General features: G+C 60.7%; 109 protein-coding genes, 1 tRNA gene and 1 pseudogene (1 of these 111 cut by a window edge). 49 read left to right on the forward strand and 62 right to left on the reverse strand.

The genetic code is table 11. From position 1 onward, the window contains the following. Positions 1–111 precede the first annotated feature (111 nt). Positions 112–1,893: a DNA primase family protein gene (locus FGW20_RS07025; RefSeq protein WP_301677379.1), complete on the reverse strand. Its 1,782-nt coding sequence runs from the start codon at positions 1,891–1,893 to the stop codon at positions 112–114. Positions 1,894–3,449: 1,556 nt separating this feature from the next. Next, positions 3,450–4,676, reverse strand: a complete 1,227-nt coding sequence (locus FGW20_RS07030; RefSeq protein ID WP_301677380.1) for a tyrosine-type recombinase/integrase — start codon at positions 4,674–4,676, stop codon at positions 3,450–3,452. A gap of 126 nt (positions 4,677–4,802) precedes the next feature. Here FGW20_RS07030 and FGW20_RS07035 point away from each other — a divergent pair, with 126 nt between their 5' ends. Both FGW20_RS07035 and FGW20_RS07040 read left to right on the forward strand, forming a co-directional pair. Then, entirely contained in the window at positions 4,803–5,387 is a 585-nt protein-coding gene (locus FGW20_RS07035) for a radical SAM protein (RefSeq protein WP_301677381.1), read from the forward strand. 14 nt (positions 5,388–5,401) lie between these two features. Next, positions 5,402–6,175, forward strand: a complete 774-nt coding sequence (locus tag FGW20_RS07040; RefSeq protein WP_301677382.1) for a PP2C family protein-serine/threonine phosphatase — start codon at positions 5,402–5,404, stop codon at positions 6,173–6,175. 81 nt (positions 6,176–6,256) lie between these two features. On the opposite strand, the gene FGW20_RS07045 is transcribed toward FGW20_RS07040, so the two are convergent. From FGW20_RS07045 to thiC, 8 genes are all read right to left on the reverse strand, one after another. Continuing rightward, entirely contained in the window at positions 6,257–6,598 is a 342-nt protein-coding gene (locus FGW20_RS07045) for a helix-turn-helix transcriptional regulator (protein ID WP_301677383.1), read from the reverse strand. Positions 6,599–6,603: 5 nt separating this feature from the next. Then, on the reverse strand, positions 6,604–6,840 hold the full coding sequence (locus FGW20_RS07050; RefSeq protein ID WP_301677384.1) for an LSM domain-containing protein: 237 nt from the start codon (positions 6,838–6,840) through the stop codon (positions 6,604–6,606). A 218-nt stretch (positions 6,841–7,058) separates the two neighbouring features. After that, positions 7,059–8,156 (reverse strand): fructose-1,6-bisphosphate aldolase/phosphatase, encoded by a 1,098-nt coding sequence (fbp, locus tag FGW20_RS07055; RefSeq protein ID WP_301677385.1) that lies wholly within the window; start codon positions 8,154–8,156, stop codon positions 7,059–7,061. Positions 8,157–8,606: 450 nt separating this feature from the next. Next, on the reverse strand, positions 8,607–9,059 hold the full coding sequence (locus FGW20_RS07060) for an Hsp20/alpha crystallin family protein (protein ID WP_301677386.1): 453 nt from the start codon (positions 9,057–9,059) through the stop codon (positions 8,607–8,609). An 82-nt stretch (positions 9,060–9,141) separates the two neighbouring features. After that, positions 9,142–11,568 (reverse strand): CDC48 family AAA ATPase, encoded by a 2,427-nt coding sequence (locus tag FGW20_RS07065; RefSeq protein ID WP_301677387.1) that lies wholly within the window; start codon positions 11,566–11,568, stop codon positions 9,142–9,144. Between the two features lie 64 nt (positions 11,569–11,632). Beyond that, positions 11,633–12,208, reverse strand: coding sequence for a 5-formyltetrahydrofolate cyclo-ligase (locus tag FGW20_RS07070; protein ID WP_301677388.1), 576 nt, complete (start codon positions 12,206–12,208; stop codon positions 11,633–11,635). Between the two features lie 59 nt (positions 12,209–12,267). Then, positions 12,268–12,684 (reverse strand): carboxymuconolactone decarboxylase family protein, encoded by a 417-nt coding sequence (locus FGW20_RS07075; protein ID WP_301677389.1) that lies wholly within the window; start codon positions 12,682–12,684, stop codon positions 12,268–12,270. A gap of 577 nt (positions 12,685–13,261) precedes the next feature. Continuing rightward, a complete protein-coding gene (gene thiC / locus FGW20_RS07080) occupies positions 13,262–14,536 on the reverse strand; it encodes a phosphomethylpyrimidine synthase ThiC (RefSeq protein ID WP_301677390.1) in 1,275 nt (424 codons plus the stop codon). Positions 14,537–14,711: 175 nt separating this feature from the next. Between thiC and FGW20_RS07085 the strand changes: the two genes are divergently transcribed. The 10 genes from FGW20_RS07085 (at position 14,712) to FGW20_RS07130 (ending at position 23,748) form a co-directional block, all read left to right on the forward strand. Next, positions 14,712–15,410, forward strand: a complete 699-nt coding sequence (locus tag FGW20_RS07085) for an anaerobic ribonucleoside-triphosphate reductase activating protein (protein WP_301677391.1) — start codon at positions 14,712–14,714, stop codon at positions 15,408–15,410. Positions 15,411–15,559: 149 nt separating this feature from the next. Beyond that, complete coding sequence (locus tag FGW20_RS07090; RefSeq protein WP_301677392.1) at positions 15,560–16,111, forward strand: dephospho-CoA kinase; 552 nt, start codon at positions 15,560–15,562, stop codon at positions 16,109–16,111. After that, on the forward strand, positions 16,108–16,881 hold the full coding sequence (locus tag FGW20_RS07095; protein ID WP_301677393.1) for a sugar phosphate isomerase/epimerase family protein: 774 nt from the start codon (positions 16,108–16,110) through the stop codon (positions 16,879–16,881). The genes FGW20_RS07090 and FGW20_RS07095 overlap by 4 nt, the downstream gene beginning before the upstream one ends. After that, a complete protein-coding gene (locus FGW20_RS07100; RefSeq protein ID WP_301677394.1) occupies positions 16,869–17,822 on the forward strand; it encodes a ribonuclease Z in 954 nt (317 codons plus the stop codon). Before FGW20_RS07095 ends, FGW20_RS07100 begins: the two co-directional genes overlap by 13 nt. A 21-nt stretch (positions 17,823–17,843) precedes the next feature. Continuing rightward, on the forward strand, positions 17,844–19,040 hold the full coding sequence (locus FGW20_RS07105) for a magnesium transporter (RefSeq protein ID WP_301677395.1): 1,197 nt from the start codon (positions 17,844–17,846) through the stop codon (positions 19,038–19,040). Between the two features lie 31 nt (positions 19,041–19,071). Next, positions 19,072–20,274, forward strand: a complete 1,203-nt coding sequence (locus FGW20_RS07110; RefSeq protein ID WP_301677396.1) for a potassium channel family protein — start codon at positions 19,072–19,074, stop codon at positions 20,272–20,274. 14 nt (positions 20,275–20,288) lie between these two features. Further along, on the forward strand, positions 20,289–22,124 hold the full coding sequence (locus FGW20_RS07115; protein WP_301677397.1) for a DHH family phosphoesterase: 1,836 nt from the start codon (positions 20,289–20,291) through the stop codon (positions 22,122–22,124). Positions 22,125–22,388: 264 nt separating this feature from the next. Beyond that, a complete protein-coding gene (locus tag FGW20_RS07120) occupies positions 22,389–23,009 on the forward strand; it encodes a hypothetical protein (RefSeq protein WP_301677398.1) in 621 nt (206 codons plus the stop codon). Positions 23,010–23,281: 272 nt separating this feature from the next. Beyond that, positions 23,282–23,533 carry a DUF7123 family protein gene (locus FGW20_RS07125; RefSeq protein WP_301677399.1) on the forward strand — a complete coding sequence of 84 codons (252 nt, stop codon included), beginning with the start codon at positions 23,282–23,284 and terminating at the stop codon, positions 23,531–23,533. Positions 23,534–23,562: 29 nt separating this feature from the next. Further along, a complete protein-coding gene (locus FGW20_RS07130) occupies positions 23,563–23,748 on the forward strand; it encodes a hypothetical protein (protein ID WP_209727331.1) in 186 nt (61 codons plus the stop codon). A 43-nt stretch (positions 23,749–23,791) separates the two neighbouring features. Here FGW20_RS07130 and FGW20_RS07135 read toward each other — a convergent pair whose 3' ends face one another. Then, positions 23,792–24,391: a hypothetical protein gene (locus FGW20_RS07135; protein WP_301677400.1), complete on the reverse strand. Its 600-nt coding sequence runs from the start codon at positions 24,389–24,391 to the stop codon at positions 23,792–23,794. A 212-nt stretch (positions 24,392–24,603) separates the two neighbouring features. Between FGW20_RS07135 and FGW20_RS07140 the strand changes: the two genes are divergently transcribed. After that, on the forward strand, positions 24,604–24,834 hold the full coding sequence (locus FGW20_RS07140) for a hypothetical protein (protein ID WP_301677401.1): 231 nt from the start codon (positions 24,604–24,606) through the stop codon (positions 24,832–24,834). Between the two features lie 21 nt (positions 24,835–24,855). Here FGW20_RS07140 and FGW20_RS07145 read toward each other — a convergent pair whose 3' ends face one another. The 5 genes from FGW20_RS07145 to FGW20_RS07165 form a co-directional block, all read right to left on the reverse strand. After that, a complete protein-coding gene (locus FGW20_RS07145) occupies positions 24,856–25,650 on the reverse strand; it encodes a CheR family methyltransferase (protein ID WP_301677402.1) in 795 nt (264 codons plus the stop codon). Between the two features lie 28 nt (positions 25,651–25,678). Next, positions 25,679–26,149, reverse strand: a complete 471-nt coding sequence (locus tag FGW20_RS07150) for a chemotaxis protein CheW (protein ID WP_301677403.1) — start codon at positions 26,147–26,149, stop codon at positions 25,679–25,681. 12 nt (positions 26,150–26,161) lie between these two features. Further along, the gene (locus tag FGW20_RS07155; protein WP_301677404.1) at positions 26,162–28,291 is read right to left on the reverse strand and encodes a methyl-accepting chemotaxis protein; all 2,130 of its coding nucleotides are present in this window, start codon (positions 28,289–28,291) and stop codon (positions 26,162–26,164) included. 3 nt (positions 28,292–28,294) lie between these two features. Continuing rightward, positions 28,295–29,170, reverse strand: coding sequence for a ParA family protein (locus FGW20_RS07160; protein ID WP_301677405.1), 876 nt, complete (start codon positions 29,168–29,170; stop codon positions 28,295–28,297). A 192-nt stretch (positions 29,171–29,362) separates the two neighbouring features. Further along, positions 29,363–30,067, reverse strand: coding sequence for a M48 family metalloprotease (locus FGW20_RS07165; RefSeq protein WP_301677406.1), 705 nt, complete (start codon positions 30,065–30,067; stop codon positions 29,363–29,365). Between the two features lie 405 nt (positions 30,068–30,472). Here FGW20_RS07165 and FGW20_RS07170 point away from each other — a divergent pair, with 405 nt between their 5' ends. Together FGW20_RS07170 and ade are read left to right on the forward strand one after the other, a co-directional pair. Next, a complete protein-coding gene (locus FGW20_RS07170; RefSeq protein ID WP_301677407.1) occupies positions 30,473–30,832 on the forward strand; it encodes a hypothetical protein in 360 nt (119 codons plus the stop codon). Continuing rightward, positions 30,829–32,487 carry an adenine deaminase gene (ade, locus tag FGW20_RS07175; protein ID WP_301677492.1) on the forward strand — a complete coding sequence of 553 codons (1,659 nt, stop codon included), beginning with the start codon at positions 30,829–30,831 and terminating at the stop codon, positions 32,485–32,487. Before FGW20_RS07170 ends, ade begins: the two co-directional genes overlap by 4 nt. Before the next feature lie 32 nt (positions 32,488–32,519). Here the strand turns inward: ade and FGW20_RS07180 are convergent, their stop codons facing one another. The 3 genes from FGW20_RS07180 to FGW20_RS07190 form a co-directional block, all read right to left on the reverse strand. Further along, complete coding sequence (locus tag FGW20_RS07180) at positions 32,520–33,593, reverse strand: TerC family protein (protein ID WP_301677408.1); 1,074 nt, start codon at positions 33,591–33,593, stop codon at positions 32,520–32,522. 254 nt (positions 33,594–33,847) lie between these two features. Further along, the gene (locus FGW20_RS07185) at positions 33,848–34,597 is read right to left on the reverse strand and encodes a heparan-alpha-glucosaminide N-acetyltransferase (RefSeq protein ID WP_301677409.1); all 750 of its coding nucleotides are present in this window, start codon (positions 34,595–34,597) and stop codon (positions 33,848–33,850) included. Positions 34,598–34,607: 10 nt separating this feature from the next. Then, a complete protein-coding gene (locus FGW20_RS07190; protein WP_301677410.1) occupies positions 34,608–34,766 on the reverse strand; it encodes a hypothetical protein in 159 nt (52 codons plus the stop codon). Between the two features lie 132 nt (positions 34,767–34,898). Between FGW20_RS07190 and FGW20_RS07195 the strand changes: the two genes are divergently transcribed. Beyond that, complete coding sequence (locus FGW20_RS07195; protein ID WP_301677411.1) at positions 34,899–35,756, forward strand: methanogenesis marker 8 protein; 858 nt, start codon at positions 34,899–34,901, stop codon at positions 35,754–35,756. Here FGW20_RS07195 and FGW20_RS07200 read toward each other — a convergent pair whose 3' ends face one another. Genes FGW20_RS07200 through FGW20_RS07210 form a run of 3 tightly spaced genes read right to left on the reverse strand, consistent with a single transcriptional unit; the run spans position 35,757 to position 37,947 of the window. Then, positions 35,757–36,452 (reverse strand): HAD family hydrolase, encoded by a 696-nt coding sequence (locus FGW20_RS07200; protein ID WP_301677412.1) that lies wholly within the window; start codon positions 36,450–36,452, stop codon positions 35,757–35,759. Further along, positions 36,416–37,423 carry a PIN domain-containing protein gene (locus FGW20_RS07205; protein ID WP_301677413.1) on the reverse strand — a complete coding sequence of 336 codons (1,008 nt, stop codon included), beginning with the start codon at positions 37,421–37,423 and terminating at the stop codon, positions 36,416–36,418. The genes FGW20_RS07200 and FGW20_RS07205 overlap by 37 nt, the downstream gene beginning before the upstream one ends. After that, entirely contained in the window at positions 37,420–37,947 is a 528-nt protein-coding gene (locus FGW20_RS07210; protein WP_301677414.1) for a hypothetical protein, read from the reverse strand. The genes FGW20_RS07205 and FGW20_RS07210 overlap by 4 nt, the downstream gene beginning before the upstream one ends. 293 nt (positions 37,948–38,240) lie before the next feature. Between FGW20_RS07210 and FGW20_RS07215 the strand changes: the two genes are divergently transcribed. Together FGW20_RS07215 and FGW20_RS07220 are read left to right on the forward strand one after the other, a co-directional pair. Then, positions 38,241–38,846, forward strand: a complete 606-nt coding sequence (locus tag FGW20_RS07215; RefSeq protein WP_301677415.1) for a helix-turn-helix domain-containing protein — start codon at positions 38,241–38,243, stop codon at positions 38,844–38,846. A 630-nt stretch (positions 38,847–39,476) separates the two neighbouring features. Next, the gene (locus tag FGW20_RS07220; RefSeq protein ID WP_301677416.1) at positions 39,477–43,352 is read left to right on the forward strand and encodes a HEAT repeat domain-containing protein; all 3,876 of its coding nucleotides are present in this window, start codon (positions 39,477–39,479) and stop codon (positions 43,350–43,352) included. A 206-nt stretch (positions 43,353–43,558) separates the two neighbouring features. Here FGW20_RS07220 and FGW20_RS07225 read toward each other — a convergent pair whose 3' ends face one another. Further along, positions 43,559–44,089: a YkgJ family cysteine cluster protein gene (locus FGW20_RS07225; protein ID WP_301677417.1), complete on the reverse strand. Its 531-nt coding sequence runs from the start codon at positions 44,087–44,089 to the stop codon at positions 43,559–43,561. A 283-nt stretch (positions 44,090–44,372) separates the two neighbouring features. Then, positions 44,373–44,457 (reverse strand) — tRNA-Leu (locus FGW20_RS07230). A gap of 180 nt (positions 44,458–44,637) precedes the next feature. Here FGW20_RS07230 and trpY point away from each other — a divergent pair. Then, positions 44,638–45,141 carry a TrpY family transcription regulator gene (trpY, locus tag FGW20_RS07235; RefSeq protein ID WP_301677418.1) on the forward strand — a complete coding sequence of 168 codons (504 nt, stop codon included), beginning with the start codon at positions 44,638–44,640 and terminating at the stop codon, positions 45,139–45,141. On the opposite strand, the gene FGW20_RS07240 is transcribed toward trpY, so the two are convergent. From FGW20_RS07240 to FGW20_RS07260, 5 genes are all read right to left on the reverse strand, one after another. Then, complete coding sequence (locus tag FGW20_RS07240) at positions 45,134–45,619, reverse strand: HDIG domain-containing metalloprotein (RefSeq protein ID WP_301677419.1); 486 nt, start codon at positions 45,617–45,619, stop codon at positions 45,134–45,136. The genes trpY and FGW20_RS07240 overlap by 8 nt on opposite strands. After that, a complete protein-coding gene (locus FGW20_RS07245) occupies positions 45,612–46,133 on the reverse strand; it encodes a transcription factor (protein ID WP_301677420.1) in 522 nt (173 codons plus the stop codon). Before FGW20_RS07245 ends, FGW20_RS07240 begins: the two co-directional genes overlap by 8 nt. Before the next feature lie 114 nt (positions 46,134–46,247). Beyond that, on the reverse strand, positions 46,248–47,324 hold the full coding sequence (locus tag FGW20_RS07250) for an ATP-grasp domain-containing protein (protein WP_301677421.1): 1,077 nt from the start codon (positions 47,322–47,324) through the stop codon (positions 46,248–46,250). Beyond that, positions 47,321–47,845, reverse strand: coding sequence for a tRNA (cytidine(56)-2'-O)-methyltransferase (locus FGW20_RS07255; protein ID WP_301677422.1), 525 nt, complete (start codon positions 47,843–47,845; stop codon positions 47,321–47,323). Before FGW20_RS07255 ends, FGW20_RS07250 begins: the two co-directional genes overlap by 4 nt. Positions 47,846–47,850: 5 nt before the next feature. Further along, positions 47,851–48,132: a MarR family transcriptional regulator gene (locus FGW20_RS07260; RefSeq protein ID WP_301677423.1), complete on the reverse strand. Its 282-nt coding sequence runs from the start codon at positions 48,130–48,132 to the stop codon at positions 47,851–47,853. Between the two features lie 124 nt (positions 48,133–48,256). Between FGW20_RS07260 and FGW20_RS07265 the strand changes: the two genes are divergently transcribed. Continuing rightward, entirely contained in the window at positions 48,257–48,649 is a 393-nt protein-coding gene (locus FGW20_RS07265) for a hypothetical protein (protein ID WP_301677424.1), read from the forward strand. A 413-nt stretch (positions 48,650–49,062) separates the two neighbouring features. Here FGW20_RS07265 and FGW20_RS07270 read toward each other — a convergent pair whose 3' ends face one another. The 4 genes from FGW20_RS07270 to FGW20_RS07285 form a co-directional block, all read right to left on the reverse strand. After that, positions 49,063–49,794 carry a UPF0280 family protein gene (locus FGW20_RS07270; RefSeq protein WP_367617929.1) on the reverse strand — a complete coding sequence of 244 codons (732 nt, stop codon included), beginning with the start codon at positions 49,792–49,794 and terminating at the stop codon, positions 49,063–49,065. Next, entirely contained in the window at positions 49,791–50,189 is a 399-nt protein-coding gene (locus FGW20_RS07275) for a 4Fe-4S binding protein (protein WP_301677425.1), read from the reverse strand. Before FGW20_RS07275 ends, FGW20_RS07270 begins: the two co-directional genes overlap by 4 nt. Further along, positions 50,186–51,694: a homocysteine biosynthesis protein gene (locus FGW20_RS07280; RefSeq protein WP_301677426.1), complete on the reverse strand. Its 1,509-nt coding sequence runs from the start codon at positions 51,692–51,694 to the stop codon at positions 50,186–50,188. The genes FGW20_RS07275 and FGW20_RS07280 overlap by 4 nt, the downstream gene beginning before the upstream one ends. A gap of 168 nt (positions 51,695–51,862) precedes the next feature. Continuing rightward, complete coding sequence (locus FGW20_RS07285; RefSeq protein WP_301677427.1) at positions 51,863–53,161, reverse strand: PEGA domain-containing protein; 1,299 nt, start codon at positions 53,159–53,161, stop codon at positions 51,863–51,865. A 233-nt stretch (positions 53,162–53,394) separates the two neighbouring features. Between FGW20_RS07285 and FGW20_RS07290 the strand changes: the two genes are divergently transcribed. From FGW20_RS07290 to FGW20_RS07310, 5 genes are all read left to right on the forward strand, one after another. Next, on the forward strand, positions 53,395–54,105 hold the full coding sequence (locus FGW20_RS07290; RefSeq protein WP_301677428.1) for a Nif3-like dinuclear metal center hexameric protein: 711 nt from the start codon (positions 53,395–53,397) through the stop codon (positions 54,103–54,105). Next, positions 54,102–54,419 carry an SWIM zinc finger family protein gene (locus FGW20_RS07295; RefSeq protein ID WP_301677429.1) on the forward strand — a complete coding sequence of 106 codons (318 nt, stop codon included), beginning with the start codon at positions 54,102–54,104 and terminating at the stop codon, positions 54,417–54,419. Before FGW20_RS07290 ends, FGW20_RS07295 begins: the two co-directional genes overlap by 4 nt. Before the next feature lie 61 nt (positions 54,420–54,480). Continuing rightward, a complete protein-coding gene (gene alaS / locus FGW20_RS07300; RefSeq protein ID WP_301677430.1) occupies positions 54,481–57,228 on the forward strand; it encodes an alanine--tRNA ligase in 2,748 nt (915 codons plus the stop codon). After that, complete coding sequence (locus tag FGW20_RS07305; RefSeq protein WP_301677431.1) at positions 57,218–57,865, forward strand: ArsR/SmtB family transcription factor; 648 nt, start codon at positions 57,218–57,220, stop codon at positions 57,863–57,865. The genes alaS and FGW20_RS07305 overlap by 11 nt, the downstream gene beginning before the upstream one ends. A gap of 551 nt (positions 57,866–58,416) precedes the next feature. Beyond that, a complete protein-coding gene (locus tag FGW20_RS07310) occupies positions 58,417–59,016 on the forward strand; it encodes a DUF2179 domain-containing protein (protein WP_301677432.1) in 600 nt (199 codons plus the stop codon). Here the strand turns inward: FGW20_RS07310 and FGW20_RS07315 are convergent. After that, positions 58,997–60,151, reverse strand: coding sequence for a PQQ-dependent sugar dehydrogenase (locus tag FGW20_RS07315; RefSeq protein ID WP_301677433.1), 1,155 nt, complete (start codon positions 60,149–60,151; stop codon positions 58,997–58,999). The genes FGW20_RS07310 and FGW20_RS07315 overlap by 20 nt on opposite strands. An 82-nt stretch (positions 60,152–60,233) precedes the next feature. Next, positions 60,234–60,548: a DUF3784 domain-containing protein gene (locus FGW20_RS07320; RefSeq protein WP_301677434.1), complete on the reverse strand. Its 315-nt coding sequence runs from the start codon at positions 60,546–60,548 to the stop codon at positions 60,234–60,236. 244 nt (positions 60,549–60,792) lie between these two features. Between FGW20_RS07320 and FGW20_RS07325 the strand changes: the two genes are divergently transcribed. Then, entirely contained in the window at positions 60,793–61,110 is a 318-nt protein-coding gene (locus FGW20_RS07325) for a putative quinol monooxygenase (RefSeq protein ID WP_301677435.1), read from the forward strand. An 87-nt stretch (positions 61,111–61,197) separates the two neighbouring features. Here FGW20_RS07325 and FGW20_RS07330 read toward each other — a convergent pair whose 3' ends face one another. Continuing rightward, the gene (locus FGW20_RS07330) at positions 61,198–62,613 is read right to left on the reverse strand and encodes a hypothetical protein (RefSeq protein ID WP_301677436.1); all 1,416 of its coding nucleotides are present in this window, start codon (positions 62,611–62,613) and stop codon (positions 61,198–61,200) included. A gap of 378 nt (positions 62,614–62,991) precedes the next feature. Here FGW20_RS07330 and FGW20_RS07335 point away from each other — a divergent pair, with 378 nt between their 5' ends. Beyond that, positions 62,992–64,065 (forward strand): NAD(P)-dependent alcohol dehydrogenase, encoded by a 1,074-nt coding sequence (locus FGW20_RS07335; RefSeq protein ID WP_301677437.1) that lies wholly within the window; start codon positions 62,992–62,994, stop codon positions 64,063–64,065. A gap of 147 nt (positions 64,066–64,212) precedes the next feature. Here FGW20_RS07335 and FGW20_RS07340 read toward each other — a convergent pair whose 3' ends face one another. Continuing rightward, the gene (locus tag FGW20_RS07340; RefSeq protein WP_301677438.1) at positions 64,213–64,929 is read right to left on the reverse strand and encodes a metallophosphoesterase; all 717 of its coding nucleotides are present in this window, start codon (positions 64,927–64,929) and stop codon (positions 64,213–64,215) included. Next, positions 64,926–67,544, reverse strand: a complete 2,619-nt coding sequence (locus tag FGW20_RS07345) for an ATP-dependent helicase (protein WP_301677439.1) — start codon at positions 67,542–67,544, stop codon at positions 64,926–64,928. Before FGW20_RS07345 ends, FGW20_RS07340 begins: the two co-directional genes overlap by 4 nt. Before the next feature lie 541 nt (positions 67,545–68,085). On the opposite strand from FGW20_RS07345, the gene hxlB reads away from it, so the two are divergent. The 4 genes from hxlB (at position 68,086) to FGW20_RS07365 (ending at position 71,838) form a co-directional block, all read left to right on the forward strand. Then, positions 68,086–68,685: a 6-phospho-3-hexuloisomerase gene (gene hxlB / locus FGW20_RS07350; RefSeq protein ID WP_301677440.1), complete on the forward strand. Its 600-nt coding sequence runs from the start codon at positions 68,086–68,088 to the stop codon at positions 68,683–68,685. Between the two features lie 5 nt (positions 68,686–68,690). Next, positions 68,691–69,797: a pyridoxal phosphate-dependent aminotransferase gene (locus tag FGW20_RS07355; RefSeq protein WP_301677441.1), complete on the forward strand. Its 1,107-nt coding sequence runs from the start codon at positions 68,691–68,693 to the stop codon at positions 69,795–69,797. Between the two features lie 7 nt (positions 69,798–69,804). Further along, positions 69,805–70,842 carry a M42 family metallopeptidase gene (locus FGW20_RS07360; RefSeq protein WP_301677442.1) on the forward strand — a complete coding sequence of 346 codons (1,038 nt, stop codon included), beginning with the start codon at positions 69,805–69,807 and terminating at the stop codon, positions 70,840–70,842. Between the two features lie 447 nt (positions 70,843–71,289). Continuing rightward, on the forward strand, positions 71,290–71,838 hold the full coding sequence (locus FGW20_RS07365) for a DUF421 domain-containing protein (RefSeq protein WP_301677443.1): 549 nt from the start codon (positions 71,290–71,292) through the stop codon (positions 71,836–71,838). Positions 71,839–72,088: 250 nt separating this feature from the next. On the opposite strand, the gene FGW20_RS07370 is transcribed toward FGW20_RS07365, so the two are convergent. Then, complete coding sequence (locus tag FGW20_RS07370) at positions 72,089–72,316, reverse strand: ferredoxin (RefSeq protein WP_301677444.1); 228 nt, start codon at positions 72,314–72,316, stop codon at positions 72,089–72,091. Positions 72,317–72,443: 127 nt separating this feature from the next. Between FGW20_RS07370 and FGW20_RS07375 the strand changes: the two genes are divergently transcribed. After that, positions 72,444–72,773 (forward strand): DMT family transporter, encoded by a 330-nt coding sequence (locus FGW20_RS07375; RefSeq protein ID WP_301677445.1) that lies wholly within the window; start codon positions 72,444–72,446, stop codon positions 72,771–72,773. A gap of 23 nt (positions 72,774–72,796) precedes the next feature. On the opposite strand, the gene FGW20_RS07380 is transcribed toward FGW20_RS07375, so the two are convergent. The 4 genes and pseudogenes from FGW20_RS07380 to FGW20_RS07395 form a co-directional block, all read right to left on the reverse strand. Beyond that, positions 72,797–73,393, reverse strand: a complete 597-nt coding sequence (locus FGW20_RS07380; protein ID WP_301677446.1) for an HD domain-containing protein — start codon at positions 73,391–73,393, stop codon at positions 72,797–72,799. A gap of 187 nt (positions 73,394–73,580) precedes the next feature. Then, positions 73,581–74,672 (reverse strand): annotated as a pseudogene (locus FGW20_RS07385) (RNA-guided endonuclease InsQ/TnpB family protein). A 213-nt stretch (positions 74,673–74,885) separates the two neighbouring features. Next, positions 74,886–75,998, reverse strand: a complete 1,113-nt coding sequence (locus FGW20_RS07390; RefSeq protein ID WP_301677447.1) for a Fic family protein — start codon at positions 75,996–75,998, stop codon at positions 74,886–74,888. A 681-nt stretch (positions 75,999–76,679) separates the two neighbouring features. Next, on the reverse strand, positions 76,680–77,369 hold the full coding sequence (locus FGW20_RS07395; protein ID WP_301677448.1) for a class I SAM-dependent methyltransferase: 690 nt from the start codon (positions 77,367–77,369) through the stop codon (positions 76,680–76,682). A gap of 138 nt (positions 77,370–77,507) precedes the next feature. Here FGW20_RS07395 and FGW20_RS07400 point away from each other — a divergent pair, with 138 nt between their 5' ends. The 5 genes from FGW20_RS07400 to tsaA all read left to right on the forward strand — a co-directional run bounded on the left by FGW20_RS07400 (position 77,508) and on the right by tsaA (position 81,086). After that, positions 77,508–77,951, forward strand: coding sequence for a formylmethanofuran dehydrogenase subunit E family protein (locus FGW20_RS07400; protein ID WP_301677449.1), 444 nt, complete (start codon positions 77,508–77,510; stop codon positions 77,949–77,951). A 6-nt stretch (positions 77,952–77,957) separates the two neighbouring features. Continuing rightward, positions 77,958–78,707, forward strand: coding sequence for a metal ABC transporter ATP-binding protein (locus FGW20_RS07405; protein ID WP_301677450.1), 750 nt, complete (start codon positions 77,958–77,960; stop codon positions 78,705–78,707). Next, positions 78,700–79,530 carry a metal ABC transporter permease gene (locus FGW20_RS07410; RefSeq protein ID WP_301677451.1) on the forward strand — a complete coding sequence of 277 codons (831 nt, stop codon included), beginning with the start codon at positions 78,700–78,702 and terminating at the stop codon, positions 79,528–79,530. The genes FGW20_RS07405 and FGW20_RS07410 overlap by 8 nt, the downstream gene beginning before the upstream one ends. Positions 79,531–79,555: 25 nt before the next feature. Beyond that, on the forward strand, positions 79,556–80,539 hold the full coding sequence (locus tag FGW20_RS07415) for a metal ABC transporter substrate-binding protein (protein ID WP_301677452.1): 984 nt from the start codon (positions 79,556–79,558) through the stop codon (positions 80,537–80,539). Positions 80,540–80,681: 142 nt separating this feature from the next. Beyond that, a complete protein-coding gene (gene tsaA / locus FGW20_RS07420) occupies positions 80,682–81,086 on the forward strand; it encodes a tRNA (N6-threonylcarbamoyladenosine(37)-N6)-methyltransferase TrmO (protein WP_301677453.1) in 405 nt (134 codons plus the stop codon). A gap of 102 nt (positions 81,087–81,188) precedes the next feature. Here the strand turns inward: tsaA and FGW20_RS07425 are convergent, their stop codons facing one another. The 9 genes from FGW20_RS07425 to FGW20_RS07465 all read right to left on the reverse strand — a co-directional run bounded on the left by FGW20_RS07425 (position 81,189) and on the right by FGW20_RS07465 (position 90,213). Beyond that, positions 81,189–83,114 carry a heavy metal translocating P-type ATPase gene (locus tag FGW20_RS07425; protein ID WP_301677454.1) on the reverse strand — a complete coding sequence of 642 codons (1,926 nt, stop codon included), beginning with the start codon at positions 83,112–83,114 and terminating at the stop codon, positions 81,189–81,191. Positions 83,115–83,638: 524 nt separating this feature from the next. After that, positions 83,639–84,484 carry a class I SAM-dependent methyltransferase gene (locus tag FGW20_RS07430; protein WP_301677455.1) on the reverse strand — a complete coding sequence of 282 codons (846 nt, stop codon included), beginning with the start codon at positions 84,482–84,484 and terminating at the stop codon, positions 83,639–83,641. 73 nt (positions 84,485–84,557) lie between these two features. Then, positions 84,558–85,139, reverse strand: a complete 582-nt coding sequence (locus FGW20_RS07435; protein WP_301677456.1) for a flavin reductase family protein — start codon at positions 85,137–85,139, stop codon at positions 84,558–84,560. A 47-nt stretch (positions 85,140–85,186) separates the two neighbouring features. Then, positions 85,187–85,945, reverse strand: a complete 759-nt coding sequence (locus FGW20_RS07440; RefSeq protein WP_301677457.1) for an ATP-binding protein — start codon at positions 85,943–85,945, stop codon at positions 85,187–85,189. A 16-nt stretch (positions 85,946–85,961) separates the two neighbouring features. Continuing rightward, positions 85,962–86,159, reverse strand: coding sequence for a hypothetical protein (locus tag FGW20_RS07445; protein WP_301677458.1), 198 nt, complete (start codon positions 86,157–86,159; stop codon positions 85,962–85,964). Position 86,160: 1 nt separating this feature from the next. Continuing rightward, complete coding sequence (locus FGW20_RS07450; protein WP_301677459.1) at positions 86,161–87,414, reverse strand: ABC transporter substrate-binding protein; 1,254 nt, start codon at positions 87,412–87,414, stop codon at positions 86,161–86,163. Further along, positions 87,405–88,250 carry a class I SAM-dependent methyltransferase gene (locus tag FGW20_RS07455; protein WP_301677460.1) on the reverse strand — a complete coding sequence of 282 codons (846 nt, stop codon included), beginning with the start codon at positions 88,248–88,250 and terminating at the stop codon, positions 87,405–87,407. The genes FGW20_RS07450 and FGW20_RS07455 overlap by 10 nt, the downstream gene beginning before the upstream one ends. A gap of 26 nt (positions 88,251–88,276) precedes the next feature. Next, positions 88,277–89,128, reverse strand: a complete 852-nt coding sequence (locus FGW20_RS07460; RefSeq protein WP_301677461.1) for an ABC transporter ATP-binding protein — start codon at positions 89,126–89,128, stop codon at positions 88,277–88,279. Between the two features lie 5 nt (positions 89,129–89,133). Beyond that, entirely contained in the window at positions 89,134–90,213 is a 1,080-nt protein-coding gene (locus FGW20_RS07465; RefSeq protein WP_301677462.1) for a FecCD family ABC transporter permease, read from the reverse strand. Positions 90,214–90,362: 149 nt separating this feature from the next. On the opposite strand from FGW20_RS07465, the gene FGW20_RS07470 reads away from it, so the two are divergent. Continuing rightward, complete coding sequence (locus FGW20_RS07470; RefSeq protein ID WP_301677463.1) at positions 90,363–91,592, forward strand: ABC transporter substrate-binding protein; 1,230 nt, start codon at positions 90,363–90,365, stop codon at positions 91,590–91,592. Between the two features lie 225 nt (positions 91,593–91,817). Next, complete coding sequence (locus FGW20_RS07475) at positions 91,818–92,774, forward strand: nucleoside recognition protein (RefSeq protein WP_301677464.1); 957 nt, start codon at positions 91,818–91,820, stop codon at positions 92,772–92,774. Positions 92,775–92,783: 9 nt separating this feature from the next. Here the strand turns inward: FGW20_RS07475 and FGW20_RS07480 are convergent, their stop codons facing one another. Further along, complete coding sequence (locus FGW20_RS07480; RefSeq protein ID WP_301677465.1) at positions 92,784–93,206, reverse strand: hypothetical protein; 423 nt, start codon at positions 93,204–93,206, stop codon at positions 92,784–92,786. Positions 93,207–93,212: 6 nt separating this feature from the next. Then, the gene (locus tag FGW20_RS07485) at positions 93,213–94,184 is read right to left on the reverse strand and encodes an ADP-ribosylglycohydrolase family protein (protein ID WP_301677466.1); all 972 of its coding nucleotides are present in this window, start codon (positions 94,182–94,184) and stop codon (positions 93,213–93,215) included. 109 nt (positions 94,185–94,293) lie between these two features. On the opposite strand from FGW20_RS07485, the gene FGW20_RS07490 reads away from it, so the two are divergent. Together FGW20_RS07490 and FGW20_RS07495 are read left to right on the forward strand one after the other, a co-directional pair. Next, positions 94,294–97,446 carry a PD-(D/E)XK nuclease family protein gene (locus FGW20_RS07490; protein ID WP_301677467.1) on the forward strand — a complete coding sequence of 1,051 codons (3,153 nt, stop codon included), beginning with the start codon at positions 94,294–94,296 and terminating at the stop codon, positions 97,444–97,446. Then, positions 97,433–100,663 carry a UvrD-helicase domain-containing protein gene (locus FGW20_RS07495; RefSeq protein WP_301677468.1) on the forward strand — a complete coding sequence of 1,077 codons (3,231 nt, stop codon included), beginning with the start codon at positions 97,433–97,435 and terminating at the stop codon, positions 100,661–100,663. Before FGW20_RS07490 ends, FGW20_RS07495 begins: the two co-directional genes overlap by 14 nt. Positions 100,664–100,977: 314 nt before the next feature. Here the strand turns inward: FGW20_RS07495 and FGW20_RS07500 are convergent, their stop codons facing one another. Together FGW20_RS07500 and FGW20_RS07505 are read right to left on the reverse strand one after the other, a co-directional pair. Next, positions 100,978–101,175: a hypothetical protein gene (locus FGW20_RS07500; RefSeq protein WP_301677469.1), complete on the reverse strand. Its 198-nt coding sequence runs from the start codon at positions 101,173–101,175 to the stop codon at positions 100,978–100,980. A 28-nt stretch (positions 101,176–101,203) separates the two neighbouring features. Beyond that, positions 101,204–101,860 carry a hypothetical protein gene (locus FGW20_RS07505; protein WP_301677470.1) on the reverse strand — a complete coding sequence of 219 codons (657 nt, stop codon included), beginning with the start codon at positions 101,858–101,860 and terminating at the stop codon, positions 101,204–101,206. Between the two features lie 142 nt (positions 101,861–102,002). Here FGW20_RS07505 and FGW20_RS07510 point away from each other — a divergent pair, with 142 nt between their 5' ends. The 5 genes from FGW20_RS07510 to FGW20_RS07530 all read left to right on the forward strand — a co-directional run bounded on the left by FGW20_RS07510 (position 102,003) and on the right by FGW20_RS07530 (position 105,629). Then, the gene (locus tag FGW20_RS07510) at positions 102,003–102,458 is read left to right on the forward strand and encodes a universal stress protein (RefSeq protein ID WP_301677471.1); all 456 of its coding nucleotides are present in this window, start codon (positions 102,003–102,005) and stop codon (positions 102,456–102,458) included. 284 nt (positions 102,459–102,742) lie between these two features. After that, positions 102,743–104,113: an ATP-binding protein gene (locus FGW20_RS07515; protein ID WP_301677472.1), complete on the forward strand. Its 1,371-nt coding sequence runs from the start codon at positions 102,743–102,745 to the stop codon at positions 104,111–104,113. 279 nt (positions 104,114–104,392) lie between these two features. Further along, positions 104,393–104,596, forward strand: a complete 204-nt coding sequence (locus FGW20_RS07520; RefSeq protein WP_048113481.1) for a hypothetical protein — start codon at positions 104,393–104,395, stop codon at positions 104,594–104,596. Between the two features lie 207 nt (positions 104,597–104,803). Further along, positions 104,804–105,022: a hypothetical protein gene (locus FGW20_RS07525; protein ID WP_301677473.1), complete on the forward strand. Its 219-nt coding sequence runs from the start codon at positions 104,804–104,806 to the stop codon at positions 105,020–105,022. A 160-nt stretch (positions 105,023–105,182) separates the two neighbouring features. Next, entirely contained in the window at positions 105,183–105,629 is a 447-nt protein-coding gene (locus FGW20_RS07530) for an Hsp20/alpha crystallin family protein (RefSeq protein ID WP_301677474.1), read from the forward strand. 236 nt (positions 105,630–105,865) lie between these two features. Here the strand turns inward: FGW20_RS07530 and FGW20_RS07535 are convergent, their stop codons facing one another. Then, positions 105,866–106,009: a type II toxin-antitoxin system HicB family antitoxin gene (locus FGW20_RS07535; protein WP_367617928.1), complete on the reverse strand. Its 144-nt coding sequence runs from the start codon at positions 106,007–106,009 to the stop codon at positions 105,866–105,868. A gap of 76 nt (positions 106,010–106,085) precedes the next feature. Then, entirely contained in the window at positions 106,086–106,322 is a 237-nt protein-coding gene (locus FGW20_RS07540; RefSeq protein WP_301677475.1) for a type II toxin-antitoxin system HicA family toxin, read from the reverse strand. 419 nt (positions 106,323–106,741) lie between these two features. On the opposite strand from FGW20_RS07540, the gene FGW20_RS07545 reads away from it, so the two are divergent. Together FGW20_RS07545 and FGW20_RS07550 are read left to right on the forward strand one after the other, a co-directional pair. Beyond that, positions 106,742–107,407, forward strand: coding sequence for a ComF family protein (locus FGW20_RS07545; protein WP_048113504.1), 666 nt, complete (start codon positions 106,742–106,744; stop codon positions 107,405–107,407). Further along, complete coding sequence (locus tag FGW20_RS07550) at positions 107,400–108,344, forward strand: DNA-processing protein DprA (protein WP_011844329.1); 945 nt, start codon at positions 107,400–107,402, stop codon at positions 108,342–108,344. Before FGW20_RS07545 ends, FGW20_RS07550 begins: the two co-directional genes overlap by 8 nt. 25 nt (positions 108,345–108,369) lie before the next feature. On the opposite strand, the gene FGW20_RS07555 is transcribed toward FGW20_RS07550, so the two are convergent. Then, positions 108,370–108,678 carry an HIT family protein gene (locus tag FGW20_RS07555; protein ID WP_301677476.1) on the reverse strand — a complete coding sequence of 103 codons (309 nt, stop codon included), beginning with the start codon at positions 108,676–108,678 and terminating at the stop codon, positions 108,370–108,372. Between the two features lie 792 nt (positions 108,679–109,470). On the opposite strand from FGW20_RS07555, the gene FGW20_RS07560 reads away from it, so the two are divergent. Beyond that, positions 109,471–110,139: an ATP-binding protein gene (locus FGW20_RS07560; RefSeq protein ID WP_301677477.1), complete on the forward strand. Its 669-nt coding sequence runs from the start codon at positions 109,471–109,473 to the stop codon at positions 110,137–110,139. 365 nt (positions 110,140–110,504) lie between these two features. On the opposite strand, the gene FGW20_RS07565 is transcribed toward FGW20_RS07560, so the two are convergent. The 3 genes from FGW20_RS07565 to FGW20_RS07575 form a co-directional block, all read right to left on the reverse strand. Beyond that, positions 110,505–110,882, reverse strand: a complete 378-nt coding sequence (locus FGW20_RS07565) for an HIT family protein (RefSeq protein ID WP_301677478.1) — start codon at positions 110,880–110,882, stop codon at positions 110,505–110,507. After that, positions 110,870–112,021 (reverse strand): DUF8808 domain-containing protein, encoded by a 1,152-nt coding sequence (locus tag FGW20_RS07570; RefSeq protein WP_301677479.1) that lies wholly within the window; start codon positions 112,019–112,021, stop codon positions 110,870–110,872. Before FGW20_RS07570 ends, FGW20_RS07565 begins: the two co-directional genes overlap by 13 nt. A gap of 164 nt (positions 112,022–112,185) precedes the next feature. Next, a protein-coding gene (locus tag FGW20_RS07575; protein ID WP_301677480.1) for a hypothetical protein crosses the window boundary here: on the reverse strand, positions 112,186–113,347 show its 3' portion. 929 nt of this gene lie beyond the right edge of the window; 1,162 of the gene's 2,091 nt are visible here — the last part of the coding sequence; its start codon lies beyond the right edge, outside the window; its stop codon occupies positions 112,186–112,188.

The following is a 113,347-nucleotide window of genomic DNA, read 5'->3' on the forward strand; positions in this document are numbered from 1 at the left end:
CGACCGATGTGCGGCTTTGTTGGGGGGAGGTATTTCTGAACAATCTCCCAGAGATCATCGTCAATTTCCCGGAATGCCATGATCCCCAGTTTTATCCGAGGGGACTTATAATTATAGGATCACCTCAAACCCGAATTTATATAGGGATTCGGCAAACTTGGTATCCCTCGCTGCAACCTTCCCGTTATCGCTGCACCATCGGACGTATGCGTTATACAGGTCTTCCTTCCTGTACCTCTCGTCCATATCCCGGACCATGTTTGATTGAACAAACTTGTAGATAGGATCGGACTCGAAGAGCCAGAGGTCTTGAATCTGGATCCCGGTGCTCGTGCTTAAGAGCTGGTTGCTTCCCGCTCGAATCACGATCATTCTCTTGATCACATCGTTCAAGAGCCCGGATAGGTTCTCCTCTGTTAGCACCTTCCCGATAAAGGACGGGTCGCGGGGAAACTGGTTTGGAAAGATAACATACTCCCACCGGCTGAAGAACGCTTCATCGTCTTTCTCCTGGTCCGGTATGGCTGGGGGTTTGTTGCAGGTGTATACCTGGGTCGCATAGACCGGGATATTATATCCTTCCTTCCCCTTCCTCTCTACCCATATTTTTGTTCCTCCGGTCGTCGTCTTGAACGTCTCCAGGTTACTCAATTTGACGCTCTTTAAATCATCGTAGACATTCAACAACGCGCCTTCAAACTGTGCGAGGGCAAAACGGTTTGTTGCCATTGCATGAAGAGAGATCCGGGAAATAAATTCCTCCCCGAAGAACGCATTTAACAATTCTATGGCGTATGTAGTCTTTCCTGAATCGGCCTGACCTTTTAAAAGATAGGCTTTCTTGTAGGTCACTTTATTTTGGGCCTGTAATAGCGCCTGTGCCATAACCTGATACAAGAGCTCTATCTTCGGTTCATAGTCTCCCGGGTTCGTCTCCCCTTCCGGGACAATCCATGATTTAAATACCTCATAGATAGCGGAGCCGGATGCTTCGGGGTCAAACGTCACCGGGAGTTTATAGGTAAACCTGTACTTCGGGCTGTGGGGGAGGAGCGTGTACGTTCTGGCTGCATAGTCAATCTGAACCACTCCGTTCATGACCGGGATAGCATCGGGGTACTGATTGAAGGGATAATCCTTGTAATCTGTGATGAGGTAGTGCGTAACTTCACGTATGGCTGTGCTGATATTCCCTTCATACTCAACTACCCGGGCGATCCTCTTGATCTCCTCCTCGATCACGTTGCGGTTGGAAGTGAAGATCCCATCCTCGTAGACTCGTATATCGTCTTTAAAAGTGACAATATCGTAAATCTCTTTGATGTGGTCAGCGATAGTTATGTAGTTCAATTTAAACCCGTCGCGCGTCGGGATAGTATACTCATTCTTGTATCTCTTCTGGATTTGCTGCCCCTGCTCCTGGAGTACTGCGCGGTGAAGTTTATCCGATGCTGCGATCTCCCGTATCCATTCTTTAAGATCCTCCTCCTGCATCTGATCGTAGTTTTTCGGGGGCCGGATGTCGTACCGCCTCTCGAGGTGCGTCAGAGCTTCCGACACTTTGACCGTTCCCATTTGGTTGATCTCGTCGTCAGTATAGTAGCTCCATGCGGGATCGGGGCTGCGCTCTTCTTCTGTGTCCTCACCGTGAGGTACGAAGGTGATACTCTCGAACCCGGGCGCGGCTGAGGTCTGACCGTTGCCGCTCTCCTGGGTGGCTGAGTTATAACAGTCTGGACATAACCATTCTGCTTGCATCGTCTCGGGGTCGAATGTGGTTCGATAGTTCGCCGGCCTGCCACATATCCGGCATGGGTGCCGGGCGGACGGGGTAGGAAGATCCTTCTTGTAGTCGTCGGGGTTGATCTCTTCCAGCGATCCGCTCTCGATCATACGATCACCCACCTGGAGAACCGCCAGTACAGTTCAACTCCTCGGGCTAATTCCGGGCTGTTATGGGGGGCCGCACCGACGATCTCAACGAGGAACATCCTGATAAGAGTTATGCGCCGGTGCAAGTCTCGCAGGCTAAGCGGTCCCCGCTCGCATTTCTGCATATGGCGTTCACACAGGGAGATCATAGCGCGGATCTCGTCGAGGCTCGGCGTCCGGTAGCATGACTCACCGGACATGCTCTACCTCCCGGCACCTGCAGTCTTTCCAAGTGTGATGTAGTTCGCACCGTCCGGGAACGTAACGGGTGGGGCAACCGAAGCAAGGGTTTACCTTAGAAGGGTATTTATAGGGGGGGCGCGATAGTTGCTTTTGCATTACGCATCCCTCAGTATGAGTAGTGTGAGAGCGCCGCCGGGTTGGTGGAGGCGGTAAGTTCTGGTCGGTTTCGGTCGATGCCTGGTGTAACCAGGCATCTTACCATGTCTGAAAGGACATGGCCCAATTGAAGCTATTAGGCGGGAGATACTACAGTCTATCAACTGTCTTACCATGTCTGAAAGGACATGGCCCAATTGAAGCACTCTCGTCATTTGAGCACCTCGGGGGGGGTGCTCCCTTCTTCCTCTTCGTCTCTGACGATTATGACTAATCCTTTACGTACACCAACATCCGCGATGGCTTGATGAAAGCAATCCATCGCTTTGTATTCCGAATGAGTCAGTACTAAAAGTTCTGAACCGCTCATTCTGATACCTCCGCGCTCTTTGGTCCCGGGTAGAGGAGGTAAAAACGATTTAGTACTTTCTTGGGCGCTAGATACCCGTTGCCGGACAATCGACGAACGCGGTTCCTGATGGTGTTTTCAGGCGTCGCCGGATCGGCCTTGTCCATCACATCCCGGATTCCCACGCCAGGTTGCTTAATAACGGTTCTGACGATCAGAGTATCGAGATCGTCTAAAGATATGTTTTTGCGTCGCATTTCTTCACCCGTTCTGTTTTAGAAGAGCTGAAACGGGGGCAAGACGGGCAACGTATCGAGGTTGGCAAAGTCTTTTATACCTTGCTTCCTCAGTCTTTTTTGTCGGAATTTTCCGACGGGTTTTAATTTTCGTTGCCGGTCACCCGGTTGGGACGTTGCGCCAACAACGTCCCTCAACTCTCTAAGTAAAAGTAGAAATAACTACTATATATTCCCTCTGCTCACCCGATGCTCTCAAAAAGGGCTCGGAGAGATTAGAACTACCTGTTTCCGAAATGAAAGGATTTTAGAGGATTTCTTAAAACAAGTCTAATTTAGTGTATTATTTCTCTCAAAATAGACGGATTATAATACTATATCTACCACTTTTGGCGCAAATAGGTAAAATTTTGCCAAGACACTCAACAACCTCACTTGTTTAAAGTGAAGTGATATCTAGTGCTATCTAGTGTATTCTTTTGTGTTCTTTTGTTGTCTTGTGTATTTAATTGGAAAGTGTTATAAAAATATAAACACGCAAAAATAGGTTATTTTGCCGCGCGTCGCTCGGAAAAAAGGTTTTTGTAATTTACTCACCTGTTAATCAACCTACCTTGTTTCCTCGCTCGTGCATCCTTAAGAGCCTCTAACATTTCTTCATCGGTGTACTCACCGAACAAAAGTTCCAACTTTGACGTTTTACTATCGAACGCCGTTCGGGCCTCTTCGGTTAACGGTGCAGCGCACCGATTACAATACGTTGCATCGGGCTTGTTCACTAGATAGCACCTCGGGCATTGCCGGGGCTCCATCGGATCGGGGGCTGCGTTCTTATCCGCGAGCCCGTACATTTCATGCACCTGCCGATCTATGTCCTGGTTGGAAAGGTGCTGATACCGGCCTAGCATCGAGGTGCCGACATTGCCCCATATCATCAGCTTGATCACGCTCTCACTGAGTCCTTCGGCTGATAGGTGCGTCACCCTGGCATGTCGGAGATCATGAAGGGTGATCTTCTTCTCGATCCCGCTCCGTTCAAGTATCCGGTTGAACTGGTGCCGGTATACGCCATACCGTATTGATTTGAGTTGTTCGGTCACAAAGACCGGGGCATCGTCGGGTACTGGCTGGACCGGGTAGTTGCTCAACCACTCCGCGACATAGGGCCGGCACCACACACACCGGATATAGCGCCTCTTCTCTTGCTTGGCACCCTTCCGGGTCGTGATGGCAATCCCGGTTTCCTCGAGGGTAAGATCCTTCCACCGAAGATCGCACACTTCGCTTATCCGGCCTCCTGATTCATAGGTGAGGGCGATAAGCGCGCGGTCCCGGGGGTTCCGGCAGGCTCGGATCAGTCTGATAACTTCCTCTTTCGTGAGGATGTCGCTCGGGGATAGATCGATCTCGTATCGGTTCTCAATGCGGATCTTCTTTAGCTGGGCCTCGGTGATCTCGGTGTATCCGTACTCCATCAAGAACCGCACAAACTTTTTCAGCACCCTAAGACTCTCCTGTACGGTGCTCTGTGCGTAATGTCCGGTTCTGAGGGCTCCTACACCCTGCATCAGCTGGGGATACGTTATCCCGGGATACGGGGGTATGTACCGTCTCATGCTCACTAGCTTAGAGGTGAGCGCGCGGATCCTCGCCGGTGAGAGTCCTTCACCCTGGGCGGTCCCGATAAACTCACGGATAACCCGGGCGTCCTCGGGGGTTATCCTGCCGTCCTCGGTCGCTTTAGAAATGGAGTTCTCGTTAAACTCCGGGCGGTATTCGTTGAATGGCCGAACATCAACTTCCCTGGTGCTCCCTTCCATGAATCAGTATAGGGGGCGCGCGTATATAGAACTTCGTATACATCATCGTGAAAGTTTTGCCAGAACTACGAAATCAGCCAGTGCGGGGCCGGCTACGCGGTCTCGTGCGATGACCTTGCCGGGATCATGCTCCGCCTGCAGGAACGCGGGTGCCACAACGTCAACTTCGTCTCCCCCTCGCACGTCGTCCCCCAGATCCTCCGTGCAGTCACCCTCGCCGTCCCCCGGGGTCTCAATATCCCGCTGGTCTACAACAGCGGCGGTTACGACTCCGTGGAGACCCTGCGGCTGCTCGACGGCGTCATTGACATCTACATGCCGGACGCGAAGTACGGGCGGGACGACGTGGCGCTGGAACTCTCCCACGCCCCCGGCTACACCGGCTGCATGCAGGCCGCATTAAAGGAGATGCACCGGCAGGTCGGTGACCTCGAGGTCAGGGACGGCATTGCGGTGCGGGGCATGATCATCAGGCACCTGGTGCTCCCGGGGAACCTTGCAAACAGTGAGATGGTGATGAAGTTCATCGCAGAGGAGCTATCGCGCGACTCCTACGTGAACGTCATGGCCCAGTACCACCCGGCCTGGAGGGCGTCCGAAGGTGGGAGGAGCCCGGTGTTTGCGGCGTTGCAGCGCCCGATAACGGCACGGGAGTACCGTTACGCCGTCAGCTGCGCAAAAGAAAACGGCCTCACCCGGGGGTTCCCGTGAGAGGTGAATGAGAGATGCTGCCACCAAAAGACTATCCGCTCGAACAGAGAGATGACTCTGGAGTGCAGGTGAGAAGAGAGGCACGGCTCCGGTACGCGGCCCTGACCGATACCGGGAAGCGTGAGCAGAACGAGGACGCGTACTTCGCCGGCCGAATGGATGGGCATCACCTCTTCGCCGTCGCGGACGGTCTCGGGGGGCATGCCTGCGGCGAGGTTGCGAGCAGGATGGCGATCGAGATCCTCGCGGAGGCTGCAGACGAGGAACTCCCGGAGAGCGAACCCGGCGAACTGCTTGGGCGCGCGTTCAAGCGCATCAACACCGCTATTTTTACGTATAATCGGGATAATGGCCTGAACGCGGGGACAACGCTCTCTGCCGCCATTGTCGCAGAGTCTGGCCGGTGCTGGATCGGCACGGTGGGCGACAGCAGGACGCATATCGTCACGCCGACCTCCATCTGGCATACGCGCGACCAGACCTACGTCCAGGGCCTGGTTGAATCGGGAGCCATATCCCCGGCGGAGGCGATGGTCCACCCGCGAAAGAACGTCCTGACCCAGGCGCTCGGTCTCTCGGCCCGGGTGCAAGTCGACCTCGACGTCGTGGAACTCGCCTGCGGGGTTCTCCTGATCAGCTCGGACGGACTGCACGATTACGTCCCGGAGAGCGTCATCCGGGAGATCGTGCTTGGAAACGAGCCCGACATGGCATGCCGGAGACTGATCGATGCCGCCAGTGACGCGGCAAGCACCGACAACACCACGGTGATCGTCGCCAGAGCATGACGGTGTGGGTTTACCGCTGAGAGCGGTGGTAAAGTCTCGTGCAGCGACGGCTCGTTAGAACCGGGTAAAAAAATAGATGCTTTACTCCTGATACTCTTCAAGAGCAAGCTGATACATCCAGTCGAGAAGGAGTGCGCACTCTTCCGGGGTGCACTCCTGATCGCAGCCGATGCACGGGAGAACCTCTCCGCCTGCAAGGATGATGCAGGGGTCGATGGCGCGCTTCTTCGCGCGCAACAGGTAGGTCTTGATGCCGTCGCTGCGAAACTCGATGCGTTCGATCAGCCCGGCATCGAGCAGCCGCTTCACGATCCGCGAGCACTTCCTGCTGTCGATATTGAGATGCTTCCAGAGTTCGCTCTGGAGAACTCCCTGGCGATGGGACTGGATAACCTTGAGTGCTTCTTCCTCCTGGTCGGACATGGCTATCAGAGCAGGGGCGCAATGGTCAGGATATTGTTGCCGCGGATGACGACGGTCCCGAGGGTGCGGCCCCGCTGTTCCCCGGTAAACTCGGTGGTCTCGTCCATATGCAGGTTCAGGTGTTCATCCACTGCCACGAGCCGTCCCTGGAGTTTCCTGCTGTCATCCTTGATTTCGACGGTGATTTTTGAGTCTACGAGCGAAAAAACCTTCTTCACAGGGAGTACGATACCGTTAACCATCTGTTCTTATATGGTTATGTTCATGCATTAAGTTTTTCCTATAACCGACCACCGACCGCCTTCGGCGGTCGGTGGGAGGTGCGGCACTGTTAGGTGCCGCTGCCGGCTAGCGTCCGCCTTCGGCGGTCGGTGGGAGGTGCGGCACTGTTAGGTGCCGCTGCCGACTGGTAAATGCTGCGAAGTTTCCGGGCACCGGCGTTCCGGCAATAAAAAAAGGGTTACTCGGGAAGGTCTTCCCAGCGATCCTTGAACTGCTTCTCGACGCCCGGGAGGGTGGTGTACTCCATCTCCTCGAGCGAGAGGCGGTGCGGCTCAAACGGTCCGTGGGCCCGGAGCACGCTGGAGAGCTCGCAGCACTGGTCGCGGACGCGGTTGAACGCCGGGTCGTCGAACATGTCGGCAGGCCCGATCAGCTTCCCGTTGCAGACCTGGAACCCGAGACAGATGACCCGGGGTGGTCCGTCGAACTGGGTGCAGTTTGCGTCGCAGACGCCGACAGGCATGAACGGCCCGTGGTGCGAGCCGCGCATCCAGCCGGCCACGAGGATGGGCGTCCTGAAGGGGTCGATGACCTCGCCCACCGCCGGGAATCCGCTCTGCGCCCGGACGACCATGACCGGGTCGTCTTTGCCGACGTACCGGCCGGCCATCAGGTTCAGCCGCTGGGTGCTGGTGGACGCCCCTATCAGGCCGTCCCTCTTCCAGACGTACTTGATCACGTAGCGGCTCGGCGCTCCGATATAGGCAAGAAGGCTGTAGGACTCTTCGGGTGTGTTGAAGAGGATCTTGCGCTTCTTTATGACGTCGTGGACCTCAAAGGTGAATCCCTCGTGCAGCGACGGGTCGATGACGAGGCCGGACGTGCTGAAGGGGTCGGCGAAGATCTTGTAGAGGAAGTAGTTCCACGCTCCGGGCTCGGTCTTGTCGGCCATGAAGATCAGGATCGGGTCGGAACCCCGCTCTTCGAACTCCATCTCGGCGACACCGGGTCCCATCCCCTTGACGTTGCCGCTGAACGCATCTCCGAGCAGGTCCTGCCCGGCGCCGTAGAGTTTCATCTCCTTGGCGAGTCCGGCGCACTCCATGAAGATATCCCACGCCAGCTTGTGGATCTCTTCATTGTCCTCCCCTTTGGTGTGCGTCATGATCAACTCGAGGTCGTCACCGCAGTGGGTGACGTACGAGTCGATGAGGATGCTGCCTTCTGCTTCCTTGAGTCTCCGGGCGGCCACCTCAAGGATCTTCGGGTGGGTTCGGGAGTGCCCCGGGAAACTGCCTATATCTGCTTTAATTACGGACACGGTGGTCTTAACCATATAATCACCACTACCTGGACGGGCGTAGCCCTTACGACTAGTAGATAGGTATTACTGTATATGTAGGTGTTGTTGCCTTGAAAAAAGGTTGGCTACGGCAATCTGTCTGCAGGTTCGTCCTTCCCGGCGATCCTTCGCGGCGGATGCGTCTGACGGGGGCGCCGGTGCAATTATGCTGCTGTTTACTTATTGTGCCTTTTTTAGCGATTTTTTCCGTAATGGTGGCCTTTTTGAGGCCGTTATTCCGGGAAACTGATCCTGGCGGCCCCGGTGGGGCTCGCGCGTTCTCTCAGGGAGGTATTGCCGGGATGACGCCGTAAGATGCGGCCGGGCGAGAGGAATGCGGCACCTGGAGACTGATCTACCGGCTCCTTCACGTGCGGATGCCGCTCTCGGCGAAAAAATATTGCGGCGCTGCCAGGATGCCGGGCCGGCAGGCAGCTTGATGTCTCAGTCGATCCTGATCGACTTGCCCCGGGAAAATTTGACTTCCAGGACACCGTGCTTGCATCTCGACTGCATGGAGTCGGCGTCCACGCCCGGCACCTCCACCGAGGTCAGCTGGTTGCCGCCGGCAATGATCGTCAGCGTCCCGTTGATGAGTGACAGGTGAATATTCTCCTTCTCGACACCCGGGAGATCGATTGCCACCGTCACGTCGTCATCGGTCGTGTACATCTCTGCAATCGGTTCGATGGTCCCCTCGGAAGAGGGTTCTTCTGGCTCTGCTACGGGGGCCGCTTCCGTTGCCGGGATCTCTGGCTTTCCGGCCTCATGAAGGACGATCTTGAATCCGTAGGCAAACGGCTTGTTCTGATCTCCTTGCTCTTTGAGCCCCTGCTCCATGAGGCGTTTCATCAATTCGTTGAGTTGCTCGAAGATGTCTGGTGGACTGTCACTCATGTGCATCACGTTGTTCCTATCCCTGTTGGTGGGGGCCGGATGCCCCCCAAGGGAGCGCCTCACGGGCAGGGGGGCGCTCCCGTCAGAACGCCGTACCCATCTGGGGCAGCGGGCGTTCCATTTTGGCCTTCAACTCCTTTGTGAGACGCTTGATCTCGCCGAAGTCTTTCTTTCTCCGGTAGACCGCATCTTTGAGGGCCTGCGTGAGATCTTTGACTTCCTGGTCGACCTTCCCGGTCTCCCGCATCCCGGCACGGTTGATCGTCGAGACGGCGTCTTCGAGTGCCGACCGCTGCTCCTGGTTGTAGAGTATCTGCCAGGAATGGCGTTCGTTCTCCTCCAGCCGGTCGATACCGAGCGTGCCTCTCACGCGGGTGAGGGCATCCTCGAAGTGGTTCTTCGTGATCCTCACGTTGCCGATTGCCTGGCGCCGTTCTTCCTCGGTCTTCCCTCCCATTGCGGCGATGAACTCGCGCATGGCGGAAGTTTTTGCCTCGCGGACCAGCGCTTCGATGTCGGCACCGACGTAACCCTCGGTCCTGTCGACCAGTTCCTCGATGTCCACGTCGTTTGCAAGGATCTCCCTGTTCTTCAGGTACACTTCGAAGATCTTCTTCCTGCCTTCCCGGTCGGGCGGCGGAACGTAGATGATCCGGTCCAATCTGCCGGGGCGAAGCAGCGCTTCGTCCAACATGTCCGGGCGGTTGGTAGCGCCGAGAACCACGACATTGTTGAGCTCTTCGAGGCCGTCGAGCTCTGTCAGGATCTGGCTTACCACACTTTCAGTTACGTGCGATGATCCTATATAAGATCCACGTTTGGGCATAAGCGCATCAATCTCGTCGAAAAAGATAATCGACGGTGCTGCTTGCCTTGCTTTCCTGAATACCTGCCGAACTCCGCGTTCCGATTCTCCGACCCATTTCGAGAGGAGTTCCGGGCCTTTTACTGAGATGAAATTGCTTTCGCTCTCGTTTGCGACCGCCTTTGCAAGGAGGGTCTTGCCCGTTCCGGGGGGGCCGAATAGCAGGATGCCGCGGGGGGGTTCGGTGTCGAGCGACGCGAATATCTCCGGATATTTGAGCGGCCACTCAACGGCTTCCGCAAGCTCTCCCTTTACGTCTTCGAGCCCGCCGACGTCCTCCCAGTTGACATCCGGTATCTCTACGAGCACCTCCCGCATCGCGCTCGGCTCGACGTGCTTGTGCGCTTCGATGAAGTCCTCGTTCGTGACGCGGAGCTGGTCGATGATCTCGGCGGGGATCTCCTCTTCGATCTTGATATGCGGTATGATCCCGCGCAGTGCGTGCATCGCCGCTTCTTTTGCGAGCAGTGCGATGTCGGCGCCGACGAAGCCGTGCGTGGAGCGGGCATACTCTTCAAGGTTCACGTCATCGGCAAGCGGCATGCCGCGCGTGTGGATCTGGAAGACCTGCTGCCGTCCCTTGGTGTCGGGGATGCCGATCTCAATCTCGCGGTCGAACCGGCCACCGCGCCGGAGGGCGGGGTCGATTATGTCCGGGAGATTTGTTGCGGCGATCACCACGACCTGGCCCCGGGTCTTCAACCCGTCCATCAGGGCGAGCAACTGGGCGACGATCCGGCGCTCGACCTCGCCCTTCACCTCTTCGCGCTTGGGTGCGATCGAGTCGATCTCGTCGATGAAGATGATCGAGGGTGCGTTCTCCTGCGCTTCCTCAAAGACCTCCCGCAGGCGTTCTTCGGACTCGCCGTAGTACTTGCTCATGATCTCGGGCCCCGAGAGCGTGATGAAGTGTGCGTCCACCTCGTTCGCTACCGCTTTTGCGATCAGGGTCTTCCCCGTTCCAGGCGGGCCGTAGAGCAGGACGCCTTTGGGGGGCTCGACACCCAGGCGTTCGAAGAGTTCGGGGTGCCGGAGCGGGAGCTCGATCATCTCCCGGACGAGCTGCAACTCGCGGTCGAGACCGCCGATGTCCTCGTAGTGAACGTCGGCCGCCGCCGTCTCCCGTCGCCCTTCCTTGGGCTCGTACGGGGTCTCCTTCAGCTCGATTTCGGTGCTGTCGGTGACGATGGCGATGCCTTTCGGCGCCACCCTGGCGATCGCGAACGTAAGCGGGTTACCGAGGATGTTGACCCTGATGAGTTGCCCCTCGGTGACGGGCCTGCCGCGAAGGATCCTTCCCAGGTACTGCTCACCGCCCACCAGGCGGATGGGCTGGGTCGGCTGGATGGTTACCTTCTTTGCGTAGCCTGCTTCGGTCTTCCTGATCCGGACGTTTTCGTCGATCCCCGACCCGACGTTGCTCCGGGTGTTGCCGTCGATGCGCAGGATCGCCTTGCCGGTGTCCTGAGGGAAACCGGGCCAGACGAGTGTCGCCGCCTTATGGCGTCCCTCGACCTCGATGACATCGCCGCTGACCATATCGAGCGCCTTCATGGTGTCGATGCTCAGTCTGGCAATTCCCCGGCCGGCATCTTCGTGAGCCGCCTCCTTGATGGTTACCTCAACGGATTCGGTATTGGCCATGTGAACAATCTCCTCCTGTAGGGTTTACCATAGGTAAGTGCTGTCCACTATTTATATTTTTTCCCTAAACCGCCCTCCCGTTCTGCCGGATGATCCCCTTTTCCGTAACGATGTAGTCCATCTTCACGTCGTTTTCATCGGCAGGAATGCAGTCCGCCTGCTGGCAGGAGAACGCGATGCCGATTTTTTTTGGGTGGGGATACTGGCAGAGGAAGCGGTCGTAGTATCCCGCGCCGTAGCCGAGCCGGTTCCCTTCGGCGTCGAAGGCGAGCATCGGTATGACGACGGCCTCGACGTCCTCGGGCTGTGCGGGAAGTTCGTGGCCGATCGGCTCGGGGACGCTAAACGTGCTCGGAATAAGGACCGAAGGGTCGGGGAGGTAGGAGAGGCGGAGGCTACAGGTCTCTCGTTCGATGATGGGCACGACGACCCGCACGCCCCGGCGGTTCAGGGTCGCGATCAGGCCTTTTGTCTCGGCCTCCAGGGGTTTCGAGACGTAGACCATGACGGTCTCAAATCCGTCGAGGAGGTCGAGAAGCCGCTGCTCGATGCCTGCGCTGTATGCGGCGATCTCCTCCGGAGAGAGGAGCGCCCGGGCCTCCTTTGCCCGCAGGCGAAGGGCTGCCTTTGTCTGGCTCATTGCATGAGAGTTTGGCTCAATCAGACCATAAAGGATGCATGCCAAAAAGGCAGGGGGGCCTACTTATCCGCGTCCTGCCCTTCGCCGCAGACCTCCCGGTACCGGCGGAGGGAGGAGGCAAGGACTTTGGTCTTCCCGATCATCGCGGCGATCTGGAGGACGTCGAGGATCTCGTCGCGGGACGCGCCTTCCTTCAGCGCGGCTTTCATGTGGACCTTCAGGCAGTCGTCTGCCCCGGCCCCGGCTGCCGCTGCCATGGTGACCAGCTCCGCAGTCTTTGCATCGAGGGATTTGGGGCGGGAGAACCGGTAATCGGCGAGGGTGGAGAGCGCGAAGGTGTCGGGCCGGTTCCGGAGGATGGAGAAGATGAACGGCATGACGCCGAGCATCTCCCCTATGTCTGCCATGATGTCATCGCCGAGGTCGTCTGCGTGGGCAAGAAAGTCGTCTATGAGTTTTTCGTTCTCGAGTTTCATTGAGGTATCCTCGTATGGAGATGTGGGTGAGACGGGAGGATAATGGTGCGGTTTTTGGTTCGGGCGGGGGTGGTGGGAGCAGGAGAGAGGGGTGCGGAATTTCATCTGGAAGATTGTCTCGAACCTGATGGCTGCTTAGACGCTTATCCCTCCAGCAGTTATAGAGCCCGGTCCACGGATTTCGTGGGGATATCGCCACGGGGGGAGGGGTTTCAGGGGAGGGGGTCTCCCCCTCCCCCGTCTCCACGAAATGGATGTTATGCCTGTAACCCCCACTCGAAGACCTTCGGTCTTCTCAAGCTCCGGACGTCCCGTCCGTCGCACCCCGCCCGGCCTCCGGCCTCCTCACTCGCACCTTCGCACCTGCGGTGCTCAAACTCCGTTCCTGATGGAACATCGTTCTTCGGTGCTCATGCTCCGGCCCTAGAGCCCGTCGCACCCCGCCCCAGGGGGCGGGGGCAGTCATGGCGATACTCCCACGGTCCACTGTACCGAGCTGCTGGAAACGAACAGCCCTCGCTCTTCAGTGGAATACAAATAAAATAGATGGGAGCGCCCCTCTGCTCTCCAACCCCACTCAGAAGTTAAAGTGCCGCCCGACGATCTTCAGCGCACAGTAGTCACCGCACATCGTGCAGGCGTCGGCGTCGGCCGGCATCCGCTCGTCCCGGATCTTCCGGGCGCGCTCGGGGTTCATCGCGACCGCAAACTGCCGATCCCAGTCGAGGTCGCGTCGGGCGTGGCCCATCTCGAGGTCGTCGTCGCGCTTCCTGAGTTTGATCATATCCCCGACGTGGGCGGCGATCCTCGAACTCATGACGCCCTCGTAGACCTCCTCGGGGGTGGGGAGCGCCAGGTGCTCGGCCGGCGTCACGTAGCAGATGAAGTCCGCGCCGTATGAGGAGGAGAGCGCGGCCCCGATGGCGGCCACCCGGTCGTCGTAGCCGGGCGCGATGTCGGTGACGAGCGGTCCGAGCATGTAGAACGGTCTCCGGTTGGTGACGCGCTTCTGCAGGACGACGTTCGTCTCGATCTCGTCGACCGGGATATGCCCCGGCCCCTCGATGATCGTCTGTACGCCTTCCGCATGTGCCTTGTCGGCAAGCTCCGCGTTGATGAGCAGTTCCTGGACCTGGGCGCGGTCGGTCGCGTCGTGAACCGCTCCCGCCCGCATCCCGTTGCCGAACGAGAGGGTGACCTCGTGCTCCTTGAGTATCTCAAGGAGGTAGTCGAACTCAGAATAGAGCGGGTTCTCCTTTTCGTTATGGAGCATCCACGCGGTCATGAAGGCACCGCCCCGGGAGACGAGGCCGCCGTGCCGCCCCTGGTTCTTCAGGCGCTTCATCGTCTCGTAGTTGATCCCGGTGTGGATTGCCATGAAATTGGTGCCGATCTTCGCCTGCTCAGCCGTGATCCGGAAGAGGTCGTCCTCTTCCATGTTGACGACCGCCCCGTGCTTCCGGGCGGCTTCGATGAACGCCTGGTAGAGCGGCACCGACCCGACCGAGAGGGTGGTCGCCTCGACCACCCGGCGCCGGATCTCTAAAAAGTCGCCGCCGGTGGAGAGTTCCATCAGCGTATCGGCACCGGCGAGCTCGCCCTGCCGGGCCTTCTCGACCTCCATATCAATATCGACGATGTCTGAAGACGTTCCGATGCTTGCGTTGACTTTTGTACGAAGCCCTTCGCCGATACCGCAGATCTTCACTTTCCGGTAGGGGGAGACCGGAATGACGATGTGACCCTCGGCCACGCCGCGCCGGACGAAATCTTCGGTAACTCCCTCCGCTGCTGCGACGATCCGCATCTCTTCAGTGATGACGCCGTTTCGGGCGTCTTCTATGAGACCCATGGCCCTATATTTACAGAAAAGAGTTGATAAAGGCTTGTTTTTAGGATCGGGGCTAAATTGGGCTTGTTCTCTCGACAAGTAAACTTGACTTTACCTTATTCAGATCTTGTTTCATAGCCGGAAAGCCAAGGCTTACAAGAGATTGAGGAGCATCTCTTTACCGCCTGGTGATCATTTGTACGTCAATTTCGGAGGTTTTGTCCCGCTCAGTACCGTCGACTGGCGGGGACGAGCTGCCTGCACGGTCTTTCTCCGGGGATGCCCCGCGCGCTGCTTCTACTGTCACAACATCGCTATCCAGGACGGCGAGGATCTGCGCGACGCAGACGAGATCCTCGCGATGATCCGGGAGTCCCGCACGGTTGCGGGCGCTGTGGTTTTCTCCGGCGGAGAGCCGACCCTGCAGGGCCCGGCACTCGTCCACCTCGCCGCCGCCGCCCGAAAAATGGGGTTCTCTGTGGGCCTGCACACGAACGGCATCTTTCCCCGGGTGATCGAGAACCTCCTTGACGGGGGCCTCGTCGACATGATCTCGCTCGATATCAAGACGACGTGGGAGCGTTACGACGAACTCCTGGAACTCACCGCCGCCGATGCGGTGAAGCAGTCGCTCGCCGCCTGCAAGCGGGCGAAGGCCGACGGGAGCCTTGAGACCGGCCTGGCCGTGGTCACCCTCTTTCGGGGCCGTGAGGGAGACCTTTTGTCCATCGCGGAAGATACCCGCGGACTCGACCTCGTGCTCCAGCAGGGGGTGGCCCCGGGCTTCGTACCCCTGACCCGGGAGGAACTCGAGGCGGCAGCGGCGCCGCTCGGCCGCAGGGTTCATATACGGACCCGGGAAGGCGGCGAGGCCGTCTACGACCCCGATCCCTGACACCTTTCGGTGGCGTTAAGCATAATATCGACGGGAACGCACATTTATGAATACATTTGCGGCGGCCGCCGCAACCTGCATCGCCGGGACCCTGCAGCCGGTCTCTAGTCGGCACGGCCCGCTGTTCTGGAAGATATAGGAGGAACCGGATGAAGGTCATTGGAATCGTTGGTATGCCGGCAAGCGGGAAGGGAGAGGCGTCAAGGATTGCCCGGGATCTCGGGATCCCGGTCGTGGTCATGGGAGATGCCATACGGGAACGGGTGAAGGAAGCCGGGCTTCCCCCGACCGACGCGAACTTTGGCGCAATCGCCGGGAAGTTGCGCGTAGACCTCGGCATGGACGCCATCGCCCGGATCACCATCCCGAGGATCGAGGCGACGGGCGCCCCGGTGGTGCTCGTGGACGGCATCCGGGGTGACTACGAGGTGACAGTGTTCAAAAAACACTTCGCCGACTTCACGCTCGTCGGGATCGATTCGTCGTTTGCGACGCGCTACCAGCGGCTCGCGAGCCGGGGACGATCCGACGACTCCCTCACCCCCGAAGAACTGCGGATCCGCGACAGACGGGAACTCGGGTGGGGGCTCGGGCGCGCCCTGGAACAGGCGGACTGCCGGGTCACGAATGAAGCATCGCTTGAAGAGTTCGCCGCAGAGATCCGCGCCCTGCTCTGCCGGCTGGGAGGTATAGAAGAATGAGTCTTGTCCCGTATTTTTCAGCCTCGTCGAAGATCTGGGAGTCACGTGACTGGGTCTACGGGCTCGAAGAGATCGGGTATACCGGATGGGAGATCGTCGCCGACGGGAAGTATCGCCTGGACAACCCCGAGAACTTCGCTGCTGTCCGGGAGAACCTCGAGAGCACCGGCCTTCTCGCGACCGTGCACGCGCCATACAGCGACTTAAACCTCGCATCGTTGAACTACCCGATCTGGCGCGAGTCAATCCGCCAGACCTGCTGCTGCATCCAGCACGCGGCCGAACTGACCGACCGGGTGACCGTTCACCCGGGTTTCGTCTCTCCGATAGGCAAGCTCGTCCCCGAGAAGGTCTGGGAGATGCAGAAGACCGCGCTCGTCGAGATCGGGAAGTGCGCGGAAGACCACGGCGTCCTCGCGTGCGTCGAGAACATGATCAGCATCAAGGACTTCCTCTGCCGCTACCCCGAGGAGATCCTTGGCCTCACCGAAGGAATCGCAGGGATCGGGATCACGCTGGATGTCGGGCACGCCAACACCAACAACCTTGTAGACGCATTCCTTACACACGTCCGGGAGGTCGATCACCTGCACATCCACGACAACCACGGACAGTCGGACGAGCACCTTGCGCTCGGCGACGGCACCATCGCCTGGGAGAAGGTCGGGCGGGTCATCGCTCGCGACTACTCCGGCCCGGTCGTCATTGAAGGTCGGAACCTTGAAGAGGCAAAGCGGAGCCTCGCCGCATTCAGGAAGTGGTTCGTATAGCCGGCGAGACACTCCACGTTCACTTTCTCGGGACAGCAGGGGCGCTCCCCTCCCCGCAGAGGAACCCCTCCTGCGTCCTGGTTCGGCGGGGCTCCGATACCCTGCTCTTCGACTGCGGGGAGGGCGCCCAGCAGCAGATGATGCGCGCCCGAACCGGGTTTACCGTGAACGCCGTCTTCATCACCCACTGGCACGCCGATCACTTCCTCGGTGTCTTCGGGCTCGTCGAGACGCTCGCGTTCATGGGGCGCACCGATCCGCTCCCGATCTACGGCCCACCCTGGGTCGGCGAGTTCGTCGATCTCGTGCAGAGGATCAGCCGCCACACCAGGGGTTTCTCCGTCACCGCCCACGTCCTCGAGCACGGTTCGGTCGTGCCCTTCAACGGCTACACCGTCCGGGCGTTTACGACGCTCCACGGCATCCCCGGGCTCGGCTACGTGCTGGAGGAGGACGAGCGGCCGGGCAGGTTCAACCGCGAGCGGGCGATCGAACTCGGCGTCCCGCCGGGCCCGCTCTTCGGGCGGCTGCAGCGCGGGGAGGAGGTCCGCGTCGTCCGCGACGGCGTCGAGACCGCGGTCCGTCCCGCCGACGTGATGGGAGAGCCGCGCCCGGGCCGGAAGATCGTCTATACCGGCGACACCCGCCCGCTCCAGGACCAGCCCGGCATCGCGGCGCTGATCCGGGGTGCAGATCTTCTGATCCACGACGCCACCTTCGACGACCTAGAAACCGATCGCGCCCGCGACGTCCTCCACTCGACCGCAGGAGAGGCGGGTGAGGCCGCAACGGAACTTGGCGCCCGTATGCTTGCCCTGATGCACATAAGTTCCCGCTATGCAAGCACAGCAAACCATATACACGATGCAAAGCGACAGTATGAGGGAGACGTGATTTTGCCGGCCGATCTGGCCGTGCTGGAGATCCCGTACAGGAGTTGATCGAGATGGACGGTGATTGTGATGGAACAGGGCATATTCAGCCGGAGCCGCCTGATACTTACCGGTCTCGGCGCCCTGCTCGCCAGTGCCGTCATCTCGAGCATTGCAGGGATCTATCTCGGTTCCGTACGTGAAGTCCTCGCGCTGATACCTGGTCTGATGGTGCTCCTGCCATCGATCATTCATATCCGGGGGAGCATAGCCGGCGTCTTTGCCTGCCGCCTCTCTTCGGCGATGCACCTCGGGGAGTTCTCCATCGACTTCGAGGAAGGCAGCGTTCTCGGCGACAACATCCGCGCATCGTTCGTGATAACCATTCTTATCGCGCTCGTCATCGGTATCTTCTCCTACGCGGCGAGCCGCATCTTCGACACTCCCGTAGTCGGCGTCACCGACCTCGTGCTGATCTCGGTCGTCACCGGCATCGTCGCGGGAGCCGTGGTGACAGGGATCACCCTGCTCATCGCCCTTGCAAGCTACCGCTACGGTCTCGACCTCGACATGATCGGCGCACCGACCGTCACCACCTCCGGAGACATCATTACACTTCCCATCCTCGTGCTCTCGGCGACCTTCGTCATGCTCCTCTCTCCTGCGATGCGCATGGTTCTCGGGAGCATCGTCGTCGCCGTCACCGTCGCCGCTATCGTCTACACCCTGCACCGGCCGGAGGGGATCGGGCCGATCGTCTGGGAGAATCTCTTCCTGCTCATCCCGCTCAGCGTCCTCGGCACGCTGGCCGGCCTGACCTACTCTTTCAACCTCGACGCACTGGTAGCGATCGCAGTCTTCCTTATCCTGATACCGCCGTTCACGGGCTGCCTCGGGTCGATTGGAGGAATACTCGGGTCGCGCCTCTCGACAGGGATGCACACCGGCGAGCTCAACCCTTCGTTCCTCCCCGAGCGCGGCGTCGTGCATCATTTTATTATTTCCTATCTCTATACGTTGATACTGCTTCCACTGCTGGCGCTCATCGCGCATGGTGCGGCGGTACTCATGGGGTTGAACAGCCCCGGTCTCGGGATGCTGGTCATCATCAGCCTTGCGGCGGGTCTGGTCGTCATGACACTGGTGAACGGCGTGGCATATGTCACCGCGAGCCTTTCATTCCGGTACGGTCTCGATCCTGACAACTTCGGAATCCCTGTCATCACAAGCCTGATCGACCTGATCGGTGCAGCCGCGCTCGTGACGGCGATAGGCCTGCTGTTGTAGTGAAAGAATGGAGAACGACGGTTAACATACCATGATGGAACATGAATATCAGCCGATCAGCTTCAAAGATGTCCTCATAGAGATGAAGGACGTCTCCGAGCTGATGGTCGATCTTTCTTATTCAGCGATCCTCTTCGACAGCAAAGAGATTGCACTCGAAGTGATCAATCTCGAGGAGAGGATGAACAAACTGGTCTACCAGGCCCGGATTCAGAGCGTCCTCGGCGCGAGAAGGATCGAAGAGGCCGAGGCGATGAGCGGCATGCTCCAGGTGGCCGAGGCTGCGGAGAGGATCGCGAACTCGGCCTCGGATATCGCCAAACTCATCTTGAAAGATATCCGGTTCCCTGCAAAACTCAAGCGCGTCTTCCCGGAGGCTGAAGAGATCGTCACCCGGGTCATCGTCAGCCAGGGGAGCGAGCTTGCCGGCTGCACACTCGGCGACCTCAAGGTTCAGAGCACGACGGGCATGCAGGTGATCGCCATCCGGCGCGGAAAGGGCTGGATCTACGATCCCGACAGAAGCACCCGGGTGGAGAGCGATGATATCCTGATTGCGCGGGGACCGGAGGCCGGAGAGGATCTCCTCTCCGAGATGGCAGGGTCGGGGGAGCGCCGCAGGGTTGAGGTTTCGCCCGCGGCCGAGGTCGACGACCTCGATCGTGCGGTCCAGTTGATCATCGAGATGAAGAACCTCTCGGAGCTCTCGGTCGGGCTGGCGTACACCTCTCTCCTCTTCAACAACAAGGAGGTCGCACACGAGGTGGTCGCCCTCGACTCAACGCTCGACGATATGCGCTGCGACCTGGACCTCTGGATCCTTGAAGCGGCACGAAAGATCGAGGACGTACGCTACCTTCGCGGCCTGCTGTATATGTCTTCGTTCGCACAGGCGATCAGCGATTCGGCTCACTCGATCGTCGACGTCCTGCTACGCGACATCGAGATCCCGCCGATATTCAAGAAGATCGTCCGGGAGTCGGACGAGATCATCACGCGGATGACCGTGATGCCGTCGTCGCCGCTTGTAGGGAGAACGCTCAAGGAGATGTCGCTTGCGACGGTTACGGGTATGATCGTGCTCGCCATCAAGCACGGCGACCGATGGGTCTACCGCCCGGGAAAGAGCGTCAGGCTGGAGAGCGGGGATACCATCATAGCAAAGGGCAGACGGGATGGTGAATGCCGGCTCTACGAACTTGCCGGACACGCCGTCGAGGTGTCCGAAGAATAAATTGGAGAACTACTATGGGAGATACAGAAGATACAATTGTTTACCGCCTCAGTGCGAACTGCAGTCTCGACGAGGTGGAGGAAGGAAAAACGTACCTCGGGCGGGTGCAGGGATTTGCGCCGTTCGGCGTTTTTGTCCAGTTAAACGACCGGGTCAAAGGGCTTGTCCACAAGAGCAACGTGAAGGTGCAGCACTCCGAGCGCGACCCGATCATCGTTCACGTCCTCCAGATCCGGAGCAACGGGAACATCGATCTCGAGGAGGTCACGCCGACCGTCTACCAGACGGAGAACGTGACCAGGAAGACGACGACTGTGCTGATTGCCGACATCGGGAAGAAGATCGGCAGGACGGTGCTGATCGAGGGCGAGGTCGCCCAGATCAAGCAGACGTCGGGGCCGACGATCTTCACGGTCGTGGACGAATCAGGCACTGCGAACGCCGCAGCGTTCGTCGAGGCGGGCGTCCGCGCGTATCCCGAGGTGGAACTCGGAGATATCGTCGCCCTCACGGGCGAGGTGATGCAGCGCAACAACCAGCTCCAGATCGAGGCCTCGTCCATGACGGTCATGGAGCCGGAGGATGCGGCACGGGTCCGGGGGCGGATCGACACGGCGCTTGATGAGCGTGCGGAGCCGGTCGACCTCCCGTTCCTGGTGGAGAGCGAGGTTCTCGAGGCCCTCCGGCCGCAGATGCGGAAAGTGGCAAAGGAGATCCGCAAAGCCGTCCTGACCGCGCGGCCGATCATCCTCAGGCACCATGCGGATGCGGACGGCATATGCGCCGCCGTTGCCGTCGAGCAGGCGGTGACCGCGCTGATTCACGAGAGCGGCGGGGACTTCGACGCGGAGTACTTCCTCTTCAAGCGTTCACCGTCCAAGGCCCCGTTCTACGAGATCGAGGACATCACGCGGGATCTCGACTTCGCCCTCAAGGACAACGCCCGCTACGGGCAGAAGATGCCGATGATCCTCCTGATGGACAACGGATCGACCGAGGAGGATATGCCGTCGCTGAAGGTGACCCGGATCTTCGATCTCCCGGTGATGGTCGTCGATCACCACCACCCCGACGAGATCGTGGACGATTACCTGATCGGGCATGTCAACCCCTATCACGTGGGCGGCGATTACGGGATCACGGCCGGAATGCTCGGCACCGAGGTCGCCCGCATGGTCAACCCCTCGGTCGAGGATCGGATCCGGCACCTGCCTGCAATCGCGGGAATCGGCGACCGGAGTGAAGCGCCGGAGCGTGCCCGCTACCTTGCGATTGCCGCGCCCGAGTACTCGGAGGACGACTGCCGCGACATCGCGCTCGCACTCGACTACGAGCAGTTCTGGCTCCGGTTCAGCGACGGAAGAGAGATCGTCAAGGACATCCTGAACCTCTCCGGCGAGCCCGAACGCCATGAACGGTTCGTTCACCTGCTGGTCGAAGAGGCGAACCGGGCGATCGAGGAGCAGCTCGAGACCAATATGCCCCATGTCGAGAGCCGGATGCTCCCGAATGGTGCTCACCTCTTCATGCTCGACGTGGAACTCTTCGCTCACCGGTTCACGTTCCCGCCGCCGGGTAAGACCTCCGGGGAGGTGCACGACCGTCTGGTCCGGCAGCACCCGGGAGAACCGGTCGTCACGATCGGGTTCGGGCCGGACTTTGCCGTCCTGCGTTCCCGGGGCGTCATGATGAACATCCCGCAGATGGTGCGCGAACTGCATACCGAGATCGTCGGCGGCGGCGTGAACGGCGGTGGCCACCTCGTCGTCGGGAGCATCAAGTTCGTGGAAGGGATGCGCGACGTGGTCATCGACAGCCTGATCAAGAAGATTGGTGAAGCGCCAATCTGATTGCTACCTCTTTCCCGTGATATTGTGACCGGGCTTGCTGTCGGGGGCTTGTTCGATCTCTTCTGGAGCCCCGTCGGGGTCGCCCGCGTACAGGGCCTTCGGGCGCTGTTGCTGCACCGCCACTTCATGTTTTTCCAGGTTATCACCGTTATGGAGCGGCGCATACTATCGCTATGCTGTGGGGCGCACCGGGTTATTAATCGCCGATGCGATTTTGACGGTAACCGAAATATAAAAATAGGTCTATTCCCCACGGGGGTTCTCATGACCGGAAACCTATGGGTGTGGAGAGCACTCCTGGTCGTGCTGCTTGTGGCAGTGGCGGGTGTTGTGTTCCCCGCAGCGGCCCAGGACACGACACCCACGGAACCCCTGACCTGGACGCTCCCTCCGACACCCGGCGAGACCCCCGAGGAGACCCTGACGGAGGAGACCCCGGACGAGACTCCCGAAGAGACCCTTGACGACGAGGCTCCGGAAACAACTCTGGATGAGACTCCCGAAGAGACCCTTGACGACGAGACTCCGGAAACAACTCTGGATGAGACTCCCGAAGAGACTCTGGTTGGGGTGATGGAGAACGAGACCCCTGAAGAAACCCTGACCGGGGCGGTAGAGAACGAAACCGCCGAGGAAACCCTGGCTGAGACGAGCAAAAATACGACCAACGAGACCGCCCCTCCCGTCGTAGTCGAACCGGACGAGACGACGCCGGAGACGACGCCGGTGGATACCTCCACGGCTGAGTTGCCGACGTTCACGCCGATCCAGGCTGCACAGGTCAACGGGAGCACGACACAGGTTGCTCCCACCTCGCTCGCCGGCGCCATCCTGGCCGTGCTAGTCGCTGGGCTCGTTGTCGCGTTTGGGCGGAACCGGAGGTGACGGTGGTATGCCGGGTGCCCCCCGCACGGTGCCGTAAGAGACCCGGGGGCGGGGGCGTCGGAAGCGCCCCTCCCTTCCCCGGTATCCGCGCTCACGGAAATGGTGCTGCGTCATCGGGGTTGCACATGATGCTCCCTGCCCCACCGATCGGCACGACGATGTTCAATTATATACAATGATTTGTATATCCCTCGTGAGATTCTACGATCACAAATGGGCAGGTTTAAATATTGATCTGGACAAAGTGCACTTGCTTACGAGGGAATCAGTCGATGTCGACAAAAGACCGTATCAGAGAGAAATATAGCGATACCCAGCGGAAGATCCTGTATCACCTCAAGACCGGGATACGAGCTGGCAAATCTTACTTTAAATCCAAGTATATCGCAACCGATCTTGGCCTTTCCGCAAAAGAGGTCGGCATTAACCTTGCTATCCTCTCCGAGATCTGCGATGAGCTGGATATCAGGCGCTGGAGTTACTCAAACAGTACGACGTGGCGGGTCACCTCCCGTGCATCATAATTTTATCCTGGGACGCTCTATTTTACGGCATGAAGATCATTGAGTTTGAAGCACCCGTTGAGTTTGTGGCTAACATCAACGAACACAAAGACTGTCTCATGTCCCAGGACAAGAACCACGAAAACCCGGAGGTGCTCTGGTTCAACATTGATGTGCCCAAGGGGCACGGCGTGCGGGCCGGAGACCGGGTCAGGGTGACCGTCGAAAAGATCTGAAGGTTCCAAAGCCATAACCGCATCGCCGGGCATGCTCCCGGCTTCATCCGAGAGGAGTAGAGAAGTATTTGGGGGACGTCTCTAAAGTGATGCGGTACGAATCCACTTCATCAACACTGACGATGAGGTAAAAGTCCTTTCCTCCCCTCTCGACGTTTTTGATGATGCTGCCGGGGTAGTGCAGTTCGGCTCCCTCGATGATGGTTCCGCTATCGAGATCCACGAGTGCCATCCTGAAATGTGCCGCCTGGGGCCTTATCGTCGAGGTGACACTGCAGTTCAGTCTCCATACCGCATACGGCACCTGGAAGACCTCGGTAATGCCGCCTCGCCCCTCTTCGACGTAAGCGAACGGGATGACCTCCTGGGTGCCCTTCCACGGGGGATCGGAACCTCCGTAGAGCATGAGGTTGCCGGGGAGATGGCAGCAGGGGTAGTCCCAGACCGCGGTCGTGTAGGATAACCTGACGGGTTCGAGCGGCGCGGCCGGGGTCTGTTTGGGGGGAACGGTGACGAAAGGTGTCGGGGTAGGGGTCCTGGGAACCTCCGGCACCGTTTCCGCTACGGGCGGACGAAGCACCAGTGCTATCACGGAGACAACGATCAGGGCGGCAAGAATGCTGAGGACGTCGCCTTTATCCACAATTTTAAAAGGGTGTACAGGGTAAAAAGACCTTCGGGTTTGACTTTGTGTTCCCGCCCGCAGATAGTCGAAGATTGCGTTCGGGGTTCCTTAATAACTCTATTTCTTTGTGTTTCCCCGCTCGAATGAGATTCTAAAACGGAATCCTTAATATGAAGCCGTGACCACGGTCCTGTGAGAGCATGGATATCACTGAGGTGCGCACATGGGTGATGTTTTATCTGATCTCGTTCGTGGTGCTCCTTGTGGCGACCGTCATCACAACCCGGAACGACAGCCGGCTCTGGATCAGCCTCACGCTGATCATCATTGTTGTCGGCATAAACTTCTACATGCTCTTCTCCGAGTTGAAGCGCTACCAGGCCCGGAAGGCCTTCATACGCCGGATGTCGAAGTTCGACGACACCCGGGCGGACACGGACTCTTCCGGCCACCGCTGGTGACATTCAATCGGTACTGGCGCGCTACGTGGCCTTCCGCAGAATCTTCTGCGTGGCGTTGTACGGCGTAAAGAGATGCTCCACCTCTCTTGCCAGGTACTCGGTCTTGCCCATGACATAGTAGCCGTCGACGGCAAGTGCAGAGTAAAATAGGTGCGTGAGATCGTTCTTCTGCTTCTCGGTAAAGTAGATGGTGACGTTGCGGCAGGTGATGGCGTCGAGGTACCGGGCAACGGGAATGCCGGACATAAGGTCGTGCTGCCGGAACTTTACGAGTTCCTTGATATGGGGGCGGACCTCGAACGTGCCGTCGTCGTGGCTGATGAAATGCTTGCGAAGCCTCTTTTCGTCCATATTCTCGAGCGCTTTTCGATCGTAGATCCCGGCCATGGCTTTCTGTAGCACCACGGCGTCGATATCGGTCGCGTATACCGCTATGCTGACATCTTTATGGAGTACCATCAGTTCGCGTGCGATGATGGCAATCGAGTAGGGTTCTTCGCCCGTGGCGCAGCCGGCACACCAGATCCTGATCGATCTTTTGCGACGGGCGAGATCCGGCAGTATCTCACGCCGTATCACTTCGAAGACTTCCGGGTCCCGGAAAAATTTGGTGACGTTGATGGTGAGAGCTTTGCGGAGCAGGTCGAGTTCCTGTGGATTTCCGAGGAGATACTTATGATACGCCTCGAAATCTTCGGTGTTCGTCAGGCGCATCCGGGAGAGGATGCGACGTTTGATGTAGTCCTGCTTGTAGTTTGAGCACTTGATCCGGGCCAGTCTCTCGATGCTCTTCTGGAGCGATATGAATGCATCCATGAGGTAGTTTACTCTTGCTGGTGTTGGTTTACTGGGTGTTCTGATAATATCCGAGATCGCTGATTACTTTCTGGATGTCGAGCCAGATGATGAGGCTTTTTGTCTTCTCGTCCCCGATCTTGATGATCGCTTTGACGTAACCGCTGATGGATGATGTGATGTCGTCGCTGATGTGTTCGATCTGATCGTTATGAACTGAAATGACGCTGTGAACGTCATCGACGATAATCCCGACGTTCGACCCGCTTGCCACGTCCGGCATCAGCACGACGATCTTTCTGTTCTCGCCCTCCTCCGATGCAGGGAGACCGAGGAGGTCTCTGAGGTCGATGATGTTCGTGATCTCGCCCCGCAGGTTGATGACGCCTGCAAGGTATTCGGGAGCGCGGGGAAGAGGAGTGATCGGCATCATCTCCACGATCTCCCGTGCTATCTGGATATCCAGTGCATAGTGCTCCTCCCCGAGTTGGAACTCTACCACGTCTACGGATGCTGCCATCGTCTCCTCCCTTCAGTCGATCTTGAACTGCTGCATGACCGCCTGGAGCTGTTCGGCCATACCCGCCAGTTCGTGAGATGCGCTCCCGACCTCCTCGGTCGATGCGCTGACCTCTTCCGCGAGTGCCGCCATATCCTCGGTGCGGTCCAGGCTCTCCTTGGTCATGTGGGTGGACTCGTCCATCTTCTGCATGACGTTGTTGGTGGAGCCCGCCTGGTCCTCCGTGGCCTTCGTTATCTCGGTGATGCCGTGGGTGACCACCTCCACGCCCTTGACGATCCGGTTCAAGCCCACGATGACCTTGTTGACGCTCTCGATGCCCGCCTGGATCTCCTGGTGGGATGCCTGCATCGAGTCGGTGGTCTTCTCGGTGCTTGCCTGGATCGTCCGGATCAGGTCCTCGATGTCCTGGCTCGCCCGCTTGGACTCGCCGGCAAGGTTCCTGATCTCGCCGGCGACCACGGCGAACCCGCGACCGTGCTCCCCGGCACGGGCGGCCTCGATCGCGGCGTTCAGCGCCAGCAGGTTGGTCTGGTTCGCGATATCGGCGATCAGCTTGACGATGTTGTTGATCTCGCGCATCTGGTTGTTGAGCGTGCTGATCTCGTCGACGGTCTGTTTAGAGATATCCTCGACGACCTGCATCTTCTTCGCCGCGACTTCACCCAGTGTTGCCGCATCGTTCCCTTCCTGCGACGCCTTCGAGGCCTGCTCCATGACCTCCTGCGATGTGCTTGCGATCTCCTCGATGGATGCCGAGAGGTCGTTGACATCCGTCCCGATCTCCTCGATCTTCTCGAGCTGGCGCCGTGCGTCCTCGGATGACTGTTGCGTCGAGACGGCGACCTGCTCCGTGGCCCGGATGATCTCGTCGGTACTCTTGCTGACCTCCTTCGTCGTCATATCCACCTGGTGGGTCGCTTTCGCCACGTCCGCGAGGAGCGCACGGATGGCGGTCAGCGAGACGTTGTAGTCGCTCTTCACCTTCTGGAGCGGGTCACTGTCTTTTGCGTCAACGAACGCCGTCAGGTCGCCCTTCGCCATGGCGGCAAGTGCGGCTCCGAGTTCTTCGGCGCTCTCGGTGAGTCTCTCGCCTTCCTGTTTCGCGGTCTCCATCAGGTCCCGGATCTGCTCTTCCTCTTTCCGTTTTTCAGTGACGTCGTTATAGACGTTCAGGATCCCTGTCAACTCGTTCTTCTCGTTCAAGAGCGGGATTCCATGCTGTTCCAGGATGTAGGTGCCGGAGGGGAACTCGACCGTCACTTCGCCGGAAACCCGCATCTTCTCGGTGAGCACCTTCTTGATCCCGTCTCCTTTCTGGTTGTGAACCCTGAAGTCCCGCAGGGTCATTGTGGTGATACGCGACCTATCGATGCCGGTCAACGTGAGGTATGCCTCGTTGGCCGTGACGATCTTCATCTCGGTATCGACGACCAGCATGGGCATCGGGTTCTGCTGGATAATCGTATCGGACTGCCGTTGCAGTTCGGCGATATTCTCCATCTGGGTTCGGATCTCTTCCTCTCCCTCCCGCTGCCTGGTGAGATCGTTATAGACAATGAGGATGCTCTCGACTGCACCCTCATTGTCAAGCAGCGGGATGCCGTACTGTTCGAGGATATGGGTGCCCGAAGGCAGTTCGACGACGACCTCGGCATACACGCGCTTCTTCTCCTGGAGCACCTGTCTGAGGCCGGAACCCTTCTGCGACGTTATCTTGAAGTCTCTCAGGCTCCTGCCGAGCACCTGATCCATCGGGATCCCGCTCATCTCGGCGTAGGCGGTGTTTGCCATGGTTATCTTGAAGTCCGGCTTGACGACCAGCATGGGTATCGGGTTCTGCTGGATGATCGTGTCGGCTCCCTTCAGGAGCATTTTGGCTTCGTCCAACCGGTGCTTGAGGCGTTGCTTCTCTTCCTGCTTCTTCTCAAGCAGCGCATTGATGGAGACGGCCAGGGGCCGGAACCCCTCTGGAACCCCGGCAAGGTCGATCTTCGCGGAGTCGTCGCCGTCGATTCCTGCATGGAGTGCGGCCTCGATCGCCTCGGGCAGTACCATCGCCCCCTGCTCCTGTGCCTGTCCCGCCTTACCCGGCACAATCGGCCCGGTAAATAGTGCTTTTCTTCCAGGTTTATCGATCATCGATTACACATCCTGTTTCTCGTCTCGTTCCAGAAGGGCAGTTGCTATTGCCCGGTATGTTCTGCCGGCATCGCTCTCGGGTGCATAGTGGGAGATTGGAAGTCCTTGTTGCTGTGTTTCGTAGATTGCAGGGGAATATGGGACCGTGAACACCTGCTTGAACGCTTTTCTCACCTCGGACTCAAACGCCTTCAGCCGTTCTCTCTCCTTCTCCTCTTCTGCGGAGGAGACGGGTGAGAGGATCCGTTTCAGAAAGAGTGCAATGCCGCCCGTTCCGGCCGCCGGGTTGCCCGAACCCCTCCAGCGGGTCAGAATGGCGAAATCTGTGGCGACGTCCTCCCCGAGCATCTCCCTGATGTCGCCAAAGACTGTTGACAGGGCTTCCATGCCTTTCAGGGCGAAGGTGCCGGAATCAAGGGTGACGACGGTGTGATCCGCTGCGACGAGGCCGTTGATGACGAACTGGCCCATGCTCGGAGGCGTGTCGATCAGGATGAAGTCATAGGTGTCCCTCACCTGTGCGAGCGCACCCTTGAGCAGCCCTGCTCTGTCCTCGATACCGTAGAGATAGGGTTCAACCCCTACAAGGTCCAGAGTCGCCGGAGCGAGATCGATCCCTGAGGCCGTGGAGACGATCACATCGGTGATCCCGGCGTAGGGAAACCCTTCAAAGACGCTCATGAAGACGTCATACAGGCTCAGTTCAAGGGTTTCGGGGTCGACCCCGAGCCCCGTGGTGGCATTGGCCTGCGGGTCGCAGTCTACGATCAGAACGCTCTTTCCCTCTTTCTGGAGGTACCCAGCAACGTTGAGACATGATGTCGTCTTTCCTGTGCCACCTTTGTGGTGTGCGAACGCTATAACCGAGATATCCAGCACCCCTCAATACCTCTATTTGAAATAAGTATTATTAAACCTACTTTTATGCTGCTATATGTATTATGGTCGTCTGGCGGTTTTTCGAAATATTCTTTCGCCTTAGGACCGAAAGCGGAGATTTTGTTGCCAGAATCCTCTCGGGATCCCGGGGCCGGAGAAGAGAGCCGTATCGGTCGATCACTGCCGCGAGCTTCAGCGCATGACAGGATAGCCGGTTTCAGTGGAGGGGTTGCTGCCCGTGCGGCGTACAACGGGTTTTCTGTCACTGGAATCAATTGCAGCCCGGACTCTCTGCACACGCTCGGAGATCGACGGCCGGTAGTCGGGCTTGGAATGGAATATTCCGGGGATCACGCCTTTACGGTGGGGGAGCGACGCCCCTGCCAGCAGGGTGGAGAGGAGGTTCTGGAGGAGGGCTCCGGGATCCCGGACCCGGTAGCAGCACCTCATCGCATCGGCGGCGTACCGGTCGGCTATGAACTCCTCGTCACACATGCGGTGGTAGTACGTCCGGTAGGCGAAGAATGCGGTCAGGAGAAGGAGGGCGATGAAGACCGGCTTTGCAGCCGGAGACCCTCCCGCCTGCAGGGACGGGTGTCCGAGGAAGGCGAGGCAGAGGAGGATTGGGAGGGCCGGAAGGACTGAGAGAAAAGGTGAACCCTTCCTTACGTGTCCCTCTTCGTGGAGCAGCACGAACCGGAGCGTGTCGTCGCTTGCCCCCGAGAGGTTTCTCTCGTAGAATGAGTGCCGGTAGCGGATGCAGTTGAGCGCCGGGCATCCCCGCAGAGAGACGGTGAAAGGGCACCTTACCAGCCTCCTTCTGCGGTCAATCAACCCCTTCTCCTGAAGTTCCCAAAATATCCGGTACAGGCGGGAATTGCAGTCGGCGATACTCATTATAATCATATTATTATAATAATTGTATATTAAATGTTGCTCCAGGATGAATCGTCACACCATGGGTATTTCCCTGATTCTACCCGGAATAATCCCTTTACTACAGGTTTCTCCCGGTGACACACCGTCCGGTTCGGTGCGGCGCTCTCTCCCCGGTCACTGCCGAGAACCAACCCGAGCATGCGCCTGCACGCCCTCCATGAACCCGGGTGAACCCCGTATCGCGTCCTCCTGTAGCGGGCCTGAAATCCAAAACATCTGCAATCTCCGTTTTTTTCACAATATTTTAATAATAGCAGCCAGAATTCTGAATGAATAGATTGGAGGTGAATATGGAGAACTGGGGGGGGCCATACGGCCGTGCTTGCGCCGGCACGACGTGCGGATCCCCGGTTCTCCGAGCGAATGTCCAGAAACTATACAGTCCTTCTGATACTGGCCCTTGCCGCCCTCGCCGGGGCAGCCGGATGCCTCTCCACGTCGTTTGGGGAGGTGACCTACAGCGGCGACGCCCTGCAGATCCATGTGGAGAACGCCGGGGAACCCGTCGAGAACGCTGTGCTCCAGATCACGATCATGGAGGTGAGCGCGCTCGAGCAGCACGAGGCTTTCTCCGAAGCGCGGTATATTGACCTTGAACCAGGAGAGAACGATTACACGATCCAGGCAGACCTGCAGCCCGGCTCATACAAGGTATTTTTGACCGTGTTCGTCGGCAATGAACGGAGAGCATCCGTCATCCGCGACCTGGAGGTAACAGCCTGACCCCGGCCGGACTCGCGGCGGCGCGGGGACTCGAACCTGCGGACGCCGTCTTCTCTGGAGCGGAGGTCTTCAATCCGTTCGCGTGCTCCTGGGGGCGCACGGACTTCGCGGTGAAGGACGGCCGCGTCGTCGGGTTCGGGGATTACCGGGGGACGCGGGAGTACGACCTTTCCGGTACCTACGTGGTGCCCGGGCTGATCGACGCTCACGTCCACATCGAGAGTTCGCTCCTTGCGCCGGCGGAGTACGCCCGGCTCGTCCTCGCACACGGCACGACGACGGTGATCGCCGACCCCCACGAGATAGCAAATGTCTGCGGGGCGCCGGGGATCGACTACATGCTTGCTGAAGGAGCCCGGACGCCGCTCGATATCCTGGTCATGCTCCCCTCCTGTGTTCCGGCGACGCCTCTCGACGCGGGCGGCGCCGTGCTCACGGCCGCGGACCTCGCCCGGTTCCGGGGACGTGAGGGGGTCATCGGGCTCGCCGAGGTGATGAACGTCCCCGGCGTCCTCTTCGGCGACGAGGATCTCCGGGCGAAGCTGGATCTCTTCGAGGTCATCGACGGCCATGCGCCGTTCCTCTCGGGTAACGACCTGAACGCCTACATCTATGCGGGCGTACAGAGCGATCACGAGTGCACGGCGCTTTCTGAAGCGCGGGAGAAACTCCTCCGGGGCATGTACATCATGATCCGGGAGGGTTCGACGGAGCACAACCTCTGCGATCTCCTCCCGCTCGTCGACGCCTGCACGGCGCCGCGGTGCTGTTTTGCCACCGACGACCGGCACGCCGACATGCTCGCCGGGGAGGGGCATATCGATGACTGTATCAGGAAAGCTGTCGCAGGCGGCCTCGAGGTCGAGCAGGCGCTCCGTATGGCCACGCTCTCCGCCGCCGGAAGGTTTGGGCTCCACGACCGGGGTGCCCTTGCACCGGGAAGGCTTGCCGACTTCTGCGTCATCGACGATCCCGACCGCTTCCGCGCCCTCCGGACGTTCAAGCGCGGTGTCGAGGTCATTGACGCCGGCTACCGGCCCCCTGCCTGCCCTGCGTCTCCCATGCATGTCCGCGTGCCGGAGCCCGGCGATATCCGGATAACCGGACAGGGGGAGGCGCGGGTGATCGAGATCGTGCCCGGCCAGATCACGACCCGGGATATGCGCTACCCGGTCGACGCCGCCGGGATCCCCGACCTCGGCCGCGACATCCTCAAAGCGGTCGTCATCGATCGCTACCGGGCGACCGGATCCGGTGTCGGGCTCGTGCACGGCTTTCACCTGCAGGAAGGAGCGATTGCCGGGTCGGTCTCCCACGACTCCCACAACATCGTCGCGGTCGGGGCCGGCGATGCCGATATCGTCCGTGCCGTCGCCGAGGTGGTCCGGCTCGGCGGGGGGCTCGCGGTTGTCTCCGGAGACGATATAACCGCGCTCCCGCTCGAGTGCGCCGGGCTGATGTCGGCCCTTCCCTACGACGAGGTCGTGCGGCGGCTTGCGGCCCTCGAGGAGCATGCCCGGCGGCTCGGCGCGATCGCGAATCCCTTCATGTACCTCTCGTTCCTCGCGCTGACGGTCATCCCCGAGGTCCGGGTCACGGAGCGCGGGGTCTTCGACGTCGGGGCGTTTACGGACGTGCCGCTGTTTGAGGGGTAAGGGAGGGAAGTAGAGCATCTGGTGGTGCTCTTTTACCTGCCTCTCTTACCCTCCCCGGGATCCCGTCCAGAGCGTGCTGCCTCTGCCGCGGGGGGCTGAGCGTCGTCCGCATGGAGACTCGTCAGCGCGGGACAGGCCTCGGTCTGCGCTTCTACCACCGCTGGGCAGGTTCCTGTGCGCCAGTTCCTGATGGCGGAGGTGGCGATGGCCACCCCCAGGATCAAGATGATGACGGCCAGCGAGACCTCCACCGGGACGTGGTAGAGATCGGCGGCCAGCATCTTGATGCCGATAAAGCTGAGGATACCGGCCAGGCCGTACTTCAGGTAGCAGAAAGCGGCCATGAAGTGCGCCAGCGCAAAGTACATCGATCTCAGGCCGAGGATGGCAAACGCGTTGGAACTGAAGACGATGAACGAGTTGGTGGTGATACCGAGGATGGCGGGGATGGAATCCACCGCAAATACGATGTCGGTGGTCTCCACCACCAGCAGGGCCACGAGCATTGGGGTGGCCCAGATCACCATCCTGCCGGCCGCATCAGGCTTCCTGACGAAGAAACTGTCGCCTTCGTAGTCCCCGGTAACCGGCATGATCCTCCGGAATCCACGGACCAGAATGTTCTTGTCCGGTTCGACCGGTCTCTCTTCCTTTCCGGTCACCATCCTGATACCGGTGAAGATCAGGAAGGCGCCGAAGATATAGAGGACCCAGGAGAATGTCTCCACCAGCGCCACGCCTGCCATGATGAACGCCAGACGGAAGACCAGAGCCCCGATAATGCCGTAGAACAGCACCTTGTGCTGATCCTTTCGAGGTACACAGAATGCTGCGAAGACGATGACGAAGACGAAGAGGTTGTCGACGGAGAGCATCAGTTCCATGATGTAGCCGGTAGTGAACTCCAACCCGGACTGGGGCCCCATCCAGAGATATATCCCGATATTGAAGAGCACCGCGGCGGTGACGAAGACGGCGACCTGCAGGAGCGCCTCGCGCGGCTTTATGATATGCGCTCTGCGGTTGAAGACGCCGAGGTCGAGTGCCAGGAGCGCCACTATGCTGACGATGAATATAATCCACGCTGTCTCTGTTACTGCTGCCATAAGTTCACCCGGTTCAGGATCCCTCGTTCTGGATGTTCCTGGCTCACGTTACTCTGATCGGACCACATCCCGGCCTTTCGCTGGTCTGTCCACGCCCTGTCTTCCCAGATCATCGCCGCTCCAGCGATTAATTCCTTCTGTCGGCGGCCTGTTCCCCGTGTGGAGATAAGCGACTCTTCGAGGCATAAGGCTGCAAACATCGATATCCTCCGCGGGACGTTCTGCGGTGTGCTGAGGTGCCATCCATACGGCTCTCACCAAAACCCCGTCACCGCCCCCGGCGCCAGCACCGCGACCAGGAGCAGAATCACCGGCTGGTGCAGGAAGTAGATGAAGAGCGAGTGCCGGCCCAGGAACTCGAGCGGCCGGGCAAACGCCGGCTCCGCAACCGGGAGCAGGAATGCCCGTTTTCCGTCTGGGTAGAAGAGATGCCCGACTGCCATCCCGACCAGGACGAGGCCGAACCAGGGGAGGATCGGCACGTAATCGAGGCTCGCGAAGGATTCCGGCCGGATGCCGAGCCAGAGGAGCGGCCACGGGCCGGAGATGAGGCTTGCCGCGTAGCCCGCGATGAGGAAGGCGATGCTCGTGATGAGGAGTTTTTCCGTGTCGAACCGGGCGAAGAACGGCGCAAGCAGGATTGCGATCCCGATGAAGTGCAGGATGCCGAAGATGATGAAGACGTTCGGTAGAAAGAGCCAGGTGACGCCGGTGATAACGAGGCCGTAGCTGAATATCTTGAGGCCGCGCCGGACGTACTTGAGCGTGAGACCGCGCTTATCAAGCCTTTGTGCGGCCCGGGCGTAACTTATGGTGAAGGAGACCCCGACGAGGAAGATGAACGTCGATGCGGTCAGGTAGGCGAGCATCCGGAGGACCCCGCCGGAGACGTCGAGCGGCAGGACGCCGAAGAAGTCGAGGTCGAAGGCCGAGTGGAAGACGATCATCGTCACGACGGCGACGCCCCGGGCGAGGTCGATCTCCCAGTAGCGCTCCCCCGGCATGCTCCCACCGTTAAAAGAGCCTTCGCTGGACGGGAGCGCCGCAGGCAGGACAGGTCTTCGTATCGGAGATCTCCTTCTCCTGCTCCTCGGTGGGCTCGTTATAGAGCCGGGAGAAGCCGCACTGCCGGCTGCACTCGATCACGACGAACGGACTACAGATCCTGCCCATCTCCTCTCACCCCGCCTTGCTGCTGTAAGCGTATCATGGCTTGCCTACAATTTCATGGAACGTTATCTGATAAGGGTTTACCCGGGGTCGGGGGGAGGCACCATTATTCCTGTGTCTGGCCTACTCTCTTTCATGAGCGACCGTGACGAGCATATCGTAGAAGCCGCCGGCAGATGCCGGGTCGTGATCCGGAACGGCCGGGTGGTCGAGGTCGGGACGCCGCAGATAGAGGACTGTCCGCTGGCACGGCGGTTCGCCTCCCCGGTCGAGGAGATGACGCCGGAGGCGATCAGACGAAACATCGAGGGGCGCATCAGGTCGTTCGGGATGTGCACGCCGGAGCGCGAGGTCCTTGCCGGGCCGGACTTCGTCATCTTCGGAGCGTCGGAACTCCTGAGCAGCGCCGTTCGCCGGGGAGACCTCGACGCTGCGGTGATCGCCTCCGACGGGGCGGGGACGCTCGTTGCGACGAACCCCGCCCTCATCCAGGGGATCGGAGGCCGGATGTCGGGGCTTGTGAAAACGAGCCCGATCCCCGAGGTGATCGAGCGGATCGAAGAGAACGGGGGCGTCGTCCTCGATCCGGCAACCGCCGCGATCGACCAGGTCGCCGGCGTCGCCCTGGCGGCAGAACATGGCCATCGCCGGATAGCCGTGACCACCGCCGTTGCCGCCGAGGCGGCGGCCATCCGGGAGCGGTTCCCCGATGCTGTGATTGTCGCCGTCCACACGACCGGGATCTCGCGGGAGGACGCCGCCCTGATGACCCGCTCGACCGATCTCCTCACTGCCTGCGCCTCGCGGCACGTCCGGGAGGAGGCAGCAAAGAGCGCGCTCCTCCAGGCAGGGACGTCAATCCCGGTCTTTGCAATGACGAACGCAGGGAAAACAGTCATCCTCGGGAAAGTCGCGGAGACCGATCAGCAGGTCATCGTCCACGGCGCGCGTCTCCCGGTGCCGGGATCGCAATCACCCTCGCCGCTCCGCTGATCACCGGCCCGGTATGCCCACGTGGCCCGCGAGTTCGGCGAACTCGGCCAGGACGATATCGGCCTCTACATCCGCCCCGCTGCCTTCGCGCCAGTCGCCGTAGGCGGCGAATGCGGTCACCATCCCGAGATGCTTCCCCGGAGCGATGTCGCGAACCAGGCTGTCGCCCACCATCATCGCCCGTGCCGGAACCGCATCGAGCCGCCGGAGGGCGTAGAGGAGGGAGTCGGGCTCCGGTTTCCGCCTGCCCGAGACCTCTGGAGTCACCACGGTCTCGAAGTAATCGATGAGCCCGGTCTTCTCAAGGCGCCGGCGTGCCTGGGGCGATTCCGCGTCGGTCACGACCGCGAGAGAGATCCCGGTGTCCTGGAGGCGCCGGAGCGTCTCCTCGACGCCCGGGTACGCCTCGACCTGGCTGAGTTTCACGTCTTCGTAGGTGCCGCAGCAGACCTCGAACGTCCTCTCCTCATACACCCCGAGATCGCTCATGTAGTCACGTATATTCTCATGATCCTCGAACCCGTGAATCCCCCGGAGAAACTGCCTAAAGAGCGATTCCGGGTCGCCGGTTCCGAGGTAGTCGACGACGCACCGGCACGCCTCCCGCTTCGCTCCGACAAAGTCAAAGAGGGTGTTGTCCATGTCGCAGAGGACTGCCTCTACCGCGTTATGCCGAGTGCCGTAAGGTGTCTGCATATCTTGAGTTCCCTCATGAATGCACGGTGCGCCTCGTCGTCCCGGAAACGAACCTTCAGTTCTTCAAGATTGTTGCCCTTCCCGCCGTATTCCCCGAAGATCGTGGTGCCGTTGCAATCCACGAACCCGAAGACTGCGGCAAGGTTGAAGAGCAGCCGCCGGAACGACGACGCCGTGCAGGCTGTTGTCTCCAATCTATATGGGCGGTCGAAGTAGAAGTACTCGAGCCCCTCGGCCGTGCAGAGATCAGCCATATAGATGTCGGCGGTCAGGAGAACCGGGAGAGCGTATCGCTCATCCTCGAACTTCCGGAGCGCCCGGACGATGTTGTAGTCGTTCTCCTCGGAGAGGTGCGTGTGCTGGCCCGGCGCCGCGATCTCCGTCGCCCGGTCGCGGACGGTGCGGTACTCTTTCAGCGCGAGATACGCCGCTTTGCGTGACCGCTTCATCCGTTTGTTCTCGAGTTCCACGATGTATTCCCGGCAGTCGGGCGCCAGTGCCGTCATCTCCCCGATCGTCTTTGCCGGGTACTTGCGGTTGATGGCATACGCGATCTCGTCGCGGACGGTATCGACGATCAGGTACGAGGCGTGATCGACCTGTGGATTGTTCGTTGCAAACCCGTGATAGAAGAGGTTCGTATCCAGGCCGAAGAAGACGGCCTTCTTGAGCTGCCCATAGGATGCAAGCATCGACTCGAAGGCAGCCTGGTTCACGTAGCGGGTGACCCCGCTTGCAAACATGCACTCCTGGAGATCGTCATAAGATGGAAGTTCCGCGGAGAACGGCTCGTATTCGGTGACCCGGTCCTGGAAGGTCTCGCGGGACGCGGGCAGTTCGAGCGAAAACCCGGCACCTTCAGGACGTGCGACCAGGATATCGCCCTCGTAGAGCGGGTACCTGACGCGGATCTCGTCGAGGCTGTTGATGAGAACCTGCAGTTCGCCCTCCCTGATGACCGCATCGTTCATGAGCGTGCCCCCGCATCCTCCATGATGTCCCGGATCTGCTGGATCTGGTGCGGGATCATCATGTAGGGCTTTGCAACGTCGTCGGTGCTCTTCATGGCGAGATAATAAATGTGCCGGATATCGAGCCCCACGACCGAGACCGCTATGAGCGCCCCGGCGACCGTGACCTTCCTGCCTGAGGTGATGTCGATCGCCACGTCAAATCCTTGCCGGATGAGGTCTCCGGCAAGCGACCGGATCGTCTGCCCTGCCCCCACAAAGTCCGCTTCGGGCAGGATATCTGTTCCGATCGCGGGGCCGAACCCGTATCCCTCCGAGATGACTCCAATTGCTTCGGCCGCGATCGATGCGTCCTGCGCGTAGGGTTCTTCGGTGACGATAATGACCCGTTTGGGGCGCAGTCCTTTTTCACGCAGGACTGCGTGGTAAGCGTTGACGAGCGCCCATGTCGAGCGTCCGAGAAGTGCTATGTAGGCGTCGCCGGAAGCGGGTGTCACGGGGGCAATCACTGCCTCAAGACTCACCCTGATGCTATATAGGCTTTGTCGGAGAACCCTTCCCGTGGTTGAGGTTCGTGGTAACCATTCCGGGTTTTTTGATTCGTTATTTCTGGATTATTGGCTCTGTATCCTTTTCTCCTGGTGTCGCATGGCGGTTCTTGCCGAATCATGGCGGCATTTTACTCTCTGCGCCTCCTGAATAAGCCTTTAACGTGGAATAAATCGGAAAATACCGCGAAATATTTGGTAAATATTTTATGATCGATATCCCTATAGTGGTATAGTAGAGCGCGAAATTACCCCGGAGAGATATGACCATGGAGATACGAAGAATACGATTGCGAAAACCGGAAGATGTCTGGGGACTGGCCGACCCGGAGCAGCAGAGGAAGACACGCCAGGACGCCATTGATGACGGGGATCTGATCGAGATCACCCGGATGGGGAGGGATCTGGGCATCATGTATCCTCTTGCGGTCTCGGCACGGGTCGCGGAGAGCATGGTTCCGTTCCCGAACATCCCCCAGGAGACCGTTACGGAGAACCTCTGGGACACCCTTCATGCGTTCAGGGACAAAGCCTGCATGACGACCAAGGCGAAGTTCGAGTTCCAGGTCAGTCTCTACCAGAACGGCCTTGTTCCCACCCTGACGTTCAAGGCCGCGGTCTCCCCGGGGGACGACGGCGAACCGGTCATCACCATCATGCTGCCGGACGAGAACTGGGAGGCGATCGGGTACGACCAGCACCATAACGCAGGCGACGCGATGCTCACGGTCGACGACGTTGCCTCGACCCTGAACTTCACCCCTGGCCGGATCCAGGAGTTCATCCGCGAGGAGCGGATTCCGGCGGTCAAGTGCGGAGGCTCCTGGCGGGTCAAGCGCTCGGAGATCGACCGGATTATGAACGAAGGGTTCTGATCGGCTTTTTGCGGTTGCATTCAGGCGCCGATGGAGGCCGTTCGGCAGATGGGCCGCACATCTCCGGAGATCCCCATACCATAATAAGCGGTTGATGGGTCGCGTTGTTGCAACAATCAGGCTATGGATCCGGCGGGCTCACGATCCGCCACGGCACCACACCTATGGTCACTGGCGGGTACGCCGCATCAGTCTGACACAGGCGCGACCCGGAGACCTTGGGGGCCGGCAAAGTGACATTCGTTCGTGGAACAGCGGATTATTAAAACGCTTTTCTATCGGCAAGGAAAACAAACATATTTAGTTTTTAGACGTAGAGTTCTCATTATGTGCATCGAGGCCCGACGAGCTGTCCCGGACAACCAATCTGCCGATTCAGCAGCCGGAATCCACGATGTGGCGATGAAGCTGGCGGTACCTGCGAATGGGTGCGTCCCCTGGCCCGATGACGACCGTGCACCTTCTCCGATGTTATGCACCCTGGTCTGTGCAATCATCGGGACCGCGTGCCTTCTCCTTTCCCTGTCCAGTGCGGGGGCACCGGGTATACCGGTGGCTGAGTCCCTATGCCCCATCGTGGTTTTTCCGGGACTCTTTGGACCGAATGGGTTTTCGTTTATCCGGCGCTGGATGAAGAGGGGTACTGAAGAGAGCGATAGCGAGGGCGACCCCAAACCCCCGGCTACCGGTGCGCCCATCGAGGCACCCGCGAGCAGGCATGCCCAGGTCGACGATAGGACGAGCAGCCTCGAAAATATTGAGACCCGTTTCGATGCCCTCCAGCGGTTCGACGAACCTGTTTCATCGAATGGGGCGGCTACCGTCCCTCCCCCGGCGGAGCCTCCCGCGAACACTCCGGGAGATCTCATTTCCCCAGACGAAAACCCGCCCCTCCCTTCCGACGATCTGCCTGAGCCACACACAGATTTCTTCAGCGACGAGGAGATTATACAAATTTTCGAGTTCGATGACGCCTCCTCATCCGTGACCGCCGAACTCGATCTATTGGAGGACGAGACGACGGCCACAACCCCCGTAAGCGATGACCGGCCGATAGAGTCGCTCATCGAAGACCTCGGCAGTGACGACGCCGAGGTTCGCGGGCGTGCTGTCGTTACCATCGCAGAACGCGGGGCAGATGCCGTGGATCCCCTGGTTCTGGCCCTTGCTCTTGCGGACGACGGACGGCGATGGTGCATCGCCGAAGCCCTCGCCCTGATCGGCGAGGATTCAATCCCTGCGCTGATTGCTGCGCTCGGGGACGATACGGTGCAGATCGGGGCGGCAGCCACGCTCGTGCGCATCGGAAGTCCCGCCGTGCCGCCTCTCATCACAGCACTTGCCGGCGACGGCGGCGAGGTGCAGTTCGGTGCCCGCTACGCGCTTCGGGAGATCGGCGACGAGGCAATCCCCTCCCTTATCGAGGCCCTCGGTGCGCCCGAGCGGAGCATCCGAAGGTCGACGGCCTCCATCCTCCGGGAACTCGGGTGGAAGGCCTCCGACGACGCCGGTGCGATACGCTACCTCGTTGCCGATGAGGCGTGGCTCGATGTTGCGGATTATGGTGAAACCGCGGTCGAACCCCTCATCCGCATCCTGAAGTCCCTCGACAGGGAGGTGTGGTGGAACGCTGCCCGGACTCTTGGGGAGATCGGCGGAGCTGCGGTCGATCCCCTGGTCGAACTCCTGCATGAAGCGGGCGATGAGATCCGCCCGCTGGCGGCCATGGCGCTCACGGAGATCGGTTCTCCTGCGGTTGAGCCGCTCATCGAGCTGCTCTCCGTCCCCTCCCTCCGCAGCACGGCGGCGGCGGCTCTGGTGAAGATCGGCGCTCCGGCGACGGAGGCGTGCATCTGCGCCCTGGATTCCACGGACGGGGAGGCGCAGGAGACGCTTCGGAATGTTCTCGAGGCGCTCGGCGAGCCGGCGGTGCCGGCCCTGATCCAGTCGCTGACGTCCGGACAGTCCTGTATCCGGTCGCAGGTCGCCGAGATTCTTGGCAGGATGAACTGGGAACCCTGGAGCGACGCCGAACGGGCCTGGTACCTGATTGCCTGGGAGGAGTGGATGGAACTTGCCCTGATGGGCTCGCCGGCCATCGAACCGTTGATCCGAACGCTCAACGGCGATGACGACCGTGTACGTTGCGAGGCTGCGGCGACACTCGGCGAGATCGGCGATCCGGCGGCAGTAGGGTCGCTCGTGGATGCTCTCGCCGACGAGGCCGTCGCCCCGGTGGCGGCGGATGCGCTCGTTGCCATCGGGGAACCGGCCGTGGCCCCCGTCCTCGAGCTTCTTGAAGGTGGGGTCGGGGCCGCCCGGGAGAATGCCGTCGAGGTCCTGGGCCGACTCGGGACAGCCGAAGCGGTTCCGGCCATCGTCGCGCTCGTCAGGAACGGCGAAGCCCGTCTCCACCGGAAAGTCGTCGATGCCCTGATCGGGATCGGTGCGCCCGTGGTAGACGCCCTCATCCCCCTCCTCGCCGAGGAAGGCGACGGGCAGGCAGGAGCGGCGGCGGCGCTCACCGGGATCGGCGATCCGGCACTCGAACCGCTTGCCGGGGCACTCGGCAACGAGAACTCGTCGATCCGCATGGGAGCCGCAAGAGTCCTCGGGAATCTCGGGTGGGTTCCTGAACCCGGGACGGAGGAGGAGATCGTCCACCTGATCGCGCTACAGCGATGGCAGGAGGTCGTGGATATCGGTGACTCCGCCGTCGATCTCCTGGTGGCGCGGCTCGGCGACCTCGATGAGGCGGTGCAGGCGGGGGCAATGGAAGCGCTGGTCGCCCTCGGGGGCCCTGCGGTTCCACCCCTGATTCACCTGCTCGGCAGAACGGCACTCCACGATCCGGCGGAAGAGACGCTTGTTCGGATCGGAGAACCGGCGGTGGAGACCCTGATCCAGGCCCTTGACAGGCCCCCGCTCCGGAAGACCGTTGCCGGCGTGCTGGTCAGGATCGGGAGACCTGCAGCCGATGCGCTCGTCCCGGTTCTCGGGCACCCCGAGACCGGTCAGACCGCTGCCGGGATCCTCGAGGCGATGGGGGAGGAAGCCTTCGATGCCCTGATCGAGGCGCTCGGGAACGACGACGTCCTGATCCGGCAACGGGCGGGAGATGTTATCGCCGGTCTTGGGGAAGCGGCTGCGGCTCCGCTCATCAAGGCGCTGGGGCATCCTGACGATACCCTCAGGCTCGGGGCGATCGATGCCCTCACCCGTCTCGGAAGCCCGGTCGTCGATCTGCTTACGCAGGCGCTCAACGATGAATGCTACCTGGTGCGGCTGGGTGCGGCCGAGGTTCTCGGCAGGGCCGGATGGGAGCCGCAGACCGAAAGCGAGACCATCTGTTACCTGATCGCGAAGGAGCAGTGGGCTTCCGTCGCCGGGATTGGGCCTGGTGCGGTCGAGCCGCTGATCCAGACACTCAACGACCCCGACAGCGCCATCCAGATGGGTGCGGCACGCGCGCTCGGGATGATCGGGGCTCCTGCAGTCGCGAGACTGATCTACGAGCTCCGCACCGAACAGGACGGGGCGCAGAGAAAGGCGGTCGAGGCGCTCAAGATGATCAGCGAACCGGCAGTCATTCCGCTCATCGACGCTCTCCAGGACCGCGACTGGCAGATCCGCCTGGGTGCGGCACGGGCACTCGTCGGTATCGGAGACCCGGCTGTCGAACCGCTGGTCCGGGCTCTCCGCACCGCTCCGCCAGCAATCCGGATGGGGGCGGCCGCAGCGCTCGGCAAGATCGGGAGCCCGGCGGCCATCGAACCGCTGACCGATGCGCTCCTGCAGGACGACTGGCGCCTGGGACGCGTCGTGGTGCGGGCGCTTGGCATGATGGGCGAACCGGCGGTCAGGCCGCTCCTGCGCGTCCTCAGGGACGGGAACGGTGCGTCCCGGAAGGGTGCAGTGGCGGCGTTCGTGCTGATCGACGAGCCCGCGGCACGCCTGCTCCCCGGTGCACTCACCGATGAGCATTTCCGCGTCCGTGCCGGGGTCGCGGACGCTCTCGACCGTCTGGACTGGTCGCCCGCGACGGCGGAGGAGACGGTTGTCTACCTGATTGCGAAGGAACGATGGGGTGATCTCGCCCGGGCAGGAGCGACCGCGGTCGAACCGCTGGTGCGTGTGCTCGAAGACCGCGACGACAGTATCCGGCGGCGGGCGGCGAAGATCCTCGGAGAGATCGGCGACCCGCATGCGGTTCCGGGACTCATGAACCTCCTCCACGACGACTACTACAGCGTCCGGCGGGAGGCCGCGGCGGCAATCGTCGCCATAGGAGCCCCGGTGATGGAGCCGGTCGTATCCGCGCTCAGCGACCCGGATGGCGATGTCCGGAAACGTGCGGCGGACGTGCTCGCCGAGATCGGGGATGCACGGGCAATCGGGCCTCTCGAGGGCATCTTCGACGACGAGGACTGGTACGCCCGGAAGGCCGCCGAGAACGCGGTGGAGCGGATCCGGGCACGGGCAGGGGAAGAGGCGGGCGACGTGTAGGGTGGTCCTGACTCGTCTCCTATCTTTTCGATTTTTGCAGGTTCTCAGCAGGAATATATGGTCTTCTCCGACGGCTACTTGGTTCTCACTGCCCGCCTGGGGCGTTCGCGCAATCATGTTCGGCCGGCTCGACGATGAGATGGGAATGAGCGGATGATGGGTTCCCGTTCCGGGTGAAATTGGATAATGCCCTTCTTTATCGAAGTCTACCGGCGAACACGGTATCCGGCCGTCGTAAGACAACTGATGACGGCGTCGTCCCATTCGGTGCCGGAGAGCCCGTTCAATGTCGGTTGCACCCGTTCCCAGAGCCGGCGGAGTTCGTCGGTGTCCGGGAGGAACGTTGTTTGGTACATCACGCGTCCGGCCCTTCTGCCCTCCAGATCGAGGATGAGAAGACGCCAGCAGCAGTAATCGCGGCAGATTTCGGGGCGCGTGAGGTGGACGGTGCACCACGCCTTTTCCTTCTTTCCCTCAAATGCGACGTTCCCATGGAACGGAGCAGAAGAAACCCGGGAGGGTTCAAACCTCAGGAAGGGGCATGCGTCCGGCAGATCTTCGATGCTGCTCGCATCCTCGAAGAGAGCGATCTTGTCCGGGTCGACCCGCACCTCCTTCACGTCCCCGCTGTAGGCGTTGCGCACAACAAAGGTGTAGTTGCCGCGATCTTCGATGACCGTGTGGACGTTTCCCATGTTGCTGCAGCAGCTGCCGCACTGGCAGCACTTACATGCCATGGCGACTGTCTCCCCGGATTCCGGGCGATTGGTGTGCGAACATGCTCGTTATTCGATATTACGCATCGGGATGATGAAATACCTGCCGGAGAACTGTCCGGTCACGGGCAGGTCGCCCGGTTCGGGGCCACCGGCATACCGGCGCCAATCTGCTAGATTCCAGGCCCAAAGCGCGGTGTAAAATCCCGAGAGAAAACAAGCGTGAGTATGCAGGTTAGATGAGCCCGACGAAGATTAATTTCGGACTGAAATCGGAGCAAAACTGTATTTTGACAAAACCGAATGCGAGGGGTGAGATTCGAACTCACGAACTCCTACGAGACTAGGCCCTCAACCTAGCGCCTTTGACCTGGCTTGGCAACCCTCGCCCTGTTCTTCTCTATACAATGCGCTGCAACCTAAAATAGGTTGCTCTGCCGGAACCCGGGCTCCCGCGGGCGCGGGGCAGAGAGCCGTTCCCCGGGCGGATTCCTCTGGCTATACCTGTACTCCAGCGCGTCGGAACCGTCTTCGATGCGTATTTATGCGCCCGAATCCAACGATTCCGCATGTGGGCTGACATCTCACGGGAGTTTGCCGATTCGCCGTCCCAGGGCAGAATAGTCCGTTTTCTGCTGGAGAACGGGTTCGGCATCAATGAAGAGGGGCGTATCGTCTGCAACGACATTGAGATCCCCGCCACGCATATCGGCAGGGCGATCGAGACTGACCGGAGAGTCGTCGACGCCACCGCCCGCCGCATCCTCGAGAATCCCGAACTGCGTGAGATCTTCACCCGGATGCGGGCCGCGCCCGACCTGACCCGGGTCGCCGAGGCCCTTGGCCTCTCGGTCATCACGCTCTACCCCAAGGACGCGCAGCAAAAAGGGATCGTCGGCGCGGCGGTGGAAGTCCTCGTCGAGCACAACCTCTCCATCCGCCAGATCTTCGTCACCGATCCTTACCTCGCAGAGGAGCCGAAACTCGTGATGATCGTCGGCGAACCGCGGATCCCGGCGTCGGTCTACGAAAAGATGCGGGCGCTCCCGCAGGTAAAACGGCTGGTTATCTGAAGAGTTCCGCCTCGAGGGCGAGCCTGCAGATCCGCTCCCTCTGTCTTCGCGGGAGGGCTATCGCGTGCTGCAGCCGCTCTTCGAGCGCGATGACGCGGGTTCCCTTCACCAGGTTGTCCGCGTGAGCGACGATCTTCTCTTCAAGCGTGCAGGGCATGCAGTCGCGCGGGACAAGACCCAGCAGCGAACACTCGTCGGCTGTCAGCCCGGCCCCGATGTGTCGCTCGACGATGGCGGCGACCGCCTCGTCGAGACCGAACGACCGGCATATCTCGCCGCCCGCTTCGGCGTGGCAGAGGTCGTGCGTAACTCCCCGGCCGATATCGTGGAGGAGGGCGCCGGTCTCGACCAGGTCGCGATCGACCAGAGGGTCGGACGCATAGGCGAGCGCAAGGTCACGCACCGCCCGGCAGTGTGCGATGACCCCGTCGGAACACCCCGCCCGCCTGAGAAGACCGATGCAGTTCTCTTCACGCACTCCCGAGGCTCTCCTTGATCCTGTCGACTCTCTTCCTGAGAGCGGCGGCGAGGAGTTCGTTGTCGAAGTGTTCGAGCATCTCTTCGCAGTTCGGGCACTCAAAGTTCCAGTTCGCCGCGTCCGTGAAGGTGTAGATGACGCTGCAGTTCCTGCACATGTAAAAGTCGTTCTTCTCCTCGTAGGCGAGTCGGGTGTCGAGTTGTTCGAGCACGTCGCGGATCTGCTCCTCGAGGACGTCGTAGATACGGTCGACGCGGAGGTGCCAGAGGTAGGTAAGCCAGCCGGTCTCGGTGTTCTTCAACCGCCGGTACTCGGCGAGACGCCGCTCGTAGAGCGTATACAGGGTATGGCGAACGGTGTTGAGGTTGACCCCGGTTATTTCGGCAAGTTCCTCGTCACTGTGCTCTCCATCTTCGGGGAACCGCCTGAGAAGTTCGATTCCCTCCTCCCCAATCATGCGCAGGATATAGGCGTTGATTGCCGGATCATCCAATAGTTCAGTGACGGATACCATGCTCAAATCTCTCCCTTAACTGGATAAACGTATAAGAATATATATGCCGCATCGATGTCTACCATACTCTGCTCTTAACCTTTAATTGACTTTTCCCGTCCTGAGGGGGCGGGCTCATTGGCCGAGCAGCCTTCTGGCGGTCGCGGTGTTCCTCTCGAGGTCGGCATACGCCTCCCCTTCCGTCTCGCCGCAACCGTAGACACTCACGACAGCGTGCCCCTCCTCGAACTCGGTACCGGGCCAGGGGATGTCGGCGACACGGGGCGCAAAGTTCGCAAGATCGGTGTCAAGCCGCATATCCCGCTCGGCAAAGAGGATCCGCCGAACCGCGACCTGCCGGGGTGCGGGAACCGCTGTCGGAATCATCCCGCGGCAGGCGTTCATGTGCATGGCGAAGACGCTCTTCTGGATCGCCATCTCGACGGTATCGAGGGTGGCCTGGAACCGGGGATTGATCTCGATCGCCCAGGGTTTCTCCCCCGCAACAAAATCGATCCCGATCGAGCCCACGCACCCGCTTGCGGCGCAGATCCTCTCCGCCACCGCGATCATCTCCCCGGCAAGGGGATGGGAGAACGGGGTGAGCGACCCGGCAAACCCATGTGCGCTCTCCCCCTCGTCCCGGAGGATCTGCCGGTTGACCGCAATCGCCCGCGCACGCCGGCCGTCCGCAACGCAGGAGACGCTTGACGGGATGCCGTCGACGAGAGCCTGCGCGATGTAGGGGATCTCGGGCCAGGCCTCCTCCCACCGGCGGAGATCCTCCTCCGCTCTCACGACCGCGTTCCTCCATCCTCCTGCTCCCCGGCGCGGCTTGATCATCGCCGGGTAACAGTCGCCGCCGGCGAGCGACGGAACCGGCACCTCCAGTTCCTCGAAGAACTGCTGGATCTCCAGTTTGTCGAGGAACCGCTCCACCTTCGCGGGCGGCGTGCCGCAGAGCGGGATCGTCGTCCCGACGGCCTCGGCGCCCGAAGCGACGACCAGCGCGTCGACCGGATGGCGGGCGGCGAGTTCAGTGATCTTCTCCGGGAGTTCGTCGAGTTCGTCGAACGTGAGACAGTCCTCCGTGTACCAGCCGAGATCCTGGTCGCAGAAGTGGTCGACGGCGTAGACCGTGTAACCGGCCCGGCGGGCCGACTGCGCCACGTGCCGCGTGGCGAACCCCGCAACCAGAACCCGGCCCTTCACCACTCCACCGTCTTCTTTCCGATCTTCGTCGGTTCGATCCGGATCTTTGCGTCCGGGTACTCCCGGTTGAGCTCCTTCCCCTCGAAGAGGTGGTCGAGGAAGAGGGCAAGGCTCGATATCTCCGAGTGGGGCTGGGTCGTCACCGAGACGTTGTAGTCGGCGAGCCCGTAGATGTCGCCCGGCACCTTCTCCGCTCCCACCACGACGAGCACCCGCTCCTCTCCGCGGATCTCATCGATGACGTCGGTCATCCGGAGCCCGTACATCGTGAGGTGGGCGATCTTGCCGCCGGCGGCCTTCCAGTCCTGGATGCACCGCCGCCACTTCACGTCGTTCTCGATAAAGAAGTCTCCTCCCCACCGGTCTGCCACGTCCGTTATGCTCAGAGCGACACCGGGATCGTCTGCGGCGAGGTACATCCCCCGGGCACCGAGCGCCCGCGCTGCGAGTCCGACGTGTGTCGTCACCCGCTGGTCACGTTCGGGCCGGTGGCCTATCCGGAGCACGGCTACTTCTGGCATGCCGCTCATTCCTCTCTCCTCGTCGCCCGGATTACCCCGTTCTCGATGACGAACGGCAGATCATCTATCGTATGGCGGCACTGGCACTCGACCAGCGACTCCTGGATGGAGAGAAGGCGCACCCCCTCCTCCGTCTGTCTGATGAGAAGAGAGTGTTCGAGACGCTTGAGCGATGCCGTCACAGCACCGGGCTCGATTCCGGTAACTGCTACCAGGTCTTCGACCGTGATGCCGCCGGTTTTGGGAATCCGATGATATACGGCCCAGTCCAGATCTTCCTCACGCACACCTATTCTTTTTTCCGGGGAGACCGATATAGTTATTCATGCACCGTTCCGGCTCCGCCGGCCGTTATCGCCGCGGTTTTTTTTGCCGGTGCGGAAGATTGGAATGTACAGGTGGGAACCGGGTATGGTCGATTATGTGGAACTGGCGGAACTTGCCGACAGCCTCTTTGAGGCAAGCGACGACGATGACGAACTTCTCGCGAAGAGACTGGATACGCTCGACGATGAGACACGGGAGGTACTGCTCTCCTCTGATCTCCTCAACGCGTATCAGGTCTTTTACTACTTCTTCCGGGAGACGCCTGATGAACTGACGATGGAGCGGCTGCAGCTCCACGCCGCGTCGGACCTCGCACGGGGGCTCGTCATCGACGAGGTCGACCTCTACGAGGTGATCTTTTCGATGGAAGAAGGAGAGCCGATCGTCCTCCTCACCGACGGTGAGAGTACGCTCGCACGGTTCAGCGGTGCGGAAGCATACGCAAAGATTGCGCTTTACATGGAAGAGTGCCTCTGATGCGTCGAGCCGCCTTCGTTTGAGGGCATAGTCTCTTGCGAGGTTTGAGGGTCGTCAATAGCCCACATACTTCGCGGATCGCACCTTCGGTGCTCACGCTCACTGTGTTCGCGCCTCGAAGACTTTCAGTCTTCTCAAGCTCCCTTCGGTCGCACTCCGGAGCGTCGTTTTTCGCGTGAATTGACGGCATAGGGATGATGATGCGGTCTCACGCGAAGGCGCGAAGCCGCGAAGATTGTTGATTGTACCCCTACTTTCCCTTCGCGTTCTTCGCGTCTCGCACCTGGCGGTGCTCAAGCTCGTTACGCTCACACTTCGCGTGAATTGACGGTACATAGAGATGGATGCGGTCTCGCGCAAATTGAAGCCAGTAGCACTAGGCCGGCGATCGGTCAGAAACCCTGCGGGTTTCTTCAGCTCCTGCCATAATACTGCCAGTCGCTGCCGGCTGTGATCAGCCGCTCGTCCACCCTTGCTCGCACGATCGGCGGGAGTTCTCCCCAGCGGATCACCGCGTCGCCGATGACGACGAGGACACCCCGGATGCTCGTGCCGGAGAGGGCGTCGAGGACGGAGGTGTCGTCCGCCGCGATCCGGTTGCAGATCGCCGTCGCCCAGGCGTCCGCGGCGGCGACGTCGGGAGCGAAGACCGTCACGGCGTCTGCGGTGCCGAAGCTGATCGACGGGCCCACCGTCGCCGACGAGGTGCAGATGCCGAGGATCTCCTCACTAGGAGGGACCCGGAACGCAAATCGCCCGCTCAGCGGTGATGCGCCCGCATAGATGCCGATTGTCACCTCGCGGTCGTTCACGAGAGCGATATCCCCACCGTTGTCGACGAGGCCGAACACTGCCCCGGCTTCGATCATCGCCTCTACCCCTGCCCGGGCGATGGCGCCCGCCACCGCGGCCATCGGCCCGACTCCCGCCTCCGCGGCGGCCCGGGCCATGCTCGCCGGGACTTCTGTGGGATTCTGTGGGGTGTACGGTTCAAGCGTTGTTGAAAAATAGGGATCGCCGGCGTTCTGCCGCTCGACCTCATGCCGGGCGACCAGCATGCCGGATTTTGCCGCATTGACGTGCCGGGGATCGTCGGCGAGGATCGTCGCGATCGTCTGCCGGAATTCGAAATGCTCCCGGATCATCCCTGTTGCGAGAGGGCGCCGTGCGGGCATGCCTGGATGCACTTGCCGCAGAGGACGCAGCGTTCGGCGCTCACACAGAGCCGCCACTCCGCGTCGAAAGAGAAGACCTCCTGAGGGCAGACGCTGATGCACGCCCCGCAGTCGACGCACTCCTCCTCATCGCGGATGACGGCGTTCTCCATCGCGCGGACGGTGACCCCCATCTCCTCGAGGCACCGCCGGACCAGGTCGGCGTCCCTGTCCGGGACGTCGATCAGCACTTCGCCGGCCATCGAGTCGATGTTGGCCTTCTCGACGTTGATGAGGACGCCGGTCTCCTTCACCACCCGCGCGATCACCGGCTCTCTTCCTGGATCCGTCTTCCCTTTCCGGGAGAACGCCAGCCGAAGTTTCATCGCCGCCGCCTCCCGCCGAAGAGCTTCCCGAGATCGATCGCCGAGAGGATGCCGACCACCCGGTTCGCCGCATCCACCACAGGAAGGGCGCTGATGTTGTTCTGCTCCAGTTTCTGGGCTGCGACGTCCACCGGCTCGTCGGGCGTCGTCTTGATCACGTTCCGGGTCATGATGTCCTTCACCTGCCGCAACCGTCCGTCCGTCACCACGGCCTTTGAGACGTCGTAGGTGGTGATGATCCCGACCAGCGCGCCGTTTCTATCGAGGACCGGGAGATGGTTCATCTCGTCTTTAAGGAGCCGCTTTGCTGCAACCCGGACTTCTTCGTCCTCCGTGATGTTGATCACCTGTCGGTTCATGATATCGCGGACGCGGGGGGTGACGGCCGTCTCCCGCATCGCCCTCACACGTTTTGCCGGGTCGATCCGGCGGGTGGGGAGCGCAAGTTCCATCTTCCCCGCTTCGATCCAGCCTTTCAGTTCCTGCGCCACCGCCCGGGCCCGCCGGTAGCTGGAGAGCGACGACGTCCGGACGGTCTCACCGCCGATCTCGACCGATCCGCTCTTTAAGTCGGCGTAACTGACCTTCGCAAGCGACGGCCGGTCCCGCCGGGGCGTGCCGAAATCGATGATGTCGGTCAGGATGTCCTCGTCACGCACCGCGGTGCTCCGGACGATCCCGGTATCGAGCACCGGTATCGGGATGCCGACGCCGACGTACATCGTCACCCCGTAGCCGTTCATCACCGCGGCACGCAGGAACTCCTGGCGCATCTGTTTCATGTCCCCGGACACCATCAGGTTTCCGAATCCGCCGCCCGCCGAGTGCTGGGTCCCCTCGCCGACGATCATGCCCTCTCCCCCGGCAAGGAAGATCGGAACGCCGCTCCCGATGACCCGGAAGCCGGGATCGTTCGCGAGCGGTGAGAGGGTTCCTGCGCCGGAGTAGGAGACGTTGCCGCACCGCGGGAGGAGGGTTCCCATGTAGGTGTTGAGCGTCCGGTCGGCGGCGTTCGAGGCTGCGTTGTAGCACTGGAAGGCGTTTCTCGGGTTGACCATGACCGCCTGGTTCATGTCATCGAGCAGCAGTTCCGTCGTGATGCTCCGGCGCGGGTAGCAGTCGGTTCCGTGGGAGGTCGCCCGCAGTTCGACGGTGCCCCCTGCCACGAGTTCTTCGAGGACATGAGCGCCGCCGTAGAGATCATCTTTGGATTCTGCCTCCTGGGTTGCGCCAAGATAGGCGTCGACCGCCGCGATTCCTGCGTATGCTTCCACGTCGTTGAGCCAGACGCGCTCCATCCGGATGGGGGGGTCGGCGTGCCCGAAGTTAAAGAAGGCACCGGTAGAGCACATTGCCCCGAACGTCCCGGTCGTGACGACGTCGACCTCCGCCAGTGCCCCTTCCTCTCCCAACTCGTCGACGATGCCCGGCATCTCTTCGGCGGTAACGACTCGTGCACTACCGTCGCGTATCCGGGCATTGATGAGGTCGAGGGACTTTTCCATGAACGTATATTCATTTTGGAATATTTATAGGTGTTGATTATTACTTTAGGTAATATTGCGCGGGGCCATGCGGGCATCCCGGCAGGGTCTGTCCAGCAGTGGCTCCAGGAGATGTGTATAGAGTGCCGAATAGGTTTTGCGCCAAAAAAAGAGGTGGTTTTGATGCGCTCAGTCCCGCCTGCGTAGCGCGACGAAGAGTCCGAGGATGCCGAGCGCCCCTACCACGGCAAAGGGCGCCACGCCCGCGTGGGGAGGAGCCTCGGTCGGCACGGGCGAGAGCGAGGCCGAGGCCGAAGCGGTGCTTCCGGTACCGACCTGGACGCTGGTCGACCAGTCGCTGTAGCCTCCGAGCGCCACCCTGATCGCATGGGTGCCGGTGGCAATCCCGTCGACGGTCACCGGGGTGACACCCTTATAGGCGTTGTCGATGTAGACCTCGGCCCCCGATGGGGAGGAGGTGACTGAGATCGAGCCTGTCGAGGTCGACTGACCGGGCTGGAGCGTCGCGGTGACGTGGCTCGTGGTCGCTCCGCTGACGACGACTCCCGTCGTGTAGTCCTGGTAGCCGGAGAGAGCAACCCTCACGGTATGGGACCCGACCGGGACGTTCGAGATCGTGTACACGCCGGCCGAGGGGGTCTTGCCCTGGTACTTGTCGTCAAGGAAGACGTCCGCGCCTGCCGGGTAGGAGACCACGTCGATGGCGCCGGTGGTCTCGGAGGGGACGGACGTCAGGTAGGCGTTGACGTAACTGGTCACGCCGGGGCTCACGGTCACGGTCGACTTCCAGTCGTAGTAGCCGGAGAGATCGAGTTCTATGTTGTGCTTCTTTGCCGAGACACTCGTGAGCGTCAGGGGCGTCCGGCCCTTGTAGACACCGTCCATGTAGACGTATGCACTCGACGGGCTGGAGGTGACCTTGATAGAGCCGTACTGCTCGATCGGGGTCAGGGTGAACTGGATATTCGACTGCTGTCCCGCCCTGACCGTGACGGTGCTGCGGTCGGACAGGTAGCCCGACCGTTCGGCGTCAAGGGAGTAGGTGCCGGGAGAGAGGTTCTTGATCGTGAGCGGCGCCGTGCCACGGTAGTTCCCGTTCAGGTAGATGGCCGCACCGGAGGGGCTCGACGTGACGTGGATCGAACCGGCGGTCTCGACCGGCTGCAGCGTCGCGTAGACGTCTCTGGTCTCGCCGGCCGCGGGGCTTGAAGGCAGGCTGGCGGTATACGTGTGGTAACCGCTCTTCTCGACCCGGACGGTGCTGTAAGGCGTCCCGGTGGAGTAGACCGGGACGTCGAGCGTTCCTCCGTACGTGGTCCCCTGGTACTGGCCGTCAAAGTAGACGTCGGCACCGTCGATGTTGCAGTGGACGCGGTACCACGCCTCATCTCCTCCCAGTGCAGATACGGCGGTGATGCCGGCGCAGAGGACGAGGAGCGTCATTCCGATAATAAGAGGTTTCAGCATGTTCTGTCTCCGAAAGACAATGGTTGATTCTCGGTTTTTTTTGAGAATAACCTTTTCTATTTGATCTATTCCATGCCTACTGTTTTTATATTATTACGGCTGGTTTGCTCTCAAGATTTGAATGAAACTTGCCGGAAAATGAAAATTTATTCGATGGGAGGAGCCGGGCCGGGGGGTGCAGGGCGGCGCCCTCGTTCACACTTTTATCCCGTGAGAGCCATACGGGGTACTGTATGGATATCGAGAGGTTCATCGCCACATTGGAGCAGGTCGCTCCGCCCGAACTGGCCGAGGAGTATGATGCCGGGCGGATCGGACTCGTCGTCGAGGGGAAAGAAGAGATCGGGATGGTCTGCTGTGCGCTCGATGCCACGCAGAAGGTGGTGGATGCCGCTGTTCGTGCCGGCGCGGATATGCTGGTCGTCCACCATACACCCCTCTGGAGCCCGGTCACGGCGATTCGGGGGCCGACATCGCGTCTGCTCGGGACGCTCCTTGCCGCCGACATGAATCTCTACGTCATGCACACGAACTTCGACCATGCCGAGGGCGGCGTCAACGACGTCCTCGCGGCCCGGCTCGATCTCCTGCAGACGGAGCGGATGGCCGCCGGCCTCGTCGGCGACTGCTCCCTCGACGCGGAAGAGATCGCCCGCCGGCTCCCGGGTGGAGGGATCCGGGTCTACGGCGAGGTGGGAACAATCCGGCGTCTCGCGGTCGTGGGGGGGAGCGGGTTTGACCCCGATCTGATCCGGGAGGCCGCCGGTCTCGGGGCGGAAGCGTTCCTCTCGGCGGAACTCAAGCACAGCGTAGCCCGTGCATCGCCCATTCCCTGCCTTGAATCCACGCACTACGCGCTCGAAGCCCCGGCCATGGAGACTCTCGCATCACGCATGGGATGGCATTATATCCCTGATCCGCCACACGTAGTGGTAGTTCCATGAGGGGTATCTGGGGAAAGATCGAGCGCGACCGGGTGCTGACACCGGAGTTCCGCGCCTGTATCGAGCGCGTATACGGCGAAAGGGGGCGAAAAGCGCTCGAAGCCGTCGATGCCGGGCAGGTGAAGCGGTATCTCGACTTCTTCGTTGTGGTGGGCCGGAGCAACGAGTATATCGTCGAAGGGGATTTCTGCACCTGCAGCGATTTTCTCTTCCGGGGACGCGAATGCTGGCACATTCTTGCGGTGCGCATCGCCGAAAAGACAGAATTATATGAATCCTATGATCTCTGGTATCAAGATACTTGGAAAACTTAAACAATCTGCACAAACAACTATATCGGTCACAATCATATCAACTTATGCTGCGTGATTTTCAATGCTCGAGGAAGAATATACGCTCGATTATTTCAGGTCTGAGGGGTTCGAGCGGAAGGTCTGCAAGAGCTGCGGCGCAGCCTTCTGGACCCGGGACCCTGAACAGGAGTTCTGCGGCGACGCCCCGTGCGTGACGTATAACTTCATCGGCAACCCGGTTTTCAAACCCCATAGCGTCAGTGAGATGCGGGAAGCGTTCCTCTCGTTCTTCGAGCGGCACGGTCATACACGCCTCGAACGATATCCCGTAGCCGCCCGATGGAGGGATGATATCTATCTCACCATCGCGTCCATCGCCGACTTCCAGCCGTTTGTCACGAGCGGGGTCGTTCCCCCGCCGGCAAACCCACTGACGATCTCCCAGCCTTGTATCCGCTTAAACGATCTCGACTCGGTTGGGAGATCCGGGCGTCACCTGACGCTCTTTGAGATGATGGCGCACCACGCCTTCAACACCCCCGAGGACCAGATCTACTGGAAGGACGAGACGGTCGCCCTCTGCGACGAGTTCATCAAATCCATCGGGGGCGACCCCGCCCGGGTCAGTTACAAGGAGCATCCCTGGTACGGCGGCGGGAACGCCGGAGCGTCCGTCGAGGTGCTCATCGGCGGCCTTGAGGTTGCGACGCTGGTCTTCATGAATCTTGGGCGGCAGAAGACCGATCAGCCGCCTGTCGACGTCAACGGGGTGCCTTACTACCCAATGCGGCTGAACATCGTGGATACCGGCTACGGCCTTGAGCGGTTCGTCTGGGCCTCGAAGGGTTCGCCGACGATCTACGACGCGGTCTTCCCGGAGATGGTGAGCCGCCTGATGCATTCGGCCTCCCTCGAAAACCTCCTTGACAACCCCGAGTTCACGAAGATCATGGGGCTCAGCGCCCGGTTCGCCGGCGTGATGGACATCTCGGGGACGAACCTCTACAACCTCCGAAGGAAGGTCGCCGAGGCGATCGATGTACCCGTCGAACGGCTGGAGCGGATTGTCGTGCCGATCGAGAAGGTCTACTCGATCGCCGACCACACCCGCTGCCTCGCTTACATGCTCGGGGATTGCATCGTCCCCTCGAACGTCCGCGAGGGCTATCTCGCACGGCTCGTGCTTCGCCGGACACTCCGGATGATGAACGACCTCTCGATGGACGAGGATCTCACCGACCTGATCGAGGCGCAGATGCAGATCGTGGGGGCCGAGAACTTCGAGCAGGACGCCGACGCGGTCCGGGAGATCGTGGAGAACGAGGAGGCGCGGTATGCAACCACCCTCGAGCGCGGAACCAGGATCGTCCAGAAGGTCGCCCGGAATTACAGGGCGAAGAGTTCCCGGGTTCCCCTCGAGGAGGTCATCACCCTCTACGACTCGCATGGCATCCCGCCTGAGGTGGTGAAGGACGTCGCCGCCGCCGAGGGTGCCGTCGTGGATATCCCTGACAACTTCTACTCGCTGATCGCCGAGACGCACTCAGAGGCGCAGAAGGAGGCGAAGGAGGAAGACCCACTCGACGCCTACCGCGAGCGTGCAGCCTCCCTCCCCCCGACGAAGAAGCTCTACTACGAACTCCCAAACGAGATCGAGTTCGAGGCGATGGTGCTGGACTACTTCGACGGGATGGCGGTGCTGGACCAGACGCTCTTCTACCCGGAGGGCGGCGGCCAGCCGTCCGATACCGGCACCCTGGTGACGTCCGAGAGCATGGTGCGGGTGGAGGACGTCGTGAAACTCGGCGAGGTGATCCTTCACCGGGTCACAGGCGGTTCCTTGAAGCGCGGTGACCGGGTGAAGGGCATGGTGGACGAAGAACGCCGGTGGTCGCTGATGCGCCACCACACGGCGACCCATGTCCTCCTCCACGCCGCAAAGGAGGTGCTCGGCGTCCACGTGCACCAGGCGGGCGCGCAGAAAGGGAGCGAGGCGTCCCGCCTGGACATCCGGCACTACAAGCACATCACGCCCGACGAACTCAAGAAGATCGAGACCGAAGCGAACCGGTTGGTCATGGCTGATACGCCGGTCTACGTCCACGTCGAGGAGCGGACGAAGGCCGAGCAGAAATATGGGTTCGGCCTCTACCAGGGCGGCGTTCCGCCGGGCCGTGAGATCAGGACGGTGCAGGTCGGCGCCGACGTGCAGGCGTGTGCGGGGACGCATGTCCGGACGACCGGCGAGATCGGGCCGATCCGGATCCTCGGCGTCGAGCACATCCAGGACGGTGTCGAGCGGCTGGTCTTTGCGGCCGGTATCGCCGCCGTGCATGCCGTGCAGCACCTGGCCGACCTCCTCCAGGAGTCCGCCGACGTGGTGAGCGTCCAGCCCGAGAACCTGCCGGCGACGGTATCGCGGTTCTTTGGTGAGTGGAAGGAACAGAAGAAAGAGATCGAACGTCTCCAGAAGAAAATGGTTGACCTCGAGATGCAGAATCTCGACGGCGAGGTGGTGGACGGAGTCCGGATCGTCATCAGAGAGATCGGTGCGACTCAAAAGGAACTCGTCGCACTCGCCACGACCGTCGCCGACGAGGGCGGCGTGGCGCTCTTTGCGTCGGCAGACGGAACTGTGAAGGTGGTGGCGACGTCGGGCGTCCCGGCGGTGAACGCCGTCGATATCGTGCGAGAGGTCTGCGGCATCCTCGGCGGGAAGGGCGGCGGCAAGCCGAACCTTGCGCAGGGCGCGGGCCCGGACGCCTCCCGCCTCGATGAAGCGCTCGAGCACGGGCGCAACCGAATTATCGAAACACTCCATGGCGAATGATGTTGTAGTAATCCAGCCGGGCGATGAACGCGCACAGAAGGTCGCCCGGGCGATGGCGAGCCAGACGGCAAACGCGGTTATCCAGGCCTTCGGTGCCGGTCCGCTGACCTCTTCGGAGGTAGCCCGGCGGATGAAGATCCCCATCACCACCGCTTCTTACCACATCGAGAACCTTCTCGAAGCCGGGCTTCTCGAAGTTATGGAGACCCGCTGGAGCGAGAAGGGGCGTGAGGTGAAGGTCTACGGTCTTGCGAACCAGGTTCTCATCATCGCTTCGCCGGCAAGCGATCTCCGGTCGGTGCTGCAGAAATACGCGGCACTCTTTGGAATCGTCGTCCTCGCAAGCATCGGGCTCTGGTCGATCCTTCCGGCGTTGCTGCCGTTCGGCGACTACACGCCCATCCCACGGGTGATGTCCGAGAACGGGGACAAATACCCCGGCGGCACCGGTGAAGATGCCTCGACGCTCCAGTCTCCCGTCCCGGCCCTGGATGGCGCCGGGGCGCTGCCGGTCCACGATATGGTGATGGGCTTCTTCTTCGGCGCCTGCGCGGTGCTGCTTGCGCTACTGGCCTACGAGGTCTACTACTGGTGGCGCACGTCCCCGCGCTACCAGGCGGAAAAAGAACAGAAATGATGTAAAAAGGGTCTGGTGAGTGGGTTAGGGCGTCTTTATCGCCGCCCCCTTGCAACTCCCGCTTCAGGTTGTTTGCCGGTTCCTGCTTCGACTTTTGCTCCGCACTTGGGACAACGCGTCTTCTTCGGGTTGATCTCCGCTCCACAACTGTAGCATTTCGACATGGTATATCACCACACTGTGTCCGATTGGGTTCTACTACCATAAGGCTATCTCATGGTAATTCGGCCATAATCCGGGCTGGAAGGTGAATTTGTCCGGGGGTGTTGCTGGAATGCGGCGTAAGGTGATAGCATGATGTTCGTGCGCCCGTACGGTCGTTGGGCCGATCTCCGGCTGTTTTCCGTCTCCCCCCCTGGGTGAGGAGTTTCTTTCGGGAAGCGGGTGAAGATCCGGGTGCCGCGCTCTTCCGTACGATCTGCGCATCATACTTCTTCGGACTTCGGGATATTTCGCTTGATATCCCCAAAGATCGATTCTGTGAGATTTTTTGTGTCCGCCATATATTTGAATATAGATAATAATATATCACGTCTCGTCAACCATAATCCATGCTTGGCGTCGTCCCGGATATCGACCCGGAGTTCTTCTCCCTGGTCGTCGTCCCGGTCTTCATCTTTATCGCACGCATCTGCGACGTCACCATCGGGACGATGCGGATCATCTTTGTCTCCCGCGGGATGAAGGTGGCCGCTCCAATCCTCGGGTTCGTCGAGATCTTCATCTGGATCATCGCCATCGGCCAGATCTTTCAGAACCTCACGAACCCCCTCAACTACTTCGCCTATGCAGCCGGGTTCGCCGCCGGGAACTACATCGGGATGCTCGTCGAGGAGCGGCTGGCGATGGGGCTTGCCCTCATCCGGATCATCACCCAGCGCGACGCGACCAACCTCATCGACTACCTCCGCGCTGCAGGCTACGGGGTGACCGTCCTCGACGCCCACGGGAAACAGGGGCCGGGCAAAGTTATCTTCTCGGTGGTCAAGCGCAAAAACATGCGCGACGTGGAGGACGCCATCCACGAGTTCAATCCCAAGGCATTCTATTCGATCGAGGACGTCCGGCGGGCGGCGGAGGGGACGTTCCCGGTCGCTGTGCCGGGCCCAACCCCGTTCTCCTTTGGAAGAGTCATCCGGAGGGGGAAGTGACTCCCGGGTAGGTTATCCGGTAGACGCCGTTCGCCCGGTCGTCCGAGACCAGGATTGAGCCGTCGTTCGCGACCTCGACGTCCACCGGCCGCCCCCAGGCGTCGCCTCCCTGGAGCCACCCCTCCGCGAAGACCTCATAGGAGAGGGGGGTGCTGTTCTCGAGTTCGACCATCGTCACCCGGTAGCCGATAGGTTCCAGCCGGTTCCAGGAGCCGTGCTCGGCGATGAAGATCCTGTTCCGGTATCCTTCCGGGAACTGCCCGCCGTCATAGAACCGCATCCCGAGCGCGGCGACGTGCGGGCCGAGTTCCTGCTCGGGCGGCGTGAATTCACTGCACGATCGGCCCTCCCCGAACTCCGGGTCGGGGATCGCCGCGCCGTGACAGTAGGGGAACCCAAAGTGCATCCCGCTCTCCGGCGCCCGGTTGAGTTCGTCCGGCGGAGTGTCGTCACCGAGCCAGTCGCGGCCGTTGTCGGTGAACCAGAGCTCATCGGTCGCCGGGTGCCAGTCGAAGCCCACAGTGTTCCTGATGCCCCGGGCGTAGATCTCAAGATCGGTTCCGTTCGGGTTCATCCGGAAGATGGTGCCGAACCGCTCGTCTTCGGGGTCGCAGATGTTGCAGGGGGCGCCCACGGGGATGTAGAGGTTCCCGTCGGGGCCGAACGCGATGAACTTCCACCCGTGCGACGCATCATCCGGGAAGGCGTCGCTCACCACCACCGCCTCTGGCGGGTTCTCAAGGTCCGTCTCGATCCCGTCGTAGCGGAGGATGCGGCTGATCTCGGCGACGTAGAGGGAGCCGTTACGGAACGCGACGCCGTTCGGGGAGTCGAGACCGCTCGCGATCGTGATCACTTCATCGCCCCTCCCGTCGCCGTCGCGGTCGGGTACGGCGTAGACGTTTCCCGGCCCGCGGCTCCCGACAAAGAGTGTCCCGTTCGGGGTCATGGTCATCGACCGCGCCCCGGTGACGTTTCCGGTGTAGACGTCGATCTCAAACCCCGCAGGGAGGGTGATCGTATCGAGCGGCAGGGTGCCCGTGGTGCCGCCCGGCGGCATCACGACGGCCACGGCGATGCCGAGAAGGGCAATCACCGCAACGGCGGCAAGGATGAGAACGGTCCGGCGTGACATGGCGTGTCATCTCCGGACTCCGGATGGCGGGATGGATATATAGGGGTTACTCACGCAAACCGGCGGGCCACCCTGTCCCCGCTCACCGCCTGAACTGGTTCCCGGTGTTCAGGTACACGACGCCCCCGATGATGATCCCGAGGAAAAGGAGCCATGATGCGCCGGCCACGAAGCCGGGCGCGCCTGCAACTGCCAGCAGCCCGCCGGCGAGGAGTGTCGCGGATGCGGCGATCAACAGAGCACCCACGAATCCCGTCAATGCCTCTTCGTTGTACATTGATCTTTCCTCGTTCGACGCGGTGTTATACCCTGCAATGAGGCTGCTTGCGTTGAATGCCCTGATGACGATCCCGAGAAACAGCACGATTGTTCCGGCCAGGATATTCACGATCCACATGATATACCAGGATCCTATCTGGTTTCCCGGCGCTAGTGTGTTGTGGTAGTTTCCAGGAGCGGGAGGAAGGTTACGGTAGCAGGAGAAGGGGGTGCATCGGCCTGACCGCCCGCGGCCGCCGGTATCCGTAGCTCCCTGCGTCTGCCGCCTGGACGCCGGCTGCGGGGGTGATGGCGGCCCCCTGCGCCCGGAAAAATCCTTCGTGCGGATGCGTAACTATATTATCTTTGCAAAATGATTATCTGTGTTGCCAACCGGCAGGAAGGATGAACCCATGATAACCATTGTTGCCAAATGCAGTGCCAAAGCGGGCAAGGCCGAAGAACTCATACCGCTCGCCCTCAACCTGGTTGATTCGAGCAGAAAAGAGGAAGGAAACGTTTCCTACAACTTCTACGCAGACGCCGCAGATCCCGCGAAGTTTACATTCATCGAGGTCTGGAAGGATCAGGCTGCAATCGATTACCACAACAAAACTCCGCATTTCCAGGGGTTTGTGGCGAAAGCAGATCCCTTGTTCGCCGGTCCGCTGGATATTGCCCTGTACCAGAAACTCTCCTGATATCGTCTCCCGGTTGACGATATCACTTTGTGAACCACAATCACGGTTCCACGCTCCGTGGGGTTGTTTCCCCGCCCCACCCACGTGTCAGGCGAAATCGATACGGAGTCTCCCGGCGATCTCCTGTATGTGCTCCGGCACCTCGGTTATCCGTTTATCTCCCCCGGAGGCCACCATATACACCTTCGAGAGTTTCAGGAGAAGCTCCTCGGGCGAGAGGTGCACAGATAACTCTGCCTGCTCGATCCTGTCCAGGATCCGGTAGTAGAGGTAGAAGCAGAGGAATTCGATAAATATGTGGCCGAAGACCGCTGTGGCGTCCTTGAGGTGGGGCTTGTCTACCAGGAGCAGATCCTTGAATACGTCCAAACGGTCCTCAACCATATTCCGCGACTTATACAGTTCATAAATCTCCTGTGGGTCCGCCACGATCGAAGAGAGAATCAGGATCCTGCCGGCACGTTTCATGCGCTGTTTCAGCGTTTTTCGGTCGATCTGGCCCACTTCCAGCAGACGGTAGAGGGTCTTTTTCTCTTCCATCTTGAGGTCGGTATCTTCGTAAAGGTAGAGCATCAGACCGTTGGATTCGCGTTTCCCGGCACGAATGAGCTGTTTGCGGTAGAAGAAGTAGTCGATGAGATGGATCCTGGTTGCATACCGGATATTGTCACGGCGCTGGAGGACGACGAACGGGATCTTTCCCTCCTGCAGAAGGGTCTCGTTTGCCTCTGAGACGGTTCGCCGGTCGAGGACGAGCGTCATTTTTGCAGTATCGCTATCTGTAAGGGATGCAATGAGGGAAGCCACTTCTCCGACTGTTCCCGGCAGGATCCAGAACCTCGTGGGGAGGCGGGTATCCGTTGCGATGGAGAGCGCGATGTTGATCTGCCGCAACCAGACGGTATCGGTATTATTGTTGAACTCGCCCCGGTTGAAGACGTCCGAACGGGAGAAGACAAATGAGAGGTCGTAGACGAGCTGGTGTGCCTGTGTGGAGAGGTGCCGGAATACCGTCTGCTGGGCGGCATGATCGTTGCCGATTGCAGCGAGGGCCCGGGAGAGAGCACGGGGATTGCAATCCGGCGTAATATCGAGGACATTGTCGAGCTTCTCCCAGGTGTCCTCGACCCTCACAAGCGGGGTGAACCCGGTGGTCCGGGTAAAGGTGAGTGCGATGATCTCCTGCCAGCAGATGGGGAACGCTTCCCGGAGGACAGGGATCAGTTCGCTGAGTTCCTCTGCCATCAGGACGGCGTTTCCGTGTTCGTAAACGCCGCGGGACTGGATAGGAGCGCCCTTGCCTCTTGTTCCTTTGGCAATGAGGCCGTGCTCTTTCGTGAGCCGCCCGAGGTAGGTGCTCACCTTCTTTGGAGATTTGGTCGTCCGGTCATAGGTGGTCGTTGAGCGATAGACGTAGGGTTTGCCCTGGATCTTTTTTATCTCGATGCATTTCTCGCCTTTTTCCCGCTGCACCTTCAACCATGTACGGATCCATTCCTCCATTCGATATGTTATTAGGGATTATATCTCATAAAGATATTTCTATTTTTAGCCTTCAAATGCTCGAATGGGGTGCGTATTGGTGGGTATATGCCCTAATTGCATGTAATTTTGACATATGCCTCAACAGCGCCCCCTTCCTGGATTCTGGATTAATTACCGGTAATCGGGGAAAACTGCCTGAAATGAGGTTACGTTCGTGGAGTGATTAAGATCAGAAATTATATATGATCTCATCATCTATTAGGAATCATGTCGGTTGATCATCCGGTCGCGTCTGCACGGATCGGAAAGTTATCGATCGGCACAGGCCTATGGGCATTGCTCATGCGGCCCGCGTGAACCTCTGGTTCGCGGACGAAATAAACGGATGGATATACCATGGCGAAAAAAATCAAAGGACTTGCGATGCGCAAGATCGGCGAAATCGGATGGATCGAGAAGGAAGCACCAAAGTATGGTCCGCTTGATGCAATCGTAAAGCCGCTTGCAGCTGCACCGTGCAGCTCTGATATCCACACGGTGTGGGAGGGAGCGCTGGGAGACCGCCACGACATGATCCTCGGGCACGAAGCTGTCGGAGAGGTCGTTGAAGTCGGTTCAATGGTGAAGGACTTCAAGCCCGGCGACCGTGTTATCGTCCCGGCGATCACTCCTGACTGGCTGTCCCTCGAAGCGCAGGGAGGATTTTCGACGCACTCCGGCGGAATGCTCGCAGGCTGGAAGTTCTCGAACTTCAAGGACGGTGTCTTTGGCGAGCTCTTCCACGTCAACGAAGCGGATGGAAACCTCGCGAAACTCCCGGACTCCATCCCGGTAGCAGAAGCGACCATGATCACCGACATGGTCCCGACCGGGTTCCACGCAGCGGAACTCGCCGATGTCAGGCTTGGCGACACCGTCTGCTGTATCGGTATCGGCCCCGTCGGACTGATGAGCGTTGCCGGTTCAAACCTGATGGGTGCATCCCACCTCCTTGCGGTCGGCAGCAGGCCGAACTGTATAGAGGCAGCAAAGGGCTACGGCGCGACCGACATCATCAACTACAAGAACGGCGACATCGTCGATCAGGTTCTTGAGAAGACCGACGGCAAGGGTGTCGACAAGGTCTGTATCGCCGGCGGCGACGTACACACCATGGAGCAGGCAATCAAGATGGTCAAGCCCGGTGGAATCATCGGGAACGTCAATTACCTCGGCTCCGGCGAGCATGTCTATATTCCACGTGTCGAGTGGGGCTGCGGTATGAGCCACAAGTTCATCCACTGCGGCCTGATGCCCGGCGGCAGGCTGCGGATGGAGAAACTCGCAAGCCTCGTTGAGACCGGCAAACTTGACCTTTCCCCGATGCTCACCCACCGGTTCAAGGGCTTCGACAAGCTGGAAGAGGCTCTGCTCCTGATGAAGGAGAAGCCGCGCGACCTCATCAAACCGGTCGTCGTGATCGAAGAGTAAATACTCTTCAGCCATTTTTTTAAATCTGCCCCGGAACAGGCTTTTATGCACCTTATGGGATGTTTTGGACTTTCCTGTTCACGGGTTACGGGTTCCAGGTGAAAGCCCGCGGGGGTGTGTCGTACCCCCGGTTCTGACGGCGTAGTCTTATGCAAACCGCCGGATGCCCGCGAGCGGTGGGAGGACCACCGCCTCGCCGTCGACCTCCACCACCGGCTGGAGGCTGCCCGCATCCACGCGATGGAGGATGGGCGAGAGGAAGTCCCGGCCCCGCGCGTAGTTCACCACGACGCCGGGGGAGAGCGGATTGAAGGCCGGCATCACGATGAGGTCTTTTCCCCGAACCACCCTCTCGCCATAGAGGAAGCAGGGGAACCGGGCCATATCGATCTCGATCGCCGGGTGGTCGTGACCGATGATCAGCGTCCCGTGGTCGTCGACCTCCCGGTCGCCGTGGACCACCGTGTAGCCGCCGCGGTCGTAGCGGTCGACCGTCCCCCCCGCGACCGAGGGAAGCATGGTATCGTGCGATCCCGTGACGAGGACGACCTCGCATTCGGCCCGGAGGGTCGCGAGGATCCTCGAGAACGCCTCCTTCGTCTCCCGGCTCACCCGGTCGAAGGCATGGAAGATGTCCCCGTCGAGGACGAAGACCGCCGGTTCGAACCGGTCGAGGATCGTCTCGAACCGCTCGATGAGCGTCTCCTCCTCGTGGAGCGGGAAGTGGAGCCCCTGCCGGTAGAGCGCCTCCGCAAGCCCGATATGGACGTCGGAGACGACGCAGAGAGACTGCTCCCTGACATAAAACGCTCCCTTATAAAAACCGAACCGGGAGAGGAGGTCGGCCTCCGTGACCGGGTTCATGCCGCCGCCTCCCCCCCGATGCTGCTCATCACCCGGCGCTGGAACTCGCGGAGCATCGAGAGTTTGTCCTGTGTGTAGACCGCGTCGGAGACGCCGAGCGTCGCGATCCCGAACGCGAGCGGGCTCGGGGACGGCGCGCGGGTCAGGACGACCTCGATCTCGCCGGCACCGATCCCGTCGACGATCCGCCGGATGTTCTCCGCCTCGAACCGGTCATCGATCACCTCCCGGTAGGTCTCCCGCATCACGGCGAAGTTGTCGAGCCGTTTTGCAAACGATATCAGCATATCAGCGCTCACCTGCTGGCGCCGGGCGCTCCTTCGCCGCCCCATGTAGTTACGGAGGATCATGAACGACCGGGCCGCGTTGATCCGGAAGACCCTCTTCAAGAGCTGGGTCTCCCCGATGGCCTCCTCGAGGATCGCGTTGCACTCGTCGGCCCGGATGCCCCGGAGGATGCGTGCGGGGTCGGCCCGCTTCTCGAGCGGGATCGAGACCAGGAACCCCGTATCACTGATCCCGACCGAGACGTTCGTCGTGATGTCCCGCGCGATCGTGAAGGCGACGATCCGGGAGAACCCGTCGTTGAACCGCAGCCCGTAGTTGGTCATGAAGTAGTAGAGCCGGCGGTGGTTCTCTTGATCGACCTGCTCTTCGACGACGATCCGCTGCAGTGTCGGGACGGCTTCGTCGCCCATATAGAGCACCTGCTGCTCGAAGATCGCGCAGATGCTCCGGGCGCTGTTCTCGTCGATGGGGTAGTCGGCGAGGAGGTCCTCGACGATCTCTTCTGTTCCGGTCGTCTCCATTGCGCGAAGCATCATCTCCTTGAACCTGAGGACGTGCAGGCCGAGGTCGAACGAGAGCGGGAGTTTCTCCGAGAACCAGCTCGGGATCGTCGGCCGGTCGGTCGTCGGGTCGACGTAGAGTTTCCCGCCCCGGCGGTAGGCGAACCGGTAGCGCCGCCCGCCGAGGACGAAGACGTCGCCCTTGTTCATCCGTTCCAGATACTTCTCGTCCAGGTTTCCGGCAAAGACCCCGTCCCGGGTGAGGACGTCGCAGGAGAACTCGTCCGGGATCGTCCCGGAGTTGAGGAAGTAGATCATCCGGGCGTTCCGCCCCCGTTTTCGCACCGTCCCGGTCTCCTCGTCGTGCCAGATCTTGGCGTAGATCCGCCGCTCTTCGAGCCCCGCGTACTCCCCGGCGAGATAGCGGACGACGCTCATCAGGTCTTCCTCCTCGAGGTCGCGGTAGCAGTACGACCGGCGGATCACCTCAAGCATTCCATCGATCCGCGTCTCTCCATCGAGCGCCATCCCGAAGACGTGCTGCGCGAGAACGTCCAGGCAGTTCTCCGGGATATGAATCCTGTCCACAAACCCGTTCTGCCCCTCCCGGAGCATCACCGCGCATTCCACGAGTTCGTCGCGGTCGAGGACGACGATCCGCCCCTTCACCACCTCGCCGAGGCGGTGGCCGGCACGCCCGACCCGCTGGAGGAGCGCCGCGACGGATTTCGGGGAGCCCACCTGGAGGACGAGGTCGACATGCGGCATGTCGACCCCGAGTTCGAGCGACGTCGAGGTCGTCACCACCTTCACCCTCCCGGACTTGAGCCGCTCCTCGACGGAGAGCCGCCCGTCCGTCCCCATCGAGCCGTGGTGGCAGCCCGTGTTCTCCTCCGTATACCATTCGGGGTAGCGGACGCGGAGGTTGTGGAGGATCCGTTCGGCGCCGTTTCGGGTGTTCGTGAAGACGAGCGTGTTGCTGTGCTCCTGGACGAGACGGTGGATCGTCGCGTACAGGTGCCGCGCGAGATCTTCGGGGGTGGTGTCGATCAGGTCGGGAACCGGGCAGAGGAGCTGTAAGTCGAACTCCCGCGCGAACCGGGTATCGACGATCTCCACCTCGCGCCCGGCGCCGACCAGGAACCGGCCGACCTCGGCGAGGGGCTCGATCGTCGCCGAGCACCCGATCCGGGTAAAGCCGCCGCCCGCTTCCTTCACCAGTTCCTCGAGCCGCTCGAGGCTCACCGAGAGGTGGACGCCGCGTTTTGAGCCCGCGAGGGAGTGGATCTCGTCGACGACGACCCACCGGACCGTCCGGAGGCTTTCGCGGAACTTCGGGGAGTTTAAGAGAATCCCGAGAGTCTCGGGGGTGATGTTGAGGATGTGCGGGGGTTTTCGCGCCATCTTCGCCTTATCTGCCCGCGAGACGTCCCCGTGTCGGATGGCGTGGCGGAGCGGCGTGTGGTCGATCCCGCGCTCGCGGGCGACTTCCGCGACTCCCTCGATCGGTTGGCTGAGGTTCTTGTGGATGTCGTTTGCAAGCGACTTGAGCGGCGAGATGTAGAGGCAGTAGACGCTGTCTTCGAGTTCTCCCGCCTGTGCCCGGACGAAGAGGTCGTCGATGATCGCAAGAAACGCCGAGAGGGTCTTTCCCGACCCGGTCGGCGAACAGATGAGGACGTTCTTTCTCTCGTGGATGAGCGGAACCGCCATCCGTTGCGGCGGGGTGAACCGCCCGTCCAGTCTTCGTATGCACCATTCCCGTACGTTCTCATCGAGGAGATCAAGGATCTCCTCATCCAAATGCCCTTCCGGACGCTTTTCCATCCTGTTACCTCTTGTCGTCCCTTGGGTCCCGCTGTGCGCCCTCCCGCATATGGATGCGGGGAACGGCAGGCCCGCGTAATCCTTGATCCGCTCCTTGTCCGGGAGAATTTACCGACATCGTCGCCCTATGGCGCCGAAGTGGGGGAATTGTGCTGCAGAACTGAGTTCTGATAGCCGTAATGCCCCTGTTGCGGCCGGAGCATTGTGCCGAATTTTGTATGTATTTTGCCATCATCCGAAATAGCCTTTTGCGTCTTTGAGGGCGATCGGTCGGGACGGATGGATGACATTTGGTGGGTTTGTTGCGCTCGTATTGTGATTGGGGCTTAATTTTTGCAGTACGGGATCTCCGTCGGCCGGCCGGTCGCGAACCGCGACCCCTTTGCCCTGGGATGATGCATTTTGCCGCCATTTTCGGCAATGATCGCCCCCCTTCTCTCCCGGTTTCCGACAGACCCCGGGGGAAGAGAGTGGTCACTCCGTCAGGAGCGGCTGGGATATTCTAATGTATGATCTGGTAAAACCTAACAGCGGAACTACGATGACAAATCACCCGGTTAAAAACATGATGCGGTTGATGGCGACCAAGATCAGGACGATCGCGGACGTGATGTCCGACGACGAGATCGATGCATTCCTCGCCGAGATCCTGAACGCAAACCGCATCTACACCATGGGCGCCGGGCGCTCCGGGCTTGTAGCGAAATCATTTGCCATGCGCCTGATGCACCTCGGGCTCTCCGCGTTCGTCGTCGGAGAGACCGTGACCCCGGCCATGAAGCCGGGAGACGTCATTATTGTCTTCTCCGGATCCGGCGCGACCAAGACGGTTGCGGATATCTCCGAGACCGCAAAGGAGATCGGCGGGAGGATCTGCCTCATCACGTCGAAGAGGGACTCGAGGATCGGCCGTATCGCCGACTGCATCGTCATCATCGAGAGCCAGCGGGATAAGGTGGCCGACGAGTCTGCGGAGTTCGAGATCCGGCAGATGATGGGCGAACACAAATCGTTTGCACCGCTCGGCACCATCTTCGAAACGACCGCGATGGTCTTTGCGGACGCGATCATCTCCCGGCTGATGGAGATCACCCAGTGCCGGCCCGAGGACCTCCAGTGCCGCCACGCGAACATTGAGTGAGTATTATGAACAAACATAAGTACGCCGACCGGGTCAGTGGGGTGGAGATGTCGGGCATCCGCAAGCTCTTCGAAGCCGGAGGGCCGGATGCAATCAACCTCGGCATCGGGCAGCCGGACTTCGATACGCCCGACCACATCAAGATGGCCGGGATCGGCGCTATCAGGGAGGGGAGAACCGGCTACACCCCGAATTCCGGGATACCGGAACTCCGGGAGGCTATCTGCGCAAAACTCGCGCGCGAAAACAGCCTCACCTGCCGGCCGGAGCAGGTTCTGGTCACGGCGGGGGGGAGCGAGGCGCTCCACCTCGTGATGGAGGCGCTCGTCGACCCGGGCGACCGCGTCCTCTTCACCGATCCGGGGTTCGTCTCCTACGCCGCCCTTGCGACCATTGCCGGCGGAAAGCCCGAGGGCGTCGGGCTCGACGCGACCTTGCACATCGACGTCGAGCAGGCAAAGGAGCAAATGGACGGTGCACGTGTCTTCGTCCTGAACTCTCCCGCGAACCCGACCGGTGCGGTCGAGAGCGAGGAGTCGATCCGCGCTCTTGTGGAGTATGCGAACGATCGTAACGTCACCGTCGTCTCCGACGAGGTCTACGAGCACTTCATCTACGAGAAAAAGCACGTCAGCGCGGCCCGGTTCGGCGAGGACGTCATCACCGTCAACGCCGCGAGCAAGACCTACGCCATGACCGGCTGGCGGGTCGGCTACCTTGCGGCACCCGAGGACTACATCCCGGAGTTCCTCAAGGTGCACCAGTACGCCCAGGCGTGCGCGACCTCGATATCGCAGTATGCCGCGCTCGCCGCATACACCGGCGACCAGGAGCCGGTCGTGCGGATGCGTAACGAGTACCGCGCCAGGCGCGACCTCCTCTACGACGGGCTGACCGGTCTTGGGTTCGACTTTCCCCGGCCGGAAGGCGCGTTCTATATGTTCGTCCCGATGGGGCGAAACCTTATCGAGAAGGCCATCGATGCGGGCGTCATCATCGTGCCGGGTTCGGCATTCGGCACGAGGGCGCCCGAATATGCACGCTTCAGCTACGCGACCTCCCGGGAGAACCTCTCCCGTGCGGTCGGGCGGCTCGGGGAACTGATGGGGTGAGAGAAGAATGGTGAAAGAGTTACTCAGGAAGTTATCCGACGCCCACGGCGTCTCGAGCAGTGAAGGAAGCATCAGGGATATCGTCAGGGCGGAGCTTGCAGGAGTGGTCGACGAGTTCCGTGAGGACACGATGGGGAACCTGGTTGCCGTGAAACGCGGCGGCGACTTCTCCATTATGATTGCCGCCCACATGGACGAGATCGGCCTGATGGTGCAGTACATCGACGAGAAGGGGTTCATCCGGGTCGTCCCCATCGGGGGCTGGTACGGGCCGGTGCTCTACTGCCAGCGGGTGATCCTGCACGGGAAGAACGGCCCGGTCATGGGCGTCCTCGGCGCAAAGCCTCCCCATGTCATGAAGGAGGATGAGCGCAAAAAAGAGATCAAGATCGAGAATATGTTCGTCGACGTGGGCGCGACGAGCGAGGAGGAGGTGAAGAACCTCGGGATCGAGATCGGCACCCCGATCACCATCGACCGCGAGTTCACGGAACTTGCCGGCACCCGCATCACAGGGAAAGCGCTCGATAACCGGGTCGGTGTCGCGATGCTCATCCGGGCGCTGCAGCAGGCGGACTCCCCGCACACGATCTACGGCGTCTTCACCGTCCAGGAGGAGCTGGGGCTCAAAGGCGCGAAGGTGAGCGCCTACTCCTTAAACCCCGACTGCGCGATCGCGACCGACGTCACCATCCCCGGCGACCACCCGGGGATCGAGAAGAAGGACGCGAGCGTCGAGATGGGCAAGGGCCCGGTCCTGGTTCTCGTCAGCGCGAGCGGGCGCGGGCTGATGGCCGATCCGCGGATGACCGCATGGCTCCGCGAGACCGCGGAGAAGAACGATATCCCCTGCCAGATCGAGGTCGGCACCGGCGGCAATACCGACGCGACGATCATCCACCTGGAGCGGGGCGGTATCCCGAGCATCCCGCTCTCGATCGCCGCCCGCTACATCCACTCCCCGGTCGAGGTGGTCGATGCCGCCGACGTCGAGGCGGGGATCCGGCTCCTCGTCGAGGCGCTGAAGGGCAAACCCGCGTTCTGAATAACCCTCTTTTTTTGCTCTGGAGAATTCCTCCCGTTAGAGATCATACTGCTGTCTCCCTCGTCAGCAACAACGCAATCGAAATAAGGAAGTATCATGTTACAGTGGATCGTGGGACCATCGCCGTGGGGGGTGGGGACAGGGGAGGGGGGCATGCCCCCTCCCCGTCAGCCTCTCCCCCAAATGGCGATATCCCTTGAAATCCGTGTCAGCGTGACTGCAGAAAATTACCAGATACAAAGAGTGTGAGCACCGTTTGGTGCGACTCGCGCAAACGTTCTGGAAAATCGGTCTATGCGTCCACTGCAATCGTGACAAGGCTCGATCTGCAGAGCAGAGTCTGTTCCAGGGACGATTCCCCCAGAAAAAGGAGTTTCAACAAACCCTCTTTTGATATTTCCCTACACGGAAAGGGTTAATGTATCCTCCGTGCAGAGCGGCTCCAGTATGACCGACGGTGTGTCCGGATTCCTGCAGGAGATCTTCTTCGGTGACCCTGCCTTTCTGGTGCGGGTCCTGATCGTCGGGGTATGCGCGTATGTGGCCCTTGTGATCATCGTCCGCCTCTCGGGGAAGCGGACGCTCTCGTCGATGAACGCCTTCGACTTCATCGTGAACGTGGCCGTCGGCTCGATCCTTGCCTCGACGATCGTCTCAAGGGATGTCTCGCTTGCAGAGGGTGTCCTCGCCCTCGGCATCCTGGTCGTGCTGCAATACGCCGTCTCCTGGTCGTCCGTCCGGTCGGAGAGGGTGCAGAAGGCAGTGAAGTCGGAGCCCCGCCTCCTCTTTTATGACGCGGAGTTCCTGCACGACGCGATGCGGCGGGATCGGATCGTCGAGAGCGAGATCCGGCAGGCGTTGCGGTCGGAGGGTGTCGCATCCCTCGAGAGCGTGCACTCGATCGTCCTCGAGACGAACGGGAACTTCTCGATTCTGACGAAGAGCCAGAGCGACGGCACGGGAGCGCTCGTCGATGTGGCAGGACTACCCCGGTGAGTCTGAAGAATTGGTGTGCCCGGGAGGCGGGATCGTGTCCGGGGTGCTCTTCGGTCCATGGGTGCAGCGTTTTGGTGTTCTCAGGCCTTAACCGCCTGGGCCTGTGAACGGCTGCATCATGGTGAGGCACCTTCTGGTTGATTCCTCTCCCAGGCAAACCGCCTCATAGCTCTCGAAGATTATAGTTCTTGTCCAGCCATGAGAATAACAATTGTTCGGCGCCGATACCCGTGTCGCCGCCCGGAACGCCTCATTCTTCGACGATGATGACCGCGACCGGGCACGCGTCGGCGGCTTCCACAGCGCAGTCGACGAGGTCGTCGGGCACCTCGCCCTCCGCGGGGTTGCCGCTGACCCGGTACTTCTCCGTGATCGAGCTCAGGCCGTCGTTTGGATCCTCTTCAAAGACGTCCGGGCAGAGTGTCCAGCACGATTCGCAGCTGGTGCATCCCTCCCTGTCGATGGTAACTTTCACCACTCTCTATACCTCCTTTGGATTTCCGGGAGGGCATTCTTCCATGTTAAACGTGACGGATGCGGGTGGTCCGTATGGTTTTCCGGTCGGACAAAGTATAACGTTTTCCGGACCAAATAAAAGAGGAATCATGCAAAATACAGCCTGGATAACCCTGTTCTTTGCCGGGCTCCTGGAGACCGGCTGGGCGCTCGGCCTCAAGTATACCGAAGGGTTCACAAAGGTCTGGCCGTCGGTGGCGACCCTCGCTGTCATGGCCGGGAGCATCTACCTCCTCTCGCGCTCGCTCTCCGGCCTTCCGCTCGGGACAGCGTATGCCGTCTGGACGGGCATCGGGGCGGTCGGAACGGTCATCGCCGGGATCGTGCTCTTCGGCGAATCAAGGAGCGTCCTCCGCCTCCTCTGTATCCTCCTGATCGTATCGGGGATCGTGGGGCTGCGGTTCTGTTCCGATGCGTGAGGGTGCCGGGGGTATTCCCTCTATTACACATCCTGGAGGATTCGGCCACCCATCTCGCCGTCCAGTGCATCGAGAAACGCCACGAGATGTGCGTGTCTCTCTTCGGCGATCCTCCGGCCGGTCCTTGTGTACATGCGGTCTCTGAGGTTCAGCAGTTTGTCATGGAAGTGAGCGGTCGCATCCGCAATGCCCCGTCCCTGCTCCCCGGCCTGCATGAACGTCCTCGCGATCCCGACCGCGCCCATCGCGTCGAGGTTGTCCGCGTCGGAGAGCACCCGGGCCTCCAGGGTTCCGGGGGCGATGCCCGAGGAGTACCGGTGCGCACGGATGGCGTGGACGATGCCCGGGATGCAATCCTCGGGGTAGCGGGCGGAGCGGAGGTAGGACTCCGCCATCCGCGCTCCTTCTTCCTCGTGGGGAACGCCTGTCTCCTCTTCAAGGGGGCGGGCGATGTCGTGGAAGAGGGCGGCCGGGATGAGGATCGCTATATCCGCTCCCTCCCGGGCGCCGATCGTCTCGCAGAGGCGCACGACCCTCCCGGTGTGGTCGAACCCGTGCGCCCCCGATTCCGGGAGCGCTGCTCTGGCGTGGTCGAGCATCGCGGCCGTCTCTTCATGCATGGTAAATCTCTATCTTCCGGGATCGAAAAGATTCGCTTTCGGTCTTCCCGTTGCCACGCTCATGCCGCCATCCCCGCGCCGCAGACCCCGGTTCCGGCGGCCGGCCGTTGTGCGTCGCCGGTGTCCCACAAATTCCGTTGTGGATCGTGACTGCTCCCCCGACTGAAGTCGGGGGCATCTTGGGATATCACCCCTGAGATTGCAGTCCCAATCTCATAATATTGATCGCCGCGTTCTGGTCGCGATCCATCACCAACCCGCAATGCGGGCAGGAATGGACGCGATCGGAAAGTGTCTTGGCGACGATCATCCCACATCTGGAGCATATCTGCGAGGTGTTTCTGGGGTTGACCAGGATCACGCGTGAGCCAGCATCCTCCGCTTTGCTCTCCGTGATCGTGATGAACATATTCCAGGCAACATCTGCAATGCTTTTTGCCAGATGGTGGTTCTTCTGCATATTTGTGATATTCAGATCCTCGAACACAATCGTACCGAACCGATCCACCAGCTAACGGGAGGTCTGGTGAGCAAAATTGAGCCGTCTGTTGGCAATCCGTTCGTGAACGTGCGCGACGATCTTCCGGGCCTTCTTCCGTTCAGGAGTGCCCTTCTCTGCCTTCGAGAGTTTCCTCTGCGCCCTGGCGAGATCTTTCTCGTCGGTACGGAAGAACCGGGGATTCTCGATCTTCTCTCCGTTCGAGAGAGTGGCGAAGGATTCCAGACCCACATCGATCCCGACGACCGACTCTTTCTGTGGGAGGGGAGGGGGATCGTACTCAACCGAGAAACAGGCATACCACTTTCCAGTCGAAGACCGCCGGATCGTGAGGGTCTTGATCGTCCCTTCAACCGGACGGTGGAGGACGACCCTCACGTCTCCGATCTTCGAGAGGTGGAGGCGATCCCCGTCAAGTTTGAACCCGGACTGTTTGTACGTGATACTATCGTATCGTCCCTTCCCCTTGAACCGAGGATATCCGGGGGTCTCCCCTGCTTTTACGCGCCTGAAAAACGATTTGAAGGCAAGATCCACTCGAACCTGAACGTTCTGGAGGACCTGAGAATGAACCCGATTCAGATCGGATCGTTGCTTCTTCCACTGTGTCAGGATCTTGTTGGTTTCGTAGAGAGAGAGAGAATGCTGCTCCTGCTCCCAGGCGTTCTTTCGCAATGCGAGCGTATCGTTATAGACCCACCGACAGATCTCAAGCGTCTGCTCAAGCAGAGTCGTCTGAGACTTTGAGGGATAGAGTCGATACCGACATGCCTTACGCATTATAGTCTTATACGCCACGGTGCGTAATATGATTATCGATGGACGGCATTCATCCCCCCACTAAAGTGGGGGGCCTTCTGCCTGTTTTCTTCGTAAATGACCCACAACCGCCTCCGTGACGTGTTTGTGTATATCCCGGTACTCGCAAGATATTTTGTGTGTATCAGATCGGGGTTTTAATACACGCAAATGTGTTTGCAGATACCAGAGCACTCACAACCGGTCTCCCTCGGTGATGGCGACCAGGTGCGGGAAGATGTAGATGCTCGCTTTTCTTCCCCTTCCCTTCTGCACCAGCTGGATGATGTCGCTCTCCTCCAGATCCCTGAGGATCTTTGCCCCGCTCTCTTTCGGAATCGCCGACAGGTCGTAAAACTCGGACGAACTGAAGATCGGTGTCTTGAAGATGGCATCGATCGCGGTGATCGTGTACTGCGAGCGGGTCACCTCCGGCACCGTCCGTTTCATCTCGTCGTAGAGATCGAGGATTGCCTTTGCTTTCCGGCCGTTTGCGCCCGCCTGCTCCTCGATAGCGTGGAGGAAGAACTTGATCCAGCCGTTCCAGTCCCCGTCCCCCGAGATCGCGAGCAGCCGCTCGTAGTAGACCGGCCGGTTCCGCTCGAGGTAGGCGCTGATATAGAACATGGGGCTTGCAATCAGCCCTTTCTCGTACATGATCAGCGGGACGAGCATCCTCCCGATACGCCCGTTGCCGTCGCAGAACGGGTGGATGAGTTCGAACTGCGCCTTCAGGACGGAGAGCTGGACGAGGATATCTTTCTCCTCCTCATTGCGCAGGTAGGCCTCCCAGTCCGCGAGCGCCCCGGGAAGATCCGCCGGCGCCGGCGGGACGAAGATCGCGTGCTCGATATGCGCATCCCGCCCGATGAAGTTCTGGATCGTGCGGATGCACCCCGGCTCCCGGTCCATGCCCCGGCTGCCGGCCAGGAGAACCCGGTGCAGGTCGCAGACGAGGCCGGTATCCAGTCGCCGAGCCTTGAGGGCGTCGACCGCAACGGTGAGTGCCTCCCGGTAGTTGATGATCTCCTGGATGTCGGCAAGGGCCCTGTCGTTGATCCGCTCCCGCGGGTTCGCCTCAAACCGCAGGACGTCCTCGAGCGACGCCTGCGTCCCCTCGATCCTCGAGGAGAGCACCGCCTCCTGTGTCAGGAGCGGCGAGAGCAGGAGTTCGGGGTTGGGGATCGCCTGGAGGATGCCGTCGTAGCGGGCGAGAGCGCGGTTCGCCGACGCTATCTGCGGGATATGAGCCTCCCAGTCGATGCCGGCCGGGGGCAGCGGCTCCGGCACGTAGGGTGCAGCCATCATGCCGCTTCTCCCTCCTTACGGACAGTCTTGAACCCCTTGAGAACAGGGAAACCGGCGATGTGCCGGGGATCCTTCATATAACTATCCGATGGTGCGGAGGAGTATTAACGTTGATTGTTTTCGACTGCGGCGGTTGCTCCGGCGGCCGGCCCGTACGAGGGGTGCAGAGAGCCCGATGCGGCCGCGCTCCCCGGGCGTTGTCAAGGGAAGTGCAGCCATTCCTGCACGGTTATTACCATTTCACAACCGATACACAAATAGTAATATTTTTATTTATTAAAGTAATACTTATGTCAGAGGGTTGATGCACCCTCTGAATATTTCGGACAGCATGTATCTATCGCCTCAACTCATGTCCGTCCCGGCGTTCCACTGCACGTCCAATCCAAATCTCCTTTTTCTTTCCCGGAGGCAGTCACGGGACGGCACCCTATTGTCTGGGGTCCAGTGCACGACTGCTTCCGGTTGCACGGCCGGAAAAGATGGGAGTCGTATCCGGGCAGACGGTTGAATGATTGGACAGCGGTGCTTTCCCGCTTTCTTGTATCACGGACAAATCCGGGGCCACGGCAGGAGGCATGCACCTGTCAGGCCCGGGATTGTACGGCGGCCTCTGCCTGTGGCATGCAAGTGTCCGCGGGCACGGGCGGGAAATGCAGAAGGATGGGAGGTTATCTCCCATCAAACCCCCTCAGGTTCTCCTGCAAACCCCACCACCAGGCCTACGAAGCCTGAGGTGAACGGCACAATCGCATGGCCGAACCCCGACTCCACCAGCATCTCCCGGAACTCTGATACCGTGGTGAACGTAGACATGTGCTTCTCCCGCTGTGCCACCATTCCCCGGATGACGTCGCCGGGAACTCCCTGCTGTTCCATGCCCCGGCACCAGATCTCCCTCTGCATCTGCTCCTCCCGGTCGTCTCCGGCCCGGAAGATGTCCCCGCAGATGAACCGGCCTCCCGGCGAAAGCGCCTGCAAGGCCCGGCGGGCGACCATAACCCGGTCCTCCTTTGAGACGTGGTGGAGGCAGAGGGAGGTGACGATCACATCGTAGCGATCGGTCGGCCATGCATCCCGCAGATCCTGTGCAAGAAACTCGACCCCGGCAAGATCGGGTTTTGCCGCTGCCGTCTTCAGCATCTCCGGGGAGAGGTCGATCCCGGTTATCTCCGCGTCGGGATACTCTTCCTGAACCATCGTGGTGAGGATCCCGGTCCCGCAGCCAAGTTCAAGAATCCGCCGTGGGTGGGGAGGCAGGTAATCGATGATGGTGGCAAGGAGGAGAGGCTGGCCGGGAACAATGGCCCTGACGAGATGGTCGTAATCCTCCGCATCCATGACTCCATGGATCTGGTGCGTTTCGGTCATCCTTCACCAGCCGTCCTGTATGATCGTTCCGGGTTGTACATTGGAAAAACACCTGACCTTGATGAGAAATAGCGACGCTTATTTCATACGTAGTCTGAATAAACAATTATTAAATATTATCTTTACAGACGATACTCCATGGATGCAGAGACCCACCGCCATTGCAAATACTATAATATCAAAAATGACTTCTCCGTAGCCGACCTTGCCGCGTTCCACGGTCACCTGGGGCCTTATATCGTCCTTGGGTACCGGATCGGAAAGTATGTACGAGGTACCTTCTGTGACGATCCGTTCCGGATGAAAGCCGAGATCCGCTGTGCCGGGGTGCCCCCGCAGTCCTGCCTGGCAGACGGCGTCCAGCTCGGGAGCGGGTGTACGCTTGGGAAGCGAAACATCGAGATCATCTCTTCGGAGACCGTCAGCTGCACCTTTGAAGCCGACGGGAGACGGATCGCCGTCACTCCGCGCCCGTTCCCCCTCCCCGGGCGGGATATGGACTACGAGGCCGCGATCGAAGCCGTGGCCGAGGAGATGTACTATATGCGCGACGATGAACTCTTCGAACTCTCCTCGTCCTGAAGGGCCATGACTTCACCGGAGCCTGTCATCAGGCTTGAAAACGTGTATACCGCTTACGAAGGGGCGGACCGCCCCACCCTGCAGGACATCTCCCTCTCGGTAGGGAAGGGCGAGTTCGTGGTGATAGGCGGCCCGAACGGGGCCGGGAAGACCACGCTGCTCGAAACCATCAACGGGATGCTCCCCATCACCCACGGGAAGGCCGTCGTGTGCGGGCAGAACGTACGGGGAGACGGGGTGCGGGTGCGGTGCCGGGTCGGCTACCTCCTCCAGAACTTCGCCTTCGACCCGCTCACGCCGTTCACGGTCGAGGAGGTCGTCCTGATGGGACGCTACGGCACGATAGGACTCTTCCGGAAACCAGGCAAGGAGGACTACGCAGCGGTGCAACAAGCCCTGCACCTGCTTGGCATCGAGGACCTCGCCTCCCGCCCCATCGGACAGCTCTCCGGCGGACAGCAGCAGAAGGTGCTCATGGCCCAGAACCTGGCCCGCAACCCTGAAATTCTCCTCCTGGACGAGCCCTTCTCCAACCTGGACATGTTCGCCCGGGAGGAGATCAACCGCCTCCTCGCCCGCCTGGTCGGGAGCGGGATAACGGTGCTGATCGTATCGCATGCCTTCGATGACCTGCCCGAGAGGCAGGTGCGGGTCGTGGTGATGCAGGAGGGGAAGATCGTGGTCAGCCGGGAGTGTTCGCCGGGAGAGGTAGAGCAGGTCGTCCGGAATGCCGGAAAGGGGCCCTCGCATGCTTGAGTTCATCATTTCAAACAACATCGTCTGCCATGCTGTGGAGGCCATGCTCTTTGCCTCCGTCGCCTGCGCCATCCTCAGCGTGATCATTACCCAGGTGCAGATCTCCTCCATCGGGTTTACGATGGCTCATGCCGCCTTTGCCGGTGCGGCGGTGGGAATGTTCCTCTCCCTCAATCCGACCGTCTGCTCCATCGTGGCCGGCGTCAGCGTCGCCTTCCTTATCGGCCCGCTCTCGGATAAGGCCCGGCTCTCTCCCGATACGTCGCTCGGGCTGCTGTTCGGGATCTGCATGGCCGTGGCCATCTTCTTCATCGCCTACATGCAGACCCTCGGGCAGGGGTTCTCCGCCATGGGCCTCCTCTTCGGGGACGTCATCTCCCTCTACCGCGAAGAGGTATACCTCCTCGCAGTCATCTGCATCGTTGCGATCGCCTTTATCGTCGTCCTCTACAAGGAGATCACCGCGATCATCTTTGACCGGAGGATCGCGGAGTCGGTCGGGATCCGGGTGAAACCGGTTTATTACGCGATGCTCTTTGTCATTGCGCTCACCGTCGCCCTCTGCCTCCCCATCATCGGGGGCCTCCTCCTCTACGTCTGGCTGGTCACCCCGGCAGCAATCGCCCTTCAGTTCTGCAGCCGACTGTCCGCGATGTTCGTGGCCGCCCCGACGGTAGCCGCGGTGATCAGCGTATCCGGCGCCCTTGCCGGGCTTGAATATTCCCTTCCGGTCGCTCCCCTGACCGCCGTTCTCTTCTCCGTCGTCTTCATCGCCGCGGTGCTCCTCTCACCCCGGCGGCGCATTACGTTTCGAAAAACTTAAGACTTTTGTAACAACTATTCTCATCATGAAACCTATTCGTATCATCTTTTTCCTGATTGCTCTGGCACTTGTAGCATCCGGAGCGAATGCCCTCAGCGTGGTCTCCACCACCACCGTTCTCTGGGACCCCATCCAGCACATCGGCGGGGAGAAGATCGAAGCCATCTACATCGCCGATCCTACCATCTGCCCGCACATGCAGGCGGACATCATCCCGAACCGTATCCAGCTGCAGAGGGAGTTCATCCGTGATGCCGACCTCTTCGTTGCCCACAACGGGTCGGTCGATCAGTCCTATGTGATGCCGTATGTTGCCGACTTCATGACTGCCAACAACTACGGCACGGTTGAGTGGGTGACCCTCGCGGATCCCGCCATGATCTGGAACACCCCGTCGGGGGCAACAGACCTCTCCCGCGAGGTGGCGGGATGGCTGATCGCTGCAGACCCGGCTAACCGGACGTACTACGAGGCGCGGCTGGACGAGTACCTTGCGGAGATCGACGCCGCGAATCTCACCTCGGAGGAGCGGGAGGCGATCCCCGGGCAGGATGTCGTGGTGATGGTATGGCAGCAGGACGCAGCGGTCGGCTGGCTCGGGCTGAACCAGGTCTCGATCTTTGCACCGGAGTTCTACCAGGGTGGAAAATTCACTCCGCGAGCCGTTGTCGACGATATCCAGAAGAATCCCGAAAAATACCGGGACGTGAAGTACGTCATCGAGAACATGCAGTCGGGAGAGCTGGCAAAGGGTCTTGAGGAAGCTCTCATCGACGCGGGGATACCCGTAGAGCGGGTCATCTTCACCAACTTCCCCAAGTCGCTCCCGGGCGTCGACTCGCTCCCCGACGTCATCCGCTACAACAAGGGCCTGGTCACCCCGGCGCAGGGTGCATCGGCAGCGAAAGCGACCAAACCGGCCGCGACTGCCGCCCCGCTCCCCGGAATTCTTGTCGTTGCGGCAGTCCTCGGGGGCGGCGCCCTTGTACTGCTCGCCCGCAGGCGGTAGGAATCACCTTCACCACCACTTTTTGATCCTGGAGAAAAAACATGGAACAACTGACTGAGATCACGAAGATCGATGTACTGCTGTCGGATTTCCAGTGTCGCGGGTGTACCCGCCCGGGCATCACTGCCGGGCGGGGGAGCCCATGAACGTCGACCTGGCCCCAATCGGATACGTCTCTTCGCCGTATAAAAAGAAGGAGGACGCCCCGCGGCAGGGCAGGCTGACCGATACCGAGGCTGAGATCGTCATCGACGAACGGTACCTTCCCGGCCTTTTCAGGATAGATGAGAAGAAGCACCTCTTCGTGCTCTGCTGGTTTGATCGGTCCGACCGGACCGTCCTCCGGGTGACGCCCCCGCACAACCCGGTGGAGCATGGCGTCTTTGCGACCCGCTCTCCCAACCGGCCGAACCCGATCAGCCTCTCGCTCGTCGATGTCCTCGAGATCCAGGGCGGGAGGATCCGGGTCAGGGGGTTGGAAGCTCTCGACGGGACGCCGGTCCTCGATATCAAACCCTACTCGGAAGAGATCGACTGCCCGAAGTGATGGGATAGGGCCGTTTCGTCCCAGCATTTTTGCCGGGGGATTCCCCCGGCACGTTTTAAGACTTCCCGATCCCGCGAAGCAACCTGAAAAATGAACCGGTTGTCACTTCAGCCCGATCAACCGTGCCGAGTTGGCAATCACCGGAATTGAAGAGAGTTCGTGCAGGAGCGCCCCGGTCACTGGCGTGAGTATGTTGAAGACAGTAAGGCACACGGCAAGGAGAAGGACTCCAACGGCAAAGATGAGGTTCTGCCGGATGGTCCGGAGGGTTTTTTGTGATGTGCCGATGAGATGCGGGAGTTTGAGGAGCTCGTCTGATAACAGTACCACATCCGCGGTCTCGATGGCGACGTCCGTGCCGGCATTCCCCATCGCCACACCCACGTCGGCGGTCGCGAGCGCCGGCCCGTCGTTCACCCCGTCGCCGACAAATGCCACCCGGTGCCCTGCTTCCTGAAATCGCTTCACAACTCCGACCTTCTCCTCCGGCATCATCTCGGTGTGTGTCTCGGAGATCCCGGTTACTTCTGCAATCTTGTCGGCTGCTCCCCGGTTGTCGCCCGTTACGATGACCGTTCTGATGCCTGCCTGGTTGAGGGCGGCAACGGCCTCCTGTGCATGCTCCCGGAGCGTGTCCTCAAAGACCAGGAGGCCGCTTACCTCATGGTCAATCATCACGACGATGGCACTCTTCCCCTCGCGGGTTCTTGCACTGGTTTCCCGGAGAGTGATCTCGGGAAGGGCGATCCCCATATCCGAAAAGAGTTTCGGGCGCCCGAGCATGACCGTCCGCCCCTCGATTCCGGCCTTCACGCCGAGCCCCGTCAATAACTCGCAGGATTCGGGGTCCGGGACGGCGATCTCCCGCTCGGCGGCAGCCCGCACGATCGCCCTGCCTATCGGATGCTCGCTGAACTTCTCGGCGGACGCGGCATATCCTATCAGGCTGGTCTCGAGTACGTCATCGAAGGGAACTGCATCGACGAGCCGCAGTTCCCCGAGCGTGAGTGTTCCGGTCTTGTCGAAGATCACCGTATCGACCTGCGCCAGCGTCTCCACGGTTGCCCCCTTCTTCACGAGGCTACCCCTGAGCGCAGCATTCCCTATGGAGGCGACGAGTGCCGTCGGTGTCGCGAGGACGATCACGCACGGGCAGAAGACGATAAGCATGGTGATCGCCTGCAGGACGTTCCCGCTCCACCACCACAGCAGCAGTCCCAGGATAATAGCGGCCGGCGTGTACAGCTTTGCGTAGCGATCGAGCACCCGCTCGACGGGCGCTTTCTCTTCCTGGGCGTCCACAACGAGCCTGCGGATCTGGCCGAGCGTGGTCTCGGTCCCGACCCGGGTCGCACGGACTTCGATCGCTCCGTTTTCGTTGAGGGTGCCGGCGAAGACGGTATCTCCTTTCTGCTTCTCCACCGGCACGCTCTCCCCGGTGATCGCCGACTGGTTGATGGCAGCCGCCCCAAACAGGATCTCCCCGTCGACAGCGATCCGTTCTCCTGAACGCACGATAAGAAGATCACCGATAACCAGCTCGTCAGTGGGAAGGGAAAGGTCTTTGCCGTTGCGCCGGACGGTCACCCGGTCGGGCAGCAGCCGGGCAAGTGCGTCCAGGGCCCGGTCGGCGCGGGCAGCGACGAGTTCTTCAAGCATCCCGCCAAGAAGGAGGAGCACGGCGACAACGGCAGCAGCGGAGTACTCCCCGATCGCAATTGCTGCGGCTGTTGCAAGGGAGACCGGGATGTCGGCGGTGAAATCGCCTTCGCGGATCCCCTGGACGGCGCTGTACCAGATGAACGAAGATCCCACCAGAGCGGCTGCAAGGTATATCCAATCGAGGTAGGCTTCCGAGGCAGCATCGGTAAAGAGACCGGAGACCTGGTATAGGACAGCAATCAACAGGAGGATGCCGCTAGCAAGCGTGAAGATCGTGCCGGGAGCGAGCAGGAATTCTCTATAGTCCCGGAGAAGAGACCGGGAGGCGGCGATCAATGGTCCAAAAGAATCGTGAGTCACGTCCATTCTCGAATCACCTTACATAAGATACCGGAGAAAGGGCCTGTTGGGCGGAAAGGACAGAGGCGTCCGCCCGCAATTCCCCTTTCAAGTATTAAATTTTTTAATTGAACTCATACTTAATCTTATTTATTTACTTTATTTCTCATACTTTCGAAGGCGGACCAATCCAGCTGCATCGCCGGAGCCCCGGCTTTCTGCTGCACGGTAATCGCTCTTCAACCTCGGGCGTGACCCCGGGTATCGAGTCGCGCGAAAAACATCCGCTCCCGGCAGCATCCAGACCCGCGTGAATGCGGGCATGTCATCAAGCCTCCGGCGCACCAGGGTCTTCGAACCTTGCGAAGACATCACCTCCGTGGCCGAAACGCCCCGGAAGGGCACCTCCCGGCATCCCGGTCGGCGGAACGGGACCGTTGACGGTGCATTCCTCGTCGATCGCAATTTTCTTCGGATAGAGAGCGCAATCGTTGCAGGCCGGCATAAAAATCTCTTTCCCGCTCATGAGATCGCAGGTTCTTCCGGCCGGGCTACGAATTCGCCTTCTCCCACCAGATCTTCACCCTGGTCGAATCCCCGGGCACGACGACGGTATCCCCTTCGGGTCTGACATACCATTCCAGACACTGCCTGAGCACCTCTTTTTGCTCTCCGGTCACGGCGAAGCACCTCGGCGCGAAGTAGTCGACCGCCTCATCGAGGTCGGCAAACCGGTTGATGTGCCGGAGGGGGGACGTCTCGATGTTCGGATAGATGTCCATCGAGTACAGCACGTTGTAGAGGATGTCGCACTTGGGGGAGGAGACATACGGCGAGCCGTGGAGATGCGGCCAGAGTTCCCGCGACATCGCATCCCACGATGTCTCACCGACAAACCAGTAGATGTAGACGTACCGGGAGGACGCCTCTTCCAGCTTCCTGACGGCCTCTTCGATATCGGGGACGTCGAGAGAATACGACGCGAAGACGACATCGTACGGCGGGCTGAGATCGTCTGCCACGCTGACGTCTTCCCACCGTTTCGGCACTACATCGATGTTGCCGATCCGTTTCGCTGCTAGCTCCTCATCGAACACCGATCGCATCCCCTCCGAGGGTTCGACCGCCGTAACGTGATTTACCTGCCTGGCTATGGGGATGGCAAGGGTTCCCGGCCCCGCCCCGACGTCGAGCACCCGTGACGAAGGGATTAAGGGCATGTCTCTGAGGGTCTTTTCGACCCGCTCCCCGTTGTTCTCCTGGGCCATCCTGTAAAACCTGCGGGCCGCGTCTTTTGCGTCCCAGAAACTTGCGTCTGTTGAATTTCGGTTCGCCTCGTGGTGCTGCTTCCGCTGTTCTCTCCATATGGTATTCCAGTCTATCGAGTGTGTTTTCATGTGCATTCTCCTTGTAAACCGGATGTTTGCGGGCTATCGTCGCTCTTCGTTCTTATCCGCCAGCGAGGGGCCGTCAGGATCTCCGGATGAACATCTCGGAATACGGCGCAAACCGTCCCGCATCGACGGGGTAGGTGAACCTGATTTCGTCGTTGCCGCAGACCATGCAGAGGGGCCGGGCGGCATCGAGGTCCATGTTGCCCTCGGCGGTGGCATACCGGTCGTTCACCTCGAGATGAATGACTCTTCCGATGACGAGTGCATACTTCTCCCTCGTGATCTCCTCGACGAGCCGGCACTCCATCCAGGCGATCGATCCCTCGATGCCGGGCGGCGCGACGGCGGTCGAAGGCCGGGGAGTGAGTTTTGCCTCCTCAAATTCGTCGACTTCGGGCGGGAAGTTCCGGGCGCAGATCATCACTTCCTCGACCATCGTGGCCGGCGGCACGTTGACGACGAACTCCCCGGTCTCCCTGATGTTGTCGAGGGTATCGCGCCGCAGCCATGAGGCAAGGACAATCTCGTCGAGAGGCCGGAGGATCGGTGTGATATTCCCCCACGGTGCGGCATTGCGGATCCCGGCTTTCGAGACCGTCGAGATGAGCACCACGGGAAGCGGCAGGACGTTTTCGCGTTTGTGCGGTGATAGTTGCATGATTCTTACATCCGTTGAATTTGAATCTCAGCATTATGCTGTAGCGTTTACCGCCTTTCCAGCACTTCGACCAGTGTGCCGATGGCCTGATGCCTATCCGTCAACGCCTGTCCGCCGAGACCTGCTTCGAGAATACCGGGTTCCTGCGGGATTTCACAGACGATCCGGGACGGGTCCGCAACTCCTTCACGCATCCGGGCCACCATGGTCGGATCCGTCTTGTTCAGCACATAGTAGAGCGGGACGCCGATCCCTTCCGCCATTCCCGTAATCTTCTCCGCGAGCCGCAGCGACTCGAACGAGGGGTCGAGCACCATGAGGATCACGTCGGCCTCCTGATCGATTCCGCGGCCGAAGTGCTCGATCCCCGCCTCGGTGTCTGCGATAACAACATCGTTGTCACCGAGGCGAAGGTTTTTAAGAAACTGCCTGGCGAGCATCCCCATCGGGCATGCACATCCCTCTCCCGCATCGTGGATCTTGCCGACGGAGACGAGCCGAACACCGTGGCCTTCGGCGACATAGTCCTTCGGAAGGTCGTCGAGCGTCCATGCCCCCTCGATCAGGTTGACAGATGCTTTGTCCCGCATCGCCGCCATGATCTTCGCTCCCACGGTCATCTTGCCCCCGAAGTAGTTCATCAGGTCGGACGGTGCGTCCGTCCCGAGCAGGCGGTGCAGTCCGAGGTTCGACTCATCGGTATCGACGACCAGCACAGGGCGGTTCCGCCGTGCGTACTCACGTGCGAGCAGGGCAGCGAGCGTGCTCTTCCCGCTGCCTCCTTTTCCACAAATAGCGATCTTCATTTTCTTTACTTCCGTTTCATTGTCTGAATTTCGATTTTTGCTGCGTTTTTTGAGGTTGTAGGTCGATATCCGCAAATCGGTTGGGATTGACCGTCTTTGCCATGATCAAACCGTTCGGATTTACGGAGATGGCCACCGTACAGAGGGCGGCCGCCAGCAAGTGTGATACAGATGACGCCGCAACACCGGTGATCAAAGCAGAATGCGTTGCCATCTCACCCGCATGACGGACACGTTTCCACGCACCAGTCCATCCACTGTGCCGATCTGAGGGCTTTCGCGGTCTCGTCGTCCACGGCGTAGACGTTCTTGTAGAAGTTCAGCAGCCACTCTGACAGTTCGATGTCGGCGAACCGCTCCGGATACGCCGCCTTTGCGATCACCATCACATCGATCGGGTATTCAAGGCGCTTAGCACAGTTGCAGGGTGTCCATGGCCAGGCAACGACCTTCCTGTTCTTCACCGCCTTGAGTTCCTGCAGGTTCTGGTAATAGGGCGCCGAGTAGAGTTCCTCCGGCGGATGGTACCCGTTTGCCGTACAGAGGACGATGACATCCGGATCGATGCTCAGGATCTGCTCTGCCGAGACCGTCTTGAAGTATCCGGGTTCTGCAAAGGCGTTCTGTGCATGGGCAATCTCTTCGATGAAGTACGACTCGATGGTGTCAAGGCCAAAGACCTGTCCGGCGCCTCCTGCGTTTCTTGCGGTGGGTGAAAGCCCTAAGATAAGTACGCGCGGCTGCTCATCCAGCGGGATGTCTCTCGTCCGCTCATCGATGAGACTGACCTGCTCCTCAAGATACCCTGCGAGTTTCGAAGCATTCGCCTCCTTTCCAAAGACCTGCCCGATAATCATGATCTCATCGGATATCTTCGTGAGATCAGGATCTTTGAATGCAGGGGGGCCATAGACGACGACGAGAGGAATGCCTAGCGACTCAATGGTCGAAATTGTTTTTGTGACGGATTCGTCATCGATGTGCCGGGCGGTGCATGAACCGACCCGCAGGATAACTACATCCGGATCGAGCGATACAAGGGATTCGTAGTTGATTGCTGCTCCGGATTCGGCAATACGCGGGAGTTCCATGATCCGGCGGTTCAGGTACGTCACCGGATTCATTCCATCACGATACCAGTATGACTCTCCATGGATCGTTGGGAATTCATAGTCGAAGTTCCTCTGAAGGCAGGATGAACCCACTCCAACGATAGTGTCCTGTGTCCCGAGATACGTCATCGTTCCCTCTATCATGCCGTCGGATACGGTGACGACGCGCTCGATCTTCTCCGGCACCTGCACTGCGACCCCGCGGGAGTCGACGACCGTCCGGTATCCGGCGTCATCGGGTCCCTGGCCCGTTCCTTCCCCGGACTGCTCCGCTCCGGTGCATCCCGTGGAGATGACCAGCAGGACCGCTAGGAGGAGGGCGGCACCGGCCAAGAGGCGCCCTTCTCTCACCGGCACCCGTCGACCTCCCACCAGAGTTTCATCCGGGTCATCATCCCGGAGTGCACGAGGCCGTCCCCGTTCGTCGAGAGGACCCCGGAGAAGTACTCCCGGAGAACCTCCTCCTGTGCCGGGGAGGTTATCCGGTACTGCTCCCGGAACTCGTCGACTGCGACATCGAGATCCACGAACCTGCGGACGTGTTCCCCCCGAATCGTCTCCACGTTCGGGTAGATCCCCTTCGAGTAGAGGACGTTAAAGAGGACGTCGGCCTTCGGCCCGAACCGGAATCCCCTGCCGTGGAGTTTCGGCCAGAGGTCGACCATCGCCTGTTCCCATGCGGTCGCTCCGGCAAACCAAAAGACGTAGACCCACCGCGAGGAGGCCTCGCACATCTTCTCGATCGCGGCCTGGATATCCGGCATCCCGAGGGAGTAGGACGCGATGACGACGTCGTAGCGCCCTTCGAGATCTACGGCTGGGTCGACATCTTCCCAGCGCTTCCGGACGATCGTGAGGTTCGATACACCCGACTCAGCGGCATACTCGGCCATCACCTCCGCCATTCCCGTTGCCGGTTCGACGGCGGTGACGTGTGCGGCGACGCCTGCAAGCGGCACCGCCAGGGTTCCCGGCCCCGCCCCGATGTCGAGCACCCGCGATCCGCGCTCGATTGGCAGAGCCTCAATTACGTGGCGGATTCGATGGGGGTTCTCCCTGGACTGCTTCAGAAATGAGCGCGCTTTCCCCTGCGATTCCCAGATTGAGGCACATTCGCCGCTGCCGCGGCAGCACATATTCTCGTCGTACAGTTCCTTCCAGACAGCGTTCCAGTCAATCTCGTTATATGCCATTGGTGTTCTCCGTAATCGCGACAATGTTATGATTCTGCATCCGCACTGACTCTCATCACTGCGGTAGGATTCTCGTATTGCGGCACGGCCGACCTCCCGGTAGCACATCGCTCCGCAACGCAGCGGGGCATCACCATCCGCATGCCCTCGAACGACCGGACGGCACATGCGTCCCGGTAGATCTTCTCGAGAACGCTCTCGGAGATCACGTCCGCCGGTTCCCCCTCGGCCACGACGGCCCCCTCTCCAACCACCACGACCCGGTCGCAGAACCAGGCAACATGGTTCGGATCGTGGCTGCAGGCGAGGAGGGTCTTGCCATCCTCGGCGACATCGCGCATGATCTTCCAGATCCTCATCTGGTTCTGAAAATCGAGGGCGCTCGTCGGCTCATCCAGGAAGAGTATCGGCGTGTCCTGTGCGATGGCGCGGGCCATCAGGACCATCTGCCGCTGGCCGCCCGAGAGCTGGTTGTACGGCCGGTCGGCGAATTCGGTGATGTCGAGCGCGGCGAGCGCGTTCATTGCGATCTCCTTGTCGCGCCTCTTCACCCCGAAGAACCCCCCAAGGTGCGGCGTCCTGCCCATGAGGACGACCTCCCGTACAAGGTAGGGGAAGGGCGGTTTGTGCTCCTGCGGCACGTAGGCGATGACCTTTGCGAGCTGTTCGACCGAGTGTGCCGAAGTATCCTCGCCGCATATCCGCACAGTGCCTTTTTCGGCGCGCAAAAAGCGCAGGCAACACTTGAAAAGCGTTGTTTTTCCCGACCCGTTCGGGCCGAAAAGACCGCAGAGTTCACCCTCTCCGACGGAGAAAGAGACTCCCGAAAGGACGGGGAAATCCCCGTATTTGAAATGGATATCCTGAACCTGCAGCATGGTAATCACCCGAAGACAGCCCTGCCCTTATTGCGGAGCAGGTAGCAGAGGTAGGGGGCTCCAAGAATGGAAGTCAGAATCCCGACCGGGATCTCGGCCGTCGTCAGCGTCCGGGCGAGCGTGTCGCAGAGGATCAGGTAGCACCCGCCCATCATCAGCGATGCCGGGATGACGAACCGGTTATCGGGCCCGAGGATCATCCTGGAGGCGTGGGGCATCATGAGCCCGACCCACGCGATGATCCCGACGAGTGAAACAGCGAATGCGGTGATGGCAGTGGCGAACGCGATGACCACGAACTTGTACTTTTCGGGATTCACTCCGAGTGTCCGGGCTTCCTCGTCGCCCATTGAGAGGATGTTGAGTTTCCACCCGAGCGCCCAGAGGACGACGAAGCTCACGATGACCGCGGGGGTGAGGAGGAGGACGTCGTTCCAGGTCGCGTAGTAGAACCCTCCCATCAGCCAGAAGACGATCTCTCTGAGTGCCGTGTCGTTTGCGGTGTACTTGAGGAGCGAAACGAGGGCGGCAAATATCGACCCGATGATCACGCCGGCGAGGATGAGGGTGATGGTGGGAGTCTCACCGCGGACGCGAGCGAGGATGTAGGCAAGGGTGACTGCGAGAGCGCCGAAAACGAACGCGAAGAACTGGATCGAGAAGAAGATAGCCGGAAAGACGATCCCGAGAGCCGCACCGAAGGCTGCTCCCGACGAGACACCGAGGATGTACGGTTCGACAAGCGGATTTCTGAAGACGCCCTGAAAGACGGCGCCTGCGATGGCAAGCGCACCACCGACCGAGATGGCAAGGATGATCCGCGGTACGCGGATATCCCAGATGATCGTATTGTGGAGTTTCGGCAGAGCGGTTATGTCGCCGAACGTGAGATGGACGAGGATTGTCCGGTAGACATCGGTGATCGTGATGTTGTACGCTCCCATGACGACGGCGATGCAGGCCGTTATAAAAAGGAGAAGGGCAAGAGCTGCGAGAACAGCGATCTTTCTCCCATCTCCGAATCCGTCGACGGGATCGTAACCCAGGTTGATGAGGAGTTGTCTGAAGCCTGTTGACTCTGTCATGCGGTATCCTCCCGCCCGGCCGGCGTGGACACCGTCATCTTAGTAGCAATAATATATAAAATAGTAATATTTGATGTTATTAATTCTCATTATAATTTTCTTTGATACAAATAATCCAATTTTATATATTACTTATTCAATTCCTAGTTATGAAACGTAGTTGCTGTGGCGGAGGGGCCGCCCTGCTTTTTGTCTGCCTGTTCTGTGCGATCCTCTTCTGCGGGTGCACGGGAACGACCGCCGGCGAACCGGCGGGTGACCCGTCCGGGCTAAGGACGATCACCGATATGCGCGGGCGGACAGTGGAGATTCCGGCGACGATCGATCGGGTCGTCTGCATCGACGATGGGTTCGTTGAAGGCATCATGTACCGGTTCGGGATGCAGGATCGGGTTGTCGGGCTCGGCGGCGAATGGATTAAGGACTACAATTACACCTTCGAGGCGACAGATGGCGGGACGTATGAGTACCAAAACGGCATGAATCCGGTCAGGTATCTCGCACCCGATCTTGCCGACCTCCCGGTGCTGGTTACGAGCGGGACGGCGATCAACTACGAGACGCTTGCTTCCCTCGAGCCGGATGTCGTCTTCCTCCGTGCCGGGGCATGGGCGTTCAGCGCGGGATCCGACGAGAACCTTGAAAAAACGATCCAGACGATTGACTCGCTGGGCATCCCGCTTGTCGTTCTTGTCGGCCCGCCGTATCAGGAACGCCCGACCGTGGACAATGTCGGCGAAGAGATCCGGCTCGTCGGCGAGGTCTTTGCACGGCAGGAGGATGCTGATGCGCTTGCGTCCTATCTCGAGGGGGAGATCGCCGTGATTCGGGAGCACACGAAAGACATTCCTGAGAGTGAAAAACCGCGGATGATGCAGTTCGGCCTCTCGCCGCGGGCCCGGCAGGGCGGCGGTGCCGGGATGGCTTGGGGCGGCGATACAATCGAGTCTTATTTCATCGAGGAGATAGCGAACGCGAAGAACGCGTATGAGGGCACCGGAGCGTTCGTTGTCATCTCGACCGAGCAGGTTCTTGCGCTCGATCCAGATGTGATAGTTCTCCCGACCGCACAGGGCTACCACCCGGCGGAGGAGCTGTATACCGCCCCGTATTACCAGAACCTGCAGGAGCTTTCTGCGGTCAGGAACCACCGGGTCTACGCTCTGCCGTGGACGCCCTACAACTGGGCAAAGCGGCTGGAATACCCGATCGAGGCGATGGTGATTGCAAAGGCCGCATACCCTGAGAGGTTCGCGGACATTAACGTCGGTGAATGGACGATCAGCTTCTATCAGCAAGTTTACGGCGTCGATGAAGCGACGGCGAAGGAGCTCCGGTCGGTCCAGTGGATGGACTGGATGGTCGAGGAGAACTTCTGAGCTCCGGAGATCGGCGGCAGTGCGTGGAGTTCATCTCCACGCAATCGCGGTCGCGAGTCCCGGCCAGGGGCATGGTGTCCCTAGCGGCACCCCTGCACCCGGGTGCTACAAATATTGTTCTAGATCATATTTGGTGGAATTTTAAGACAAGAATCCAATTATTTATTAGACCGCAAACACAGGTTTTTCATATTATCGGGGCATAGCGGCCCCCCGGAGGAAGCCATGTACGACGGTATCATTCAGACGGTGACACTCGCTGCCGGCCTGCTCGGCGAGGTCGTCCCGATGATGGTCGCCGGGGTCTTCCTCGCCGAGGTGCTCGTCGCCCTGAAGATTGCCGGGCGGATTGCGGCCCTCTCGCGGCCGCTCACCTCGTTCGCCCGCCTGCGGGAGGAGTGCGGCACGAGTTTCCTCATGGCCTTCGTCTCTCCCCCTGCCGCGAATGCCATGCTGATGGATTACCATACAAAGGAACTCATCTCCCGCAGGGAACTCGTCATCGCTGCCGTCATGAACTCGTTTCCGACGGTCGTCATGCACTGGCGCTATCTCCTCCCGTTTTACGTCCCGCTCCTCGGCATCCCCGGCCTCATCTACTTCGGCCTGCTGATGCTCGTCGGCCTCGCAAAGACTGCGGCCATCATGCTTTTCGGCCGGGCCATCCTCACTCCCACCCCGTGCATACCGGTCATCCCGGCGGAGGAGCCGCCCATCACGCTCCGGGAGGCGTTCCGGACGGCGTGGCCGTCCTCAAAAAAGACGCTCACGCGCCTGCTCTCGATCACCATCCCTACCATAGTCGTCGTCGCGTTCCTCATCAACGCCGGGGTCTTCGACCGGCTTGCCGTGATGATGCAGGGCGCGGGAGGGCTATTCCCCGTGCCCCCGGAGGGGTTTGCCATCATCGCCACCCAGTTCGGCAGTTTTGTCGCGGGTGCGAGCGTCGCGGGCGCCCTGCTCGCTGCGGGGGATATGACCTGGCAGCAGATCGTCCTCACCCTCCTCGTCGGGAACGTCCTCACCAGCGTGACGCGGAGCATCCGCTGGCTCGGTTCTTCTTACGTCGCGATATTCGGGATGCGGACGGGAACGGAGATCATGCTCGTCTCGACGGTGCTCCGAAACGGCATCATGGTCGTTCTGGTCGGCGTGCTGGCGTACGGGTTCGGATGGGGGTGAGGGTGCGGCTCACCCACGCCTCTGCACCTCCCGCACCGCCCGGATCTCCGGGATATCCATACCGCCGAGCAGTTCGACGATCGCCTGCACGTAGGGCTCCTGCCGGGTGCAGCTCGGGGATGCATGGGGGTCGCTTCGCTGCCCTCGCCGCCCCATCCCCGCGTGGCCGGTGGCGATGTAGTGCAGGAAGTCCTCTTTCGGGAGACCCCACCGGCAGTTGACCTGCAGCCGGACGAAGTCCGGGTTCTTCGGGTTCGGGAAGAGCACTGCCCGTGTCGGTGGGAGCGGGACCGGGTCCCCGCCGTTTGACTCCGCAAGGTCGAGGACCCGTCGCCACAGCCGGTCGCAGACGACCTTCGGGCAGACCCGGCAGGAGCGGTTCGACGGTGGTGTGCCGTCGCCGGTGTAGTGGCGGCAGAAGTTCGTGTCCATGGGCGTTCAGTGGTTCCGTCGTGGGTCATCGGTGCCGCACAACTGCTCGACGCAGGCGTCACTGCACCGCATCAATCTATCAGCATACGACTCGATGAAGTCCCGCTTAGCGAGGCACTCCAGCCACGCCTGCGGGATCGCGGACGCCCCGTAGTATGCCCCGGCAAGTTGCCCGTAGATCGCCGCGGTGGTATCGGCGTCTTCCCCGAGGTTCACCGCGAGAAGACAGCCTTCTCCAAACGTGCTGCTCCGGCTAAAAGCCCAGAGCGCCGCCTCAAGCGACCCCACGACATACCCGCGCCCCCGGATCTCTGGCGGCTCCTTGCGGAGGTATGACCCCGCCGCGACGGCATTGATCTCGTCGGCGAGCGGGTGCTCCTCCCAGTATCGCGTGACCGGAGAGTACCTCGGCGAGAGGAGAGCTTCCTTAGGCGCACCGGTGAGGGCACCGACGATCAGCCCCCCGAAGAACCGGCAGGCGTCGACGACCACCGGCAGCGCGTGGGTGGTTCGCGAACTCTCGCCGGAGAGTTCGATCGCCCGGGCCGGGTCTGCAGCGTAGAACATCGGCACCGGACAGAGCCGCATCAGGGATCCGTTGCCTGCCGACCGCTCGTCAGTCAGCCCCGGGAAGGGCTCCCGGGAGAGCATAAAGCGTTCAAGCGCCACTCGCGTCGTCGTCCCGATATCAAAGCATCTTCCCGTGCTGGAGAGGTGCCCCTCCCGGTACCAGCGCACGTAGCGCTCCAGCTGGTCGATAGGGTCAAACCCCCGCTTCTCGATCAGGCTTTCGGCGAGGCAGAGGGCGAGGGAGGTGTCGTCAGTCCACTCTCCCGGCCTGAGATCATGGTACCCGCCGCCGGCCATACCAGTGACGGGCTCAAACGTCCCGGGCGGCCGGAACTCGGCAGATACCCCGAGGGCGTCGCCTGTAGCGAGGCCGAGCAGGCAGCCACGGTAACGGTCGGTTCTATTCATGATGTTGTTTCAGGTCACTTTCACCAAAGACAGTTCCGGTTTGTGCCAACCCAAATAACAACACTCATCCCTCCTCCACCCCAAACCTCTTCTCAGGAGAGAACACCGGATGTCCCCCGCCGTTCTGTACCGCCAGTTACCCGGAGAGGGCCTCGAAGCGTTCATCGCGGAGTTCCGGAAAGTCGCCGCCCGCGACCCGTTCGGCACCGTCTTCATTGTCCCGACCTCTCATCTTGCGCGGGAGATCGTCCGCCGCCTCGGGGAAGAGGGTGCCCCGGTCGTCGCCGACACGGTCACGACCCTCTCGGGGTTCGCCCGGAAGATCTTCCTCGACCGTGCAACGTCGGAGACGCTGATCTCCGGGACCGAGTCCCGGCTCATCCTCACCCGCCTCCTCGCCTCCGGCAGATACCCACTCCTCTCCGGCACCGGGGCGATCAACGAACTCGCAACCCTTTTTGAAGTCATCCTCATGCGGAAGGTCAACTACCCGGCCGCCCTCGGCGATCTCGCGACCGCCAAATGTGTCGAGATCGCTCGCCTCTTCGACGCCTACCGCCGGTTCCTCGACGAACACGACCTTGTCGACGAGAGCACGCTCTTTGCTCGTGTGGTCCGGATGCTCTCCGATACGGGGTGGTTCCGGACGGTCTATATCTACGGTCTCTTCGAACCGATGCCGCGGGCAGGCGGCAGTCATCATCTCTGCCCCCTCCGGACGGTCTTCGTCTACGGCCTCTTCGAGCCGATGCCGCTTGAACGCGACCTGCTTTTTGCCCTACGGGAGTCTGCAGAGGAATTTCATTACTCGATCCCATACGATGGAAACCCGGCGGTTTTTGCCGACGACGGTGAGTGGCTGCTCCCGGATACGGTCATCTCCGGGGATGCCCCGGACACTCGCCGCTCCCGCCTCGCCGCCCAATTCTCCCGGTCCGAGCCTGTCGACTGCGGCGGCTGCGTCCGCCTCGCAGAACGGCGTGACCGGCTCGACGAGGTCCGGGCTATCGCACAGGAGATCCGTGATCTGGTCGCCGCCGACGTGCGGCCGGACGAGATCGCAGTCGCGTTCCCCGACTTTGCATCGGTGTTGCCTTACGTGGAGGAGGTCTTCCCCGACTTCGGGATCCCGTACGCCGCGTCCGACGGCCTGCCGCTCTCTGCATCACCGCTCGTCCGGGCACTGCTTGACATCGCCGCGGTTCCTGCCCACGGTTACCGGCGAGCGGATGTCGTCGCTCTCGTGACCTCTCCCTACCTGCCGGTCACCTGCGGCTGCGAACTCGATCTCCTCTCCCGTGAAGCCCGGATAACCGCCGGGCATTGGGACGAGCGGCTCACCGTCCTCGCTCGCGCCGTCGAAGAGGAGCGGGAACGGCCGGATATCCCGGAACTCGTGAAATCCCGGCTCGCAGCAAAGGCGGCCTCGATTGAGTCGGCACGGGACACCATCAGGATGCTCTTCGCCGATCTCTCGGCACTCGAAGGAACGAAGACGATTGCCGACCATACCGCAGCTTACCGCTCACTCCTTGAGCGGTGGCAGGCTCCGGTTATGCCAGAGAACGGCGATCCCGATCTCCTCGATGACGAGGCACGGGTTCTCGGGGAGTTCATCGATATCATCGCGGCGTTCGAGCGCTTCGCCCGGCTGCTGCCGGATGCGGAGATATCCCTTGCGGAGTTCTCCTCCCTGCTCGAACAGGTTGCCGGCGAAACCCGGACAGCCGGTCGCCGGAACAACGGCGGCGTTTGGGTTGTCGGCGTCCGGGAGGTTGCGCACCTCGCCATCCCCTATCTCTTCATCGGCAACCTCGTCGAGGGCGTGATGCCGCGCCTGACCACCCGGCTCCCGTTCACCACCGATGCCGAGACCCGCCGCCTTGGAACGCGGTCGCGAGAGGATATCCTCCGGGAGGAGCGCTACTACTTCACTGCCGCCCTGCTCTCCGGCCGTTCCGGGGTCTACCTGAGCTACCCTGCGACTGACGGGGCAACACCGGTGATCGGCTCCGGGTTCGTGGACGCCGTTCGTGAAGTATTTTCCCCGGAGACGTGGGGGAGCGGCGACTTCCCGGACTCCGGGCTCGCGGCAGCCCGACGGGCCGGTGCCCTCCTCGCCCGGCGGGAAACGCCGGACCGGATGCCACCGGGGCTCTCTGTCCGCGAGGCCGTTCGCCGTCTCAACATCGAGAACTACCACCGAAGAGCCGGTTACGACTCCCCCTACGACGGCATGCTCGGGGACGACCCGACAATCGTCGCGGCGCTCGCCGAACGGTTCGGCGACGGTGCGGTCTTCTCCCCGACGGCGCTCGAAACCTACGGTGACTGCCCGTTCCGGTTCTACCTGGAGCGGGTTCTCGGTCTTGCGCCGCTGCCCGAGGCAGATCCCGACCTGACGGCGCAGGAACGGGGGGCCCTCGTCCACCGAATCGCCTACCGGTTCTACTCCGGCTGGACGTGCGACGGCAACGGCCCGGTCACCGGGGCCTGCTACGCGGACGCCCTCCGGCGGCTTCTTGAAGCCGGCCGGGAGGAGACCGACCGGTTCGCGTTCGAAACCCCAGCCTGGGTCGCGGATAAAGAGCACCTCCTCGGGTCGCCTGCGGCGGGCAAGGGTCTCCTCGAGCGGTTCCTCCAGCACGAGACCGAGGTCGCGGCCTCCCGTTTCGTCCCGCACGCCTTCGAGGTCTCGTTCGGCCTCCCGCTGGTGCCGGGGGAGGTCGATGCGATCTCGACGCCCGATGCGGTCGCGATCCCGCTCGGCACCGAGACCATCCGCCTGCGGGGCAGGGTCGACCGGGTCGACGTGCTGCCCGAGGGCCGGTTCATCATCACCGACTACAAGACTGGGTCGTCGCACATCCGGCTCAAGGATATCGAAGCGGGCAGGGCGCTCCAGCTCCCCCTCTACCTCCTGGCGGTCGAGAGGCTGACCGGGATGGAGGGAGTCGCGGGCACCTACTACACCCTCCGGCGCGGAGAAGTCACGAACAAACCGGTCTTCTGGGACGCGGGGCTAAAGGACTGTTTCGCCTGCTTCCCCGCCTCGCAACGGAGTAGCGTCGAGGATGTCCGCGAGGTGGTGAAGACCGCTCTCGCCTGGACGCAGCGGTATCTTTCCAGGATACGCGCCGGATGCTTCCCGCCCCGGTCGGACACGCGTTCCTGCCCGCCCTACTGCGGGTTCAAGACCGTCTGCCGGTTTGACGCCCTGCGGCTGCTTAACGCGGAGGTGATTCCCGATGGGACTGACTGAACGCCAGGCGCGGGTCGCGCTCGACCACTCGAGGAGTACGTGCGTCACCGCCGGTGCGGGGACGGGGAAGACGCACGTCCTGGTGCAGAAGTACCTCAGCCTGCTTGAGTCCGGTGTCGGCGTCGACAACATCCTCGCGCTGACCTTCACCGAGAAGGCGGCCGGCGAGATGAAAGTCCGGGTCCGCCAGGCGATCGCGGAGAAGGAGGGCGAGCGGTGGGACGCGATCCGCGACGAGTTTCTGTGGGCGAAGATCTCGACTTTCCACTCCTTCTGCGCCTCGGTTCTCCGGGAGTTCCCCATTGAGGCCGCCGTGGGGCCGTCCTTCGCCGTCCTTGACGAGCGGGAGGCGTTCCGGCTCCGTGAGGAGGCGATCGACGATCTCATCCACGGCGATCCGCCCGCGGCGTGCCGGGACGCGGTGATCGGCGCTCTCCGGGCTGTCGGAGCCTACGAACTGAAGAACTACCTCGAGGCGCTGTACTCCCGCCGCGGGGCTGCGGAAGCGTTCTTTGCCGCGCTCGCGGAGAGCGAGGAGAGGGTGCTTGACGCCTGGCGGGCGGCCGTGGAGCGGCACCGGGAGGCGGCGTCCGGGGAGTTCTTCGCCCGGGCAGGCGACGCAATCGCAACCCTCCGGGACCTTGGTGCCCGCTACCCGGACGAGCGGGACACCGCCGGAGCCTACCTCCGGGCGATCGAGCCCTGTCTCGTCGGTGAGATCGCGGTCGCCGAACTTGCCGGGGTTCACGACGAGTCACGTTTCCGCAGGAACATGGGACAGAAGAAGAACTGGACAGGGGACGACCTCAAAAACCTCCGAGAGGCCTACGGCGTTCTCGACCAGTGCCTCAAAGACCACGGAGACGCCTGCTCCCTCACCCTTGATGCGTCCGACCCCTTCACCCGGGCGACGCTCGACTTCCTCCACGACCTCGCTACAGTCTTCTCGGTCTTTCTTGGCGCGGTCGATGCCGAGAAACGGCGACACAACGCCCTCGACTTCGACGATCTGGTGAACCGCACCCACCGGCTCTTTTGCGACCGGGAGGATATCGTTGCGGCGCACTTTCGGAGCCGGTTCCGGTATATCCTGGTCGACGAGTTCCAGGACACCGATCCCGTCCAGATCGCCATCATCCGCGCCATCCTCGGCAATTCCGCGAACCTCTTTGTCGTCGGCGACCCGAAACAGTCCATCTACCTCTTCCGGGAGGCCGACGTGACGCAGTTTGGGCATACCCGTGACCTGATCGAGCGTGATCTCGGCGGGGAGACGATCGCGCTCGACGTCAACTTCCGGAGCACTCCTGAGGTCGTCGAGTTCACGAATGCCGTCTTTTCCGCCCTGATGGCGGAGGCCGGCCGTCCCTGGGAGTTCCTCTACGAACCGCTGCATGCGTTCCGCCGAGACGATGCCGGCTCGGTCGAACTCCTTCTCTCCCCAAAGATCAGAGACCGGGCGGCCGGCCGCCGGACCGAGGCGGAGATGGTTGCACGTAAGATCCGCTCCCTTGTCGAGCGGGGGGAGAAACCGGTCTGCCGCGACGGGGAAGCCCGGCCGGCAGGCTACGGCGACGTTGCTGTTCTCCTCGAGCGGCGGACGAACCTCGCCTACTACGAATGGGCGCTCGCCCGCTACGGCGTTCCCTACAACGTCCACGCGGGGCTCGGATTCTACGAGCGCCAGGAGGTCTACGACCTCTACAATATCCTCCGGTTCCTTGTAAACGACCTGGACGACGCGGCCCTCTACGGCGTGCTCCGGTCGCCCTATTTCGGGTTCTCCGACGCCCGGCTCTTTCATATTGCCCGGGCTGCGGGGAGTTCTCTCTGGGAGCGGCTGCAGGCGGCGGAGGAGCCGGCGGCGGCAACCCTCCGCGACTGGCTCTCGCTTTCCCGCAGGCTCCCGCCTGCCCGCCTCCTCCGCCGGATTGTCGAGACCTCAGGGATCTATCTCGTCTTCGGCGGGATAGCCGGGGGCGAGCAGGCCGCGGCGAACGTTGAGAAACTGATCGCCCTCGCAAGGGATGCCGACTGCGCCACGCTTCCAGGGTTTGTCGCGGAACTCGGCCGCTCCATCGACGACGCAGAGCGGGAAGGCGATGCCCCCCTCGACCTCGCATCCGCGGACGCTGTCTCGATCATGACGGTGCATGCCGCGAAGGGGCTCGAGTTCCCGGTCGTCGTCGTTCCCGACCTCGCGGAGACACCGCGGTCCGGCGGGGGCACGATCATGGTAGAGGAGGGGCTGCTGCTCGGGGTTTCGATACCGAACCCGGCAGACGATCACGAGCGCGAGGAGACGCCCGTCCTCCGGCTCCTCAAGGACGAATACCGGCAGAAGGGGGAGGCGGAGCGTAAACGCCTCTTCTACGTCGCGGTCACCCGGGCAGAGGATCACCTGATCCTCTGCGGGGAGATGCCGAACGCGGTCCCGGAGAGCCTCGCGGACGGCAAGACCCGGATGGCCTGGCTCGCGCACTGCCTGGGGCTCTGCGATGAGGTCTACGCCCGGGGCGAAGCCGTCCTCGGGACGCTCCGCATCCCGCTCACCCTCGACCCCGCGGCGATCCCGGTCGACGTGCAGGAGACCGCCCCGGTCTGCCTGCCGGTGCCCGACGACGTCCCCGCGGCGCCCGTCCCGGTGGGCATTCCTTCCAATGGGAAGAAGGAGCGGGTCTACTCGGCAAGCGAGCTTGAGGCGTACCTCCGTGGCCCGGCGGAGTCCCGATCGACCGCGGATGACGCGCTGACCCGCGGTCTGGTCGTCCACGAGGTCTTCCGCGGCCGCGATCCCGCCGCGGTGCTGCGGCGGTACGGGCTGGACCCTGCCGGGGCTGCGGAGTACCAGGAACTCTACGTCCGGTTCCTTGCATCGCCCCTGATGCGGGGGATCGTCCGCGACCACCGCGAGGTGCCGTTTTCGGCCCGGGTGAACGGGTTTGCGTTCAGGGGGGTCATCGACCGGCTGGTGCAGCGGCAAAACGGCACCTGGATGCTCATCGATTACAAGACCGGGACGCCGGGGGACGCCGGGGAGTATGCGATCCAGATGACCATCTACCGCCGCGCCGCTGGCCAGATTCTCGGGGGTCCGGTCACGCCCTACCTCTATTTCGTCGATGCCGACCGCTGGGCGGAGATCGAGGTGGACGAGGATCTGGTCTTTGCCGAGATCTCCCGTGCGATCAGCGGGATCGAGGAAGAAGGTCTTTGACGGCGGGAGCCGGTTCTTCGGATCTCCGATGCGTCCCGGTTCCTCGCGTTCAGGAATCGTCTGGTTCACGGGTATGCAACTGTGCCCGATGAGGTTGTCCGGACGTCATCGAAGGATACCTGTCCGTCCTCTCCGGCGAAGCGCGGTCTCTCCCGGGAGAGCATGAGTAAGGCCGGACGGAGAGACCTTTTCCGGGTTCTGCAGCAAGGATGTGCCGTAACCGTTACCCTGTCGCGCTTCGTCCGCGATACGCGACCGGTCGGTTCTCGCCGGTTATGTGAGGAGCGGCGCTTGCCGCACCGCGGCCTCGCCGCTCAGTCGTACAGCCCGATCGCCAGGTAGTCGTCGTCGGAGAGTTCGTCCCAGAGTTCGAGGACGACCGAGCCGTCGTCCAGGACGTCGCCGGGGATGATCCATTCGGAGTCGACTTCCCTGACTTCTTCAACCCCGTCCGCGGTTCTCACGAGCACGTTCATGGTATCTCCTGTTGCGTCCGGTTCCACCCGGATCATGCTCTCCTGGAGCGTTTTCCCTGGCGATCTATCTTCCGGCGGGGCAGGCGAGTTCGCAGGCCCGGCAGTGGTCGATCCGTTTCCTCCCGGAGTTCTTGTCGGCGTTCATCCGCGCCAGGCACCGCTCCCGGCTGAACCTGCAGGTGGGGAAGGCGTCCATCGGGCAGGCGCGGGTGCAGTACCCCTCGCAGCCGGCGCAGGGAGCTTCTCCCTCTGGTGATGGTTCTTCGGGGTGGTTCAGGTCGGCCCAGACCGCCCGGAACCGGACTTTCGGCCCGTAGCCCGGGACGATGACGAGGTTGTTTCTCCCCATCCTCCCGATCCCCGCCATGCAGGCTGCGTCTTTGAGGTAGATCCCGCCGTCATGGAGCTGGTAGGGGATGAGGCGGGCGCTGACTCCGTACTCGTCCTGCAGCCAGCGGGCGAGGTTTTTGCCGGTATTCCCGAGGATCCGGTCGCCGGGCGTCCCCCGGCCCGGCTCCCAGAGGTCGAGCTCGGGGTGCTCCGGGTCGTGAGAGAGGCCGAGGACGATGTAGGTGCCGCGGTCCTGCGAGCCCGGGCGTTTCTCCGCGACGGCCGAGGGGCAGTCGACGAGCCTCTTTGCCGCCACGGTGCCCGCTACGTCTGCGCCGAGTTCATGCGCCTTTCGGATGGCCGCCCTGATGATCTCGGGGTCGTTGGGCATAGTGGAGGGTGGGGGACGGGAGGTGAAGAAGGGAGCGGTCATCCGGGCTACAGGGGGCGCGCCACCCGTTCTACCCTGTCCGGGGGATATGGTTGTGGATCACCTCTTTATGCGATTGTTTCCAACGGGGGGCTTGATCGCAATGACCCCAAGAATCCTCATAGCGTTTGACGGGTCCAGCACAGCCGGGCTGGCAGTAGCGCGAGCGGTTGAATGGTTCGCTGCCGATAGCGAGTTTCATGCGGTCTATGTCCACGGTACGGGCGAGACGATCCGGATCCCGGTGGCGATCCCCCCGCATGCCGCTACCAGAGGGCTTGACCCCGAGCCCGAGCTGGAGCGACGGATCGAGAAGCAGGAACGTGAGTTCATCGAGAAAAAGATCCGGGACCTGACGGATGAGCACGGGGTGCAGATCCGGCTGCACTGGCGCCGGGGTGACCCGCGGCACGAGGTTGTCCAGGCCGCAACGGATGTGAGTGCCGATGTCGTCGTGATCGGTTCCCGCGGCCATGGAAAGATATCCCGGCTCCTCCTTGGGAGCGTCAGCTCCTTTGTGGTGGAGCATGCGCCGGTCTCGACGCTCGTTGTCCGGTGATCCGCCCGGACCCGGGAGTGGTGCCGGCACCTCTCCGGCCCCTGTCAATTGACCGCCAGCGGCACAGGCAGGGTCCCGGTCGAGGTCTTCATCGCCTTGATGCCGGAGAGTCCTACCCGGTTCGGGCGAGGATGGGTTCAAGATGCTCTTCTACACCGTCCCCTCCCCCGACGACGGCCCGGCAGGATACGAAGTGCCCCCGGAGTGAAGGGGCGGGGCACATAATTTGCAGCGCCTCTGCCCCCGGGCGAAGCCATTATTACTAATCCAGATTAGTAATAATCATGATTAGGGAGTTCATCGACCGCGAGACCGAGCGTGCCCTCCTCGAGGAAGAGTGGCGAAAGGACGGCGGCAGGCTGATCATCCTCTATGGGCGGCGCCGGATCGGCAAGACGCGGCTGGTCACCGAGTTCATCCGCGGGAAAGAAGGTATCCTCCACTTTGCCGAGGACACCGCACCGCAGATCCAGATCCGGCGGCTGCAGGAGGAGGTAGCCCGGTTCTTCTCTGACCCGCTCCTTGCAACACTCGAGATCACGACCTGGGACCAGCTTTTCACCTACCTCGCCCGGATACCGCTCGCCGAGCGCCGCTACCTCGTCATCGACGAGTTCACCTACCTGATCAAGAATGACCCGGCCGTCCTCTCCGCGCTCCAGAAAGCCTGGGACACCGCCCTTGCCGGATCGAACTGGTGTATTCTCCTCTCCGGGTCGATGCTTGGCCTGATGGCGGATAGTGCGCTCTCCTACACCTCACCTCTCTACGGGCGGCGGACCCGGGACATGCTTCTTGGTCCGCTCCAGTTCTGCGACGCACGAACGTTCCTCCCCTCGTTCTCCTTTCGGGATGCTCTCAAGGCCCACCTGACCCTCGGGGGCATCCCCGAGTACCTCCTCAAGGCCGGGGATCACCCCGACTATGCCACGTTCGTCGAGCGGGAGTTCTTCAATAAGTATGGCTACTTTTATCGGGAGCCTTACTTCCTCCTCTCGCAGGAGTTTCGGGAACTCAAGACCTACCAGGCAATCCTCAATGCCATCGCCGTCGGCAATACGGCACCGGGCACCATCGCCCAGTTCTGCGGCATGGACGCCCGCCATCTCTACCCCTACCTCGAGGCGATGACGCGGCTCGGGATCATCGAGAAGGAGTTGCCCCTCTTTGGCAGCCGGCGGCAGGGGCTGTACCGGATCAAGGACTGCATCTTCGACTTCTGGTACAACTTCGTCTTTTCGCACCGGCAGGCGATCGAGACGGAGAACCATTCGGTCGATGCCGTCGATATGAACCCCTACTTCGGCAAACAGTTCGAGGTCTTCGTGCGGAGCGAGTTCGCCAGAAAAGTCCTCCCGGGGTATACTACCGGGCGATGGTGGTACCGCGGCGAGGAGATCGATCTCGTCGCTGTCCGGGAGAGCGACGCGAGCATTGTCTTTGGGGAGTGCAAGTGGGGGAGCCTTACGGAGAGGGAGGCCCGTGGCGTGCTCACGCGCCTCTCTCAGAAAGCGGAGCATGTCCGGCACGATACCTACACCAGCGAGCGCTTCTGCCTTGTCGCCGGAGATATCAAGGGGAAAGACCGGCTCCGCGAGGAGGGGTTCCTCGTCTACGGCCTCGCGGATATCGAGGCGGCATGCACCGTCGGGTAGTTCCATCCAGGACCGGGCGCTCATTCTCTCTTCTCCTCCGCCTCCCGCCGGACGTTCCCTGTACCCGGCTGGACAAATTGTAAATTCCACTTACAATTTGTCCATATAAGTATGGCTCTGTGAGGGCGATGCGAACTACCTGCTTGAGCATGCCGGGCGGTGCCGAACGCGAACAACACCCTCCGGGACTTGAGACTGCATCCGCCGGGCCTAACATTAATACCGGTGGAGCGCCAAATTCACAACGCTGGAAAGCGATCGATATGGGAGGAGTGGAAGATGGAGCCTGGGAGCCGGAGAACCGGGAAGGAGAACGTTGCGGAACCCGGGTCTTCCTACAGCCTCCCGCGGGATTCGACCGCTCCTTCTTCCGTCGGCCCGTCCGATATGCCGAACCCTGAAGAGCCCCGCCCCTCAGTGCAGGAAGACTTCAGGATGCTCATCGAGCGGCACAAAAAGACGCTCGACCTCCTTGCTGAATAATTCATCGACCTCTTTTTACAACCGCGTGCAGCCAGTCGAGAACGTCCTTTCGGGTCTTTTTGCCCCCGGAAACGTCCCGTACAACGGCATTGTTCTCCGCATCGGAGCTTGCGATGATGTACCGTTCCGGGGTCCTCTTCAGTATGAGAGCTGCGAGCAGAAACGCGATCCGCTTATTTCCCTGAACGAATGCCCTGCTGCAATACCATGGAGCATAAACGCGGCCCTCTCGAACGGGTCGGGAATATGGTTGCCGACGGCGATGACGAAGTCGAGGTTTCCGGGGTTGAGCAGCCGCCCTTCGAGACCCCGGTCTTGACGCTGCTGGCCCGGATGATCTCGACCTGGAAGCCGACGACTTCCTCGACGGTGAACTCCTCCATACGCTCTCGCAACTCCCCGCCTGCTCTCCGGGCAGAATGCTGAAATGTTGGGAGTGATTGGGAAAAGGTTGTTCATGCGGCGCCCGTGAATACGTGTCAGGGAATCTGAGATGAGACCCCTTCTCGATGGTTCCAGGAGGAGACCCCAGAACTTATATGAGCGGGAGCGTGTAGGCTGCACGACACCTGGAGGAGTTGAGAGTATGGAACAGAAAGAATTCTCGTGCCCGATTCGGAGGGCGTTCGGCCCGGAGATGTGCGGGATGCACCGGCGGCTCCACGAGATGATTGCGGCGCCCGGGCAGCGGATGATCTCCGTGGTCCGGGGTGCGGGGATCCCGGTCGATATCCGGGACCTCGAGGATGAGGTCGCGGTCGTCGCCGACCTCCCGGGGGTGGCGAGCGGCGACGTCACGATACGGCTCACCGGCCCAATGGCGTTGCGGATCACCGTCCGACAGAGGGAGGAAGAACGGGAAGGCTACGCCGTCAGGGAGCGGCTGTCCGGCGAGATGACCCGGGTCGTGAACCTTCCCGCGGAGGTCACGGACGAGGGTGCGGCGGCCGCCCTCCGAAACGGCGTGCTGGCGGTGCGGTTGAGGAAGGTTTTAGAAGAGCAGGGGGTCGAGATCCCGGTTCGTGAAGGATAGGGTGGTGAGTTCTGGGGGAGGACCGGAGAGCAAACCGGGCGAATTGCGCAGGCACTGTCTGCGCGATTGATTGCCCGACGGGAACGGTTGCATTGGATTGACCGGAGAGTGTTCGGATTCGTCCAGCGAGGAAGATGCCACCCGTGACGTGGTCGAGGACCGGGCGGCCGTCTCCCCGCACTTGCGCTGAACCGGGGGCCAGCCCCTTGTTCTATTGTTCGGGTGCCGGAGGGCGGTCACCCTCGATTGACCGCTACGTAGATGGCTGATGACCGCGACCGGGGAACCGGGAACCCGTCCTCCTGGAGCCCCTCGATGTGGAGTTCGATCGCCTCGTGCATCCGCTCTTCCGCTTCTTCACGGGTCGTTTCGGTGGCCACGCACCGACGGCGAGGTCCGGGGAGTATGCCGAGTAGTTGCCGTCGGTCTGTTCGACGATGACAAGAAATCGATACATTATTCATCCCTCATGTTAAGTCCTGCCTGTTTGAGCACGCTGTTCAGCGTTCCCGGAGCAAGAACATCTGCCGGATGCCCGGCGATGGTGATACGGCCCACCTTGGACGGATGCTTATACTGCCGGTGACTGCCCCGGGTCGCCACCAGGTACCACCCGTCCGCTTCGATCATCTTTATGCAGTCTCTTTCATTCTTTCCCCGCCCATACCCGTTGATCCGGAACCCCGGACGCATCGTGCTGTTACCCTGTACGCATCACGGTCGGGGATTGTGATATCCCTTGTGCTCCTGGTTTCCTGATCAGTTCCCTCAGTACACCTCTTCGCCGGGATCGCACCCCGGCCCGGGGGTCCGCCACGCCCCCGGTGTAAATGTCGGGTGAGACCCGACCGGCATCGAGCTCCCGCACCGGCACGGGTAGCCAGCGGTAGGTCTTCTGGATCGTCCTTGCAACCGTCCTACGGACCGTATCAAGGTTATTCTCCGGGAGATCGCTTCCGTTGATGGTTGCCCCTCTTCTCGCGTGCACTTTCGGGCCGCAGGCCGCAGGTATATAATGAGCCGTCCCGATATTGCTGTAAAGGGGATGGATCGTCACCCCGGAACGTTCAGGAGGATGAAATATGAAAAGAACGTTTTTCCGATCCGATGGAATGGAACTTGAGATCCTCTATCCCCCATATTGTCAGGTATGCGGTAATCCCATCCCTGACTGTTTTGCAGATACTTTCCCCTACTGTGCGGCATGCAGAAACAGGCCGGATAGAGACGACCCTCCTGTCCGTGTCCGGGCGTTCGGAAAATACCTTTTTGAGGAAGAATTTCCTGATGACGTTCTCAGCAGCGAGATCCGGAGGCTGAAGACGGACGAAACCCTTGTCCCGCAGCTCCTGGAATGTCTCTTCTATGCGATCGATCACCAGTACCCGGACTTCCGGGAGTTTGATATTGTCGTTCCGGTTATGCGGGGTACAGGCTCCGGAGGCTACAGTCCCCCGGCGCTCCTGGCAGAAGGCGTCGCATCCCGCTATGGGATGCGATATCTGGACGCCCTGTATAAGAGTAAAGTATATCGCCCAATGCATAGTATCTCTGATCACCTCGAAAAGGAGAAGGAGATCGCAGGGAATGTTGGATGTCGGTACCGGTTCAATGGCGAGTCGGTTCTCCTGATCGACGATACCTGCATCACCGGGGCGACAAAGCGGGAGTGCGCCGCGGTGTTGCGGGCGCATGGTGCAGGTGAGGTCTGGTCGCTTGTCCTCGGGAGAATGGTCAACCGAAAGCACCTGGAAATTCTCGGGAGTTACAATGGATAACCTTTCTATCAGGGAGATTGCTTTTCTTGCCGCCCTCAACGACAATCAGGCCCTGAAGCGGCAGGGGTACGCCGAATACTTCCGTGACCCGGCGGTTCTCCGCGACCTCTACGCTGATACCTTCGAGCCGGGTGCGAAGCCCCGTCGGGCCTATCCCGGCCCGCTCATCGCACGGGCGGAGGAGATCCGGGAGAAAGGTCTTCTTGCGTTCTATATCGATACGCTTACGGGCTACAGGCAGAAAGGCGTCCGGATTCTGCCGGTCTTTGATGCCGGATACCCGGGGAGGCTTCTGGGGATTCGGGATCCCCCTTTTCTCCTCTACCAGGTGGGCCGCGAGGAGACCCTCGCAAAGCCGGCGGTTGCCGTCGTCGGCACGAGAACGATCTCCCGGGCGGGTATCGAGAGAGCCCGGGAGACGGTGGATCTTCTGGTTCGCCTCGGTTACGTGGTCGTGAGCGGGCTTGCTCTCGGGACGGATGCCTGCGCTCATACGGCCGCGATCGACTGCGGAGGCGAGACGGTGGCGGTCCTGCCGGGCGACGTCACGGTTGTTGTTCCGGGGGAAAACCGGACTCTTGCCGCGAGCATCGCCGGTTCGGGTTCGCTGCTCGGTGAAATCACACACCTTGCGGGGATGCACAAAGGCAGGTTCCTTGAGAGGAACCGCATCACGAGCGGCCTCTCCGACGGTGTGGTCGTCATCGAGACCGGCAAATCCGGGGGTTCCGTCCGGCAGGCGGAGACGGCGTTCCGGCAGGGACGACCGGTCTACGTCCTGGAGCCTGACTGTTCGGACGCAAAGGCCGTAGCCGGGTATCAGCACCTTGTCTCGTGCGGGGCGATCCCGGTCGAATCCCCCGGCGGCCTCTCCCCGCACTTTGCGAGGATGCAGCACCCGCCCTCACGAGTGACGACGCTCGCGGATTTTTGGTGATGGGTTCTACAATCTTTTTCTTCTTTCAATACACCCTCTTCTCCGGGACTGCCCCCCTGACCCCGCCCCGGGGGTCTTCGACGTCGCCGGCATACCGCGGGATGACGTGGACGTGCAGGTGCATCACCGTCTGGCCGGCGGCTTTTCTCACGTTCACGCCGATGTTGTAGCCGTCGGGGTGGAACCGGTCGTCGAGGAGGGTTTTCGCCTCCCGGACGAGGGCGAGGAGGGCGGCGTGTTCCGCATCGGTCGCGTCGAAGAAGTCCGCGACGTGGCGGAAGGGGATGAGGAGGAGGTGGCCGGGGCGATTTGGTCGAAGCCGAGCTCCGAACATTAGGTGGGGAGATCCGAACATTAGGTGGGGAGCTCCGAACATTAGGTGGGGAGCTCCGAACATCAGGGTACATTGCACGAGATTGCGGAACTGATTAGATCGCTGCAGAGAGTGCTCAGAGAACCTGTTGGGGTGATGCTCCTCTGCGGGGAGAGGTTCCTGACTCTCGACGACGGCGATGGTTCAGATCGGCATTCTCGCAAAGAGGGAACGACCGGGCTGGCCGTGGGCCACTCGCAGACGTACGTAACGAGAGAGCGATAGCAAGAACTCAGAGCCGGATCGCGATGGGATCAATGGGATCATGTTAAGATCATAGTGGGATCATAATACCGGTCCAGAATAATTTTAAACGGATTTAGTGCGTGGAATGCACAAAACCTCCCCTCTCTGCCGTTATGTGATGGGATCATGACATAGGAAAGATTCGACGTCCGGATCTGCGTAACGTCTGGAGAGACGAGGCCTACGACTTCACCATCCGGCTTGAGGAGAAGAACGATGCCCTTGTTCTATCGTCGACAACGTTTATCGGAAACCGAATGCAGGTGATCCCATGGGTCGGGATCAAGTACCCATCAAGTACGGATAAGCCGGCAGATATCCGGATATACAGATCTTCGGCAGTATTTCCGACATTGATATCAGGAAGCGGACACTCCGAATACAGCCCGTCAAACTTCACGATCACCCTCGATTTGAACTGTTAGATATTTTCTAATAGTTGCATCACGGGTCAACTCGCCGCTTTCGTAGATGTTTTTCAGGTGTACGTTTATTGTCGGAACAGTCATGAGCGTGATTGAACGGGATATGCCGTCGGATCAGTATCGAAACCCCTTCCTTGCCGGCGCCATGGTCGAGTTGAACATGATCGATACCATCGGCAGCGGGATCAAGCGGATGTTTAGAATACAGCGGGACCGCAACTTCCCGATGCCGGACTATGATCTCGACGAGGAAAGTGTGGTGCGGGTCACGATTCCCGGCCGGCTGATCGACGAGCGGTATACCCGGATGCTGATCGAGCGCAAGGATCTTACATTGATGGATGTAATCGCTCTCGATAAGGTACAGAAGGGTTATCCTATCCCGAAAGAGGAACGGGAGTTCCTGCGGAAGAAGAACTTTATCGAGGGACGGCACCCGAACCTGTATGTTTCTGAGAGCGTGGCAGCCAAGACCGATACGCAGGCTGAATATATACGAAACAGGTCGTTTGACAGGGCATATTTCAAGGATATGGTGGTGGCGTACCTCCGGACGTATCATGAGGCAAGGAAAGTTGAGATTGAAAAACTGTTGCTGGACAAGGTTTCCGATGCTTTGAGCGAGGAGCAAAAGCGCCAGTTCATCAAGGATCTACTTCAGGAGATGCGTAAGGAGAAGACAATCAGGGCTATCGGGATGACACGGAGTGCGAAATGGGTGCTCACTCATGATCCTGAAGACCGTTTCTGATGGAGGACCCTGGGAGACGATTGGGTGGACACTGCGTTGGATGTTATACCCGGCTACTGTTGATTGGAGAAATGATTGGTGTCTATTGGAGAATTGATTCCAAATATACTACCTGGAATGGCACATCGGGCGCCTGTGAATTAATATTTTAGAGTCACTATTGGAGAATGATTGGAGATAGTGATGCTATCCATGATACTGGAGGGCCGGACGACCACGATGACTGAAGGCGCTTCTCCTCAACATCTTTGCTGCTCTCGCTTCCCCTTGAATCCAGGTTGGGCAGCCTCTCGATCGGATCCTGCTGAACACTCTATCTGCCTTTTGATGTGGTGAAATTCCTCCCGGTATCTCCGCTCAGCTCCTCAATACACCCTCTTCTCCGGGACTGCCCCCCGCACCCCGCCCCGGGGGTCTTCCACGTCCCCGGCGTACCGGGGGATGAGGTGGACGTGCAGGTGCATCACCGTCTGGCCGGCGGCCTCCCCGACGTTCACGCCGACGTTGTAGCCGTCGGGACGGAACCGGCCGTCGAGGAGGGTTTTCGCCTCCCGGACGAGGGCGAGGAGGGCGATCTCTTCCGCGTCGGTCGCGTCGAAGAAGTCCGCGACATGGCGGAAGGGGATGAGGAGGAGGTGGCCGGGGTTCGCCGGGTACTTATCGTAGCGGGCGTAGCAGAGGTTGTTCTCCAGGATGATGTCTTCGGGAGATGGGTTGCAGAAGGGACAGCCTATATCACCCATGCTTCGTACCCCCGGACGTGGATGAGGTAGGCGCATTTCTCGGTGAGGTGCTCAAACGCCCGGTCCTGCCAGTCGCTCTTCGGTGCCTCCAGGCCGAGGAGCGAGACCGCGATCTCCCGCTCGAACGGGCGAGGGGCGTGGTCATGGAGGAGGTCCCAGTAGCCGATGATGCACTCCCGCCGGGACTTGAGGAGCGCGGGGTCGGGGATGCGGTCGCGTTTTTTGGCGTTGACGGAGTCGAGGGCGGGAAGGAGGTTCCAGAGGTCGTTGTTCTTCCAGACCGAGAACGGGAGGACGTGGTCGATATGCATCGCCTCCGGCGAGCGAATGGGCTTCCCCGACCAGACGCAGGCGAGCGTCCCTTCCTCCGCAAAGACTGACCGGTAGATGTTCCTTGCATCCGCGATCGCCCGTTCGGTCGTCGGGGTCTTCGTGAGCAACGAGAGCATGCACTCCTCGGTGACGGTGCCTGTCCTGTCGGCGGCCGCGGTGAACTCGGCCCACTTCTTCAGGAGGCACTCCTCCCCGGAGATGAAGCCTCCGAAGTGCTCGAAGACCGTGCAGAGGTCGCGGGAGAGGGAGAACCGGCCGGAGTTCTCGATCAGGGAGGCCCGGTCGAGGGGGCTGTCGCCGGAGAGCCGGTAGAGCGGCCGGTCGTAGTCGAAGACCGAGTAGTGCTCCTTCGACTGCGAGTAGCCGAGGTGCTTCATCGGCATCTCCGTTATGGTCTTGCGGATTGCTTTGGCGAGCGTCCGGAACGCGGGCCGGACCTCGGCCGGCATGGTGCCGCGGGCATAGTCGTTGTAGAAGACCGAGATCCCGCCCCGGTCCCGGTAGTAGTCGATGACCGGCATGAAGTGCTTCCGGAACGAGACGGCCCTGCCGGTCTCCTGGTCAGGCGTCTCCCCGTTCTTCTGCGGGATGAACGCCGGGGCTGCAAAGATCGGGTAGTAGTAGAGCAGCCACTTCTCGACGAGCAGCCCGAGGGGAAACGAGACCTGATCGCCGTCGTCCTCCCGCAGGTGCGAGGACTGCTGGCAGACCTCGATGACGCCCCGGAGGAGGGCGTACTTGTAGGTCGCGTCGGCGCTGTCGCGTTCGATGATGTTGTTGATCCGGCGGTACTGGGCGAGATCCATTGTTATTGCAGGAGAGATCGGGGGGCGGGGGGATATGGGTGTCGGTTTTTGTTGGGGGTGTTGATGGACCGGTCCCTTGTAGCCGTTTTCATAATCGCGCACGAGCGGGTCGTACCCCACCCCGGTTGCAGCCTCCCGATGAAGAGTTGAGTGCCTGTTGGTCTTTATTTTTCAAACTTCGCATATTCACGGATGTACTTAAATGGGAACGGTAGAACTGTACTTTGCCCTGTTCGCACAAAGTCAACGTCCATTGTGGGGAGAACCCCTTTGAATACCAATTTTGAGCCATTGACCGCTACTATCTTGCGGAGATGGCAGGCATTGTTAATGGAAAACTGGATTGCCCCCTGACGATCTCCTACAAAGTAGTGGGCTTCAGATTCGTTCGCTCCGAAGTATTTGATATTAAGTGAAGCACTGAAAAGATCGTCCATATTTTCTTTCTTTTTAGAGAAATGGAGCCTCACTCTATACTTCTCGTACAGGGTGTCTCTGAGATGTTCCGCTGCCTTTGAACCCTTACCAAGGCAGAGGTTCAGGATGCCCTTAAGAGCCTTCTTTGAGATCTCTTGATGCCCTAACGCATTCAGGTTTTCTACCAATGTGGACACCTTTTCGCTCCCTGCTTGAGGTATCCTGGCGAAGCACTCCTTGACAACAAAAGCCAGATCGCTTCCCGTTCTCATCCCTTCGGGAAGCTCGTCATCCATTTCCCGGATAACGTTCCTGATCTCCTTCAGGTTAGGAATAGTTATTTGATCAGTGCGGTAGATCAAATTCTTGTCGCCTGCTTCTGATACGACAAGGCCCTCAGGTGAGAGGTGCGTCTGCCATTTACTATCTTTTGCTCCTTTGAGGAGATCGACATACTCCTGGCATCCTACATACCAATCAAGAGAGGTTGGATCTACTTCCCGGAATTCGAAGCGACCGTCAGGGAAGATATCCATGAAAATGATATTCTCTTCAGCACTATCGTACGCGGCAAATGTCCACACCCCCGTTGCATTCAACCTGCTCCAGTCAAAAAGGCTTAATTTTTGCTCTTGTAGATCTCGCTTGATTAGCTGCTCTTTAATCAATGTCTTCGCTATCGCATCTGAAATTTCTTTTACGCCCTCTATGGTTATATTCTGCCTGATAACGCCGGAATCCGAAGCGAGATATTCATCCTTTAGGTTATTTTCCTCATAATAAGCAGCATCATGTATGATTCGATAATTGACCGCCTCCTTTTTCTCACGTTTTCCGATGGTAAGCAGTTTCGGATTTCCCATGTAGAACAGAAGCCCCTTCTTCAGCGATCGAATCATCTCCGGAGAT

Origin of the sequence: Methanoculleus methanifontis (genome assembly GCF_030464365.1) — an archaeon.
GTDB classification, from domain to species: domain Archaea; phylum Halobacteriota; class Methanomicrobia; order Methanomicrobiales; family Methanoculleaceae; genus Methanoculleus; species Methanoculleus methanifontis.

Bases quoted from the DNA above. Each gene is read 5' to 3' on its own strand.
- FGW20_RS07155 (WP_301677404.1), bottom strand. From the start codon at position 28,291: ATGATCGATAAACCTGGAAGAAAAGCACTATTTACCGGGCCGATTGTG.
- FGW20_RS07365 (WP_301677443.1), top strand. From the start codon at position 71,290: ATGACCGACGGTGTGTCCGGATTCCTGCAGGAGATCTTCTTCGGTGAC.
- FGW20_RS07295 (WP_301677429.1), top strand. From the start codon at position 54,102: ATGAGGGGTATCTGGGGAAAGATCGAGCGCGACCGGGTGCTGACACCG.
- FGW20_RS07545 (WP_048113504.1), top strand. From the start codon at position 106,742: ATGGAACTTGAGATCCTCTATCCCCCATATTGTCAGGTATGCGGTAAT.
- FGW20_RS07415 (WP_301677452.1), top strand. From the start codon at position 79,556: ATGAAACCTATTCGTATCATCTTTTTCCTGATTGCTCTGGCACTTGTA.
- FGW20_RS07380 (WP_301677446.1), bottom strand. From the start codon at position 73,393: ATGCATGAAGAGACGGCCGCGATGCTCGACCACGCCAGAGCAGCGCTC.
- FGW20_RS07290 (WP_301677428.1), top strand. From the start codon at position 53,395: ATGGATATCGAGAGGTTCATCGCCACATTGGAGCAGGTCGCTCCGCCC.
- FGW20_RS07050 (WP_301677384.1), bottom strand. From the start codon at position 6,840: ATGGTTAACGGTATCGTACTCCCTGTGAAGAAGGTTTTTTCGCTCGTA.
- FGW20_RS07570 (WP_301677479.1), bottom strand. From the start codon at position 112,021: ATGGATCTCGCCCAGTACCGCCGGATCAACAACATCATCGAACGCGAC.
- FGW20_RS07465 (WP_301677462.1), bottom strand. From the start codon at position 90,213: ATGACAGAGTCAACAGGCTTCAGACAACTCCTCATCAACCTGGGTTAC.
- FGW20_RS07270 (WP_367617929.1), bottom strand. From the start codon at position 49,794: ATGATCCGGGAGCATTTCGAATTCCGGCAGACGATCGCGACGATCCTC.
- FGW20_RS07095 (WP_301677393.1), top strand. From the start codon at position 16,108: ATGAGTCTTGTCCCGTATTTTTCAGCCTCGTCGAAGATCTGGGAGTCA.
- FGW20_RS07320 (WP_301677434.1), bottom strand. From the start codon at position 60,548: ATGTGGATCGTGAATATCCTGGCCGGAACAATCGTGCTGTTTCTCGGG.
- FGW20_RS07500 (WP_301677469.1), bottom strand. From the start codon at position 101,175: ATGATCCGGGTGGAACCGGACGCAACAGGAGATACCATGAACGTGCTC.
- FGW20_RS07480 (WP_301677465.1), bottom strand. From the start codon at position 93,206: ATGGACACGAACTTCTGCCGCCACTACACCGGCGACGGCACACCACCG.
- thiC (WP_301677390.1), bottom strand. From the start codon at position 14,536: ATGGGTCTCATAGAAGACGCCCGAAACGGCGTCATCACTGAAGAGATG.
- FGW20_RS07225 (WP_301677417.1), bottom strand. From the start codon at position 44,089: ATGGCATGTAAGTGCTGCCAGTGCGGCAGCTGCTGCAGCAACATGGGA.
- FGW20_RS07105 (WP_301677395.1), top strand. From the start codon at position 17,844: ATGGAACAGGGCATATTCAGCCGGAGCCGCCTGATACTTACCGGTCTC.
- FGW20_RS07510 (WP_301677471.1), top strand. From the start codon at position 102,003: ATGACCCCAAGAATCCTCATAGCGTTTGACGGGTCCAGCACAGCCGGG.
- hxlB (WP_301677440.1), top strand. From the start codon at position 68,086: ATGACAAATCACCCGGTTAAAAACATGATGCGGTTGATGGCGACCAAG.
- FGW20_RS07215 (WP_301677415.1), top strand. From the start codon at position 38,241: ATGGAGATACGAAGAATACGATTGCGAAAACCGGAAGATGTCTGGGGA.
- FGW20_RS07440 (WP_301677457.1), bottom strand. From the start codon at position 85,945: ATGAAGATCGCTATTTGTGGAAAAGGAGGCAGCGGGAAGAGCACGCTC.
- FGW20_RS07540 (WP_301677475.1), bottom strand. From the start codon at position 106,322: ATGCGTCCGGGGTTCCGGATCAACGGGTATGGGCGGGGAAAGAATGAA.
- FGW20_RS07040 (WP_301677382.1), top strand. From the start codon at position 5,402: ATGCTGCCACCAAAAGACTATCCGCTCGAACAGAGAGATGACTCTGGA.
- FGW20_RS07205 (WP_301677413.1), bottom strand. From the start codon at position 37,423: ATGAACGATGCGGTCATCAGGGAGGGCGAACTGCAGGTTCTCATCAAC.
- FGW20_RS07330 (WP_301677436.1), bottom strand. From the start codon at position 62,613: ATGGAGGAATGGATCCGTACATGGTTGAAGGTGCAGCGGGAAAAAGGC.
- FGW20_RS07560 (WP_301677477.1), top strand. From the start codon at position 109,471: ATGAGCGTGATTGAACGGGATATGCCGTCGGATCAGTATCGAAACCCC.
- FGW20_RS07130 (WP_209727331.1), top strand. From the start codon at position 23,563: ATGAAGATCATTGAGTTTGAAGCACCCGTTGAGTTTGTGGCTAACATC.
- FGW20_RS07335 (WP_301677437.1), top strand. From the start codon at position 62,992: ATGGCGAAAAAAATCAAAGGACTTGCGATGCGCAAGATCGGCGAAATC.
- tsaA (WP_301677453.1), top strand. From the start codon at position 80,682: ATGAACGTCGACCTGGCCCCAATCGGATACGTCTCTTCGCCGTATAAA.
- FGW20_RS07220 (WP_301677416.1), top strand. From the start codon at position 39,477: ATGAAGAGGGGTACTGAAGAGAGCGATAGCGAGGGCGACCCCAAACCC.
- FGW20_RS07360 (WP_301677442.1), top strand. From the start codon at position 69,805: ATGGTGAAAGAGTTACTCAGGAAGTTATCCGACGCCCACGGCGTCTCG.
- FGW20_RS07495 (WP_301677468.1), top strand. From the start codon at position 97,433: ATGGGACTGACTGAACGCCAGGCGCGGGTCGCGCTCGACCACTCGAGG.
- FGW20_RS07455 (WP_301677460.1), bottom strand. From the start codon at position 88,250: ATGGCATATAACGAGATTGACTGGAACGCTGTCTGGAAGGAACTGTAC.
- FGW20_RS07460 (WP_301677461.1), bottom strand. From the start codon at position 89,128: ATGCTGCAGGTTCAGGATATCCATTTCAAATACGGGGATTTCCCCGTC.
- FGW20_RS07355 (WP_301677441.1), top strand. From the start codon at position 68,691: ATGAACAAACATAAGTACGCCGACCGGGTCAGTGGGGTGGAGATGTCG.
- FGW20_RS07340 (WP_301677438.1), bottom strand. From the start codon at position 64,929: ATGAACCCGGTCACGGAGGCCGACCTCCTCTCCCGGTTCGGTTTTTAT.
- FGW20_RS07430 (WP_301677455.1), bottom strand. From the start codon at position 84,484: ATGAAAACACACTCGATAGACTGGAATACCATATGGAGAGAACAGCGG.
- FGW20_RS07070 (WP_301677388.1), bottom strand. From the start codon at position 12,208: ATGAGCCAGACAAAGGCAGCCCTTCGCCTGCGGGCAAAGGAGGCCCGG.
- FGW20_RS07170 (WP_301677407.1), top strand. From the start codon at position 30,473: ATGTCCAGAAACTATACAGTCCTTCTGATACTGGCCCTTGCCGCCCTC.
- FGW20_RS07185 (WP_301677409.1), bottom strand. From the start codon at position 34,597: ATGCCGGGGGAGCGCTACTGGGAGATCGACCTCGCCCGGGGCGTCGCC.
- FGW20_RS07565 (WP_301677478.1), bottom strand. From the start codon at position 110,882: ATGGGTGATATAGGCTGTCCCTTCTGCAACCCATCTCCCGAAGACATC.
- trpY (WP_301677418.1), top strand. From the start codon at position 44,638: ATGTGGGCTGACATCTCACGGGAGTTTGCCGATTCGCCGTCCCAGGGC.
- FGW20_RS07550 (WP_011844329.1), top strand. From the start codon at position 107,400: ATGGATAACCTTTCTATCAGGGAGATTGCTTTTCTTGCCGCCCTCAAC.
- FGW20_RS07400 (WP_301677449.1), top strand. From the start codon at position 77,508: ATGGATGCAGAGACCCACCGCCATTGCAAATACTATAATATCAAAAAT.
- FGW20_RS07345 (WP_301677439.1), bottom strand. From the start codon at position 67,544: ATGGAAAAGCGTCCGGAAGGGCATTTGGATGAGGAGATCCTTGATCTC.
- FGW20_RS07390 (WP_301677447.1), bottom strand. From the start codon at position 75,998: ATGATGGCTGCACCCTACGTGCCGGAGCCGCTGCCCCCGGCCGGCATC.
- FGW20_RS07315 (WP_301677433.1), bottom strand. From the start codon at position 60,151: ATGTCACGCCGGACCGTTCTCATCCTTGCCGCCGTTGCGGTGATTGCC.
- FGW20_RS07485 (WP_301677466.1), bottom strand. From the start codon at position 94,184: ATGAATAGAACCGACCGTTACCGTGGCTGCCTGCTCGGCCTCGCTACA.
- FGW20_RS07035 (WP_301677381.1), top strand. From the start codon at position 4,803: ATGCTCCGCCTGCAGGAACGCGGGTGCCACAACGTCAACTTCGTCTCC.
- FGW20_RS07425 (WP_301677454.1), bottom strand. From the start codon at position 83,114: ATGGACGTGACTCACGATTCTTTTGGACCATTGATCGCCGCCTCCCGG.
- FGW20_RS07310 (WP_301677432.1), top strand. From the start codon at position 58,417: ATGCTTGGCGTCGTCCCGGATATCGACCCGGAGTTCTTCTCCCTGGTC.
- FGW20_RS07395 (WP_301677448.1), bottom strand. From the start codon at position 77,369: ATGACCGAAACGCACCAGATCCATGGAGTCATGGATGCGGAGGATTAC.
- FGW20_RS07530 (WP_301677474.1), top strand. From the start codon at position 105,183: ATGGAACAGAAAGAATTCTCGTGCCCGATTCGGAGGGCGTTCGGCCCG.
- FGW20_RS07120 (WP_301677398.1), top strand. From the start codon at position 22,389: ATGACCGGAAACCTATGGGTGTGGAGAGCACTCCTGGTCGTGCTGCTT.
- FGW20_RS07490 (WP_301677467.1), top strand. From the start codon at position 94,294: ATGTCCCCCGCCGTTCTGTACCGCCAGTTACCCGGAGAGGGCCTCGAA.
- FGW20_RS07030 (WP_301677380.1), bottom strand. From the start codon at position 4,676: ATGGAAGGGAGCACCAGGGAAGTTGATGTTCGGCCATTCAACGAATAC.
- FGW20_RS07200 (WP_301677412.1), bottom strand. From the start codon at position 36,452: ATGCAGACACCTTACGGCACTCGGCATAACGCGGTAGAGGCAGTCCTC.
- FGW20_RS07145 (WP_301677402.1), bottom strand. From the start codon at position 25,650: ATGGATGCATTCATATCGCTCCAGAAGAGCATCGAGAGACTGGCCCGG.
- FGW20_RS07190 (WP_301677410.1), bottom strand. From the start codon at position 34,766: ATGGGCAGGATCTGTAGTCCGTTCGTCGTGATCGAGTGCAGCCGGCAG.
- FGW20_RS07045 (WP_301677383.1), bottom strand. From the start codon at position 6,598: ATGTCCGACCAGGAGGAAGAAGCACTCAAGGTTATCCAGTCCCATCGC.
- FGW20_RS07445 (WP_301677458.1), bottom strand. From the start codon at position 86,159: ATGGCAACGCATTCTGCTTTGATCACCGGTGTTGCGGCGTCATCTGTA.
- FGW20_RS07525 (WP_301677473.1), top strand. From the start codon at position 104,804: ATGGAGCATAAACGCGGCCCTCTCGAACGGGTCGGGAATATGGTTGCC.
- FGW20_RS07110 (WP_301677396.1), top strand. From the start codon at position 19,072: ATGATGGAACATGAATATCAGCCGATCAGCTTCAAAGATGTCCTCATA.
- FGW20_RS07165 (WP_301677406.1), bottom strand. From the start codon at position 30,067: ATGAGTATCGCCGACTGCAATTCCCGCCTGTACCGGATATTTTGGGAA.
- FGW20_RS07410 (WP_301677451.1), top strand. From the start codon at position 78,700: ATGCTTGAGTTCATCATTTCAAACAACATCGTCTGCCATGCTGTGGAG.
- FGW20_RS07275 (WP_301677425.1), bottom strand. From the start codon at position 50,189: ATGAAACTTCGGCTGGCGTTCTCCCGGAAAGGGAAGACGGATCCAGGA.
- FGW20_RS07255 (WP_301677422.1), bottom strand. From the start codon at position 47,845: ATGCCAGAAGTAGCCGTGCTCCGGATAGGCCACCGGCCCGAACGTGAC.
- FGW20_RS07405 (WP_301677450.1), top strand. From the start codon at position 77,958: ATGACTTCACCGGAGCCTGTCATCAGGCTTGAAAACGTGTATACCGCT.
- FGW20_RS07065 (WP_301677387.1), bottom strand. From the start codon at position 11,568: ATGGCCAATACCGAATCCGTTGAGGTAACCATCAAGGAGGCGGCTCAC.
- FGW20_RS07075 (WP_301677389.1), bottom strand. From the start codon at position 12,684: ATGAAACTCGAGAACGAAAAACTCATAGACGACTTTCTTGCCCACGCA.
- FGW20_RS07280 (WP_301677426.1), bottom strand. From the start codon at position 51,694: ATGGAAAAGTCCCTCGACCTCATCAATGCCCGGATACGCGACGGTAGT.
- FGW20_RS07265 (WP_301677424.1), top strand. From the start codon at position 48,257: ATGGTCGATTATGTGGAACTGGCGGAACTTGCCGACAGCCTCTTTGAG.
- FGW20_RS07245 (WP_301677420.1), bottom strand. From the start codon at position 46,133: ATGGTATCCGTCACTGAACTATTGGATGATCCGGCAATCAACGCCTAT.
- FGW20_RS07285 (WP_301677427.1), bottom strand. From the start codon at position 53,161: ATGCTGAAACCTCTTATTATCGGAATGACGCTCCTCGTCCTCTGCGCC.
- FGW20_RS07375 (WP_301677445.1), top strand. From the start codon at position 72,444: ATGCAAAATACAGCCTGGATAACCCTGTTCTTTGCCGGGCTCCTGGAG.
- alaS (WP_301677430.1), top strand. From the start codon at position 54,481: ATGCTCGAGGAAGAATATACGCTCGATTATTTCAGGTCTGAGGGGTTC.
- FGW20_RS07515 (WP_301677472.1), top strand. From the start codon at position 102,743: ATGATTAGGGAGTTCATCGACCGCGAGACCGAGCGTGCCCTCCTCGAG.
- FGW20_RS07090 (WP_301677392.1), top strand. From the start codon at position 15,560: ATGAAGGTCATTGGAATCGTTGGTATGCCGGCAAGCGGGAAGGGAGAG.
- FGW20_RS07060 (WP_301677386.1), bottom strand. From the start codon at position 9,059: ATGAGTGACAGTCCACCAGACATCTTCGAGCAACTCAACGAATTGATG.
- FGW20_RS07520 (WP_048113481.1), top strand. From the start codon at position 104,393: ATGGAGCCTGGGAGCCGGAGAACCGGGAAGGAGAACGTTGCGGAACCC.
- FGW20_RS07475 (WP_301677464.1), top strand. From the start codon at position 91,818: ATGTACGACGGTATCATTCAGACGGTGACACTCGCTGCCGGCCTGCTC.
- FGW20_RS07150 (WP_301677403.1), bottom strand. From the start codon at position 26,149: ATGGCAGCATCCGTAGACGTGGTAGAGTTCCAACTCGGGGAGGAGCAC.
- FGW20_RS07195 (WP_301677411.1), top strand. From the start codon at position 34,899: ATGAGCGACCGTGACGAGCATATCGTAGAAGCCGCCGGCAGATGCCGG.
- FGW20_RS07470 (WP_301677463.1), top strand. From the start codon at position 90,363: ATGAAACGTAGTTGCTGTGGCGGAGGGGCCGCCCTGCTTTTTGTCTGC.
- FGW20_RS07140 (WP_301677401.1), top strand. From the start codon at position 24,604: ATGTTTTATCTGATCTCGTTCGTGGTGCTCCTTGTGGCGACCGTCATC.
- FGW20_RS07115 (WP_301677397.1), top strand. From the start codon at position 20,289: ATGGGAGATACAGAAGATACAATTGTTTACCGCCTCAGTGCGAACTGC.
- FGW20_RS07505 (WP_301677470.1), bottom strand. From the start codon at position 101,860: ATGCCCAACGACCCCGAGATCATCAGGGCGGCCATCCGAAAGGCGCAT.
- FGW20_RS07125 (WP_301677399.1), top strand. From the start codon at position 23,282: ATGTCGACAAAAGACCGTATCAGAGAGAAATATAGCGATACCCAGCGG.
- FGW20_RS07025 (WP_301677379.1), bottom strand. From the start codon at position 1,893: ATGATCGAGAGCGGATCGCTGGAAGAGATCAACCCCGACGACTACAAG.
- fbp (WP_301677385.1), bottom strand. From the start codon at position 8,156: ATGGTTAAGACCACCGTGTCCGTAATTAAAGCAGATATAGGCAGTTTC.
- FGW20_RS07305 (WP_301677431.1), top strand. From the start codon at position 57,218: ATGGCGAATGATGTTGTAGTAATCCAGCCGGGCGATGAACGCGCACAG.
- FGW20_RS07555 (WP_301677476.1), bottom strand. From the start codon at position 108,678: ATGTTCGGAGCTCGGCTTCGACCAAATCGCCCCGGCCACCTCCTCCTC.
- FGW20_RS07435 (WP_301677456.1), bottom strand. From the start codon at position 85,139: ATGCAACTATCACCGCACAAACGCGAAAACGTCCTGCCGCTTCCCGTG.
- FGW20_RS07180 (WP_301677408.1), bottom strand. From the start codon at position 33,593: ATGGCAGCAGTAACAGAGACAGCGTGGATTATATTCATCGTCAGCATA.